This is a genomic window from Yersinia aleksiciae (assembly GCF_001047675.1).
GTDB classification, from domain to species: domain Bacteria; phylum Pseudomonadota; class Gammaproteobacteria; order Enterobacterales; family Enterobacteriaceae; genus Yersinia; species Yersinia aleksiciae.
In genome coordinates this window covers 3,225,640-3,338,761 of the sequence record NZ_CP011975.1, presented here as the reverse complement: position 1 = coordinate 3,338,761, position 113,122 = coordinate 3,225,640, and the positions used below count along the sequence as shown (strand labels likewise).

Genomic DNA, 113,122 nt, shown 5'->3' with positions numbered 1-113,122 from the left:
CCCCTGCCCGGCAAGCGGATTAATGGTATGGGCAGCATCCCCCAGTAATACTAGCCCTGGCTGCACATAATGCTGCGCATGACGGCGGACCAGCGGGAAAGAGCCCGCGGCAATCGCCTTAACCGCCCCCAAACGGGACGGGAAGGCTGCCGCTATTTCCTGATTCAATTGCGCCATCGGCATCGCCTGAAGCTGGCGGATACGCTGCGGGCTGTCGTACCAGACCAACGATGCCCAGCGATCAAACAGCGGCAGGAAAGCACGGGGCCCGGAGGGAAAGAACTGTTGCCAGGTGGTGTCTTGCTGAGCGGTATCGGTTTCTACCGTGATGAGCATGCAAGACTGACGATACTGCCAACCACTGGTACCAATACCCGCTAAATGTCTTACCAGAGAATTTGCGCCATCAGCGCCTATGACTAAATGGCCCTGTATCTCTTGCTGCGCATCTAACGTGATTTTCCAGTAGTTATCTACTCTGATCATAGTTTGCAGCCGTGATGGGCACAGCAACGTCAAATTTTGGCACTCTACTATCTGTTGCCACAGTGCTAACTGCAAAACTCGGTTTTCAACCATAAAACCCAGTTCCGGCAACGACAGTGATGCCGCATCAAAGATAACTTGCGAGCCAGGCTGTTCCCAAGTCTCCAGTCGGCGATAAGGCGCATAGCGCATTTGCTGGACCCGTGACCATGCCCCGAGCTGCTTAAGCAGCGCCACCGAGGTACATCCAATGGCGGAAACCCGTAAATCCGGCACACTGCTGGCATCAAACGAAGCCGGAGCCTCATGCTCCAGTAACGCCACTGACCAGCCAGCTTGTGCCAGTCCTAATGCCGCCGCAGCGCCTACCATGCCACCACCGACGACCACAACATCATAATTTGGTTGCGATTTATTCATTTTAGTTGTGCTTTAAAAGTTAAAATAATACTTGCATAGACAAGTATTTTGTTGGTCATAAGTGTACCGGATTTTTCCCTCTGCATCAGAATAAGTCAGCTGTTATGCGGTGGTCATCGCACTAGCAAATGACTACAATACCCCTCAACGACTGAGCCTTTGCGCTAACCACTCATTCGATTGCGGGGCAGCACTCTCGCTTGCAGAACACGGCACAAACGCCGCGCAATATGATCTTTATGATGAATAATTCAATGACTAAAAAACTGCATATCAAAACCTGGGGCTGCCAGATGAATGAATATGATTCATCTAAAATGGCTGATTTGCTGGCCAGCACCCATGGTTACCAGTTAACAGAGATCCCTGAAGACGCTGACTTACTGCTGCTAAATACCTGCTCAATACGCGAAAAAGCCCAAGAGAAGGTGTTCAGTCTGCTAGGCCACTGGAAATTACTGAAAGAGAAAAATCCTGAGCTGATCATTGGTGTCGGCGGTTGTGTGGCCTCGCAGGAAGGGGAACATCTGCGCCAGCGCGCCCCCTGCGTCGATATTATCTTCGGGCCACAAACCCTGCATCGCTTGCCAGAAATGATTAACCACGTCCAAGGCACGCACAGCTCGGTGGTGGATATCAGCTTCCCTGAAATAGAAAAGTTTGACCGCCTGCCAGAACCTCGCGCGGAAGGCCCTACCGCATTTGTCTCTATCATGGAAGGCTGCAATAAATACTGTACTTTCTGCGTAGTGCCATACACTCGTGGCGAAGAGGTCAGCCGTCCAAGTGACGATATTTTGTTTGAGATTGCGCAGTTAGCAGCTCAAGGTGTACGGGAAGTGAATCTGCTCGGCCAGAATGTAAATGCCTATCGCGGCGCCACCTATGATGGTGATATCTGTAGTTTTGCCGAGCTATTACGGCTGGTTGCGGCCATAGACGGAATTGATCGCCTGCGCTTTACCACCAGCCACCCAATTGAATTTACTGACGATATTATTGATGTTTATCGTGATACTCCAGAGCTGGTGAGCTTCCTGCATCTGCCAGTGCAGAGTGGTTCTGACCGTATTTTAACCATGATGAAGCGCGCCCACACTGCGCTGGAATACAAAGCCATCATCCGCAAACTGCGTCAGGCGCGACCCGACATCCAAATCAGTTCTGATTTTATTATCGGTTTCCCCGGCGAAACTCAGCAAGATTTTGAGCAAACCATGAAACTGGTGGCGGATATCCGCTTTGATACCAGCTACAGCTTTATTTACTCGTCGCGCCCCGGGACACCGGCGGCGGACCTCCCAGATGATGTGTCGGAAGAAGAGAAAAAGCAGCGGCTACATATTCTGCAACAGCGCATCACTCAACAGGCGATGGACATCAGCCGCGAAATGATTGGCAGCGTGCAGCGTATTCTGGTAGAAGGCCCCTCCCGTAAAAATGCCATGGAGCTAGCCGGTCGCACTGAAAATAATCGGGTGGTGAATTTTGAGGGGACACCGAGCATGATCGGTAAATTCGTTGATGTGGAAATTATTGACGTTTATGCCAGCTCACTGCGAGGTATCTTGCTGCGTACCGAAGACCAGATGGATCTGCGAGTTCTTGAATCCCCGCAATCAGTTATTGCCCGCACACGTAAAGAGAATGAAATCGGTGTAGGTCAGTATCAACCCTGATACCGAATTCTCTGATACCGAATTGTTCGAGCTAACTCGCAAAAGTAGGCGCTGCAAGGTCAGTGCCTATTTTATTTTAGCGTGACGCTGCGCAGATTCTGACTTTTTAAGTTGCACCGCTCAGCAGTCGCTATTTGAATAGATACAGAAAGCCGTAAACTTGCGTCTGCGTCGTGTACCATGAATAATTATTAAATGGCATGTATGATTGACGTCATATCGATAAATGATACACCCAGAGGAACGCAGTGACTCAGAGAAACAGTTTGCACGTAGTGACACAAGAAATCTTGCTGGAACCCGCCGATAATCAGCGTCTGCTGAGTTTGTGCGGTCCTTTTGATGACAACATTAAGCAGTTGGAGCGCCGATTAGGGATCGAAATTAATCGCCGAGATAACCGCTTTAAGTTAGTCGGTAAGAATATCTGCGTAGTTGCAGCGGCAGATATCCTGCGCCATCTGTATGTCGATACCGCCCCAATTCGCGGAGTGATCCCAGATATCTCGCCAGAAGATATCCACCTCGCGGTGAAAGAGAGCCGCGTTCTGGAGCAAACCGCCGAAAGTGTGCCGGATTACGGTAAGGCCGTGAACATCCGAACCAAACGTGGGATGGTCAAACCGCGCACACCCAATCAGGCGCAGTACATCGCCAATATTCTCGATCACGATATCACCTTTGGCATTGGCCCAGCCGGTACGGGTAAAACCTACCTGGCGGTTGCTGCCGCAGTGGATGCGCTAGAGCGCCAGAATGTACGACGTATCTTGCTAACCCGTCCTGCGGTTGAAGCAGGCGAAAAGCTTGGCTTCTTGCCCGGTGACCTGAGCCAGAAAGTTGACCCTTATCTGCGCCCACTGTATGACGCCCTGTTTGAAATGCTGGGCTTCGAGCGGGTTGAAAAACTGATTGAGCGCAACGTGATTGAAGTCGCGCCGCTGGCCTATATGCGGGGTCGTACCCTGAATGATGCATTTATCATTTTGGATGAGAGCCAGAACACCACCATCGAACAGATGAAAATGTTCCTGACCCGTATGGGCTTCAACTCCAAGGCGGTGATTACCGGTGATATCACGCAAACTGACCTGCCACGCCACCAGAAATCTGGCTTAAGCCACGCCATTGAGGTGCTGTCTGGGGTAGAAGAGCTGAGCTTTAACTTCTTCCATAGTGAAGATGTGGTGCGCCATCCCGTGGTCGCACAGGTGGTTATCGCCTATGAAGCTTGGGAAGCTGCGGAACAAAAACGCAAAGATGCCATTGCCGAACAACGTAAGCGGGAAAATCATACCCCGTCTGAGCAGGAGGCTCCGTGAGCCAAGTTATACTCGATTTACAAATTGCCTGCGCCGATAGCCAGGGTTTACCCACAGAAGCCGATTTTCAGCGGTGGCTGGAAGCGGTATTACCTCAGTTTCAGGAAGTCGCCGAAGTCACCATCCGCTTGGTGGATGAAGCAGAAAGTCATGAGTTGAATCTGACCTATCGTGGCAAAGATAAATCGACCAATGTGTTGTCTTTTCCTTTTGAGGCCCCACCTGAAATTGAACTGCCATTATTGGGTGATTTAATCATTTGTCGGCAGGTAGTTGAGCAGGAAGCTACCGAGCAAGAGAAAGCACTATTTGCTCATTGGGCGCATATGGTTGTTCACGGCAGTCTCCATCTGCTAGGGTATGACCACATCGTTGATGATGAAGCAGAAGAAATGGAGTCGATTGAGACTGAAATTATGCAGAGTCTGGGTTACCCAGATCCCTATATTTCAGAGAAAGACCCCGAATAAACCGTCAGCAGCGTGAATTTACCGCTGCTGAAATAATGATCACTAATATGGGTAAACTTAACTAAAACGCCATGAGCGACGACCACTCACAAAACAATGATAGCCCCAGTCCCAAGAAAGGGTTCTTTACTCTTATCCTTAACCAGTTATTCCACGGTGAACCTAAAAACCGCGGCGATCTGGTAGAGCTTATCCGTGATTCTGAACAAAACGATCTGATCGATCCCGATACCCGAGACATGCTGGAAGGCGTGATGGATATCGCCGAGCAGCGCGTGCGGGACATCATGATCCCCCGTTCTCAGATGGTCACACTAAAGCGTAATCAAACGCTGGATGAGTGTCTGGATGTGATTATTGAATCTGCTCACTCCCGCTTTCCGGTGATCAGCGAAGACAAAGATCACATTGAAGGTATCCTGATGGCCAAGGACCTGCTGCCGTTTATGCGCACAGATTCCGAGCCATTCAGCATTGATAAAGTCTTACGGCCGGCGATTGTGGTGCCAGAGAGTAAGCGTGTCGATCGGATGCTGAAGGAGTTCCGTTCTCAACGCTATCATATGGCCATAGTCATTGATGAGTTTGGTGGCGTTTCAGGGCTGGTGACCATTGAAGATATTCTTGAGCTGATCGTTGGCGAGATAGAAGATGAGTATGATGATGAAGAAGACAGAGATGTCCGTCAACTCAGTCGGCACACCTATACGATTCGTGCACTGACCCAAATTGAAGATTTCAATGAAGTGTTCAACACCCATTTCAGCGACGATGAAGTGGACACCATCGGTGGCTTGGTCATGCAAGCTTTTGGCCACTTACCTTCCCGAGGTGAAACCATTGAAATTGAAGGTTACTTATTTAAAGTTGCCATGGCGGATAGCCGACGTATCATTCAAGTTCACGTAAAAATCCCGGATGATGCTCCGCAACCCAAACTGGAAGAATAAATCCTCGATGCCTATCGCTTCATACCTTCAACGCCAGTGGGTTCGCGCCCTACTGGCGCTATTTTTTGGCGCCTGCGGTACGCTGGCCTATTCGCCATTCGATCACTGGCCTGCGGCTATCGTTTCGCTATTTGGCTTACTCAGCCTGACACTAAATCGCAGCACCAAACAAGCCGCGTTTATTGGCTTTTGTTGGGGGATGGGGCAGTTCGGCACCGGTATTAACTGGGTGTATGTCAGTATTTCCGAATTTGGTGGCATGCCGACGGCAATCAATATCTTCCTGGTGGTGTTACTGGCGGCCTATCTGTCACTTTACACCATGCTGTTTGCCGGTGTATTAGCGCGAATTTGCCCAAAATCGACCTGGTGGCGGCTGGCAATTGCCGCACCAGTCGTGTGGCAGCTGACTGAATTCCTACGCGGCTGGGTATTGACCGGCTTTCCGTGGCTGCAATTTGGTTACAGCCAGATTAATGGCCCACTGCGGGGTATCGCGCCGATTCTCGGTGTTGATGGCGTAACCTTTATATTGATGACAATCAGTGGGTTACTGGTCTATGCCTGTTATCAACGCCGTATTATTGCTGCTGTTGTCGCGCTGGCGCTGTTATTACTGCCATGGCCACTGCGCCAGTTGCATTGGTTCACACCAGAGCCTGAACGCGCAGTCAATATTGCGATGGTACAAGGTAACATTGCGCAGTCAATGAAGTGGGACCCAAAAGTCCTGCTGACCACGCTGCAAATTTATATGGATGAAACCCGCCCGTTCATGGGGAAAGCCCCCATTATCATCTGGCCGGAATCTGCCATTCCTGATATTGAAACCGATCAAGCTCCTTTCCTGACCATGGTCGATAGCCTGATGCGAGCAAATCACAGTAGCCTGATTACCGGGATTGTTGATGCTCAGCGTCGCCCTGAAGGGCAGGGGTATCACTTCTTTAACAGCATCATTGTGTTGGGTGGAAAAGAGCCCTACCAATATCCGACTCAGAACCGTTACAGTAAGCATCACTTGGTTCCCTTTGGGGAGTTTGTGCCGCTCGAGTCCCTGCTGCGCCCGCTGGCTCCATTCTTTGATTTACCGATGTCATCATTTAGTCGTGGGGGTTACGTACAACCACAGCTTAATGTGGCTGGATTTAATCTGACAGCCGCCATCTGCTATGAAATCGTTTTGGGTCAACAGGTAAGGGATAACTTTAACCCTGATACCAACTTCCTGCTGACTATCTCAAACGATGCATGGTTCGGCCACTCTATCGGGCCTTGGCAGCATTTCCAGATGGCACGTATGCGTGCACTGGAATTGGGTCGTCCTTTGCTGCGCAGCACCAATAATGGCATTACTGCGGCAGTTGGCCCGATGGGTGAAGTGCTGGCGCAGATCCCGCAATTCACTCAGCAGGTACTTGAAGTTAAAGTCACACCAACGACCGGTGTCACACCTTACGCCCGTTTTGGCTCATGGCCGATGTGGATCATCACACTGGTTCTTGGTGCATTAACGCTGTATCGCGCTACCCGTTGCCGAACTGATAAAAAATAATCGATATACCCTAAAAAATTGGCGTTGCTGGGGTGTAAGCAAAAGAATCACGATTTGCTTACCCTTAGTAGCCCCAAGAACAAAGGGTAAGCACGTGAAAATTGAGAGCCTTATGTCACTGAATCCTGAATTTATCCTCACCACCGAAGCGCAATTAAATGAGCATTACGCCCCCCCGAACCAAAATGTGTTGAAGAAACAGATTGATCACATTGATGATTACGCCAAAAAGCTGATCGCCGCAGCACCTTTTGCGGTGCTGGGTACACTGGGCGCCAACGGGATAGACTGCTCGCCAAAAGGCGGAGAACCGGGTTTTATCCATGTGCAGGATAGCAAAACCTTGCTGTTGCCAGACCGTCCGGGAAATAATCGCCTTGATGGCATCCGCAATCTGCTGCATAACCCGTTTATCGGTATCTTGTTCCTGATCCCTGGCTGGACTGAAGGTTTTCGGGTGAATGGCCGCGCAAAGATTTCGGTTGATCCGGCGCTTTGTGAGCGTTTCAGCCAAAACGGCCACCCTGCCCGCAGTGTATTCGTGATTGAAGTGGATGAAGTATTTATCCATTGTGGCCGCGCGATTACCTTTGCCGACCTGTGGAATCCTGAGAAACATGTGGGGAAAGAAGACGTTCCAACGGCATTAGACGTCTTTAAGGCCCATCTGGCACTCAATAATCATCAGTTAAGCTGACCCGCAGTCAGACGTCGCCATCTGAACACTGTCTCATTACCTCTTCCCCGAGTTATCGCCTATGGCCCTCAATTAGCAGGGCTTTACCCTCCTTGTTACCCCGCGACTGGCACAGACCTTGCATTGTTTTTAATCATAATGTGTTAACTATCTGTAAGTACCCGTCAATCATTTAGCTATTGTAGGGTATTGCCGCAGTAGGCACGCAAAGGGTAGTTTCGAATAAAGGATCGCGGTTTTTCGCCCGCACATTTATAGGGCGTATCACGCACCATCAAAGTGCACGGGTGTTTTATTGCCTCTATTTGGTGCGATTTACGTCTCAAAAAACAAACATTTATTCATCATTCACATAACAATTTGCTATTTTTTAAAGATAATCTGATACAAGTAACAGCGAAAACCGAGTGTTAGCCAACAAAACATCGGTGGTTGGACCGCCAAAACGAAACAAACCGATTTTTCGTCTAACAACATTGAGCTGAGCACTGTTTTTTTGTACGACATTTTTTGTATGACATTGTTTTTAAACACAACATTAAGTAATAAAACAACAGCAAAGGAGTTGGACCATGCATATGCGTAAATTGGCGTTAGCGCTACTGTTAGCTGGGATGGCAAGTAGCGTAGCCCAAGCAGAAGAAGCGGCAGCACAACCCGCAGCGAAAGCGGAAGCCTCAGTTGATACTCTGAAGAAGATTAAAGACAGCGGCGTTATCGTGGTAGGCCACCGTGAGTCTTCTGTTCCATTCTCTTATTATGATAATCAGCAGAAAGTGGTTGGTTATGCACAAGATTATTCTGATCTGATCGTTGATGCGGTTAAGAAAAAACTTAACGCACCTGATTTACAGGTAAAACTGATTCCGATCACTTCACAGAACCGTATTCCATTACTGCAAAATGGCACCTTTGATTTTGAGTGTGGTTCTACCACCAATAATCTGGAACGTCAGCAACAGGCTTCGTTCTCTAACACCATTTTTGTCGTCGGCACCCGTTTGCTGACCAAAAAAGGTTCTGAAGTAAAAGATTTCAAAGACTTGGCAGGTAAAACTGTTGTCGTTACATCGGGTACCACATCTGAAGTTCTGCTGAATAAGCTGAATGAAAAAGACAAATTGAATATGCGCATCATCAGCGCTAAAGACCACGGTGACTCTTTCCGCACATTGGAAAGTGGCCGCGCAGTTGCCTTTATGATGGATGATGCGCTGTTAGCGGGCGAACGTGCAAAAGCCAAAAAACCAGACCAATGGGATATCGTCGGTACGGCACAATCTCAGGAAGCTTACGGCTGTATGCTGCGTAAAAACGACCCAGCATTTAAAGCACTATTGGATGAAACCATCGCCACCGCACAAACTTCTGGCGTGGCTGAGAAGTCATTTGACCGCTGGTTCAAAAACCCAATTCCACCTAAAAATCTTAACCTGAATTTCTCACTGTCTGATGAAATGAAGGCGCTGTTCAAAGCACCTAACGATAAAGCATTGAACTAACAATAATAATCAGGGCGGGTGCTACCTGCCCTACTGATTGATGATGGACCGATTGGGCTAATTTGATGCGGGGTGGCCGTTCCCCACTCCGCATTTTTTTGTTCACCCTCGGAAGGCCGCAACGCAGTGAATCATCAGTCATCAGGATGGCTTATCCATCCTTTTAAGGGAGTTCGTTATGTCAATAGACTGGAACTGGGGCATTTTCTTGCAAGCTGCCCCTTTCGGCAATACCACCTATCTCGGCTGGATTTGGTCCGGCTTTCAAGTCACCGTCGCGTTGTCACTGTGCGCTTGGGTGATCGCTTTCTTCATTGGCTCACTGTTTGGCATTTTAAGAACCGTGCCCAATCGAATTCTGTCAGGAATAGGCACCTGTTACGTTGAACTATTTCGTAACGTCCCCCTGATTGTACAATTCTTTACCTGGTATCTGGTGGTCCCTGAACTGTTGCCGGTTGATATTGGCATGTGGTTTAAAAGTGAGTTGGATCCAAATATACAGTTCTTCCTCTCCTCCGTGATCTGCCTTGGCTTATTTACTGCGGCCCGGGTTTGCGAACAGGTACGCGCAGGGATTCAATCACTGCCTCGTGGCCAGAAAGCGGCCGGTCTGGCAATGGGGTTAACCCTGCCACAGACTTATCGCTATGTTTTACTGCCTAATGCTTACCGGGTGATTATTCCCCCGATGACCTCAGAAATGGTTAACCTGGTTAAAAACTCAGCGATTGCCTCAACAATCGGCCTAGTGGATATGGCGGCACAAGCGGGTAAATTGCTGGATTATTCAGCTCACGCTTATGAATCCTTTACCGCCATCACTCTTGGTTATGTGCTGATCAACGCCGTGATCATGTTGGTAATGCGATTAGTTGAGAAGAAAGTGCAGTTACCCGGCAATCTGGGGAGTAAATAATGTACGAATTTGATTGGAGTTCTATCGGCCCCAGCATTCCTTACCTGCTGCAAGGCTTGGTTGTTACCGCCAAGATAACCATTACCGCTATCGTGTTTGGGATTATCTGGGGAACAATTCTGGCAGTGATGCGCCTGTCACCGATTAAAGCCATCAGTTGGTTTGCGACCGTCTATGTCAACGTGTTCCGCTCTATTCCGTTGGTTATGGTACTGCTGTGGTTCTATCTGGTGGTCCCGAGCTTATTACAAAATGTGCTGGGCTTATCACCAAAAACTGATATTCGGTTAATCTCCGCCATGGTAGCCTTTTCGCTGTTTGAAGCGGCCTATTACTCAGAAATTATCCGCGCCGGGATCCAAAGCATCTCCCGTGGGCAATCTTCTGCCGCTCTGGCGTTGGGCATGACACAAGGCCAGTCGATGAGATTGGTTATCCTGCCACAAGCTTTTCGCGCCATGGTGCCGCTGCTGTTAACTCAGGGGATAGTGTTATTTCAGGATACATCACTGGTGTATGTCCTTAGCCTGGCCGATTTCTTCCGCACCGCCACCAACATTGGCGAGCGGGACGGTACTCGGGTCGAAATGGTGCTGTTTGCCGGTTTAGTTTATTTCGTTATCAGTATTGCCGCGTCGATGCTGGTTAACTATTTGAAGAAAAGGACTGTTTGATGATTTCCCTGAAAAATGTTTCTAAGTGGTACGGCCACTTTCAGGTGCTGTCTGACTGCACCACCGAAGTTAAAAAAGGTGAGGTCGTGGTCGTTTGCGGCCCTTCGGGCTCAGGTAAATCAACCTTAATCAAAACCGTTAACGGGCTGGAACCTATTCAAAAAGGCAGCATTACTGTTAATGGCATTGGCGTGAATGATAAAGGGACCAATCTGGCACAGTTGCGTTCCAAAGTGGGCATGGTGTTCCAGCATTTCGAACTCTTCCCACACCTGTCGATCATTGAGAACCTGACACTGGCGCAAATCAAAGTGTTGGGGCGCGATAAAGCAGCAGCGCGTGAAAAGGGCTTGAAATTGTTGGAGCGCGTCGGCCTGACGACTCACGCTGATAAATTCCCCTCTCAGTTATCTGGCGGTCAACAGCAACGTGTGGCTATCGCTCGCGCACTCTGTATGGACCCCATCGCAATGCTGTTTGACGAACCCACTTCAGCCCTTGATCCGGAAATGATCAATGAAGTGCTGGATGTCATGGTCAAGCTGGCGCTGGAAGGGATGACCATGATGGTGGTGACCCACGAAATGGGCTTTGCCCGTAAAGTGGCTAACCGGGTTATCTTTATGGATGAGGGGAAAATCGTCGAAGACAGCAACAAAGATGATTTCTTTAACAATCCTAAATCTGATCGTGCCAAAGACTTCCTAGCAAAAATTCTGCATTAATTAAATAATAGCATAACAACCTATCCATTTATGGATAGGTTGCCCATCTGATTAATAGTATTAATTTCATATTCACACTTCAAAAAAAATAACTTACCCTATAACTACAGGTAATTATTTATAAGAAATAAAATAATTATCCCGTGATATAAATCACTTGTCATGCATCTCATGATAAAAACGAATGGGATACATAACTAATCATGTTGGATATATATTACACTTAAATCAATAAGGTTATTACATGAGTGATACAAATGAAAATATCATAAAGCAAATAAATAAATATCAATATAAGTGGTCAAAAAACCCGACCGAAGAAAGAGTGCTTTATTACTCTTTTGATAAAACCTCACCAACAAATATCCTTGATTATTTTGGAAAATTCGATCATGACCTTTCAACTGATATCACTGATGTCGATAGAAAAAATTATTCAGATATATCATTAACTGAGGCTAGTGAATCATTAAAAAGAATTGTAAAGGAAATATTGACCAGTCTTGCAAAAAATATTGGGCTAGCGTTTCGTGAGATAGAAGATCCAACCCAAAGTAACTTACATTTTCTTACTTATGACAATAACCAACCATATAGAAATAGAATATCAAATATAGGGCTTACCCTTCAGCTCAGTGAAAATAATCGCGAACACAGTGTGGTAACAATTCAGCGTAATCGTGAATACAGTAAAGGGCTGGTAGCCCACGAAATTGGACATGCACTGGGGCTTATTCACTTGGAAAATGATGGCTATGGACGCTCAACAGTGATGAGTAACCAAAGCAGAAACTTCAACAATAAGGACTCAGAATACTTTTCAGTTAATGATATTGCCGCCTTGCGGCTCTCTTATGGCCCGGATACAAACCTTGATGAAATATCGCAGCCAATCGAGGCTCCAATAGTGAGTCATGGGGAGGGGTATAATAATGAAGATGCTACCGTGGCGAAAGAGCCGACTACGATTGAGACATCACCTTCACTTGATGCCAGCACCAATACAGTAATATCTGAATTACCCGTCATTTCAGAGGCAATAAAAAACATCACATCCGTAGATATAGAAGAATATTATCAAAAAACCACAGGAAACAGAGAAAATATAGTGGCCTTATGGCAAAAACTGCATCAATCAAATTATCAGTTTGATGAAATCACATTCACTGTTAATGAACGGAAAACTCTTGAGTTAGTCAAAGAAAACATGAGTGGGAGTGCGCCCCGCATTAACTGGCTTCGTAATTTTGAAATCGGCACAACAGCCAAGGGTACAAATGGCGATGACTATATGTCTCTCTTCAGTAACGATAAAATAGTCAGAACCTATGATGGCAATGATTTTATAGTCGTTAATGCAGGCAATCAAACTCTCGTGGGTGGCGCTGGAAGTGATACCTACATGTTTAGTATTCATCGCGGACAAATAAAAACCATCGACTCCACGGGGAATAGCCTAACTGATTGGGACATTATAGATTTTAGTGATTTTCACAAGCGCCATTTGTGGTTTAAACAAGAAGGAAAGGATCTCGTAATAGACCATGACATCACAAACAGTAAGTTCATCGTCACTGATTATTATAAGGAAAACTCAAACACGATTAAGGAAATAGTGATCTATGACGAAATAATCACAGGTGAAGATATAGATATGCTGGTTGATACAATGGCCGCATATAATTCGCCGGATAAAATTAATTTTTATAGGACAGCTCAATACAAAGCAATTGCTCATCAAAGCTGGGTAACACTTCCTGAAGTTTAATTATTTTTATTATTTTTGGCTAAATTAATAATTAAGTAAAAAAAGGGCTAGCTGTATTATAACTAGCCCTATAAAAATAAATGATTATCGCCTAGCCCCTTTATGGCTGGAAGGGCCGACGATTGAATTGGTCATGACCACATTTTGGACAGAGTGGCAGCACTTCCGGGGTGTAGAAGGCCAGATGCTGATGGCACTTTTCACACACCAAATTCCCCAGCCCGACCACCTCACCACTGTGATAAACCCCATGATGACTGACGTCTTTAAACACCTCGCGCCACTCTAACTGGGTTTTGTCGGTGATATCAGCCAACTCCTGCCACAAACTCTCTTTAATCACCCGCATAAATACGCTGTCAGTGAATTCGTCCTTGCTCTCCTCATAGCTGCGAGCAAACTCCTCCAGATCACGGCGCACCGCCTGTATGATTTGCTCAACTTCACTGCGGGTTAACTCTTCTACGGCATTCAGCCGCTGTTCAGCGCTGTCCACCAGCTTATCGATATCACGTTCACCATTTTTCAAGCGTTCTGTCAGTGATGTCACTAACTCACGATAATATTGAGCTACCTTGTTCATAATCTCTCCTCGATCCACGGGTGTGATAAAGCCAAGTTGTGATGAAGCAAAACAGTCAGCAGGCTAATTCTCACCTACTAACGATTATCCGGCTCCTTAGTTTTTAGCCACTTACTTAGATAATAAAGTTAACCTTAATAATTTTAGTCGTAAATGACTGAAGTCACTGCATCATCAGGTCGTTTCCCCCCACTTTGGTGATTTCTGCCATCCACTACGCAGAAAAAACCGACTGTAGGGTGCTGAGTGTTGTTGCCGCTGCCGCTTATCGGCTATGCTATGCGGATCTCTCTTTATGATATGAAACAGATGATGCTACAGGCGTAGCTGTTTTTCACTATAGGACCACTGGCCGCCATGCAAGAGCAATACCGCCCAGAAGATATCGAAACGCAAGTACAGCTTCACTGGCAAGAGAAGCAAACGTTTAAAGTCACTGAAGACGCCAGCAAAGAAAAATATTACTGCCTATCTATGCTGCCGTACCCTTCAGGTCGCCTACATATGGGGCACGTTCGTAACTACACCATTGGTGATGTTATCTCCCGCTACCAACGTATGCTGGGCAAGAACGTGTTACAACCGATTGGCTGGGATGCATTTGGCCTGCCTGCTGAAGGCGCTGCGGTAAAAAACAACACCGCGCCAGCCCCCTGGACTTACGACAATATCGAGTACATGAAGAACCAGTTAAAACTACTGGGCTTCGGCTATGACTGGGATCGTGAAATTGCCACTTGTAAACCTGACTACTACCGTTGGGAACAGTGGTTCTTCACCAAGTTGTACGAAAAGGGCATGGTCTACAAAAAGACCTCTGCGGTTAACTGGTGTCCACATGACTTGACCGTGCTGGCTAACGAGCAAGTGATCGACGGCTGCTGTTGGCGTTGTGATACCAAAGTTGAACGTAAAGAGATCCCACAGTGGTTTATCAAAATCACCGATTACGCTGATCAGTTGCTTAATGATCTGGACACGCTGGAAAGCTGGCCTGAGCAAGTTAAAACCATGCAGCGCAACTGGATTGGCCGTTCCGAAGGCGTTGATATCGTTTTCGATGTGCTGGATAGCGAAGAAAAACTCTCCGTTTATACCACCCGTCCAGATACCTTTATGGGCGTGACCTACGTGGCGGTTGCTGCCGGTCATCCTCTGTCACTGCAAGCGGCTGAAACCAACCCTGCACTGGCCGATTTTATTGCTGAATGCCGCAATACCAAGGTTGCCGAAGCTGAAATGGCCACCATGGAGAAAAAAGGCATGGCGACCGGTCTGTATGCCATCCATCCGCTGACTGGCGAGAAATTGGCTATCTGGACCGCTAACTTTGTCTTGATGGATTACGGTACCGGTGCAGTCATGGCCGTTCCAGGTCACGATGCCCGTGACTGGGAGTTCGCCACCAAATATAACCTGCCAATCAAACCGGTTATTTTGGCCGCAGATGGCAGCGAACCTGATGTCACGAAAGAAGCCTTGACCGAGAAAGGCACCCTGTTCAATTCTGGCGAGTTCGATGGTCTGAATTATGAAGAGGGTTTTAATGCTGTTGCCGACAAACTGGTCGCGCTCGGTGTAGGTCAGCGCAAAGTGAATTACCGCCTGCGTGACTGGGGCGTCTCCCGTCAACGTTATTGGGGTGCTCCTATCCCAATGGTGACACTGGAAGACGGTACTGTAGTGCCAACACCAGAAGATCAACTGCCGGTTATTCTCCCGGAAGATGTGGTGATGGACGGTATTTCCAGCCCAATCAAGGCTGACCCTGAGTGGGCTAAAACCACCGTGAACGGAATGCCGGGACTGCGTGAAACCGATACCTTCGATACCTTTATGGAGTCATCATGGTATTACGCGCGCTACACCTGCCCGCAATATGATGAAGGTATGCTGGACCCTGCCGCCGCTAACTACTGGCTGCCGGTCGATCAGTATGTCGGTGGTATCGAACATGCCATCATGCATCTGATGTACTTCCGCTTCTTCCACAAACTGCTGCGTGATGCAGGTCTGGTAGACTCCGACGAGCCAGCCAAACGTCTGCTGTGTCAGGGCATGGTATTGGCTGATGCCTTCTACTACACCGGCACTGGCGGTGAACGTATTTGGGTTTCACCGGTTGATGCTATCGTCGAGCGTGATGATAAAGGCCGCATTATTAAAGCGACCGATGCTGAGGGCCATGAACTGGTGTATGCCGGCATGAGCAAAATGTCGAAATCGAAAAATAACGGTATCGACCCACAGGTGATGGTAGAAAAATACGGTGCCGATACCGTACGTCTATTTATGATGTTTGCTTCCCCAGCAGAAATGACGTTGGAGTGGCAAGAGTCTGGCGTTGAAGGAGCTAACCGCTTCCTGAAACGTGTCTGGCGTCTGGCCTTTGATCACACTGCAAAAGGTGCAACGGCCCCGCTGGATATTGCTAACCTGACAGATGATCAGAAATCCCTGCGTCGTGATCTGCACAAAACGATTGCCAAAGTCACTGATGATGTGGGTCGCCGTCAAACCTTCAACACTGCCATTGCAGCGGTAATGGAGTTGATGAACAAGTTGGGCCGCGCACCTCAGGAAACTGAGCAAGACCGCGCTCTGCTGCAAGAAGCGTTACTGGCAGTGGTACGTATGCTTTATCCATTCACTCCTCACGTCTGCTTCACTTTGTGGCAAGCGCTGGGTGGCGAAGGTGATATCGATACCGCACCATGGCCAATCGCCGATGAACAAGCGATGATCGAAGACTCTAAATTAGTTGTCGTACAGGTTAATGGTAAAGTGCGTGGCAGAATTACTGTGCCTGCCGATGCCACTGAAGAGCATGTTCGCGAACGTGCTGGTCAAGAGCACTTGGTGGCTAAATACCTGGATGGGGTTACCCTGCGTAAAGTCATCTATGTTCCTGGCAAACTGCTTAACCTGGTTGTGGGTTAAGACAAGGAGGAGTTGTGCGACATCGTATTCTGACGCTGTTGCTGGGGTTGGCGGTGCTGGTCACCGCTGGCTGTGGCTTTAATCTGCGAGGCACCACTCAGGTGCCACCTGAACTGCAAAAATTACTGCTGGAAAGTAGCGATCCCTATGGCCCGCTAACCCGTGCAGTACGTCAACAATTGCGTTTAAGCAACGTGACTATTGTTGATGACCCGATGCGCCAAGACCTACCGACCTTACGGATTATTGGCTCATCCGAAAATAAGGATACTGTGTCCATCTTCCGAAATGGTGTGACGGCAGAGTACCAGTTAGTGCTGCATGTACAGGCGCAAGTATTGATACCGGGCCATGATATTTACCCGTTACGGGTAAATATCTTCCGCTCCTTCTTCGATAACCCGTTAACTGCACTTGCAAAAGCTGCGGAAGCTGGGGTTATTCGGCAGGAAATGCGTGAGCAGGCAGCTCAGCAGCTAGTGCGGCAGCTCCTTACCGTACATGCTGCGGAAGTCAAAAACGCACAGGAAAATGGTGACAAATCGGTGAGCGGTAACAGCGCAACTGGCACCGCCAAAATCGCCCCGGTCAAAGAGATCAATATTGGCAAACCCGCAGTCAGTACCCCTGCCCAATGATCCGAGTCTATCCTGAACAACTTGTCGCGCAGCTCCATGAGGGGCTGCGCGCTTGCTATCTGTTATGTGGCAATGAGCCATTACTGTTACAGGAGAGTCAGGACCATATTCGTCAAGTGGCAGCACAACACGATTTCACCGAACATTTCAGTTTTGCGTTGGATGCCCATACCGAGTGGGACAGTATCTTTAGCCTCTGTCAGGCACTGAGTCTATTTGCCAGTCGCCAGACACTACTATTGAGCTTCCCTGAGAGTGGGTTAACTGCGCCAATGAACGAGCAATTGGTCAAATTATCCGGGCTATTGCACCCCGATATTCTGCTGATTTTGCGAGCCAACAAGCTCACCAAAGCGCAAGAAAACAGTGTCTGGTTTAAGGCACTCAGCCCGAATGGCGTTTTTGTCAGTTGCCAGACGCCTGAACAGACACAGCTACCCCGTTGGGTTAGCACACGTGCCAAGAGTCTGGATCTGGACATTGATGATGCCGCCATTCAGTTGCTGTGTTACTGCTACGAAGGCAATCTGCTGGCGCTGTCGCAGGCATTAGAACGCCTCTCACTGCTCTACCCCGATGGCAAATTGACACTGCCAAAAGTAGAACAAGCGGTCAATGATGCCGCGCATTTTACGCCGTACCATTGGCTAGATGCCCTATTGGCCGGTAAAAGCAAACGGGCCTGGCATATCCTGCAACAGTTGCAGCAGGAAGATAGCGAACCCATTATTTTGCTGCGCACCCTTCAGCGTGAATTATTGCAGTTGTTAACATTAAAGCGTCGGATGGATCAGGTGCCGCTGCGGGCCTTGTTTGATCAATTTAAAGTGTGGCAGAACCGTCGCCCGATCATGACTCAAGCACTGCAACGTCTCTCCATGCCACAGTTGCAACAAGCGGTTCATCTGCTGACACAAATGGAAATTCGCCTAAAACAGGATTATGGTCAATCAATCTGGCCTGAGTTAGAAACGCTGTCTATGCTGATGTGTGGCAAAATATTACCTGAGAGCTTTTTTGATGCCCAATAAATCCCCGACTCGCACCCTGCATGCCCTGTTCGGCGGTACTTTTGATCCGATTCATTATGGCCATTTGAAGCCAGTTGAAGCCCTGGCTCAACAAGTGGGCCTACAACACATTATTTTACTGCCCAATCATGTACCGCCTCACCGTCCTCAACCTGAAGCTAATGCACAGCAACGGCTAAAAATGGTTGAGCTGGCGATTGCCGGTAATCCGCTGTTTAGCGTTGATTCACGAGAGTTATTACGTGACACGCCATCATTCACCATCGATACACTTGAATCCTTACGTAAAGAACGTGGTGCTGAGCTGCCGTTAGCGTTTATTATTGGGCAGGATTCATTATTGTCACTGCATAAGTGGCATCGCTGGGAATCGCTGTTAGATGTGTGCCATCTGCTGGTTTGTGCCCGCCCTGGTTATGCCCAAACGCTGGAAACACCAGAATTACAGCAGTGGCTCGATGAACACCGGGTCTTTGATCCACACGCGTTGAGCCTACGGGCACAAGGGGCAATCTATCTGGCAGATACGCCACTGTTGGACATTTCTGCGACTGATATTCGCCACCGACGTCATAACGGTGAAAGTTGTGATGACCTGTTACCGCGTGCTGTTCAGCGATATATTGAGTTACAGGGTTTGTATCGCGGCTGAGGGTTTATATCGCGACGCATTGACCCATGTTATACTCCGCCGCTAAATTTCAGGTATTCACTGAAAACCCGATACATTATAACTGTTCAAACTGGTAGCTGTGCGCGGAATCTCCCGCAAAACAATACCTAAGAACGTTATATACCCAAAGAACTTGGCGTTGCAGGTAGGCAGCAAGCGCACCAATCCCGATGAGCTTACATTAATAATGTGATTCGGGTGAGTCTGTGTAGCTAACAACTCTGCGACTTCAGAACGAAGGGTATAGACAGAAACCACCCGAGGGGGAACCTTTGCAAGGTAAAGCGCCCCTTAAGACATTAAAAACAATATAAATCAATTAGTAACGTGATTTATTGCTTAATATGTGTGCGACATTTAAGGACATTGTTGGACATTACACGACATATTAATCAATAACTTACCACTCCGTTTTGACCTCTATTTCCCCCACCCCACAGGCATCCATGCCTAGCTATCACGCAGTAACTGTGCTATTTACTTTTCGTTAGATTACCTTTCGGTGATACCGGAAGGATGCTTGGAAACGACTTGCCAAGGTATGCAGCTCCTTCTTTGGTTAGATGGGCCGCATCAATGAATATCGGCTTAAGATCGTCTGTGAGTACATTGCATGAGTTAGGGCTTGGACATGTTAGTTTCATCATATCGACAAACTTAATTCCAGAAACTTCTGAGAGCTTTCGATTAACCGCATCTGATTTTTCATCTCTGAATTCGGATGCATACTCACCAAGCCCATTAACTCGACCAAGCGAGTTAACAAAATCTATGCTTCCTTTAGCTAACATCTTATTCCCAAAAAGATAGATATCCGCATTAGACATACTCGAAATCTTAGATATTGCCTCACTTAATTTCGGCAATGAATGACTGTACCACTTCATTGCGATATATATTTTGTCTGCTTGTCCGAGTAGTTTACTATCCATTAGTGCGTCCATTTGCTTTCCACATACTGGGATCAGGTCAGCCCTTGCTATCGTTCCTGGGTTATTTTTAGTGAAAAATGCATCTCTCTCATCTTTGTTTACAAACGGGGTTCCGCATTGTGTGTAAATCAACCTAACAACCACGTCATAGTTATCTATTATTCCTGACTCGTTGAGGAGGTTTACTAGATCGGCTGATTGAGAATCTCCTGCAATCAATAGCTTTTCTTTGCCATTATTCTTGAAATCACCAACTCCAGCCAATTCAATGTGTTTATTCCACAAGAATTTTTCAGTTGACTTAGCATCAAAATCGTTAATTTTCTGTATTTGCTCCGGCAATCTCCATACCCATCCTTTGTTAGCCCAACTACTTGAGGCGGGGATCATCATGACCATTGCTATACATGAACATGCCAAAGCGAAAGCTGGGCCCGAGATATTGAATGTTTTAGGGTTTCTAAATGGCTTTTCTATGAAGCGGTGCATGACCACAGAAAGAGCGAACGTCGCCGCGACTAATCCATAACGTTCTATACTAGAAATCTCTTTGACGGAGAAGTATTGAACAAATACAACTAACGGCCAGTGAATTAGATATAGCGAATAGCTAATTTCCCCAATATAACTAACTGGACGAAGGGATAGTATCTTGGCCCCTATCGCTTGCTCACCTGACAGGATGATAAGCGCAGCGCCAATAACGGGTGGCAACGCATTTATACCGGGGAATGCAGTTTCGGTTGAGTATGAAAATATGGAGTAAAATACCAATGCGATACCCACAACAAAAATTATGTTGGGCATGTAGTATTTAGACTGCATAAATTTAGATCGTCCAACAAAGAACGCCAGCCCACCGACTGCAAATTCATAGAATCGATATTGTGTTAAATAAAATGCGCCGGTTGGATCATATTTCAATGCAAATATTGATGAAATTAAGCCAGCAATGGTAACTACAACAACTCCAACCCCTGTTATTTTCCTGCCAAACTTAATCAATAAAAGTAATATTGCAGGCCAAATCAAATAAAATTGTAACTCGACACTAAGTGACCACGTATGAAGGAGTGGCTTTACTATAGATGCGGAGTCGAAATAATCTGCTTGCATCCAAAAAAATATATTAGATATCGCGCCCAATGCAAATATGGTTGACCCTGACATGTTGGCGAAATCAATCGGAGAGAACAGCCAGAAAGCTGAGACATAACTAAGAATTATTGTTACAAGCAGTGCAGGGAAAAGACGTCTCGCCCTTCTTATGTAGAAATCAGAGAAGCTGAACCTACCAGTCTCCCTTTGCTTTATTATCCCTCCGGTTATTAAATAACCACTAATAACGAAGAATATATCAACACCAACAAAGCCGCCAGAAAAATGGCCTATTGAGAAATGATAGAGCATTACCGAAATCACGGCGATAGCTCGAAGCCCATCGATATCACTTCGATATGCTCTAGCTGGGGCTGTGGCTGGGTCTTTTTTTTCTATGTTAGACAGCATTAAATCATCCATTTCAAAGAGTTAGAACAGTTAGTTTTCAACTGATAACTATGAAGATAGCTGATTATATATAGATTTTCGCCCTTAGCCCATGAAGTAATGATTTTTTAGCTTGCTGATGAACTAGGAGGTTATGTTATTTGCAACTACAGAGTTAGTTAAAGAACCGGTACCTGATATGTTGGTAGTGAGATTATTATAGAATAAGTTATCAGTGATAATAATTCTGTCAGCAGGGACTACCGCGGTAAAACCATTTTGTAATCTTGTTGTTCGAGTGTCATAAACCCGATTTCCTATAATGGTAGAGAAATTCCCGCCGTTGAATATCAAACCAAAACTTGTTGTTGTCACTGCATTATCACGACAAGTATTATTAATAATTGATGAATTAGATCCAGTTACAGAAATTCCTGCCGTTTTATTCAAATAACAATCATTCTCGCTAATTGTGGTAACGTTAGCCAGAGCTCTAATACCAGAGATGCAATTTGTAACTTTATTCCCTGATACTGAACTTCCTTCCGCTGTTGAGTCAATATAAATACCATGGTCAAGGAAGTTTAGAACCTGATTTTTTGAAATAATAACTGAACTAGATCTATCAATAATAATACCCTGACCGGACGCAGTATTATTGCCATCGATTATATTTTCAGTTATTGTAATTCTGGAATTTCCAGTTCCAGTCGTTGATCGAATACCAATCTGCCCAACACTACTAATTGAATTCCTACTAACAATAACATCAGCAGTGCCTTGCTGGATGCTTACGCCAAATGTTGACCCGGATAATTCATTATCAATTATTTTAACATTTTTAATTTGGCCGTATTGAGATGTAACCCTTACACAAGAGCCCGGATTAGATAATTTTCCATTGAATACTTTATTACCTTGAACGAGGACTCGTTGCGTATCTCCTTTAAGATAAACAACATCGTATGTCCTACCACCCCCATCAAAGCTATTGTTTAATACCCAAATATCACGGCAAACGCCACCGCCAATGTCAACAATCTCTTCATCAACTCCGAGTGAGTTGTTGTAGCAAGTGTTTCCAATAATAAGGCAACGCTCTGTATCCCAATTAATATCTATAGCTTCACTGACAGCGCCAGAGAAAATATTGAAGGCAATCACTGTATCAGTAACAGGGCCGTTCGTATTCCCAGCGCCATCACCACCCGTTGCTATGCCAAATATTCCACCTGATGTTTCATTGTATGTAAATTTTGAAAGCTTAGAGTTTTTCCAGAAGAAAGTTGGGGTTTCGTTTCCTATAAACTTGCAATTCTTTATGTCAGTTCTCAGTGAATTTTCAACCGTAATACCATAGAGTCTTGGGCTGCTAGTTCCAGTGTAATTAAATATAACCCCATCAATAGTAACATCGTCCGTGGTATCAATTTTAATAAACTTAGGTGCATCTTGTACCCCTATTGATGGGATATCAGTTGTTAGGTCTGTCTTCTTTAGGATGCCGCCGTTACCCTTGATGATTTGCCCTTTCACTGGGATGCCGGTGACGCCATTAATTAGATAAGTTCTTCCGGCTGTAAACGATACTCCACGCCCAACAGCAATGGTGTTTTTGTATGCAAGCCCATCCTCTGTTACTCCGTCACCTTTAGCGCCAAGTTGCTCAGGGCTGATTGATGTTTCAGTGATCTCCCACCAGTTACCATCTGCTGACTGAATCTTCCCTGCGTGCGTTGGTTCTGACGCAACTTGCTTATAGTTAGCTGCCCCACCGTCGCCAGCGCTGTAGTAACCATCGACATTAATATATTTGGTGCTTGATGGGATATTCGCTGCCTGCACGTCTGCCACTGAGCCAAAGCGATCGCCTGCTGTAGGTGGTGAAAGATTAGGGAAGTAGAACTGCTGCACATTAAGCGCATCATATACAGCCATGCTGTAGCCCTGCTCAGTTACAAACTTAGCCACTTGCCCGTTATATACGGGATAGCCACCGGCGTTGATCAGTAAAGGTTGAGCAACAGGAACATGGCTGCCATCTTCATTCTCCAAGAAAACCTGAATCTGATTTGATGGTATAGTTGGGTCGGTATCAATCTCACCGATGTAGATACGGCCGCCAAAGATGGCCCCGAATTTACGTGGCATTGTGAATAGTCGTGACGGCATTGAAACGGGAATGTTTGGTATGATGTCAGCCATTAATGTTCTCCAGGCGTGTGCAATCCCCGCAGTGGTTATTCTGCGTGGTTCGGATTTTGGGCAATAAAAAACCCGCCAAAGCGGGTTGGAAATTTAAAATAATAGATAGGAGGTTGATGTGTTGGAGATAGCTTCTTTTGTGGCCTTGGCTGCAATCGTCTATTTGATTAGGCAGGTTGGTATTTTATCAAATAGAGTTAGTGAGTTAGAGAAAATAACAGATCGCCTAAATGATAAAATCAATTAGCATTTACGTTTTTATAATTCTCTAAAGTTATTTATATTTTGCGCCTTGAGCTGTTGCCGTTAATGCTCGATTGACTATTTCTAATTGCCTTTCAAATGCAGTGCTATTTTTGGGCGTGTTAGCCAGCTTTAGCATTGCGTTCCTAATTGGCTTGCTCTCATACATACGACCAAGCAGTCCATAGCTTACCGTTGCTGCTGCTGCGCCGGGATTAGATGCTGCGGCCCCAGCCACTACCCACGGCAATACTTGCTGCCCTGTTGGAGTAACGACTGATGCTTTCCCTGCCTGTTTTGTTGACTCAAGATAGTTCTTCAGTCCACGAACATATCCAGCATCGGCGCCACGAAATGCAATGCCTGTCTGGTTAGATAGCATATTGAGTTGGCGTAGGAACTGATCTGGCGATCCACCTGATTTTTCCATCGCCTTACCAATTATCCCGTTTCGCATTTGCGCCCGACCAGTGCTACCAACAGAGTTATATAGCGTTTGTATTTCTGACTTTTTGTTGCTGTAGAGGATGTTATTTACCACTTCTGGCGTTAAATCCCCCTTCATCAAAACGTTTTTAAGCCTTGTGTTTTTCAGCGTGTTGGCCTCGGCTGCGTATACTTGGTCAGCCTGCTTTAGCCTTGTAGCATCACGCGGCGTTAGAGAAGCTGATACCCCATCATAAATATCATCCCCCATGGCTTTGTAAATTCGGTTAACTGCCGCTTCAGAGCGAGTTGGCATTGTAGTGCGCTCACCCTTAACATCTTGCCGGAACTGCGTTCGTAGATTCCTTAGTTGATCAAAGCCCGTTCCACCAGATGGCGTGCCGCGAAGCAACTCATTCTTGTACTTTTGCAGCTGTTCTATGGTTGCAGAATCCTTTACTTCACCCAGAGAGTTAAGCCTTGATACCTCTTTATCAATAGCTTGAACAGTTCTAGATGGTTGAATTCCCGCGCCACTCATCCTCTCAGTAACATCATTGATCCGATTTCCAGCTGCTGCCTTTATCGTCCCTGTTTTCTGCTTAAGGCTAGTGACTACCGCTGATGGATCATAGTCGCCAAACTTATTAGCAAAATCCTGAACAAGCTGGCTTCTTGCCTCTTGCTGGGTAGATCTCATTCCGCTAGTTCCTACTAATGGGATGTTCTCTGCTGCCCCCTGAGCCATTCGTCCAACTTTGCTTTGTGGTTGAAGTAGATCAGTTGTGTGAAGTGGTACTCCCTGTTGCTCTGCGAAATCAATTGCGGCCCTAGCCTCTGGTGCAATCTGTCCTTTTACGGCACGATAGCCTGCGCCAATTGCATTGGTTAACCCACGAGTAGCCCCACTAAGCGCAGTCGATACGCCAAGATCTGACGCCAGTGCCCCAGCATCATTCTTACTGCTATTATCAGCCAGAACACCAACTGCATTCTCTGCAAGCAAGCTGGCCGCTTTAGCCCCTACTCCGGACGCTGTTTTAGCTGCACCAGATACTGGGTTAATGACGTATGGCAACGCTTGGGCTGCAATCTTTCCCGCTTCAGTTTGTGGTTGTAGAGACTCAGGAAGGGACATGCGCATCGCTGGGGTATAGGTTCCGTCGCCCAGCCCAACCTTACTACCAATCCATGTTGCCGCACTCTGAACAGCATCACCAACTTCAGGAATAATGTTGGCTACGTTCACCCCGGCCTGAGCAATACTTCTACCTGCCTCTTTTGCGCCAAGAAGTGCTTGATCGGCAAATCCTTGCTGTTCCGGCTGTTGTTGTGTTTGCTGTTGCTGTGGTGCTTGCTCTTGTGCGATTGGCAACGGATATACAGTAAAGAACTCCTGTCGCGCGGCTTCGGCTTGATCACCGGCTTGAGGGGCGACAACCTCATTAAAATACTGCTCTTGCGCTGCTGCTTGCTGGTCTGGAGGTAATTGCTGGTACTCAGGTTTTGATATTACATCTTTCCATGCGATAGCCATTAACCACCCCACAAGTTAGAGAACCCGCCCCCCGCTGCTGGTTGCTGGGGTGTTTGTTGCTGTCGTGATGTTTTCTTGCCGCCATTACCAACATCAACCTGATACTGTTGGTTGTAGTTGTCAGTGTATTCGCGGATCAATCTGATTGATTGCTGGGCAGCCTCTGGGCTGGAAAAATCAAACTGAGGCATGCCCTGAAAATACATCTTCGCTTCTGCAACGGTGTTAATACCGCTTGCCCCCATGTCCCTTGCTGCTGCAATGCCCTGATTCTGCATTTTCCCCTGAATTCTCTGCGCGGCATTATATATCTGCCGCTGATCCTTGCCACTTAACCGGCTTCTTACATCAGCACCAAAGGCAGGAGACCCACTCCCCCCAGTTACCCCCGTCATAAATTCAAGTGATTCAGGGCTGGCATTTGCTATAGAATCCAAGTCTTTAGACATTGCGAAGTTCTGAGCAGTTGCCGCTGATGTAGGAGGTGCTGCTATCGCACTGGCTGGAACTCTAACCATATTCCCCGAATCATCTATGCCGTCGTAGAAAGCAGTAGACCCTGATCCATGTAATTTACCAGTCACTTCTACAGTTCGCCCATCAGCTAGCTGAACCGTGTTGTTACCACCGCCAGCATCCGGCCGCCCCCTTACTCTCATGTATGTTTTCTGCTGTTCAGGACTCAGGCTTTGGAAATATTGATATTCCTTCACTGAAGCAGGCTGAGAATTCTGCCCTGATGCTGAACGAATAGAGTTTTCACGGCTAACTGCAATCTGTTGGCCTTGCAAACTCTCCCCTGCCTGATTGCTGCGCACGGTCTCGGCTAACTTGCCACGGTCAATCTCTCTCCCTACAGCCTTATCCTGAAGATCGAAATACTTTTCAGGACCGAGAGCTGACATACCAAGGTGATCAGCGAACTCACCGAACCCCTGTGGGTTTTGCTGGTACATAGTAGCAACATCACCGGGATTAATTCCCACACGAGCTAAATCACCGGCGCTAGACTTCAACCACTCACCCATAGCTTCGGGGCTTTGTGCAGCTAATCGAGCTGTTGATGCAAGATTGCCTATCGTGTTGCGCTGGTCTTCGTCAATGAATCCCATGCCATTTCTAACCGCTTCAAATTGGTCAGGGTATTGCATGGCAAGCTGGCGCATTGCGTTTCTATCGCCGGAAGCATAAGCACTGGAATATGCGGATTGAAATTCTTTCTGGCGTTCTGCCTGTTTCTCTTGTTGATAAGATTGAGCTACAGAACCTAGTCCTTGCAGAGCTTGTAGCCCGATATTGTTTGCGCCTGAGCGTTGAATGTCGTTATTCTCGCGGATCATGCCAAGAGTAGCGTTAACATCACTAACCTGCGGCGCGTTGGTATTATTGGTTCCAATGCCCGAAAGAAACCCGCCACCATTACCTTCTTGCCATGTAGCCATTAGAATAAACCTCCGAGAAGGCCCAACCCGCCACCGATAGCAGCGCCGATGCCAGTACCAATACCAGGAACTATGCTACCCAATCCAGCCCCAGCAGCAGCCCCGCTAAACGCTCCACTCAAGCCTGACTGCAATCCGGATGGTCGATTAGCATTGGCCGCTGATAGCGATGCCTGTTGCTGATAAATGGAACCCATGTTATTTGCATATGACTGACCGGCATTCGCCTGCCCCTGCAAAGCGCCAAGGCCGATATTTGCCAGGTTGCCGTAATTCTGCATCTGACCACCAAGCCAGCTCTGACCGAGCTGCGGCGCAATAGTCGCTAGACCATTACTTGTTGCAGTGGACCCAAGGCCACCAGTCGCTTCTGCACCGGCCAATTGCTGATAACGCGCCTGATCTGCCAACCCCTTGTATTGATCTGACCCATAGTATCCTTGCAGTGCAGAGTTTTGACCTTCGAGCGTCGATAGCCCCTGAAGCTGATTAATATATTGGCTGGCTAGCGGCGTGAATGGTGCAAGGTTGTTCATCACTGTTTGCCATTGCTGACGTTGCAAATCAGTCTGTTTGTTTATTGCGTCAGCCTGTGCGCCTGCGCCGTTGTCTCCACCACCACCTTTGCAGTAAACAGCGCGGTCACGAACCTTGTTCATTAGTTGGAAAATTAACATTGAAGAAAATCCTCATATTGGGCTCGCTTAAGCTGATATAGCGTCACGCCAACCGGCCTGCCGTTACTAATGTATGCATCGTCCAGATGACCGATACGCTCAGCCCCGAGCAGTCTGATAAGCGATCGTCCATATTTCGTTGAGTCGGGAACCATCGTTACTGAGTTTGTGAAGGGGGAGTTTTCAAGTAGCCAGCGGCAAAATAACTTGTGGCCATCAAGTGCGTATTTCCCCCGAAATCCGGGGTCATATATTGCGTGGCACTCAACGACGCTATGCCAGAAGGTTCTAACCTCATGCACTCCAACCAGAAGTAGCCCCTCATATATTCCGAGATACAAAGCATCTGGCTTAATGAGGTATTCACTGCCGTGATCGACAATGTTTCCTGTGATATCTGGGTTATTTAGGAATGCACGAAGCCGACCCAAGTCGGGGATTGTTCGTAATTCCATGAGGTGATCTCTAAATTAGTTATTTAAACCGTGAGTTCGGCACATATCTTCGAGAGCTTTAATGCGCTGCCTAGCCGCAATTAATCCATTGGCCAGCGCTGTCATTTCAGCTTGTGAGTATGTAGTGCCAGTGGGGAATGCAAGGTTGGCGTTGAATGCAGATTTAAGAGCGGTGCCGGTGGATGCTGTCCATCCAGTTTCACGTGGGCCAATAACTTTAAGCCCCGCCACTTTGTAGGAAACCAAGGTATTCACTGAATCGGAAGATTGTATTTTATCAGTCGTTGGAGTGGCTATCGTGCCAACAATTAGCGAACCACCACCGGACTGAATTACCTGATTAACTAGCACTGCCTTAGATAGGTAATCACCCTCGATCGCAGTGACTCTTGTATCCAGAGTGGTTACCGTTCCCTCTACAGTCGTTACGCGCGTAGTTAACGTCGTCACATTCACTTGGATTGATGTTATTGCCGCCTCAGCATCAATCACCCTTACCGTCAGTCCGAAAATAGCTAGCGCGTTGGCGGTGATCCTCGTTTCATGGTTGGCAAGTACCGTGTCTTGCTCATTGTTTTTCTGTTGGGCGTCATAAGCCCCCTGCCCAGCCTCGTTTGCCTTACCTGCAACATTACCCAGGTCAGTACCGCCTTGAATGACAGCCAGTCGGTATGCTTGTGAAAAACCTGGAGGAAGAATTGTTGCATCAATACGAGTTGATGAGATTGTTACTGGGACATTCAAGTCTGAGTCAGCCATTATTCTATCCTTACACTACAGTCAGATAGCGTCACTGGAGAGTTGGTGACTACCCTAACCTTAAATCCGATATTCTTACGAATACGCCCCACGCGACGCCAAAGGACACGTTTGTCATACTTGAATGGCGCATTAGCAGAAATCATCTGCTCACGACCATAGTTAGAGCCATCAACCGTAGCAGAAATAAATAGCCGCTCTGCGAACTGAGAAACACCAGTGGCCGCTTCTAATTCGAAATCAAATACCCTGGCGTTGTCTGCTTTAAACATTGGGGTGTAAAGAAGGTGTTCAGACTGATTCCCATACTGGCTGGAAATATCAAACTTAAGAGCTCCGGTCACCGATTCAATTTTATCGCCAACAGTTATCTGATTACCTTCAAATATGAAATCAATACCGCGATAAACTTTATCGGCAAGACCTGTTTTTAAGATACTCCACTGTGGCCCGCTCTGGCTGGCCGAGGCGTCATAGCAAAGCACATGACGCGGTAAGTGAATAACCAGTAAATCATGAGCATCAAAACGCAAGGCCTCCATGACACCTGTGGATAATTCCGCCGCGGTGTATTCACGGAGTATTTTTTCTATCGATGCAGATGCTATTGGGGCGGCCTGCCCAGAATTAACTATGTAGACAGATGGCGCACCAGTTGACTGATGGCTTAAGAATGCGAAAGAGTCACCAAATATAGCTTTGCAATATGTGCCAGCAATACCTTTTTGAACCATCAAAGACGGCTGCGCTACATAGATAGCAGCAGATGTATCGGCGGCACCAGTAAGAGAGAAATACTCAATCGTTGAGGTGCCAAACATCACGACGAAATCACGCCACACAGCACATCCCTGAATTCCGTCAGGTTGTGACTCGGCAGCATAGAAAGGACGAAACCGGTCAGGATGTGATTCGTCTTCCAAATCAGTAACACCGAAAGTTCCGGTACCGTCCTTTACCCAAATATAACGCCCACGTAACCGACAAATATCACGGACATAACCAATGTCATATTGTGTAAATCCAACATCTGGCCAGTTTGATAAAGTCTTAATCACTCCATCATACCGGTACAGAGTCATCACCCCGCCAAATGCAATGGCCTGACTTGTTGCACTGAATGCCATGCTAACCCGGTCAAATCCAGGAACAGAACCAGCATTCTTAGAATCACGATAAAGAGTGCTACCCTGCACGCGATACACAGAGTTTTGAGAGGTATTGAACTGAACCCCTCGTGACGCACCGCTAACATCAGATAACTTCGCTATGCCGGGGAATGAGCGCAGATATCCGGCCGCATTCAATACTTCTTTGGGCGTCGCCAGCATGTTCACCGGTAATAGATCAACATAATCAGCATTGCGGAAGTCTTTACCCAGCCCTTTAGCTAGAGGGAGTTGTGTCGTCGGCATCTACTGAACCTCTCTCATCAGGGTAGTAACGCCCCATCATGAAGTAATCGTATTTATTCCCTTGACCGGTTGGCATATCACCACGACGCAGGATTGATGGTACTTTGAGTGTCGCAGTTAGTATGGCGTCATATGCTTTAGCAGCATTTGTTTCCTGTCGTGGGGTTGGTTCCATTCCGTAATCAGATAGCAATCTTAGTAGTAGTTGATATCCGACTCCTGATTTATAAATTGGGATAAGCCCAGAATCATCATCAGGCAATGGCAGTGAATCGTCAGCGGCAAAGATGTAACCAAGGTCACCAGGAACAATCAGCCATTCGTGCATCATATCTTCTAGATCAGATAACGCATCTTGTACGGATTGTGGCTCTATATCTGTTAATGTTGCATCGGATGCAATGGTCGATTTGCGCAAGGCAAATAGGACGATATCACCCTTAGTTATTATTGCTTCCATCAGATGCCGCCTTAGTCTTTGTTTTCTTGACTATTGGCTTGACGTCATCAGCGCTGCTAACGAAGCCGAGCTTTTGATAAACAAGGTAATCTGATTCCAAAATTACCGCTTGCACATGACCAACTTCGTTATCTGCTGGGTAAAATACACTCATGCGATCCATATTTAACTCCAAATAAAAAAAAGGGGGCCGAAGCCCCATTGATTTATGGATTACCGAAGAACTGACCACCCATATGTGGGTTGAAGCACACATAGGAAGGTAGTAAGTCGAAACGCATTTTCTGCACGTTGGCATCACCATCCGCATATTTGTGTACGCGGATGGAGAAACCTTCGTAAGTTGCGACAGCAGAGTCGATGCTGTGTAACTTCGGCAGAGGGATAGTACCGAGCCCACAGAAGAACTTGTTGTAGAACAGGTTCGGTTTCATCGCCTGCGCGGCGGTGCCAATGACGGTAACAGTATCGCCAGCCGTAACCTGACGGTTAACAGTGTTGTACTGCGCGTTAGTTGCGTCAAGGATCGGAACGCCAGACAGAGTGACGGTCACCAACCCGCCGGCAGTGGAGTTAGCATCAGCCAGTACGGTTGCGGTAAAGCTAATCGGCGTAGAACCGTTATAAAGAATTTGCTTGCTCTGCTGGTTCAGCCAGTAAGTAGAAGTGAATTTAAGTTGATCGCCAGCCTTCAGGAACCCGGTCACGCTCGCTGTTGCCCCGGTAAGGGTTACGGTAAACTGATAGGTATCCTTGACAGCCGTGTAAGTTACGACCGGAGTCGTCTGAACCGTCAGCGTACCGCCAAATGCGCCCTGAGTGCGTGATGCAAGGCCATTGGACATCAGCGCACGAATACCACCGAAGTTTGACGGGATCTGTGCATTTTCCCACGCTGTTCTAACCAAGTTATCTGACGCATGCAACCCAGTCTGTGCGTCAGCAAGGCGCTGCGCCGCCCATGGGTCCATCACTGCATAGTTATCGCCAGTGTTAATGCCGATATCTTTCATGAATGAAGCGGTTTGCGCTACATCAGACCATTTGTTGATTGGAGTGTTTGGGCTGCCAAGAGACAGAGCTCCATTGTTCATCATGAACTGGGCTAATTCAGTTTCAAGGTCGGTTACCATTCTCTCCTGAATCGGAGCAAGAATTTGGTCAAGTTGGTTTAGCTTGATAGCCTCTTCCAGTTGCGCCCACTCAACAGCGACGGTGATGTAGTTTCCTACGCGACCAGTCGCCTTACCAGAAATAAGGTTATTTTTTGCCTGACCTGAAATGTCACCGCCTGCTGTGCGCAATGACTTGAATTGGTGTGGGCGCTTGAATGAAACACTATCACCGGTATCGGCATTAATCTCGCCTGACAACAATTGGCGATCAACTGTCTTACACAGAACCAAATCGGACATGAACCCTGGGAGGAATTTTTTCAGTACGATTTGGCTTACGTTGGAACTTAAATCATTAGTAGCCATTTATAGCTTCCTTATTCGATCACGGCGCCTGGGCACCGCTTATTAAAATCATCAGTTTTTGCATTACCTGCACCACCACGAATCTCTGGCTCAGGCTTTGCCGCTTGTTTTGCTTTTGGTGCCAACTTCACTTTCGCGCTCAACTGCCCGAGCTGATACGCAACGCGTAGTGGGTCTTTCTCAGCGGCAATGCGCTGGCGGAGTTGAGGGTTTTTGCCAAGTGCATAGGCGATCAGCTCTGAACCCTCGTCAGCAGAATGGATAAGAACCTCTTTATGCAGGTCTGGCATCTCGGCACGAACAATCTCCTCCATCTCGGCATAGTCTTTAACCGGGAGTGATTTCGCTCGTTGCTGATGCGCGTCTACCCTCTGCTTAAATTGGGTTTGCCATTCTTGCTGTTGCTTCACTTGTTGCTGTTTTGCTTGCTCAGCACGGGTATTGCTCTCATGCCAGCCAGTTAATTGTTTATCAAATAACTCCTCATCGTAGTCGCATGACTCCAATGTAGGTTTTGTTATCACTTGGCTTTGCTGTTGCGATGTCTGCTCTACTGGCTTGGATTGAAGCTGCTCAAGCTGGCGTTTCAGTTCGCGATTTTCTTTTTGCTGTTCCTTGAATCCCTTGCGTAAGTCCTTCACCCAACTAGGGGCTGGCTTACCATCAATGTCTTCTTCATCGGTATGCAGCGGGATTTCTTCTTCACCAACAGTTAAGGAGTATTCCTCCTGTGGTTGATCTTCTTCACCACTCCCAGCTACCAATCCCTCTTCGCCGTGGCTATTGCTCTCACCTGCGTCAGTATTCGTCACCTCTGGCATGGTGGTTTCAGTCGTGGTTGTTTCCTGATTTTCAGACAGGGGAACAGCCTGACCATCGATGATCAGTTCGCCTTCCATTTAAAGCTCCTTAGCTCGGCTTTGAGTCTGCCGGTGACTGTGTAGGTTGGGTTGATTGCTTAATTAGTTTTGCTGCATCCAGCACCTGACTATGGCGCTGACTGTTACCTTTAAGGGCGAGTTCTATATTGTCTCGGGAGCTCTTCTCACTTTGCTGCTGTAGACTGGCAAGTAGCTTCACCGCTTCACGAGATGTTTCTGAGTTCTTGCTATCGACTGAAGCAAGGAGGTCGGAAATTTTTGCACCGGCTAGCAGCCGCTCTGTTTCTGCGCTTAACCGCTCTGTTTCTGCGTTAATTAACTTAACCTGTACTTCTTTCCCTTTATTTTCAGCATTCAACATCTCAGCAGAAGCTAACTTATCATTCGCCATAGCTGTTATTACTTCAGGGCTTGGCTGATTCTGTTGTGACTGCTGGGCCTGCTGAACTATCTGGGCTTCTTCTTGGTTGCGTGGTTTAACTGCACCTTGCGTCAGGAGTTGCTTGCGATTGAACTCTTTGAAGTCATCTAATCCTTCCCCATCTACGTTATCAATAATGATACCCATCAAAGCCGGGCGCATTGGGTCAGTAGGCAGCATCCCACGGAGCAACTGGGTCAGTGATGCAACTGTTGCGTCTCGCCTTGCCGTGTAGCTTGGGCCAACATCTACAGTTACGTCATATCGACCTACTGTTAGATCATTCAGCGCGACGACCTGACCTGATTGGTTATCTCTAACGGACTCCGACATAATGACCACATCGTCAGTGCCGTCCTCATTGACAATCCTTACTTCTCGCTCCGAACCGTAAACCTCTCGAGCCATTGATAACCATACTTCTCCGGCACGTTTTAGGCTTTTAGCCATGTTATCCAGGTAGATAAACGATGCCATATCAGAGCGGTTCATTAGGTTATTAACTGTGTCATTAGCAATGTTGCTCGGCATTTGCTGCATTGCCTGACTACCACCGGTGACTTCCTGAATATCTGCACTGGTTAATTGAAGTAGTGTTGCCATTGCCTGATTAAGCACTGGCGGCTGGGTATATCCCGCAACGTTGGCGGCCTGAATGACATTTCCACTCTTATCCTTGATAGCCCGAAGAGGTAAGAATGCAGGTCGCTTCTTATTTCGTTCAGCCCAGTAGCTTTCAAGCCCACGGATCTGCTCCATATCAACGATAGGAGTTTGCCCAGGGTCTTGAGTTGATGAGTCAGCTAGCATTGATACTTGCATGTTGTATAGGCGTTGCGGGTCCATCGCCTTAGCAACGTGCCCCTCTACTCTCTCAATATCGTCAATGAACCAGCGCTTCCCATACATCGGGATAAGTGGAATATGCTCACCAGGTATGCGACGAGGCTTATCAAGGAACCCGTCACCATCAATGACGCTGACGTAGATGCGGCGGCGCTTAACTGATCTGCGGGCTACTTCAATGAACCCAGCTTCGAAAAGCTCATCAGCAATGTCTTCGATCTGATCACTGTCATACTTGGCTATCTCACCAGTTATAGGCTGCTGATAGCTGATAATGTCTACTGATTCCTTTCTCGCCTCGTAATATTTGGCGATATATACAACATCAGCAGAAAACCAGTCGTACTCCCAACTTGAGAGAGTTGTTATATCCATTGACGATGGGTCTTTGTCGTATTCTTCCTTATATTTATCAGGAGATAACGAATACATGCAGAAAGCCCAATCAGCATCAGACTTGTCATACTTTTTGGCGTCAGGATCAAACCAAACTGAGCGAGCCGGGTCATAGATTGGCTCAATTGCTATGCGCTGGCGCTCGTCCATTGGGTCATATTCATTAACGAGTTTAGTAGTGAGACGGAAGCAGCCAAAGCCACCGGTAGCTCCGTCATCGAATGCGTTATCACAAGCCTCCCCACCATCAGTCTCTTGATAGTCAGCTCGGAACAACCCGTTAAGTTTATTAGATAACTTTTCACTGGCCTCTTTATCACCTGGACGAAACTTAACAGTGATACGGTTATTTCTGTATTCGCTGATAATTCGATTAAGTTCGGTGGCAACTTTGTTTATTTCAAACTTGGGGTATTTCTCGAAGTGGTCATTTAGCTTTGTCCCCGCAGTAGTTGCCCCTTCCCACTGACCTCCAGGTACACGGGCGAATCGGGTTGCTTCAATGCACTTTTCTCGCACAGTCTCCTGTGGCGTATAGGCGCGGTCAAACCTCGCCATAGCTAGCGCATGCTGGTCTCTTTTAGTCTTTGCCATGTTTACCAACTAGAGGATGAGGGAACTTGGATGTCGTTGTTTTCTTTGAATACGATTGGACAATGCATACACATCATTAGGGAGTCAGCCAGGTTAGGTGATGGAATTCCGAGCTTATTTTTCATATCGACTTTCGTCATAAGCTCCAACTTACCGTTGCCATTAAACTTGCGCTGTATTTGCGTTAGTTCAGCGAATAGCTTTTCAAGCACCTGATCGCCTATCGCCTCTTTATCGAAACTAAGCATGTCGTCGGGATTTGCATATTCACCATGCACTACCGCTCGATATGTTAGATAAAGCCTGTCAGCCAGCGTGTAATAGAACTGCGCTCGCTTATTACGGAACACATCACCTATTGTGCGGATATTGTCGCCGTCAACCACCTCATCTGACCATGCCCCAGATTGATAAGGAGCATCCTCATCGAATGGAGATTCACTGCCTTTGAACATGGTCACGGTAGCTTTCTTGCCAGTGAATGAATCTGTTACTTGCCTGCGCAATCCAGCACCTAGACCATCACCATCAAACAGGAAGTGATCAGCGCCATCAGTGATGGCTAATTCTGTGGCCCAATCAGCGCCCTCGTTGACATCAAGTGGCGTTGGCGGGGATGCAATACGCTTAACTACCGAGCCATGCCTCATCGCATAGCCCTTATCATCTGGCCCCGTATCTGATGGGTCGTGAGCGGCAACAATAGAACCCTTGGCTTTCCAACCAAGCTTGCTGTGCGCGTCTGTAGCCGCCTCCAGCCATTCACGTTTGATGATTGCCATTTCACTTGCGCTTACCGGCTCACCTAGCCAGATGTGACGATAGAGAGTTGGATTGCGCCGCTGACATTCCTCCATTTCCAAGCGGAGAACTTCAGGAAAGTGTGGATTGTCCGTGTAATTAACCGTAAGCAAACAAATGTCATCAGGCGGCGTAACAACAAACCGCTGGTATGTGTCATCAAGAATATTTTTCGGGTTGAAGCTCACCCATATTTCAGAACCAGGCTTTCGGATTGTGGGGACTAAAATGTCCCATGACTCTTTAGTTACGGCCTCTGCTTCCTCAACCCAACAGATGTCTACCCCTTCGAGAGATTTAATCTTTGTCGGGTTGTTCTTGATTCCGTAGAACATAAATTCAGCATTCGTGCCAAGGTGCCGGATCATTGACCGTTGTATTTCAAACTCTGCCGCGTACCCTTCGCGCTCTATCGTGTCCTCAAGTAAGCGGATCACCGAGTCACTAATACTATTCTGTAGCTCACGCGCACACAGAATTCGGACTGATTGACGCCTTGCCGATTCAATGAGAAGCCGCGCTATGGCCCATGATTTACCACTACCTCGACCGCCCTTAGCGACCTTGTAGCGACGCGCCTTGATGAACGGTTGAAAGATAGGGTTAATCGTTGTCATTTCTCGAATAGCGTTCCCATTGGTGAGGTTTCGATTTTGATAGCGCCGCCATCCTTACCAGTCACCTCGTGTTCTTGCTTGTCTCGCCACTTATCCTTCTGCCTGTTCTTTAGCCAGAATATTGCAGCGGCGGTATCGGGCGGGTAATACTTTTTCAGAGGAGTTTCTACAATCTTGTTTTCAATGACGCGAATATCAACGTCAGGAGCGACGAAACCCATAGCGCGTTGATATAGGCGATCAGCGACCTCGCCATCAGCTATTTGCTTGCCTCTTTTTATGGACTCTAAAAACTCATAGTGAACAAGCTTCCAGTTGTTGATTGTTGCCTCGCTCACCTCAAAGAACTCGGCAAGCTCTTTATCAGTCGCGCCCAACAAGCATAATTTTCTCGCCTTCTCGGCAAACTCTTCACGATAAGCCGATGGGCGACCGCCTTTACTTTTCTCAGTCGCCATAAATCACCTATGCCTTCGTGAATGCCTGAGCGTATTCGCATGTACGGCCCGGTGAAACTTGAATAACACTCATGTCACCGAGCGGAAGGAAACCGGCGGAGATTTTCGCGTTGCATTTAATAGTGAAGTCAGCGCGGTCTTGACTCACAACGATGTCGTAATCTGTTGCGGTCGTACCTCCAGCCGCTACCACCTGAAAGTATTCAGTCTTGCTGATAGTTGCGTGAACGCCACGTAATCCACCTTGGGGAAATCGTGATGCAGCAATATGTGTTTTTACTACAGGCACCAGACTGGCAACTGAACCAGCTGTAGCTGTTTGAATGGATGTAATGGCCATTGATTACCTCAGTCGAATAGTGATAGCGCCTCTTGGCACTCTTTGATTGCTTTCTCTGTGCGAGATACAAGACCAGATTCATTAGCAGCTAGTGCGTATTGGTCTTTGAATAATTCTTGCTTAAGTGGATCGTCATTAATGAAGTCGATAGCTTTCTGTGCCGCTGCGGTGTCTTTCATTACCAAGCGGAGAATTTCTAATCGACTGGATTGTATTAAGGTAAGTCCGGTTTGTTCAGACATTGATTGTCTCCGTTGGTTGGCATTATCACAGGCACTCGTAAATGCCTGCTGTAATGTCAGCTACTCGGATTTAATACGGAGTAACTCTTTCAGGTGCGCGTCTGCGTGGATGCGATCTTTCAGCAGGTAACCTTCCAGCATCCAGATTTTATTGACCGCGTTCTGACGGGCAATTTTACGGCCGATTTCTTCGTTAAAATTTTCAGGGCTAGCGCAGGCGCTTTCTCCAGTAACAGTGAAGCCGTTTTTTAACACAATGACGCAGAAAGTTAATAAATAAAGGGAATCTGGTGTAGCCAATGGGTATGGGTCGTTAGCAAAGTTATCCGCCGCAGATTTCTCATAGCCCTGTGCAGCCGTAAAGTAATGCTCACTGGAGATAACACTTTCAATGTGGTCAGGCGTGATGCGCGGGGAGGTCAAGCCTTTTTCTTGAATTTCCTGCTCAATGCTTTGATCGGTAACTTTGGACATTTAACTTTCCTTTGTGGGTTATTTGCGTTCGTTCGCGGCTTTGCCACGTCTTCACAGAGTTGCTCTGCTACTTCTCGTCTTTCCGAGCCGCCAAGATAATGATCAACCTCCAGTGGGGTTAAACAATTCTGCTTGTTACTCTTGCGACGGGATGCTTTCGTCCAAGTCTTTACGGCCTTGAGTTGGATTATCAAAGTATTGAGTGGCCATAATGTTTTCCTTTCGTTGAGTTATTTGTCGGGGGAATTCTATTTCTCGGCAATTGCGGCCAATCCAGCGACCTTTCCATCCCGAATAGCATCAAATAGCGCGCTGACGTTATCCCAATCACGACCACCGTTAGGGAAATATTCCTGCATAGTGGCTAATGCGTCGCTCTTTACTTGTTCTGCTGTTTTCTGAGTCATGATTTATCCTGTTGGGTTACTTCAGGCACACGTTATTGATATACGCCTGTAAGCCGTTTATTTGGCTGGTTGCAATTCCGATTCGCTCTCTGAGACTGATATAATCCCGTTCAGCGGCGTTAGTAAGTCTGGCGCTGGCATCATCAGGGATGCTGGCGGGTCCGGTGGTTTTGGACACTGGCTTTGTGCATGTGGCGTTGAGCTGCAACCGCTTAGTGCCATTAGTGATATCAGCACGAAGGCGCTCGTTTTCAGATTTAGCATCTGCTAGTTCCTTGGTGTATTTGATATCGATAGCGGCTACGGCTTGGCGCTGGGTTTCTATCTGGTCTAGAGTGGCTTGTTGCTGCTTGGCTACCTTGTTTAACTCGGCCACATCACGGTTTAGTGATTGCACTCTGTAGTGGTAGTAAGTTAGTCCAAACAGTGAGGCGATAAGCACAGCAACCAGAGCGGCGGTTAATTTGCCAGACATAGCGCCTTCTCCTTCTCGCGCCGAACAACCAGTCCGGGGAGCTGTTTCCCGCCACCATAAGTCCAGCGAGGGAACTGATGACAGGCTTCAGTAAACTTCCCTTCTCGCAGCATTCGATACATCGTCGATTTCTGCATCTGGGGGCAACCGGCATTAAAGGTGATCGACGTGACCGCATCAAACTGCCCTTGATTCAGCTTGTTGCCATTGCCGTATTTGTTCACGCAGGATTCAGCCTGAAGAATGTTCTTCTCCCAATCTGCGGCGATCTGCTCATCAGGCTTTCGGATGCCCTGCTTAACGCCATGAGTATTGCCAATGCCATCGGTCAGCACTCCGGCCGGACATACGTATGGGTCACGGCGGCATGATTCAGCATTACCAATAAGCTCTAAGCCTTTCTCGCTTGTTCTCACCGTTCCGTTAGATACGACGATAGCAATAATGGCTGACACTGCGCAGGCGGTACCGATGGCAACACGCTTTAATGTCGTCATCACTCACTCTCCATTTGCTGTAAGGCCTCATTAACCACCTGAATAGCTTCAGGGTGACTGCCAATGGGCTTACCCTGCAAGTAGTCTTTTAATATCTGCGTCCGGTCCTGCTGCTCTTTAATCTGAGCGGCCTTCTCTCTTCGATTCGCGTAATACGTCTTTATGGTGAACCAGGCACTTATCAGTGCGCCGATTATAAAAATGTATTCCTGCAAGCTAAGAGCGGAGAACAAAGCAAGTGAGGCTGTCCACCAGTAAGGTAATTGCCCAGTATCGTTCATCTTCATGTCCACCCCCCAGTTGGGGATATATCCCCGGCTGTTGGTCGGGTGCTGTTGTGTAGGGAATAGCCTGCCGCCGTGATCCATTCAGACACGGAGTTTGTTTGAGGGTGATTGGCGCTGGCGGCGGGCTAAATTTGGAAGGGAAAGCAATCGCAAATCCCTAAAATGCAAAAAGCCCCGACCGGTTAGAGTCAGGGCTTTAAATTGGGTTGGCGCTCGTTTAAGTCAGATACGGCACCTTACCTATTTATCATTGCTCATTTGTTCAAACGTGTCAACACTTTCTAAGCAACTTTCTGAATTTTACCTACACGTTTGCGACTGTTCATCGCAGATAGAAGCGGTTGGTAAATCATAAATACACTAGCCTCCAGTATTTCTTTAACTTCTCTGCGGCAGGTTGATAGCGACGGGCGCTTAAATCGATTGCCTCCACGCGTGGTTATCTTGCGGGGATTTGCACTCTTGTAGCTGTAGACTGATATTGCGTATTCAGTTGAATTGTTCACGTAGTAGCTCATCAATATCCCGAAGGCCTTTGTGTCAATGCGCATAACGGAATCTACGACCTGAGAAATCAACATTCCGTCATCGTCATTGCACATCGGCCTTGACGGGCTTCCCTGCGGTTCTACTGTCGCCATGTACTGAGCTATAACGCTGCTCATGCGCTTCTCTAATCTCCCTGAGTAAACCCATGCACCCCACAGTTCAAGCCAGCCATTAACCCAATCATGCTGCTCTTTGGTGAGTTTTAACTGAGTGACATTCATAGCAACCTCTTCCTGCCAGTTGTCCCAACCATCAGCCGACCATTAACAATTGCGTGCCGTTCACCCTTCACGTCATTGGCGTACTTTTTTACCGTCGATCGCTGAGTATTTAGCTGGGCCGCAACAGTTGATTGGTTTCCATAAGAAGCGATAAGTAACTCTGGAATGGTTTTGATATCTGCGTTCACGCTGCCTCCTGAAGTTTTTTAAGCTCACGTAATTTCGCTCTGTACAGCGCTCTGATGCTGTCGAGTTCTTCGCGGGTGTATCGGTGAGGGGTGTTGTTGTTTTCGAGCGCCTCAACGCGCTGAGTGCCGATTTTCTTTACAAGATTGATGCGGTACGGCGTGATATTTCCTGATTGATGGGTATTACATGCACTGCATTGTTTATTTATATTGTCCTCGTCGTAACGAATCTGTGATGCCTTGGCTATCGTTCTGAAATGCCCTGCATGCCACTCATACGCTTGATATGTGCCGCAGCTAATACACGGTTCGTCAACATCTCGGCCCTTGGTGATGTAGTCGTTTATTGCTCGCTGAGTCATATCCTCCCAATGCTTAAGTGGCTTCAGCTTAGCCTTGCGCTCTCGCCATGCCTTTCTTTCTTCCAATGCTTTATCAGCCGCTTTCTTTTCAGATTGCCGCTTTTGGTAAAGGTAAGCACAGTGACCGCAGCAGACTAATTGGAGGGAGTTTCGAGGGGTGAACTTGGTGGGGCAGACTTTGCACTTCTTTAGCTTGGGCGGCTTATTCTTCGGCTTGCCGGTTATCATCAGCTTCCTCCTTCGCTGCTTTATCAATGCATTTCTGATGAGCGTAGGTTTCACCCTTGTTAAGCATCAGGAAGCAGAAGATACATATTGATTGGGGGAGTTCAGGCATGGCTAACCTCCAGGCGTCAGATAAATGGTCACCGCTATCAGCAGGAAGAAGAACAAGCCGGTGTAGCGGATTAGGTTTCTGTCGAATGGTGCTTGCTGAGGCAGTGTGGATGATTGGCTTTTCTTTGGGTATTTGTGTTTGTGAAAATATTTACTCCGAGGTCTAGGCATGGCTGCTCTCCCTGTCTTTCATCATCAGGAATACAATCATTGCGGAGCGGAGGGGATTCTTATCAGTATGCAAATGCTCAATATCATCATTTAGAATTACTGGTGAAATAGTATCCCATTCATACCCGGTCACTTTTGGCGTCAGAGTTATGCGCTCTCTAAAAATAATCGCCCATGCGTCGGCGGGGTTGTTGCATGGGTCAAAATATGCGTTAGGCAGGAAGTCACCGCCATCAATTCCGGCTCTATACACCTCTTTTTTTTCCGCATTATAGTCATAGCCGCCAACACATAGCTCAATGTGAGCAACGGCAAGATTAATTTCAAAATCACTCATTGCTGAATAGTCTTTCATCGCGTGAACTTTCCTCTCGCCATTTTTCAAACCAGAAAATAACCGGGTCAGGCTTCATATCAACAAGCCCCATTCTGACAAGTGCCTTACCCTTCCCTGAGCGCAAAAACTCTCTGCGGCCGTCATCAATAATTCTTCGATAATCTTCCAAACTGTTGCAATGTTTGTGTAAATTGCAGGGGTGACATGACGGAACCAGGTTTTCAATATTGTCTCTGTCTTGATAAATCATCACCCCGCCGGTTCGTATAACCGGCTGCGCATGGTCGGCATGCCATTTATCAGTGAGTTCACACCCACAGTAAGCGCACTTGCCGCCGAACATTCCCCGCAGTTCTGCTCGCTGTTTTTTCGATAGCTTCATGCTGCCACCTTCCCCTTGTCACCGAACCGGTTGGCCCACTCAATTGCAAGCCGTGATTCATCACTGAACTTAACGCCATGCGTAGCGCCGAAAGAATTGATCAGCTCTATCAGGTCGCGCAGCTCTCCAACGGTCATGCGGCTGGTTGATTGGCCCAGCACCACAAAGCCACCCTCCAGACCAGGCGCTGACCTCTGCCCTTTCAGCGATGCGGTGAATATGTGCTTCCAGTCCTCACTGCTAAGCTTCTGACCATGCCAAACAACCTGAGTAGCTATATCGCCAAGCGTGGCCCATAGACGCGCATTCTGGTCTAATGTGCGGGTTCGCTCTTGGATGGTTATCAGGAGTGGCTTATCAGGATTAACAGGGAGTTGATTTATAAACTGGAGGGCATTTCGCTTGTATTGATCACCGCATAATACGAAGACCTTTTTATCCATTTCCTATCGCCTTTTTTGGGGTAGGTATAATTTCAACGTTTCTGGTTCGAACTGTTACCGGTGTCTTGCTTCGCCCGGTCAAAGCCATTGCGAACTGCTCAGGCGTCATTGATGCGGTAATTGATTTGCCCATTGAGAATGTCAGGCAGATTTCGATACGTGGATCTTCACTGTTCGTCCGATTGATATCAAGATCGGCTATGGTAGTCATAGTGGCTTCTCCGGCGCGGCTGGCAGTGGCATCCAGTGAGATGGGCGACAGGCTATCGAAGTATCTTCGTTTTGCGCATACTGAAATTCGCCGTTTCCAATATGGAAAGCAACAAACTGTTCGCGAGTGTCTGAACAATAAACTTGAACATCAGCTCCCCGTGCTGGTCTATGGTCACTGCAATTAATCCAGCCTTGCGGAGAGTTCAATTGTGGGGTTGTGTAGAGTGGCAGATAATCTAGTTTCTCATCATCACAATCGCGCATGACGCAAACTTCACGACCATTTTTAAAATCAGCGATTTCCTCATCACCAACTACCCATGCAACAGGCTCAGCCCTCTTTGCAGCTAACGCGATTCGGGCTAGGGCTGCACTTTCAGCATGTGATGGTGGGAATGATAATGCTTTCAGCTCAGTTATTTCTTCAAGTCTCTCTACAGTGAAACTATCTAATTCTTTCATGGATTTACCTCACGCATACCATTTTTCAACTTTGTTGAACTCAGCAACGACATCTGAGTAACCGAGATTAATTAGCAGGTCGCATAGAGCGTCATCAGCTTTACTGTGTGCGCTTTCTGGGTCGCCACTATCTTGCACTGCTTTCAATCGCTCGATGATTTCCTCTTTAAGCTTTCTCATCACTCCCTCCCCCTCTCAAATTCCGCTATCAGCAACAGCAAATTTTCCGGAGTTGCCTCGTCTTGCCATTTGTCCGATGTGTCGCCGCTCTCACGGAGCATTATTTCTTCTTGTGCTGCTTCTTTCAGAGAAGTGATTAGTGATTCGATTGATTCTTTCATGCCCTTTCTCCTCGACCGATAAACCAGTCCAGTGCTTTGCAAATAAGTGAATTCTCGTACCAGTCTTCAATCATCCGGCGCTCATTTTTGTCGCGGAAAAATGTCGGGCCACAATACGAGTGCCAAGCCATGAAGACACAAGTCCCATCATCAAGGCGCAAGCGGTAGAAAGGCGTGATGGTAATTATTCCGTTTGAAATTCGAATGCATGTCATTCACTCTCTCCCTTGATTCGAATACCGGCAGTGCGGATGGCTTCGGTAAACCAGTCTATTGTGTGGTTTATTCCCAATGCGTATTCAGGGTCAAAAGAGCAAGGCCAACAAACGTATCGCCCTTTATTTTTTCCTGAACGCTCTAACTTGGCCCGCTCTGGAAACTCCACCTCAATGCTTTCACGCCCAGATTGATATGCCTTTTGAACTACATCTTTAAATGTTTCAGGTGAAAGTGTGAGGCTACTGGCGGGAACGATAAATTCCGATTTAAACCAAGCTTCAAACTCTTCCCGCGATTTAGTTATGTCCATCATGATTTCCTCGAATTAGCGCCAGTTGGCGGCCTGTTTAGGCTCATTTTCATTAGCAGCAAACCGCATTGCCGCCTCTTCCTGATCTATGCAAACGAAGTGGCCGTTCTTCCAGCCCATGTAAAAGGTTTTTGGCTGGCCTGACCGGTATTTCCCAACAATGATTTCAGCAATGCCACGCATGTTGCTGTGCTCGTTATAAACCTCATCGCGGTATGGGAAGATAATCACGTCAGCGTCTTGCTCAATTGACCCTGAGTCTTTCAAGTCAGCCAGTGTGGGCCGCTTATCAACTCGGGTTTCAACGCCTCGGTTTAGCTGTGAGAGAAGAATCACAGGAACTTTATTGCGGAGGCAGAACTGCTTGAGCTTGCGGGTGATCTCACCAATGGCGATATCATTTCGCTCTGCTTTGGGTTTATTTATCAGCCCGAGATAGTCGATAGCCAGAAAGCTAAGGCCGCCGTCCATGTTCATGCGTTCGGCGTGGGAGATAGCTTCATCGACCGTGAATGCTCCATCGATAACGTAGTTGTTCTCGTCTATCAACGTGCCGGTTGCGGCAGTTAGTCTGGTGTATTGCTCCTGAATCATGTTGATCGGGTTACGTAACACGCCAACTGACAACCCAGCACGATCAGCAACGTGGCGCTCAACAACCTGCATTTCTGACATTTCCATTGAAACCAACAGCCCTTTCCCCTTCTGCCGGCCGATTGAGTTAGCGATATTAATTGCCAGCTCAGTCTTACCCATACCCGGTCGCCCAGCTATGATGATTAAGTCAGTGCGGTCAAAACCGCCATATTCATCGTCCATCGGTTCAATGCCAGTTTTCAGATAGAGTCCAGACTCAGAACCTTGCATTCGCTTTTCTAGCACCTGCATGTAATCGTCAAGCATGTCACCCACTCGGCGAGGCACCTTGTCGTTAGTCTCAAACTGCAAGCGAGATACAATCCCTGACACTTCCGCTATGCACTCGTTGATATTGTGAGAGCCAGCACTGCGCAGGATCTCCGCTGCCCTGATGAATTCAGACTCACCCTTGCGTAGCATCCAACACTGACGAACGCGCTTGGCCCATGCCTTGATGTTTGCCGCAGACTTGCACCTCGAGGAAACTGTAAGAACCATTCCCTTGGTTGAGTCAGGAACCGCGTCCTGAATGGTAAACGGGTCGATTGGCTCACACTTGCTGAGTAGGGCAACGATCACTTTGTACATGCTGCGTAGGTGGAAATTCTCAAAAGCGTCAGCAGGAAGTTTGCCGGTGATTTCATGGCAGTCGATGTGATCGCCTTTGATAATCATCGACCCAATCAACTGCTCTTCAAAGTCGTAACTGTCCATCAGTCGTCTCTCCCTAATATTTCGTCAATCTTCTCTTGCCGCAGTGCGGTTTCGATCCCGTACTTTTTCCCGCTCGGATTGCTGCCCTTGGCCCACTCAGTAGGCTGGTAGCCAAACTCGATATAACCGTTGATCAGGGTGTCGACGTCGCGTGGCGTCCTACCAGTTTCATCACATTGCTTCAGGTGGGATGCCCACAGGCGCTTCAACCCATTTTCGGTAGTGGTCGTGATACTGAGTATTTTTGGGAGTCCGTGATTTTCGGCTTTGCAGTTCCAAGTATTCTTGAATCGGTCCCTATCGAACTCGGGCATTTTTGCTCGGGGGTTGGTTTTTTTAGCTCTTGGTTTTGTACCTGCCTGACGAGGGTTTTTCTTTTTCGATTTATCAACTTCATCCAAAACCGCATCGTGGGTTTGGGTAGTTGTTTTTACTGTCTTTGGAATAATGTCTATGGTGTCCCCCTGTTTTGAGGGATTGCTATCCCCTAAATTGAGGGATTTTTCATCCCCTATTTTGAGGGATTTAACCTCAATTTGAGGGAGCACCCATTCTGATACGTTTTTATTGATGCCAATCATCTGACCGACAGCAGTTAACACGTTCATTTTTATGAGTTGTACTCTGGTTTCACTAACCCGTTTCACCGGCAATTTTGCTATCCCAGATATTTGGGAGTTAGCAATTCTATCGCGTGGCTTATTCCATCCGTAGGTAAGCCGGATAACCGCAAGCAACACCTTGAATTGGCGTTTGGTAAAATCTGCGCCTGCAAGCTCTTCCAGAATCATTGTTGCCAGTCGGGTATACCCATCATCAAGATCGGCCACGCGACACTCCACGACCTCCAGATGAGGCCTGATAGGTGAGACATTGTTGTTATAATCGATAGCGTTACTCATTGGCCTTACCTCGAGTAGCTTTAAGCCCACGGAAAATCTCAGTGAACTTGTGACCGAATAAAGGGTTGTCCACGCAGACCATGACTAATTCGTCTGGCTTGGCGGATCGCTGCTGAGTAACCTCTCGCTGCTTTGCGTTAGTTTTCTTTCGCATGTATAATTACCTCTAGAAAGACATAGTTATCTGTTGTTCTGAAGCCTCGACTGCCATCGGGGCTTTTTGCTTTCCGGTCACCGCAATCACAGCCTGCCTTGCGATTTCCCTTATCACGCTCGTCTCCCATATCTTCTCCAGAAGAACAAACGTCACTGCCATGTCATGTACGTTTAACCGGCTTACCTTTGATTCGGCCCAGCCAGCCTCCCGCGCAAACTTGCTCTGGCCCTTGATAGCCATTCGGCTTCGTAGCTCAGATTCAACTTCCATAATTCTCTTGCTGTTACTTGCACGTTCCATTGCGTACTCTTCCCTTGTTAGATGTTGTTACGTGACAAAGCCGTAGCTAATGCCAATTGTGATTAGTTTTTTGTTGGTGCACTTTTCAGCGCTCGATTGAAGTGTTTAATGCGGGTGGTGATTAAGCAGCAGTAACTAGCTCTGGCCAGATTTTTTGCCAGTCGTTTGGGCGCAGGTCTTGACGGCTCACCACCCCACCAGTTGCAACCTCAATCTCCACACAGCGAGCGGGAGATATAGGTGACTGGCCTGAGGACATCTGTGAGAGGTATGAACTAGATACATTAATCTCACTTGCTAGCTTCTTGGCTCCACCACGTTCGAGTCGGTCGATATATTCTTTAAGTTCCATTTTTCACCTCACGAATAAAACATGAGTTTATTAAACACTAAACTAAACGTCAAGTGTTTGCTTGTTTATGAATTACTAATCAAAATGACAATATGGACATAAAAGACATCAGGCGCTTGCGCCTAAAAGAATGGTTTGCTGATAAATCTCTCCCAGAGAAAGAGAAGAGTTATTTATCTCAGTTGATTACTGGCAAATCTACATCGTTTGGCGAGAAAGCGGCGCGGCGGCTAGAAAGTACCTATGGGATGCCTGTGGGTCACCTCGATTCGGCTGTCGCACAAGAAAAGAGTAATGTCACGTTTATTGGCCCTCATGTGAAAGGAAATAAATATCCGTTAATCAGTTGGGTTAGCGCTGGCGCGTGGTGTGAGGCCATTGAACCTTACACGCTGAAGGATATTGATGAGTGGTTTGAGTCTGACGCCCGAATTGAAGGTAATGGATTTTGGTTGCGTGTTGAGGGTGATTCGATGACGGCTCCTACTGGGATCAGCATCCCGGAAGATACCCTCGTTCTTTTCGATACTGGAAGGGAAGCAAGAAACGGTAGTTTGGTGATTGCAAAATTGGAATCCGCGAATGAGGCCACCTTTAAAAAACTAATCATTGATGGTGGGTCCAAGTATTTACGAGGCCTTAATCCAGCATGGCCTCTTGTGCCAATCAATGGGAATTGCAAAATCATTGGCGTAGCTGTCGAAACAAAGTTGCGGTTGGTCTAATACCCTAACCCACTGCTAGCCCATAGAGGGGTGGGTGATACTAATTAAATAAGGATAAATTTCATGGAATCAGAAGACGGTAAAATTTTTATAGAGAAGTCTGAAAACTACACATCTGATTACTCAGAATCATTTGGGTATTCTACATTTGGGCCTGTGAGTAATAGAACATCGTCTATTAACTTTTTTAAAATGATCCCTGAATGGATTGAAGGAAGCGATGAAGAGGTATACATAAGGAAATACGTCTTTGCCACAGTGAAAATGGATGAAGAGATGGCTTTAAAGTTAGCAGACTTCATCTACGAGCAACACGAGACTGCAAAGAAAAAAGAAGAAGAAGAAAATGCAGACGAGTAAGTCAGCTAGCGCTTATTATGAGGACGAGCAGTATAAGAATATATGGGGCGCTAGCCAAGTGGCCACTACTTCTGCTAGGCTAGCTAAGAGTATAAGGTCAAATGACAGTTCAAAATTGAGTTCATCATTTAACCCAAACAGAGAGAATAAAACAGAAATAGTACATAGCAGCCAAGAGGCAATAATGAACAGTATCAGCAGAGAAGAAATCGATGCAAAACTTGGGCAAAATAAGGCCGAGGTGGATACTGTTGCTGCGGAAATGCGCCGTGAAATGGCTGAATTTAGAACTTTTCAGGCTCAACAGTTTTCTGTAATGAACATTGCCCTCAGTGATATAAAGTCTCAAATATCTGGCGTAAATGGCGAGATAAGCGGATTGAAAGGGCACATAGACGGACTGAAAACAACTTCAGCCACTGTGCAATGGATGATTGGTGCGGTTCTAGCCCTCCTAGCTATACTTTTGGCTTACCCACCAATACAACGATACATTGATTTAGATCAGAGAGCGGAGATCACTATACCCTCTCCACAGCAGCAACCACCACATCTTGCGCCTGATATTAAAGAGCCTACCGAAAGTAAAAAATAACCCGGCCCCGCTGCCGGGTTTTTTGTGCCTGTAATCTGACAATCTCACCACCCTACCCGCTTTAAACACTACTTACATCACACTTTTCTCGCCTGTTAGCCGGTGGGAATGGTCACGTCTGAATTATTTTCAAATTAAATTCACTTAACAATCATGTAAATAAAGTAAAGCATTCACTATTTGTTTATCATTTACTTGACGATTTAGTTTAGTGTTTAGTAAACTCATTCCATCAACACGGCAGGACGCCAAAAGTAAGACAGGAAGTTAAAACTCAATCGAGCGCTGAAAAGTGCAAATAACCAAACGAGATAGGTTTGGGATGTGGTGAATGCGCAGGCTGATGCGCACCATGATCGCAACGTAAGTCGCCCGGCGCAGTGATAGATGGTATGCGCGGCGTATGCCGTACAAGGTCTGGTTTAGTGCCATCCAGAATGCCGGAAAGAAAGCAGCACCGGCCACCACATCACCAAAGCTACCTCAGGAGAACAACATGATTAAGCCGCACACTATCAAAGAAAATTGCCGCAGCCGTCGTGATGCACAGCGTAAAGCAAAGCAACAGGCATATGCCAGCGCTAACCCTATGTCAGTTGGTCGCAAGTATCAGGTTAACGCTCAGTCAGTATCGTTGGTTAGACGCGCTGGCTACTCACCTGCCCCGCTACGGATGATTGCCAGAGCAGCGTTTGGTCGAGTTAAAGCGTACAAGATGCAGATTATTCGCGCTTCGTATCTCTTCGAATATGAGTTCAAGCGCAAACCGGTAATTGAGGGCGGATTGTGTTTGCCTGAAGTAGCTAAGTTTTCAGCAGGCTTCCGTAAGTCAGAATCATTAACAGCGAGGTAGGTATGAATATTGATGATTTAGTTGTAAAGGAAAGCAAGGAAAGCTTGATCCTTAAAAGCTTGCCACCAGAAGAGGAAGCAAGGCTTTTAGGAGTGATAAGGGATGTTATTGACGAAAGATTTAGAACACTTGAGACAGGATTGCGTCAATCACTTCTTGTCGCTTCTGAGCGTTGCTAGCGACAGATGAATTACCAAGAGTATTCATTGCCATGTTTCGTTCGATTGTTTTTAGCTTTATGTCTGCTTTTTGATTCGGCTGAAGCTGATTTATGACGTTAATCAGTATGTTTTTAAGTACTAAATTTTCAGCCTTAAGGTCATCAATTCGCTTATCCAAATCACTAACAATGAAGTCTGTCGTTTTATCCGACATCAAGAATATCCTTTTATTAACTGTGGAATAACCAACATATCAATTTCCTTTGACTGTGGAAAGCAGGGAAACCACGGCTGGGCGTGGGTAAATATCCCAGCACAAATTATAGAGGTCGCATAACGCGGCCTTTTTTATTGGCGGGTAAATGAGGAATGAATGATGGTGGAAATCAAAGAAACGAAGGATGTTTGGCTAACGGTTACCAATAGCGATTTAACAGAGGGGCGTGGGCGACCGGTGATCCTTTATGTGTGTGACAGCCCAGTAACAGCCACTCGACTTGGTAAAAAGAAGTCAGTTCAGGGAAGTGACGCCGACACCATCAAAGCAACAGCGGTAAAGGTTGGCACTCGCTGGCTAGTTCCTTGGGAAATCGTACCAGAAAGCGATGCAGATAAAGTGATTAGAAAAAAGAATGAGGCACTCGACCAGATTATCGAGAAGATGCGCGAAAAGGGATTTTCGTCAGATGAAATTGCTGCCTTAACAACTCGCTAACCCCTAGTGACCTTACCCCTGCCACTTAACCGGTGGCAGCAATAAGACCACTAGATGAGGTGATGTATGACAGAGGCAATTAAAACAGGCGGATTAGCATTTCCGTTTAATGACATTGGCGGGAATTGCGACCCCGGAATGACGCTCAGGGATTATTTTGCAGCCAAGTACATGCAGGGTGTAAGCGCGAACCCTGAAAGATTGTACAGAAACGATGACTTAGCAGAAGAAGCCTACCAGATGGCAGACGCAATGATTAAGGCGAGCAGGCTATCGCCACCCTGAAAGCGCTTATCAATAACCAAATTCCTCACACAAATATTCACTACTAATTAAACCGGAGTATCCCATGCATACCTTTTGTATAGCAGGGTGGCCTTGCGTGGGCTGCTCTGAGACTTTGCTCGACCGTATATTCCGCAACGCTAAGAACGCAGCTAAGCGGCTTATAGAAATACTTAATCAGCGAGATGAGCCATGAGAATAAAACCAAATGGTGACGGCACGGTTACCGCTTCTCAGGTGCACAACGGATTCAAAAAGCGTTACACAAAGTCATTCCCTGATACTGCGAAAGGCATTCATGACGCCTATTTGTGGTGCCGAATTATCTGGCTGGGCTGGGATGATTCACAAGACATGGAGTATGCGGCATGACACAGGAAGAGCGTTTTTACGCAGCACTCGAATCAGTCGCGTGGACACGACTGATAGCTGATCCGCGATTCACGGATGAAATGGCACAGATAGAAGCCAATGCAGATCATCGCACAAGTCAGCAGCAGCAAAGAATTCAGGAGGCACAACGTGGATTTGAATAAATTAGATGAGCCGTTCCCAGCCGCTGATATTGAGTGGCGAGTGCAGTCATGCGGGATAACCAAGGATGGTAAACCATGGGCCATGGTGCTGGCTTATGTTACCAACCGAGCAATTATGAAACGTCTTGATGATGTGTGCGGGAAAGAATTCTGGCGCAATGAATTTCAACCAGCGCCGGACAGTGGCGTCATGTGCGGCATATCAATCAAAGTTGGCGAAGAGTGGATCACCAAGTGGGACGCAGCAGAAAATACGCAGGTTGAGGCTGTAAAAGGTGGCATGTCAGGGGCAATGAAGCGTGCAGCTGTACAGTGGGGTATTGGGCGCTATCTGTACTCACTTGAGGAAGGATTTGCCGAAGTTAACATTGAAAAACAATTCGGATGGAATCGGGCAAAAACAAAAGAACAAAAAGTTATTTATTGGCGTCCACCTACTTTACCAGATTGGGCATTGCCGCAAAAACAAGAAACCAAGCAACAAAACAACACTCACACGACGCAGCAAAGAACGCCAGAACAGTACCTTGCCGACTTTACTGGTTGGGCTGTCTCGTGCGCCGATCAAATAGCTTTAAAAGATGCTTATGACGGCCTGTGCAAGCGACTAACACAACACCCTGAATTAGCTGACAAGGCCAATAAAGCATACCAAGACCAACTATCAGACTTAAACAAGGCGGCGTAATGGGACACACAATAACTATCAAGCTACAGAAACCAGCAAGGGAGTTTGCCGCTGGTGATTCCATAGGATTTGGAATACGCGGCGGGGTTCGCTACTACGATAGGAAGTCGCAGAAAAACGAATTCACCAACTATCAGGCTGTGATTTTTGCCAAGGAAGGCAAGCAAGCGGAGTTTTACAGGGAAGCGCTAACGGAGGGCGCTATCGTTGAGGTGTTCGGGGAAAGCATCAAGGTCGATGTTTACGATGGGCAAAATGGACAGTCCATCACCCTTGAACTAAACAATGCCAGATTGGGATTTATCGAAGCTGGCAATAAGCAGGGAAAATCGCAGCAGCAAGAATCAGGGAAGAGTTCAACGCCGCAAAATCAGCAGCAATGGGGTCAGCAACATGCACAGGGGCAACAGCAGGCGGCACACCAAAGCAGCGCCCCGCCGATGGACTTCGATGATGACATCCCCTTCTGACCGATAACCCCAGCAGGTAATCACCATGCAGCCAGAACAAATACTGGCCTGCCTCCGCGCCTATCCAGATGCATATATAACCTCATTCCACCGGTCAATTGGCAGCGTGGGGCGTGGTCGTTTGTCTGGTGGCGCTACTGGCGGGTGTACGTTGAATTATAAGGACTCATTCTACAAGGGATTGGGTGAGGGATTCGAAACGGTATCGGTACATGTTCCCCTGACGTATGTGCTTAACATGCGCCACCTGCTCACGGAAGAGCGCTGGGAGGCCAAAGAGATTTCAGCTAAAGGGATTATATACCGGCTCAAGCCAGAGTTCATGCCAGCCACCCCCACGCCGCTCTGCTCAACTAATGAAGAATTGATAGCGCGGCGTCAAGAATGCCTGCGACTGCTTTCGGCAGCCTAATTAATAAAATAAGGGAAATATCGTGAAAGACATCATGATCGACATCGAGACATTAGGCACCACGTACGGCTGCGCGGTCTTATCTATCGGCGCTGTTCGATTTGACCGAAATACTGGTGAGATTGGCGATAAGTTTTACGCAAGTATGGGTCAGCAAGCGCAAAAGTATGGTCATGCTTCTCAATCAACCCTGGATTGGTGGGAGCAGCAATCGCCAGAGGCAAAAGAAGCCGCATTTAGTGGTACGGAAGATCCGGTGGTTGTAGCAAATACCTTGGCGAGCGGAATTGATAAAAATGACTTGGTTTGGGGGAATGGCTCGATCTTCGATATCACAATTCTTGAAAGCTGGTTTGCGTCAGTTAACGTTGCCGTACCGTGGAAATTTTGGAATGTCCGCGACGTAAGAACGGTTGTTGATTTATCACCACTGAACGTTAAAGAATTCACTCGCGAAGGAATTCATCACAACGCGTTGGATGACGCAATCCATCAAGCAAAATATGTTTCAGCAATGATTCAAAGCCTCCGCGCTTAATTACCCAGCCTAATCCCCCACCCCATTACCGGCAGTCAATCTGCTGAGGAAACAGTTATGTCTGAAAATACTGATTATGAAACGTTAAAAGCTGAGCGCGATTCTGCACTCAATACTTGCTCACTGATTGCTGAGGCATTGGGTATTACCGGCGCGGTAGCAGGTGACACTATTGCCAAGGTTCAACAGTTGGTTAGTGAGAGTGCGGCGCTGAAGGCTGAAAATTGCATTCAGGATTTCATCATCGCAGCAGTTAAAGATTTAGTCCGCGAAAGCGATGGCGTTACAGGCTGGCACCGTAACAGTGACGTTGCCACATGGGATGAAGTTCTGCCGGAGTTATCCCATAGCGATAAACCAGCCACCACTCAGGCGCTTAACGAGATAAAGGCGCTGGGTGTTGAAGAGTTATCCGAATGGTCTCTCAAAGCTAATAACGGCTTTGGTATTGATGTTACACCAGAAGAGATAGCCTTATTCGCCGCCAGCCTGAGGGGTAACAGCTGATGAATAACATCGAAGAATTTATCGGTCAGTCACGAATCAAAGAAATCTCCCGTGGTTCCGCTCCGCTAATTGGTGAGAAAGAACGGCTAGCACTGACGGCTATGTACTGGCATCAAGAGCACCAAGCAGCAGTAGAAGCATTTCAAGAAACTGGGCGTAATTTATTGTTGGCCCAGGAGCAAATTACTGGGCTGCTAGCCCAACTGGAAGCGGCACAGAAAGAGCGTGATGAATTCCGGCTGGCTTTTCAGCAGAACGAGCAGGCAAAACAGGAGTTATTCGCACAAAAAGACCTCTTAATTACAGCAAGTCTGAATATTTCGCGCCGCGCCGAGAAAGCAGAAGCCGAGTTATCAGCGGCAAACGCTAAGCCCAAACCAATATCATTCGATGAACTAGCAGATAGAGTTCAGTTTGTTACGGGCAGCATCCGTATGTCGTTTGACCCCTTGAACTGCAAGGGCCATCAAATTGTACCGTTTATGAATTTCAATTCATTATTACGCATCGTTGAAATGTATCGAACTACTGAAACATATCACCTAGCCGGTGTGGTAATGCGACCTCAGTTTGAGAAGCCGCTCGAACGTTGCGCCGCTGCCCGTGATGGCGAGTGTCACCACAAAGACTGCCCGCAACTGAGAGACAACGAGCCAATGGCTACAGGACGCCATTGCCCTATTGATAACTGGGATGATGAGTGATGCAGAAATTAAAATGTCGCCGCTGTCGGAAGACTCACGCTAAAGATGAGCTGGTAGGAAAGCGGAATAAAAGCGGTTGGACGGATAATTGCTGCCCTAATTGTGGCTGCAAAACATTCACGTTAGTAGAGGGGAATGCAGATGCTGAGTGAAGAATTGGAATTTACCCGCCAGCCTGACGGTGGTCTTGCAGACCAGATTGAGGTACTCGAAGCATTCGCAGATGGTGATGCCGACAACACCGAGTTACTTATGCTTCTCATTGAACTGCGTTCACTGCGTGAGCAACTTGCAGAGTTGAAAGCGTTGCCGCCGATAGGTCAGATAGTGCTGGGTGATTATGATTCTGACGGCACACGAACGGCCCGAGTGGTTTGCCTACATGACCAGGCTGATTGGGATAACTTTCAAGACGGCACCCTGTTATTCACAGAAGCCAAGCCAGCGGAGGACTAATGCTAATCGGCTTTGTTCTTCTCATTACTTCATGCTTTAACGATAGTTGCAACGCCATACCAGCCACAGAAGATATCTACCCTACTCAATCCGAATGTTTGACCATTTCAACGCTGATTAAAGAGCGCAGGCCTAGCGCTGTTCTCATGTGCAGCGAAGTGTATCGCTAACTCGCTTTAACCCCACCACGGAACGACAGAAACGGATTTCACTATCTGGAGTATCCCCATGGCTATTTCAATGCTCCCCGTTGAGCGCAAATTCCCGCTGCCCGCTGAATTAACGGGCCGAATCAATGACCTTATTCGCGAGTATGACGGTGAAATAGGTCTCAGTGAGGTGCTTGGCGTGCTGGAAATCGTCAAGTTTGGATTGCTGAACCAACAAACAAATGAGGTGGCGTAATGTGCGACGAAATCGACCAAGCTCAAAAACTTGAGCAACTAAACATTGATATTGGTATCGCGAACCGCAAGCCGACAATGACGTTTACGGGCCGCTGCCACTTCTCAGAATGTCGCCAGCCGATTGCTCGCGGTCTGTTCTGTGATTCTGGGTGCCGTGATGATTTTGAAATCGATGAGCGGCGCAAGGGGATGGCGGCATGAGTAGAGGAACGATTATTTGCCTGTGCGACCTAACAGGGATAATGGCAGGGCCATGGGTGGCGGCTGGCTATGATGCAATTTTAATTGACCCTCAACACATAGAGAAAAGTAACCAGGCGGGAATACGAAAGTGGCCAGACACAGTCCTGACGGCTGCTGCCGCTCTGGGTGATGTTATCCGGAATGAAAAAATCGTGTTTGTTGCAGGATTTCCACCATGTACGGACGTAGCTGTAAGTGGTGCTGCTCACTTCGAAAAGAAACGCAATGCGGATACTCATTTTCAGGCTAAGGCCGCACTTATTGCCGAGCAATGCAGGATGGTTGGTGAAATTACCGGCGCACCATGGTTCTTCGAAAATCCAGTAAGTGTTTTCAGTGGGATATTCGGGAAGCCAGATTTCATCTTTAATCCGAGCGACTACGGTGGTTATCTACCAGTTGATGACGTTCATCCAACCTATCCCGATTACATTGCCCCGCGTGATGCCTATCCCAAGAAAACATGCCTATGGACCGGTGGAGGGTTTGTTATGCCAGATAAGTTGCCAGTTCCTGTTCCTGAGGGTTATTCAACTCAGCACCTTAAATTGGGTGGAAAGTCAGATCGAGTGAAGAACATTCGAAGCGCCACGCCCCGAGGTTTCGCTGAAGCGGTTTACCAGGCTAACGCTCCGCATCTTAAAGCAGTAAAGGAGGCGGCATGAGTGATTTTGGCGGCAGCCACACACCGGACAACCTGAAAGATTTATGGATGACACCTACCGACATATTCACCGCTCTGGATATTGAGTTTGGCTTTTACCTAGATGCGGCAGCCAGCCATAAGAGCGCTCTGTGCGCCAGATATCTAACAGAGCAAGGCGATGCACTTATTAGTGCATGGGAAAGTTACGGGGCCATCTGGTGCAATCCACCCTACTCCGATATTTCACCATGGGTAACCAAGGCCGCTGAGCAATGTAAGCAGCAACTCCAAACCGTGGTGATGCTTGTCCCCGCTGACTCATCTGTCGGTTGGTTTAGCCAAGCACTGCAATCAGTCGATGAGGTGCGATTCATTACTGATGGCCGTATATCGTTTCTGCGTTCTGACACTGGCAAGCCAATCAACGGTAACAACAAAGGTTCGCTGTTATTCATCTGGCGGCCATTCATCAAACCTCGCTGCATGTTCACAACAGTTAAACGCGATGAGCTGAAGGCGATCGGGCAGGAAATATTAACCGAGAGTAAAGCAGCATGAAACGACTCAAATTATCAACGGAAATATTGGTAGCGATAATCCTCACCCTCTTCTCTATGTGCATGATTATCTATGTGATAGGTGATGCTATGAAGGGAGTTTACCAATGATGCAATGGATGATGTTGTCTGGCTCCGTCAGTGATTTCATCGGAGCGCCGCATTGGGCTAAGCGGCTTGGCGTGGTTCGCGGAACCGGGCAAAAACTCTGGTGGGATGGGATGCGGAAGTATCAGGACCGCGAGCAGCTACTCGATGCGTACACATCTGACTTTGATGAGTGCGTGGATGTCTTGGCGGAGCGGCGACTGGTTCCGATTGATGAGGCAATGCCGAAATGGAAGCCACAATAGAGAATGCTATCAGGTCTGTCGCCAAGGATGCGCTTACTGAAATAAGAGAGGTTAAAGAGAAATACCCAATTCAAGAACACGATAAGCACTTCACCGAAATCCTCGACCGCCACGCAAAAAAAATCACCGGCCTACCGCCGACAACTTTCCCAGCAAAGCGCTGGTTGAGTTATTACGTCCGTCAGATTGATAAAGAGATAAGAGGCCAGTTATGAAAATTAGCCTGAAAGAATGGAATGAACAACGAGACAGGCCGAGATCAATGAAGCAAATATATAGATGGGTGGAAGCGGGAAAAATATACCCTCCACCGGAACGAGTAGGAAAAGAGTACGAAGTTGAATCAACCGCAATATATAGAAACCCCGCAGATAGAACCAATCCAATACCCACAAACAACTTAATATCAAGGATTAGAAATGGCAGCAAGAAGGCGATCCGCCGCACTGCGTGATTTGCCACCGAATTTATACGTTCGCAACGGTGGTTATTACAGCTATAAAGACCCAAGGACGGGTAAAGAATTCGGCCTTGGGCGAGATAAGCGCTCAGCAATAAATCAGGCCGTCGAGGCTAACATGCAGCTAATGGATTCAGGTACATCGGCAAGGCTTGTTGATCGCATCAATAGCGTTGCTGTTGTCACCGTATCAGATTGGGTTAAAACGTACACAACCACGCTAAGCAAAAGAGGATTAAAAAGCAAAACACTCCTTGGCTATCACAGCAGATTGGATGTCATCGACGATTTATTCTCCACAAGGCCGATCGAGAGCATTAGCACTAAAGATGTCGCAACACTTCTTAACGATTACACGAATAATGGAAAGGCCGCTTCTGCTAAATTGATGCGGTCATTTCTTACTGATTTTTTCAGGGAAGCAATATCGGAGGGAGTTATTGATATTAACCCTGTAGACGCAACCAAAAACCCAAAAATAGAAGTGAGACGAGCTAGGTTATCACTCGATAATTTCCTAGCCATCAGAGCGGCGGCAGGAGACATGCCGAGTTGGGTTGTCGATAGTATGGACCTAGCAATAATAACAGGGCAGCGGGTCGGCGATGTGCGCAAAATGAAGTGGACAGATATCAAGGATGATAAATTGTTTGTTGAGCAAGAAAAGACAGGGATGAGGATCGTCATTCCATTTGATGTTAAGCTAGATACCCTTTCGCTGTCTTTGCGTGATATCATCTCGCGCTGCGAAAATCGGCCAATCAAAGGTGAGACGATAATTTCATCTGAAAAGGGCGAGGCATTTGCAGATAAAACGCTAACTAAGCGATTTGCCAGAGCGAGAGATTTAGCAAACATTACTTGGGAAGGCGTCAATCCACCTCCGTTTCATGAGATAAGAAGCTTGGCTTCTAGGCTCTACGAAAAGGAAAAGGGAGAGGCTTTCTCTCAAAAAATCCTCGGGCATAAATCCGCACAAACAACCGATAAATATCGTGATGTTCGTGGAAGTGAATGGATCGAGATAGAAGTGTAGTGAACGAATTTCGAATAATTTCGACCTGCACAGTGTAACCAACTGATTAAATTAGAAAAAATTAAGGGGAACCTTTGCAAGGTAAAGCGCTCCAAGAATTTGTTATCGACAAGCTCGATGATTTGAAAGGCCAAGACATTATCACTATAGATGTCCAAGGTAAGTCCAGTATCACTGATTGCATGATCATCTGCACCGGTACGTCTACCCGCCATGTTATGGCACTGGCAGACAATCTGGTACAGGAATCCCGTGTTGCAGGCATGATCCCACTGGGTGTTGAAGGTCAGGGTGTCTCTGACTGGGTTGTAGTTGATCTGGGCGAAGTGATTGTCCACGTGATGCAAGAAGAGAGTCGCCGTCTGTACGAACTGGAAAAACTCTGGAGCTAAGCGGTGAAACTGCAACTGGTAGCCGTCGGCACTAAAATGCCAGACTGGGTGCAGACAGGTTTTATCGATTACCTGCGCCGCTTTCCCAAAGATATGCCCTTCGAGCTGGTAGAGATACCGGCAGGTAAGCGGGGCAAGAATGCGGATATCAAACGCATTTTGGAAAAAGAGGGCGAGCTAATGCTGGCGGCGGTTGGCAAGAACAACCGCATTGTCACGCTGGATATCCCAGGCACTCCCTGGGAGACCCCGCAATTAGCGCAGCAATTAGAACGCTGGAAGCAGGATGGCCGTGATGTCAGTCTGTTGATTGGCGGGCCTGAGGGGTTAGCCCCGGCCTGTAAAGCTGCCGCAGAGCAGAGCTGGTCGCTCTCTCCGCTAACGCTACCCCATCCTTTAGTGCGTGTTTTAGTGGCCGAGAGTCTCTACCGCGCCTGGAGTATTACGACCAATCACCCTTATCACCGGGAATAAGCGGGCGATGAACCTGAGTAAAATGATGGCCTTAAATAAAGTGCTGGTTTTGGACCAAATGAAGTAGCTGCGGGATGAAAAAAGAACCCAACTCTTTTCGCGACTATTCGGCTGAGTCAGCCTTATTTGTCCGCCGCGCCTTGGTGGCTTTCCTCGGTATCCTGCTACTAAGTGGGGTATTGGTCGCAAACATGTACAATTTGCAGATAGTGCGTTTCGAAGACTATCGCACCCGTTCCAATGAAAACCGCATCAAGCTGGTCCCTATTGCCCCTAGCCGTGGCATGATATTTGACCGCAACGGCACCCCACTGGCGATGAACCGGACCATTTATCAGTTAGAATTGATGCCGGAAAAAATCGAAGATCTCCCCGCCACGCTCAATGCACTACGCCCGATAGTGGATCTGACGGATGAGGATATCGCCAACTTTGAAAAAGAACGTAAGCGCTCACGTCGCTTTACCTCTATTGCGGTTAAAACACCGCTGACCGAGGTTCAGGTCGCTCGCTTCGCCGTAAACCAATTCCGCTTCCCCGGTATTGAAGTCAAAGGCTATCAACGCCGCTTCTATCCGTATGGCTCTGCCCTAACTCACGTTATCGGTTATGTTTCCAAGATTAACGATAAAGATGTCGAACGGTTGGATAAAGAGGGCATTCTTGCTAACTATGCTGCAACCCACGATATCGGCAAGCTCGGTATTGAGCGTTATTATGAATCCGTCTTGCACGGCAAGACCGGTTATGAAGAGGTTGAAGTCAATAACCGTGGCCGGGTAATTCGTCAGTTGCATGAGCAGCCGCCGCAAGCCGGTAAAGATATCTATCTGACACTCGATTTGCACCTACAAACCTATATTGAACAATTACTTAGCGGTAGCCGTGCTGCGGTAGTGGTCACTGACCCACGTACCGGCGGTATCTTAGCCTTGGTGTCGAATCCAAGTTATGACCCGAATCTGTTTGTCGATGGCATCACCAGCAAAGATTATCAGGGGCTACTGAACGATCCTAACCGCCCGCTGATTAACCGCGCCACTCAAGGCGTTTACCCACCGGCGTCGACGGTAAAACCTTATATCGCCGTGTCTGCACTGAGTGCCGGTGTGATCACCAGAAATACCAGTCTGTTTGACCCCGGCTGGTGGCAGTTGCCTGGCTCGGAAAAACGCTTCCGCGACTGGAAAAAGTGGGGCCATGGTCGGTTGAATGTCACCAAGGCTCTGGAGGAGTCGGCGGATACCTTCTTCTATCAGGTGGCTTATGACATGGGGATTGACCGTTTGTCCGCATGGATGACCAAGTTCGGTTACGGTGAATATACCGGCATTGATTTATCCGAAGAGCGAGCCGGTCTGATGCCGACACGTGAATGGAAACAAAAACGCCATAAAAAACCTTGGTATCAAGGGGATACCATCCCTGTAGGTATCGGCCAAGGTTATTGGACAGCCACCCCTATTCAGATGGCAAAAGCGTTGATGACACTGATTAATGATGGGGCGGTTAAAACACCACATCTGTTGCAAAGTACTCGTATTGATGGCGTATTAGTGCCCTACAAACAAGAAGACACCACGCAAATTGGTGATATTCATTCAGGCTATTGGGAAATCGCCAAAGATGGCATGTATGGTGTTGCCAATCGTCCTAACGGGACGGGTCGTAAGTTCTTTGAAGGCGCGCCGTATAAGGCTGCGGCAAAATCAGGGACGGCACAGGTTTACAGCTATGAAACCTATAATGCGCACAAAGTCGCAGAGCACTTACGTGACCACAAATTGATGGTGGCCTTTGCCCCTTACGAAAACCCAACAGTCTCTGTCGCCATGATTTTGGAAAATGGTGGCGCAGGGCCTGCGGTAGGTACCATTACTCGCCAAATCCTCGACCACATTTTGTTAGGTGATAACAATACTGAATTACCGGATGCGGCCCCTCTTCCTCCGGGTGTAGAAGCAGATTAGCTGAAGTGGATTAAGGTAACTCATGACTGATAATCAACAAAAAGGCTCTTTGTGGTACAAAATGCACATTGACCTGCCGTTTCTGCTCTGCGTCCTGGCGCTGCTGGCTTATAGCGCTTTCGTGATGTGGAGTGCGAGCGGGCAGGATATTGGCATGATGGAGCGCAAGGTTGGCCAAATTGCCATGGGTCTGGTTGTCATGTTGGTGATGGCACAGATACCGCCACGCGTCTATGAAAGCTGGGCGCCCTACCTCTATTTCGTTTGCGTGATATTACTGGTCTTGGTTGATGCTTTTGGCCAAATCAGTAAAGGGGCGCAGCGCTGGTTGGATTTGGGCTTTATCCGCTTCCAACCCTCTGAAATTGCTAAAATTGCGGTACCATTGATGGTGGCACGGTTTATGAACCGTGACGTCTGCCCGCCTTCACTGAAAAATACCGGCATCGCGCTGATTTTAATCTTTATGCCGACCTTACTGGTGGCCGCTCAACCGGACCTTGGCACATCAATCCTGATTGCGGCCTCAGGTCTGTTTGTCCTGTTCCTTTCGGGCATGAGCTGGCGCTTAATCGCTATTGCTGCCGTTTTGGTCGCTGGGTTTATTCCTATTTTGTGGTTCTTCCTGATGCATGGCTATCAGCGGGACCGCGTGATGATGCTGCTGGACCCGGAGAGCGATCCGCTCGGCGCGGGTTATCATATTATTCAATCTAAAATTGCGATTGGTTCAGGTGGGTTATCGGGCAAAGGCTGGCTGCATGGCACTCAGTCACAGCTGGAGTTCCTACCGGAGCGCCATACCGACTTTATCTTTGCCGTGCTGGCGGAGGAGTTGGGTCTAATTGGCTTCCTGGTTCTTTTGGCGCTTTATCTGTGCCTGATCATGCGCGGTCTGGTGATTGCAGCCCATGCACAAACCACCTTTGGCCGTGTTATGGTCGGGGGATTAATGCTGATACTATTTGTTTATGTGTTTGTTAACATAGGCATGGTCAGTGGAATTTTACCTGTGGTTGGCGTACCTTTGCCTTTGGTCAGCTACGGAGGCTCGGCGCTGATAGTTCTGATGGCCGGGTTTGGTATCGTGATGTCGATACATACTCATCGAAAAATGTTATCTAAGAATTTATAGAGGTGAGCAATGCGTAAGGAATGGCTTTGGATCGGCATCGCAGGCGTACTGTTATCAGCATGTACCAGTCAGCCTCCGGCACCCCAACAACAAGTGCAGCAGACGTATAACGGCCCAGTAGTCGAGATCGGCGGCGCCGAACCGCGCTACGAGCCTTTCAATCCTAATTTTAATCAGGATTATAAGGTTAATGGGCAGTCCTACAGCATCATCCAAGATCCACAAAACTTCACTCAGATCGGCCTGGCTGCCTGGTATGGTGAAGAAGCCAACGGCAACACCACAGCCACGGGCGAAACCTTTGATCCCAATGCCTTAACCGCCGCCCACCCGACATTGCCAATCCCAAGTTATGTCCGAGTGACCAACGTCAGCAATGGCCGCCAAATTGTGGTGCGAGTGAATGACCGTGGCCCATACACCCCAGGGCGGGTGATTGACTTATCCAAAGCGGCCGCCGACCGCCTGAATATCTCAAATAACACCAAGGTGAAGATTGATTTCATCAATGTCGCACCAGACGGTTCGCTCTCTGGCCCCGGCATGGTGGGAACCACTATCGCCAAGCAGAGTTATGCTCTGCCAAGCCGCCCAGACTTAGGCTCCAGCGGGATGGGTACACCAATACAGCAGGATGCCCCCGCAGTCAGTGCTCCGGTGCGCCCTATCGATAATAGTCGTTTGTCTGGCGCTGATGCCACACAGCCAGTCGCGCCACAAAGCAGCGGCTTCCTGCGTGCATCAACCCCGGTACCTGCTGGCGTACTGGAAGGTTCAGAAGCCGCCACGACGTCACCCTCAGCGATGAGTTCAGGGTCCGTCAGTCCACCGGTTGTTGCCAACCCTGACCCAGTGACGTCATCAGTCGCCGCAGCATCCACTGCCACAGCAACATCAGGCGGCTATGTGGTACAGGTCGGTGCATTGAGCGATGCTCAGCGAGCACAAACTTGGCAGCAAAGCTTGAGCCAACGTTTCGGTGTACCGGGTAAAGTGGCAACCAATGGCAGTGTACATCGTGTCCAGCTTGGGCCGTTTAGCAGTCGTCAACAGGCCATTGAACTACAACAACGCCTGTCGAGCGAAGCACAGCAGCAGTCATTTGTGGTTGCAGCACCCTAAAATGTACATAACTTGTAGCAATTTAGGGCTGATCTCATAAAGAAAACCGTAACCGACTGTACAAACAGGATGTTACGGTTAAAAGCATAAACGCCGCATTGGTGTATCCCAAACTGATTAGCATTGAAGCAAGGCAGCAAACGAGCGAATCCCGATAATCTGGCTCAAGTCAATAATTCGGGTGAGTGAGGGCCGCTAACACAGCTACAACGCCAATTGAACAGGGTATGTTATAGTGTGGCACGTTCTTAACTTACTCCCACGGATGTTGTTGTCCTGATCATGAAATATGTAACTACTTCTCGCATTATCAAGAGCCTGGCGCTCGGCACTGTTATTGTTATGAGCGCAGCCTCTGCTGCAAACGCTGATGACGTCAATCTGAAAACCATGATCCCCGGCGTGCCACAGATCGACGCGGAAGCCTATATTCTGATTGATTACAACTCCGGCAAAGTATTGGCAGAAATGAATGCTGATGCGCGCCGCAACCCAGCCAGTTTGACCAAAATGATGACCAGCTATGTTATCGGTCAGGCGATCAAAGCGGGTAAAATCGGGCCGGAAGACATGGTTACTGTGGGCAAAGATGCCTGGGCAACCGGTAATCCGGAATTCCAAGGCTCCTCGTTGATGTTCCTGAAACCTGGCGACCGCGTTCCGGTATCTAAACTGACCCGTGGTATCAACCTGCAATCGGGTAACGATGCTTGTGTTGCTATGGCCGATTACGTCGCTGGCAGCCAAGACTCATTCGTTAACCTGATGAATAACTACGTTAACGCGCTGGGCCTGAAAAATACCCATTTCAAAACCGTGCACGGTTTAGATGCTGATGGTCAATTCAGTTCGGCGCGCGATATGGCGCTGATTGGTCAGGCACTGATTCGTGATGTGCCAGATGAGTATGCTATCTACAAAGAGAAAGAGTTCACCTTCAACAATATCCGCCAGATGAATCGCAACGGTTTATTGTGGGATACCAGCTTGAATGTTGATGGTATCAAAACGGGTCATACTGCCTCTGCTGGCTATAATCTGGTGGCTTCAGCCACTGATGGGCAAATGCGTTTGATCTCAGCAGTGCTGGGTGGTCGCACCTATAAAGGCCGCGAAACTGAAAGTAAAAAACTGCTGACATGGGGCTTCCGTTTCTTTGAAACTGTGGCACCCCTGAAAGTCGGTAAAGAGTTTGCTTCAGAGCCAGTCTGGTTCGGTGACAGTGACCGTGTGCAGTTGGGCGTTGATAAAGACGTTTACCTGACAATCCCACGTGGTCGCATGAAAGACCTGAAAGCCAGCTATGTACTGAATACACCTGAAATTCATGCTCCATTGGCGAAAAATCAGGTGGTTGGGATGATTAACTTCCAGTTAGATGGCAAAACTATCGACCAACGCCCACTGGTGGTGATGAACGAAGTGAAAGAAGGCGGGATCTTTAGCCGCATGGTGGATTACATCAAGCTGATGTTCCATCGCTGGTTTGGCTAATCGGCTGGTGCTTGAAAGCCAGAAAATTGCCCCCACATTATAAATAATATAAAACTCCCGCTCCGGCGGGAGTTATAATTTATAGCCGGATGCACTTTATCATTCGGCTACACAACCCAGGAGCGCACATGAAAACTAAACTGCACGAACTGCTTGAGTTCCCTTGTTCTTTTACCTACAAGGTAATGGGCATTGCTGAACCTCAATTGGTTAACCAGGTGGTTGAAGTGGTACAGCGCCATGCTCCGGGTGACTATTCCCCGCAGGTAAAACCGAGCAGCAAAGGCAACTATCACTCCGTTTCCATCACCATCACCGCCACCCATATTGATCAGGTGGAAACACTGTACGAAGAGTTAGGCAAGCTAGAACTGGTGCGGATGGTGCTGTAACCGGCACGTTTTGCGACAGGCAAAATATCCAATCTACTCAGATTATGACCCGGACTGGTGATTCCCACTCCGGGTCTTATTTTTGCCCTCTCGCCCACTTAGCGCGCCGTCAAACCTCATACTTCGCCATTAAGCTTATTTTTTAAATCTCAATCCGAGCTTGCTGACTAACCTCATTTATAGCTCGGTGACTGGCGGGGCGACTGCATCGATGGTGCGCTCCGACGGCTTACACCGTGGCGACCCATTCGGCATATTTCCCTGCCAATCAACTTTGTCAGCACTCTGCTCCTACTTTTTAAGTGCCAAAATAGTGGCCCCACACAACGGGACTGGTATACTGACGCCACCATTTCTGTAACCAGATGATGCCTCGCTTGCAACAACACAAGATCATTTTACGTCAGCTGGGGTTACAACCCTACGCCCCCGTATCCCAAGCTATGCATAACTTCACTGAGTTTCGCACTGATACTACGGCGGATGAAATTTGGCTGGTTGAGCATCAGCAAGTCTTTACTCAGGGTCAGGCAGGAAAAGCTGAACATGTTCTGATGCCCGGCGATATTCCGGTTATCCAAAGTGACAGGGGCGGCCAAGTGACCTACCACGGTCCTGGGCAGCAGGTCATGTATGTCATGATTGACCTTAAACGCGCCAAAATGGGCGTGCGGCAGTTAGTGACTGCGATTGAGAATACAGTGATACAGACACTGACCTCTTTTGGCATTGATTCACAAGCCCGTGCTGATGCACCCGGCGTCTACGTGGGTCAGCAGAAGATATGTTCACTGGGGCTACGTATCCGCAGGGGGTGCTCGTTTCATGGTCTGGCACTCAATATCGCCATGGATCTGGAACCCTTCCAGCGCATTAATCCCTGTGGCTATGCGGGCATGCAAATGACTCAAGTCAGTGCGTTAAAAGCGGGCACCACCGTTGCTGATATCCAGCCAGTATTAGTGCGTGAATTCACCCGCCAGCTAGATTACCCAGACGCAGAGCTGCACCCTTGGTCATTGACTGATTATCTATCCTCTGACGCATTGTAAGTTCTCCAACTGCCGTCATAACAACTTCAAGTAAGAAGAATAAATTGGAGCTGAATGCGGTGGGGTAAAGATGATATAATTTTTAAACAATTTTCAAATATTTTTTAACGAACGCTGCATCACGTTGAATTTAATGAAAAATCTCAAATTGAGAGATTCAGAACTGGAACCTGCACGATTATGAGTAAACCGATTCAGATGGAACGCGGCGTAAAATACCGTGACGCAGATAAAATGGCGTTAATCCCGATTAAAACCGTGGTTACCGAACGTCAGGAGCTGCTGCGTAAACCCGAATGGATGAAAATCAAACTCCCTGCCGACTCCAGTCGTATTCAGAGCATTAAGGCTGCAATGCGCAAGAATGGTCTGCACTCGGTTTGCGAAGAAGCCTCCTGCCCTAACCTGTCTGAGTGCTTCAACCACGGTACTGCGACCTTTATGATCCTCGGCGCGATTTGCACCCGCCGTTGCCCATTCTGCGACGTGGCACATGGCCGTCCAGTTGCACCTGATGCCAATGAGCCGGAAAAACTGGGTCAGACCATTCAAGACATGGGCTTACGCTATGTCGTGATCACCTCGGTTGACCGTGATGATCTGCGTGATGGTGGTGCTCAGCATTTTGCTGATTGTATCTCCGCTATTCGTGCCAAGAACCCAACCATTAAGATTGAAACGCTGGTGCCTGATTTCCGTGGCCGTATGGATCGCGCATTAGAGATTTTGACGGCGACACCACCCGATGTGTTTAACCATAATCTGGAAAACGTTCCACGGGTCTATCGCCAAGTGCGTCCCGGGGCTAACTACGAGTGGTCGCTCAAGTTATTGGAACGCTTTAAAGAAGCGCATCCTGATATTCCAACCAAGTCTGGTTTGATGGTCGGTCTGGGTGAAACCAATGCTGAAATCGTTGAAGTGATGCGTGATTTACGCCGTCACGGTGTCACCATGTTAACACTAGGCCAATACTTACAGCCTAGCCGTCACCATTTGCCGGTACAACGTTATGTCAGTCCTGCTGAGTTTGACGAAATGAAAGCGGAAGCAATGGCGATGGGATTTACTCATGCTGCCTGTGGCCCGTTTGTTCGATCTTCTTACCACGCTGACCTGCAAGCAAAAGGGTTAGAAGTAAAATAAACAAATTGGGCCTGAACATCCATTCAGGCCCAATATGACTGAAATAACTTATTACACCTTATACAGCAGACAGTCAAAAACGGATTTCCATTGGAGATCCGTTTTTTGTTATCAGGCACACTATTATTGGCGATAACAATCTGGCTAATGTAAGATCGTTTTTTCGTGTTAGCCAGGATACCGGCTAAGCCCGATGCAGCAATCAGTCTTTGTGCTCGATCGGTGGTGCTGTTTTGGTTTCAGTTGCCGCTTTGGACTCAGCAGTGGTACCCGCTGCGGGCGCATCATCATTACCCATGGCTTTTTTGAAACCTTTTAAGGCTGCACCCAAATCCGCACCCAGCGTGCGTAATTTGCTCGTCCCAAACAACAACACAATCAATATACCAACGACCAACAATTTGGTAATGCTGAGACCTTCCATATATACCTTCTTGATGAGAGTTCTGTTCATTAAATCGTGGACTATTTACGAATAAATTTCCGATTAAAACAACAGTAATATGTAACAGATTTCGTTAGTGAACTATGATTTAGTCAAGAGTCTATTCTCACTCATTTTGACTCATTCCGGATGAGACATTGCCGTTAACATCCCCCCAAAGCAAAAAAATGAGGGAACCGCCAATTGCCTTATTCAAGTAGAATAAATACCCGTCGATCGGGATTAAGCTTTGCTAAAAGGACTTATTTACCCCGAGCATTTGGCTTAGGCATTGGCATGTTATGTGTCAGCTCGGTGCTCTACACTCAGAATGCGCCACTGTGGCTATGGATAATGCTCGCGCTCAATGGATTTGTCTGGCCACATATCGCCTATCTGCTCGCTTCACGTTCTGAAGAGCCATTTGAGCAAGAAATACTCAACATGAAAATTGACTCAGCTCTGGGTGGAGTTTGGGTAGCAATAATGTCGTTCAATGCGCTGCCATCCGTTGTTATTTTATCAATGATGAGTATGAACAATATTGCTTCAGGCGGCAAAAACGTGTTTTGCAAAGGACTAGCATTACAAATTGCCTGTAGCTTATTAACCGCATGGATCTTTAATTTGCCCTTTCAACCAGAAACCTCGCCACTTCAGGTTTATGCCTGCCTACCGATGATAATCGTCTACCCTTCCCTACTCGGATTAGTGACTTATCGAACCGCAAAACGCCTGGCTGAAAATAAAGAAGAGCTATTACGCATCAGCGTCAGAGATGGATTGACTGGGCTCTATAACCGCAGACATTGGGAACATCAGTTACATAATCAATTTGACAGTTGTCGACGTTATCAACACGGTGCCACACTGATTTTACTTGATATTGATAACTTCAAATCTATTAATGACACTTTTGGTCATGCAGTCGGTGATGATGCTATTACCGTCCTTGCCGAAGAGTTATTACTGGGGCTACGGGCCATTGATATTGTGGGCCGCTATGGTGGCGATGAATTTGGCGCTATTTTGCCAAATACAACAGCCGAGCAAACGCGGGAAGTATTAACACGAATTCAGGAAAAGCTAGCCGATATCGTTTTTGCGCAGGCGCCGTCCCTGCAACTTAAAGTCAGCGCCGGTATTGCCGATTATCGGCATGACATGATTAACTATCAGCAATGGTTGAAAGCCGCCGACTCTGCACTCTATCTGGCAAAAGATAATGGCCGTAATCGCATTGAATTAGCGAGCTAATCAGTTGCAGACGGCAAAATACCTGCACAGCAGGTATTCATAAAGAAAGGTGTTCATGTTTAATACATTACTTGCGGTATTTATTGGTGGCGGTGTGGGCAGCGTAGCCCGCTGGTTGGTCAGCATGAAGCTCAACAATCTATCGCCCAATATTCCGGTGGGAACACTGGTCGTAAACCTGATTGGGGCTTTTATTATCGGCCTGGCGTTGGCGCTATTTACCCGCCTCACACATATTGATCCCGTGTGGAAGTTACTGATTACTACCGGTTTTTGTGGCGGCTTAACGACGTTTTCCACCTTCTCTGTCGAAGTCGTCTACTTAATTCAGGATGGCAAACTGGCTTGGGCCGCAGGTACGATCCTGCTTAATCTAGCCGGCTCACTTGCTATGACTATGCTGGCCTTCCTGCTGGTCAATCACTTCGCAGGGCAGTAATGCCACGAGTTGTACTCGTCTTAATGTTTTCTTAATCTACGGACCCGATAATCATAGGGTAGAGAACAGTTAACCAATAGTGGTGGCTGAAGTGCCGGATATCGCTATGTTTGGATTACCTAAGACGCAGGTTGAGTGGCTGACAGTGATTTTTTGCCTGTTTATCACCGTCGTTTTTTTAAAAATGTATCTCTTTTAGCTAACACCACTTCCTTCGCCTACATATCAGTGCCACAAATAAAAAACCCGCCTATGGAGGCGGGTTTTAAGAAATATGGGCTACTTAGATAGCGATAACATTAGCAGCAGATGGCCCTTTGGCACCGTTCGTGATTTCAAATTCTACACGCTGGCCTTCAGCAAGAGTTTTGAAACCGTTGCTAGCGATGGCTGAGAAATGAACGAAAACGTCCTTGCTGCCATCTTCTGGGGTAATGAAGCCGAAACCTTTGGACTCATTGAACCACTTAACGCTACCTTTAATCTTAGACATCAAACTTACCTTTACGTGAATGTTGGACACAAAATGTGTGTCAGATACAGTACAGCAATAGAACCGATTCTTGTCCACAGCAGAGATCACAAAAAAGAGATAAAAAGAGAAAACCACACCTTTTTCATCTCATTTTTAGCACAGAAATCCACATTTTTTCCTTTTTCAGCCCAGCTTCACTGGGGCCGAAAAACCTTCCATTAAGCCGCCAGACTGTATCTGAAAGCTATTCCCCTGTATTATACTTACCCATTGGATACGCTAATATGAGATGCATGATGAACGGTAGAATAACAACTTTTTTTGAAGATAAAGGCTTTGGTTTTATCACCGATGAGAACGGAGATAACCGTTATTTTCACGTTATTAAAGTTGCTAATCCCGAGATGATCAAAAAAGGGGCGGAGGTCACTTTTGAGCCGACAACCAATACCAAAGGGTTATCCGCATTTGCGGTGAAAGTGGCTATCGAGAGTAAATATATCTTTATCGCCAACGAGAGAATCAAGCTCACTAGCATTAAGTCATTCAATACTTTCACTAAAGAAGTTCCTGCACAGGCTGAAGTCGACAAAGCCAATACAGTCCTCTCGGTAAATTTACTGATGAATAAGATCCGACCGCAGGAAGAAGATATTGCAGAAAAAACGGTACCATTGAAGATGTTGTCGATAACCACATTCCAAAATGTAACTTATACATTCTCTGAACATGAAGTCGATATTGATAGTACGGTTGCTAAGTTGAAGTGTATTTGATGTTGACTATTTTCTACTGAAATACTTTGGTCTCTGCACCAATAAATGGCCCCAAATAACTTTGGGGCCATCCGAGTAGCCCCAGGATTTTGATGCTGGCATCCCTGCCCGCTATGATAAAAACGTCCCTTTGATATTCTCTGGTGTTGACGGTAAAAATAATAAAAAAATCTAGTCCATTATTTATATTAACTATTTGAACATAAACATTTTAATTAATTCGACGTCTGTGCGGGCACCCAGTTTTTTCATCGCTGAGCGTTTTTGCCCGCTAACTGTTTTCTCACTCTTTTTCAGAATTCTGGCGATATCTCCACCGGAGAAACCTTCATTAAATAACTTAAGTACAATATTTTCATTAGGTGTCAAATACTGACGCTCTGATGACGCTAAACTTAATACATTAGCGCTTTTGCGTTCGATTAAGTTTTCTTTAAGCCCACGAAGCTTACGTTTGAATACCGTCGCGATTTTATTGGTTACGGCTTCGAGCGAGTCTTCTCTGAAGATCATCGTTACGTTACTGAATCGTGGAATTCCCTGCAGGAAACTATTTAATCTGGCATCGCAAATCAAAAAAACATCCGATTCTGATGGCGATCTATCCAAACTTTTTAGTGCGTCGAAAAAACTGAACTCATCGACGCCAATAAAAATCACATCTGCTGAATAGAATGATTTTCGATAGAATTTAATCTCTTTCTTAAACCCTAACGATGTGAGTGTTTTTTTTACGATAGCTACCATACCCAGTGTTTGATATTTATCGTTATCGACTATCATACAGCTTATCATATTGGTCACACCCGCTAGTGCCTAAGCACCCCATAAGTCATTGACTCAGACCTGTTTATAATGAAATAAATATCATTAAAAATTATAAAGATAACCCAGGACACACCTCTGTTTGCTCAGTAAAACATAGGGGGGTTGAGAGAGATATAGGATGTCAACACCGGAAGGTGTAGGAAACGTCTTCTTCTATAGAAATATTTCTTGGTATTTTGTTTATGATAAATTTTACTGGGCGTGACAGCTTTCAGATTGTATGCAAAAATATAGAAAAATTAGTAGTCTGAATAGGAAAGGGTCGATGCAAACCAGATGCCCTATGACGCTGCTTTCTCATTTAACCTTATTGTAAGTTAAACTACTTTATGAGAAACGTCGGTTTACATGCTCTAAAAACCTTAAGCTGCTTTTCTGCTGTGACCTTCTATTCCGCCAGTAAAACCTGTACTGACCAGTGTTTTTTAGGTGGTGAAGTGATGAGTGTTCTGTACTTTCTATCGATCATCGCCACCCCCTTGTTCTTCATGATTATTGGCTATATCGACTCTAATGATGAGATAGATCAACAAGATATCCTCAGAAAATTAAAATCTATAATAACCATTATTATCTTCTGGAACGTCCTTTTCTACTTTATCAACGAGGATGGTTTCAAGCGGGGCTATTTCCTGCAAAGTTGGCTTTTATTTAGCATTGCCATTATTTACCTTATTAATCCAATAATTTCTAAAGTCTTAAAGAGCAATAGAACCGCAATAATCACCCTCTCATGTTTGGTTATTTTCTCTGTTTCTATCGACCTGATCAGTGCGTTTACTGAGAGACCATACCTAATTGACTTTCCACAATACTTCAGGCTGTGGACTTGGATCTTCTATTATATGACCGGTAGGTTTTTGTGTTCTCGGCTATGCCAGAAAATGACAAAATTACCGAGAATACGTTTCATTGCTAAAGTGCTGCTCATCCCGACAGCTATTTCAATGTATTATTATGAAAGTTTTATGTCGATACATGTGTACAAAACAGTGAATGCAGGCTACTTCCTCGATAACTTACACGTTTTAATTCTGAGTTTATGCTTATTTGTCATATTTGATAACTTTAATACTAAACATGAGTGGATAAAGAAAACCTTAGCCTACATTAGCCCTTCAATGATCGGGGTCTATATATTACATGATGGGATTTTCTATTTTATTTCCAGTGCATATAATTTATCGGATGTCACACTGAGATTTACACTTCTATTATCTGTATTTGCTGCTTCGGTACTGTTATCGCGCCTATTATTACTCAATAAATACACATCACGATTTATCTCATTTTGATTGATATAACCTGAACAGCCTCTGCTCAAAGTGGAGGCTGTCAGTTACCCCTACGCAGACGATCCTATCATATTGCTTATTTATTGAATCTGAATCACGGTTAGCCTATTACCAAATACCGCACCGGTATCGATATACAGCTGGTTTTTAAACAACAATGGTTTCACCAATGGTGTATGGCCGAATATAAATTTATCCGCCCCCGTAATTTCCTCGCTCTCCCCTTTCATAGCAGCACTAAGGCGCTTACGGTTCCACACCACTAGATGCTGATTGATGGCCTTACCGTACACATATTCATCTGAAGGATAATCAGCATGGGCAATAACATATTTTCCGTGCTCAGTCGTAATTTCGATCACCAGAGGTAACTGCTCAGCCTGTTTAATTAGCTGTTCAACCTGAGATTTTTTGCTGTCATCCAGTGAGAAGAACCAACGTCCGCCATTCGCCATCCAGGAATCAGCCTCACCACCTGCCAGCACATCAATCGCCATTTGCTCATGATTACCACGGGCAGCACGAAACCAATTAGCATTGATAAGCTCATAACACTCAATATTCTGTGGACCGCGATCCGCTAAATCCCCGACAGAAACGAGTAAATCAACAGAGCGCTCAAACTGCACGCGATCCAATGCATCCATCAGTTTTTTATAGCAGCCATGAATATCACCAACAACAAAGATACGTCGGTATTCGCTGCCATCTATTTTATGGTACATAGCAGGCCCCACAGTCAGTGCATTGCCTGTATTAACTTTAGTTGATTTGCGTGCTATTTGAACAAAAAATAGGCAGGTTAAAGAAAATCTGTATCTTTATAATAAGATAAGCCGCACTCCGGCGGCTTATTTAAGTTTGATAGACTACAAAGGCCGATAAATCTCTCTGTAGTGAGCTAATCTTTCCCGGAAGAAATCGAGTTCATCTGGCGAAAGCTTCGCTTCAATTTTATCAATCCTGATTTTCTTCTTTTGATTTTCCATAAAAGCAATCGTGGATGCCACAAAGTCCAGACTGGTATGGCAATATACGGAAACAAGTTTCTCAAGTGCTGACATTTTACACCTCCACGCTACCCAGCACACAGTCAAATTTATCACAAATAATTATATTAAAACCGTGAAGCAGATCAAACTTAGCGGGTGAGTCCCCCAAAGACGCCATGCCGTCGGACGTTATAATTTTTTAAAAATCGTCTGAACCTGACTATTTTTTAGCGAGTCGATGTTTTTTAACTTATTTTCCGCTATCTTCTTGGGCTGCGACTCATACCAACAACCGATAACGGGAACAGCGTGAAACTGAGAAAAACAACCCTAATTATGATAGCACTCGCGCTGGCGGTATTCGCTTACACCTATTTTACCGGAGCTTAAGGCGAGCAAACTCATGCTAAAAGTGATTGCCCAAGATTTTATAAAACTGGAACACATTGATGATGTCATGCCGCTCTATAAAGAGTTGGTTGCATGCACAAAGCTTGAACCCCTCTGTATATCCTACGATTTATTTATTGATCATAAAGATCCGGGCCACTTTATTTTTATTGAAGAGTGGCCAGATCAAGCAGCTCTGGATATACATTGCGCAACGACACATTTCAGAAAATTAGTGCCGCAGATTAATCAACACCAGCGTAAAGAGTGCACAGTCACCCTTATGCACTCTTTTGATTAATATTGAAGAACAGCTCATCACTCCACGAGTTGTTCTTCTTCATGATATTGATTTTGCCACATGGCTGAGTATCGGCCATTCTTCAGCAATAGCGCCTCATGACGTCCACGCTCCACTATCGAACCTGCTTCCAGCACAATAATTTCATCTGCATCAATGATGGTCGATAAGCGGTGGGCAATAACCAACGTCGTGTGATCGCGGCTGACCTCCCGTAAATGAGCCTGAATTTCACGTTCAGTATGGGTATCTAATGCACTGGTGGCTTCGTCAAAAACCAATATGGCCGGATTTTTGAGAATAGTACGGGCAATCGCGACTCGTTGTTTTTCTCCACCGGATAATTTAAGTCCACGCTCGCCCACTCGCGTATCATAACCATCTGGCAAGCTACTGATAAAATTGTGAATATGTGCGAGTTTTGCCGCCCGCTCTATCTCTTCAAAACTGGCAGATGTTCTGCCATAGGCAATGTTATAGCGCAGCGTGTCATTAAATAGCACGGTATCCTGAGGCACGATACCAATCGCCTTACGCAGACTCGCCTGAGTGACATTCCGGATATCTTGCCCATCAATAAGCACTGCGCCATCAGTCACATCGTAAAAACGGAACAGCAAACGAGAGAGTGTTGACTTGCCCGCTCCAGAAGCGCCCACCACCGCCACTGTTTTACCTGGGGGAATGGTAAAACTTACGTTATTCAAAATAGGTCTGCGTGGGTCATAACCAAAACTGACTGAATCAAAGCGCACTTCACCTTTGGTCAACTGCAACGTTGTGGCATCGGGCTTATCGGTAATCTCTTGCTCAACCATCAACAAATTGAGCATATTCTCCATATCAATCAAGGCCTGCCTAATTTCAGAATAAATAAAACCAAAGAAATTTAGCGGCTGATATAACTGTAAGAGATAGGCATTGACCAGAACAAAATCACCGATAGTCATTCGGCCTTGGGTAATACCTTTCGCCGCCATCGCCATCATGACAACTAATCCTATTGAGATAATGGCCGTCTGCCCGAGGCTTAATGCAGTAAAACTGAATTGATTTTTAATCGCCGCATGTTCATACAGTTGCCGCGATGTATTGAATCGCTGGGCTTCAAACTCTTCATTTCCAAAATATTTTACGGTTTCGTAATTGAGCAAACTGTCGATAGATTTAGTGTTGGCATCCGCATTAGCCTGATTGAGTTCGCGCCGAAAGCGGGTTCGCCAACTGACAGCCATCACAGTAAACAGAATATAACAGGTGACCGTGACCAAAATGGCGACGGCAAACCAGCCATCTAATAGATGCCACATGATCAAAGAGACCAGCGTTATTTCAAATAAGATGGGGAATATGGAGAACAGCAGACGCGAGAGTACCGTAGCAACCGCTTGTGTTCCGCGCTCGATCGACAAAGATAAGCCACCGGTTTGTCGGTCAAGATGAAAGCGCAAACTTAACTCATGTAGCTGCTTAAATACCCGTAATCCAAGTAGTCGAGTCGCATTCTGGCTGATGTGTATAAACATCACGTTGCGCAGCTCTTCAAATAAAGAGGCACTAATTCTCGCGATCCCGTAGGCGATAATGAGGCCGATGGGGATAGCCAACATTTTGGCACTTTCACTGCTTAAGGTGTCGATCATAGCCTTGTAGGCAAGTGGTACCAGTGTTGTGCTGACTTTAGAAACCACCATAAATATGACGGCTGCAATCAGGTAGTAGCGAAGTTTGGGGTTATTCTTGGGCCACAGATAAGGCAGTAAGAACTTGAGTAAGCGGGAGCGATCCATATTTATATCTTTGTCATCTCAGGTGAAACAGCTGTAATTGTTTTTTTATATTCTGCCACGTATCAATGTAATGGCCTAATTGGGCTATACAGTTTTTTTGACCAACATAAGCAATTCTCTTCGATATCCAAAAAATGTGATCGGCGTAGCATTCCTCTTATCGAAAGCAACCCGCTTTCATCTATACAAACCGAAGAGAATATATTATGAAAACAACTATCGCAGCACTGACCCTGATTGCAGCAATCTTGGCACCAACAGTTTCAATGGCAAATATCGGTGACCATGACAGCTATAAAGGCACCTTCCCTATCAGCCAAGGCCAAACCACCAGCACCGGTGATCAAACCGCTAAAAACTGATTTTTAGTCAGTAGATTGCTATAAAATCAGTCGCTAAAAATGAATATAAGTCCCATGTAGAATAAGTGGGACTTTTATTCATTTTCTGATATTCGCATATTAATGATGACTCAACGTCTCCTTCTACTCTCCCCCACTACGATTAACGTGATTCTCTTTATTCGTCATTAACGCTCACCATCAGAGCTAAAATCTGACAACCAGTTAGTCAGCTAGCATTCACTGCTTAATATCATCAGGATACGCATGCTCGAATAAGCTGATAGATCCATGATTTTCAGGTAACAATGCATCAATAACCACACGCTTACCTTTGCACTGATGACGCTCCTCCTGAGAAGAACAGCTCAGTAGTGGCAGAATGGCTCTTTCATAGAAATAGCGCTTTCTTTCGGAGTGATAGATATTGGCCTGTCTTTTTTTATAAAAATGACATTACCATTATTAGAAAATGACATATTTACCTCAATCTCTTTATAAGAGGAGTATTTACTCTAGGCAGGGTCTAAAGGAAGTCAATAATCAGCTCATGATTGAATTAACATTAAAACAAGTATCAATTGGTTATTATTGACATCGGAAGGCTGATGTTCTCGGAATCGAAGGTGGATTCAAAGTACGGCTTCCGAATCACGTCACGATATAGACTCTCGGAAGCCGCGCTTAACAGCCTAATTATTCGTCAAAGAACCAATAGCCCTGATTAATCAGTTCGGTTAACTCAGCAACGAAAGCGGGATTCTGTAACGCCCCGCCCAACTCTTTCTGACCAATACTGGTGTAACGGCACAGCGCATCAGCGCCTTTAGGATCGACCGTCTCCAGCCGTTCGCTATTGGTGAAGAAGCTATCGCCAACTTGCAGAACCCGTAGCCCACTCAGGCGCGTCAAGATTTCTCCCCCCATCAGCGCATCAACAACTTCATCCTGCTCGAAAGGCGGCTGGGCTGGTGCGATATCCAGCTCATGGCGTGGTGTCGTGGCAAAGCGGCCAAACCACTGTTTAAAATCTTCCGGCTGATTAATCATATTGACCATCATGCTACGCACTCGGTCAAGCTCATACTCTTCAACCTTTCCCGGATGCTCCCGGCAGGTTAAATCAGGATCGCTGTAGTGCTCGCCACCGAGATCATTCTCCAGCGCATAGTCAGCGAAGCTACTGATTAAGTCTCTGCCGTTTGGCCCACGGAAGCCAACGGAGTAGTTGAACGCTGTTTTGTGGGTGAAACCGTCGTGTGGGAAGCCCGGTGGAATGTATAAAATGTCGCCTGGTTCGAGGTCTTCATCAATAATCGGCGTGAAAGGCTCAACGTGTAACAGCGCCGGATGCGGGCAGAACTGTTTCAGGGGCAGTTTATCGCCAACCCGCCAACGGCGGCTGCCCATACCCTGAATGATAAAGACATCATACTGATCAATATGTGGCCCGACGCCACCGCCTGGAACCGAATAGGAGATCATCAGGTCATCTAAACGCCAATCCGGCAGCACGCGAAATGGCCGCACAAGTTCAGCCGAGGGGGCGTGCCAGTGGTTAACAGCCTGCGCCAGCAGCGACCAGCCTGTCTCACCCAGATGATCAAAATGCTCAAATGGCCCGTTACTCGCTTGCCACTCACCATGGGTGTGACTGACCAGACGGCTATCCACTTCCGCCTCCATCGCTAAGCCCGCCAGTTCGTCTGGGGTAATAGGATCGACGAAGTTCGGAAATGCATTTTTTAATACCACAGGTTGTTTTTGCCAGTATTTTTCTAAAAATTCGGGCCAGTTAAGATTCAATTGATAAGCCATGCTTCACACCAGTGAGGAAAAACGGGCCTGATTATAAAGTGGCTAAGTCTCTGGCCGCCTTGTCATGGGTCAAGACAGTGCGCTCAGCTAAGCAAAAATTTCTCGGCGCGATTATATGGCAAACAGCGCGCCGACCTGACCTGCCTCGCTTTCACCATCACTCAGATCTATTCGAATCTTAGTTGATACGTCTCCCTTGCATAAATAGATGATTAGTAAATATACAATAGATGTCATCAATCATTAATAGCCACCTAAATGGGTCATCAAGATGAAATGCACCACTTTTGGACGTAATAGCGCTCTTCGGGCCTCCGAACTGGCCCTGGGTACAGCTAACTTTGGCAGGGTCTGGGATATGGCTCGGAAAAAGAGGAAGCAAAGTCAGTTATTGATGAGAGGCAACATCTATTGATGTGCTAGCATAAGATACTTTATGATGCTGCCTGCTCAATAAGGAGAAATAGATGGCCCGGGTCTCAAAGCAACAGATGGCGCTCAATCACGAAGCGATCGTGCAGACGTCTTCGCAACTCTTCCGTGCTCGAGGTTTAAATGGCGTCAGCGTGAACGACTTAATGGCTGCGGTCGGTTTGACTCACGGAGGATTTTATGGGCATTTTTCGTCGAAAGATGAACTGGCGGCTATTGCCAGCCGCAAAGCCATCGACGACTCCCGCGTTCGCTGGGAAGAGATAAGCAGTCAGCCTGACCGCCATAATTTGCGCACACTAGTGGAGCTTTACCTCTCTCCTGAGCACCGTGACCGTATGGAAGATGGCTGTACCATCACTGCATTAGCCAGTGATGTGGCGCGTGAAAATAGTGAAAATCCGGTATGCGAAGTCTATCTCTGCGGCGTGAAATCCATGCTGGAGAGATTAGAGTCTCTTTCCGATATAGCAGACGACGAACAGCGCAGGCAACACGCACTAGCACAGTTTGCTATGTTGTCTGGTGCCTTAGCATTGGCCCGTGCAACCGCTGGGGATAAAATATCGGATGAGTTTCTTGCTGCTGCCAAAAAGGCACTGCTGGGTGAAGAGTAGAGGCTGATAACCTTCGTTCTCTTGCCAGCCACGAATACCTTACCGCACATTAATACTTGGCCGCACCGCAGGACTCCCGGATCACCAGCGAGGGGGGTAATATAATGCGTTTTGGCGGCTCATCATTCCCCTGAATGCGGCTAAACAGTAACTCCCCCGCTTTACGCCCTATTTCACGGGCAGCGACAGAAACCGTTGTCAGTGCGGGCTGTACCAGCGACGCTTCCGAAATATCATCAAAACCCACGAGTGCAAAATCTTGCCCGATGACGCGATTTTTTTGCCGCAAAGCGAGCATTACCCCTAAAGCCACAATATCCTGATAGCACACCGCCGCGGTGATCTCGGGGAAAGCGGCAAGTAACTCATTACATGCCTGTGCGCCAGAGCTTTGCGTGGCTTCACAGCTCACAATCCATTCACTGCGCACTGGGATATGATTTTCCAATAGCTTGCTGCTATAACCCCCCAAACGTTGCGCGCGTGTAGATGACCCCTCTTGCCCGCCAATAAAGGCGATGTTGCGATGCCCCTGATTCAGCAAATGTTGGGTCGCAAGTTGAATACCAAGAAAGTTATCCGTTCCAACATAGTCAAATCCGCTGTCAGCGGGTGGCCGCACTGCCATGATCACGGGAATTTGTCGACGTTTAAGGCTCTCATAAAATAGCGCTGGCGTTTGCTTCGCGGCGCACATCACCATGCCGCTGGCGCTATTTTGCAGCAAAGAATCGACAAAACGCTGTTGTCTCTCCGCAGACTCTGCCGTATTCGCCAGAAACAACATCATCTGATGGCTCTCCATCTCATCACTTAAACCCGCAGTCATCTCGGCATAGAAAGGATTGGTGATGTCATGTAGCAACAAACCGACCTGATTACTGCTGCGGTTGCGCAGATTGGCTGCCGTTTGGTTATAAACGTAGCCCAGTTGCTCGAGCGCGGCTAACACTCGCTTACGTGTCGGTTCAGAAATTCGCCCTTGGTTGCGTAGGACTAAAGATACCGTTGCGGTCGAAACCTGAGCATAGACCGCGACGTCCGCCAATGTGATGGTGGCCATGGTGTTCTCCGTTGCTGTTTCCTTTAAGGTATATCGATTAACCTTAAAATATAGCTTCATTGAGTTATTTTCGTGATCACTCTCGCAATAGAGGACCTATAAAGCCGATTTTATCGGCTTCCTTGAGGTTAATCTCATTTATCAGTCTAGCACCTTCCACGATTAATCGATTAATCTTAATGCCAGAAGTGATTAAAAATACAACACCAAAGGGAGCGCCGGCTATGTCATCACAATCTGGTTTCACAAATTATGATAAATCCCCAGAAATTTTGGTTGAGGGCTTTGACCATGCAGCTTGGCAAGGTTGGGAGGCTATCCGAGACACGCTTTTGCACAACGTCGCTACCCGCTCATCGGCCAAAACGGTGCTGGTGATCGATTGCTATCCAGGAGTAGATCTTGGCGAGCTTCATCATCAGCTCATTGCACATTTACCTGCCTCACTGGTCATTGATGCCTCGCAGGCTAAGCGCGCAGAAACTGAAGTCCATGCGCTGATTAAGCGTAACCTCACTGACGATCGTGTTTTCGGTGTGATGTCATGCCATCAACTCAGTGAGTTCTTCCATGAGGATAAAATCAACGCGTTGCAGGCAGAAATTAGTGCGGCTGACGGATTGATTGTGGTGTTTGGTCCCGGTGCCGCACTCATCACCCAAGGTGATATTTTGGTCTATGCCGATCTGGCTCGCTGGGAAATTCAGCAGCGTTTTCGCCGTGGCGAGCTGGGTAACTGGGGTATCGACAATAACAATGAAGATGTACTGCGTCGCTATAAGCGTGCTTTTTTCATCGAATGGCGTGTATTTGACCGCCATAAGAAACCATTGCTGAAAAATGCCGATTTCATTCTCGATACCAATCAGTCGCAGCATCCTGTACTGGTCACCGGCGCTGCTTTTCATGCCGGGCTGCAACAGGCCACCACTCAACCGTTTCGTGTTGTGCCCTTTTTTGACCCCGGTGTATGGGGCGGCCAATGGATGAAACACCAGTTTGATCTCAACCCGGAAGCCCCGAACTACGCATGGTGTTTTGATTGCGTGCCCGAGGAAAACAGCCTGCTAATGCGGTTCGGCAACATTCGGGTTGAGATCCCCTCACAGGACTTGGTCCTTCTCTACCCTAAGCCTTTACTGGGCGAAAAAGTCTACGCACGTTTTGGCACTGAATTCCCGATTCGTTTTGATCTTCTCGACACCATGGGCGGGCAGAATCTTAGCTGTCAGGTACACCCGCTGACTGAATACATCCAGCAAAACTTCGGGATGCATTACACCCAAGATGAAAGCTATTACATTCTCGCTGCCGACCCTGGCGCACAAGTCTATCTCGGCACTCGCAGCGGCATTGAACCGCAAGCGATGTTGGCGGATTTACGTGCCGCTCAGCGCGGCGAAAAAGAGTTTGATGATAAGCGTTTTATTAATCAATTCCCTGCCAAAGCACATGACCATTTTCTTATTCCAGCGGGAACCGTGCACTGTTCAGGGTCAGGTACAATGGTGCTGGAGATCAGTGCTACACCCTATATTTTCACTTTTAAATTATGGGATTGGGGCCGTGTCGGTCTGGATGGGCTACCGCGCCCCGTTCACCTCGAGCATGGCGAGCAAGTCATTAACTGGCAATGTGATACTGAATGGGCGCAGTCACATCTGATTAATCAGCTTGAACCCTTGAACAGCAGCGATGGCTGGCGTGAAGAGCGCACCGGATTGCATGAGCGTGAATTTATCGAAACCCGCCGCCACTGGTTCAGTAAAACAGTGGAACATGACACTGAGGGCCGCGTAAATGTGCTCAATCTGGTTGAGGGCAATGAAGCCGTTGTCGAAAGCCCGGATAACCACTTTGCCCCCTTCACCGTGCATTACGCTGAAACCTTTATTATTCCGGCCGCCGTGGGCAAATACCGCATTCGCCCCGTCAATGCTCAGGGTCAAACACTGGCAACCATAAAAGCATGGGTAAGGGGTTAATCATGATTCATATCCTTTTAGCGACCCACGGCAAACTGGCCGAAGGACTGCTCGACAGTGCAAAAATGGTTTACGGCGAGCTGGCGCAGACCTCTTTTGTCAGTCTACGCAATGAGGGGGGAATCGAGTCCTTCAAGCGGGAGTTTGCCCAAGAGATCGAACGGCAAAATCAGTATGTCGACGGCATTCTGGTGCTGTGCGATTTACAGTCCGGCACACCTTATAACGTCGCCTGCTGCCATGCTTTCTCTCCTGATTCAGTAAAGCCCATCGCCGTTATTTGCGGGGTCAACTTCCCCATGCTGCTGATGAGCATGGATTTTGTTGATAGTGACGATGTTCATTTCGTGGCCAAAACGTTAGTCACACAAGCGGCAGAGTCCATGATCTACGCCCAACCCCCACAGGTTGCACCAGACGAAGAATTTTAAGGAGTCATCATGACCATATCCTTTGTACGTATTGACGATCGGGTTATCCATGGGCAGTTGGTGACGCGCTGGGCCAGAGAGTTGCCCTGCGATGGCATTGTCGCCATCGATGATGATGTTGCCGCCGACTCACTGCTCTCTTCAGTGATGAAGGGCGCGGTTTCGGACACCAAAGTGTGGTTGTTCGATGTCGCCACGGCGATCACCAAATTACCCAAAGTGATCGCCAGCGATAAGCGCTATTTCGTGATCGGTAAGTCGCCCGTGACCTTACAGCGTCTTATCGAAGCCGGTATCGATCTCACTAATCTCAACCAAAAAATTAATGTTGGCCCCATGAGCTCGCGGAGCAATACCCAAGTGATTGGCCCCAATCAGTCGGTTAATGCAGTAGAGATTGCTGCTTTTAATTTTCTCAGTGATTTGGGGTATCGGATTGAGTTTCGCTTAGTGCCGGATGGCAGCTTTTACTCATGGCAAGATGCTCAAAAAAAACTCAACTAAGAGGGGCGACGTATGTGGATTGAAGCAACGCTGATCGGGATACTCTGCTATCTCGGCGCACTCAGTACCCCCTGGCTACTGGGGCTGACTGGAGGCTGGTATACCATCACCCGCCCTTTGGTTTCGGGCATGTTAGTCGGTTTTATTCTGGGTGATGTCACCACAGGTATTATTATCGGCGTCGCTGTGCAAGCGGTTTATATCGCCATGGTGACTCCCGGAGGTTCAATGCCTTCGGATCTCAACTTTGTTGCCTTTCCGGCCATTGCTTTAGGTATTCTATCCGGCAAAGGCACCGAGGTCGCCGTCGCGCTGGCGGCAACCATCGGGATTGCAGGTACCATCCTGTTTAATGTGATGATGGTATTGAACTCCTACTGGAATCACCGTGCGGATGTCTCGCTGGAAAAAGGCGACGAGCGCGGGGTCTATTTCAACAGCGCCATCGGCCCACAAATCACTAACTTTTTACTGAGATTCATTCCCACTTTTATTGCGGTATTTTTTGGCGCGCAATATATCAACGCCTTTATGGACAGCCTACCTGCGGTCATCATTTCGACCATGAGCGTAGTGGGCGGTATTTTGCCCGCAGTGGGCATCGCTATCCTGCTGAAACAGATCATCAAAAGCTACACGCTGTGGATCTACTTTTTGGTCGGTTTTATCTGCATCGTCTTTTTGCATCTGAACATGGTGGCGCTGGTTATCGTGGGTGCCCTGCTCTCACTGATTCACTATAACTACAAACCGGAGCCGGTCAGTGCATCAGCTTCACCGACGCCAACTGATGACAAGGATGAATTCTGATGAACAGCACACCCGTTTCACTCAATAAGAAAGATCTACGTCGCTGCTGGCGTGCGTGGATGATGTACAACCTCTCCTCCATGAGTTTTGAGCGTCTGGCATCCTTCGGTTTTTGTCTTGGAATGATGCCCGCCATCAAAAAGCTGTATAGCGACCCCAAACAACGTGCTGAAGCCATGCGCCGCCATGCTTCTTTCTACAATACTGAGCCGCAAATCGGTGCCATCGTCAACGGCATGGCCGTCGGGCTTGAGGAGAAAAAGGCTAACGGCGAACCTGTCGATGGCGAGGCCATTAATACCTTGAAAGTTGGCCTGATGGGGCCAATTGCCGGTATCGGCGACTCGATGATCCCAGGGATGCTGATCCCCATTTTACTCAGTATTGGCATGGCACTGGCTGCGGGTGGCAGCATTATTGGGCCGTTGTTCTACATCATCTCTTTTAACGCCATTATGATCAGCGGCTCCTATTGGCTGTTCATGAAGGGTTATCGCATGGGATCGGGATCCGTTGAAATGCTGGTCAACAGTAAGTCGGCCAAGCTTCGCGAGGCGCTTTCTCTGCTGGGTGTATTTGTGATGGGTGGCGTCGCTGCCAGCTACGTTAAGCTGGAAACTAAATTAGAGTTCATCACCAAAGATGGCGTAAACATCCATGTCCAACAGATGCTCGATGGGATTTTCCCTCAATTAATGCCGTTATTGGTCGTGGCTGGCGTTTGGTACTTTATGGCAAAACGTGGCTTATCGCCGGTAAAAGCGATGATCAGCATGCTCATTCTGGCAGCACTAGGGGTCGCATTTGGCGTGTTTGGCTAGCTCATAGCTCAGCTTAACGAGTGGTACGAATGGGCGACTGAATTGTCGCCCATAATGACTGTTTTCTTCTGACACTAGGGCACAAAATTGACCCATTTATCCGCAGCGCTACCGGGATCAGAAATAAACTGAAAGCGTGCGGGTTCCTGCTCAAACTGGCGATACAGTGGCTCATCCGTGATACCAAACTCCACGTATTGCCTTGGATGCGTCGCATAAAGTCGTGATGAGGAGTAATGAGGATTCTGCTGCCAGGTAATATGATCGCCCTGCAACAAAGGATACCAGGCTAACCCCTTCCGCTGGCGAACCGCTTCATACTCAAAACCATACTCCCGGTCACACCATGCGGCAAAAGTCAGTGGTGTATGGGGGTTGGCGGAAATAGTGGCGTGAGCCCAACCGGGAGGCACCAAGACTTTATCTCCCGGCTCAGCATGGATAGCAAAGCACCGCCCTGGTGCCTGCTCAACAAACTCCTGCATATAGATCACCGCTTTCCCCTGCCAAATTTCGTACAGTTCTGGCGGAGACCAGCCGCTGTGCTGGCTGACACGATGAACATGCCCTTGGCTGCGTACCGGCTCATCCCCCAAACGCCCTGAGGCATAAGTCACCACACCAAATAGCAACATGCGTTTTCGCAGCTCCTGATGGTGAATTTCTCGTGCTACATCCATTGCTATTGCGTAGACCTGATCCGGGCCATGACACTGTGGATTGCGCAGCGAAGGCCGAATTTGATCAAGCGTGCGGATCTCGGGAACGGGGCCAGTCACGTCCTGATGATAAATAAACCCCATGGGTTGACGGCGAATACTCAGCGGCAAGCCGAAGTCGTGCAAAGATGAGCTAGACATTGGCAGCCTCCAGAAACACGCCATCTTCGCGGTCATAAACACGTAAGCTGAAACCCTCTGGCTGCAAGGCTTGATAATCATGGCCCGCCATGGCAGGCCATACGGCTAATGCAGAGAGAATGTCATTACCGGTATTGACCAGACGGTGAGCAGTAAAAGAAGGAATATGGTGAACGCTTCCAGCAAAGACCAGCTCCGAATAAGCTGGGGCAGCTTCCGGTTGCAGCAATAAAATGCCACAACCGCGCAGACCAAAATAAAACTCTGCCTGCTCACGACGCTGATGAAAATGGCCACGCGTCATGAAGAATTCATCCCCCACTTTGCCTGGCATCAGATGTGTTGTACCCGCGAGGAGTTCACCCTCTTGCTGTGGCGATACCAATATTTCAACCCGATAAACCTCAAGAGAATCGGGCAAAAGCTGACGTGCAGATTCATCGCGAAATATGCCAACCAGATCGCGAATACAGGTCGATTTATACTGAAGATTTTCAGCATCAAAACGCCCCGTCAGCAGGTCTACCTGCGGTGGTACACATGGAAAAACATTCAGCTGCAAACTCTTCATCTGCAAACTCTTCATCTGTAAACTCCGCCCAAGGAAAAACAGACAAATTAAGTATAGTCAGTTAATCGATTAATCTCTATGTATTTCAAGATGGCCGGTACGGTAGTGAGTCATATTAAGTGATAAATGAAACAGACAGGCAATACTGCGCTGACAGGGCTTAATTATGCCGCCATCAGGAACAGCATCAGCACCATAGCCAAAATGGATCTCCTCAATAGTCCAAAAATTGAAACTTTGGCAACAGTTAATATCGGACTCTCTCTTCAATTTTAAATATAGCAGCCTATTTCCTAAGGAAATTTTATTTAAGTCGCTATTTATTTACGACTTAATTTAGCAGCCGTCATCTAATAAGATATTTCTGGCCACAACTTTTATGTAGGATATTTCCTACCTTTGTGGGAGCCTGTTCTCATTAGCTTATTTCATCTGTGAAAACACATTGAAAATAACGTTTTTGCAGGCATAATGCGCACAAATCTTTTTATATTTATCTACCCCAAAATATTGGGGAAGGGCATTTATTGTGTCTCGTTCCTGTTATTTTATATTAATAGCTGGCGTGTTATCGCCAACATTGACTATTCCGTTTGCCAGTTATAGCGCGGAATTAGCCCCTATTCAGCAAAGTATTCACCAACAGGAACGGCAAAGGGCACTGGAAGAGCGTTTGGCCCCCTCAACGCCAGATGTGCGTTTATCGGCACCTGCAGCCTCTTTGGGTCGTCTCACCTTCCCGGTAGAGAAGCCCTGCTTTGTGATTGACCGCGTCACACTCAGTGGAACCGAGCCCTTACCTCGCTGGTTGCCACTGCAACGACTCGCCGATCAGGCGCAAGGGCAGTGTCTGGGGGGCAAAGGCATTAACCTGCTGATGAGCCAAATGCAAAACCGCCTAATCGATCACGGCTATGTCACCACCCGAGTGCTGGCCCCGCAGCAGGACTTGAACAGCGGCACACTGGCGCTACAAGTGATGCCCGGCAAAATACGCCACGTGGAACTGACACCTGACAGCGACCACCATGTCACGCTATTCAGCGCCTTCCCCGCCCGCCCCGGTAACCTGTTGGATTTGCGTGATATCGAGCAAGGGCTGGAGAATCTACAACGCATCCCGACAGTGCAAGCCAGCATGGAGCTGATCCCTGGAGATGCCCCCGGCGAGACCGATATCGCCCTGAGCTGGAAACAGAGCAAAATGTGGCGACTGGCCGCCTCGCTGGATGACTCAGGCACCCGCAGCACCGGCCGCTATCAAGGTGGCGCGACACTGTTTCTGGATAACCCGCTATCTCTAAGTGACCTGTTTTATGTCTCGGCTGGCGGTTCACTGAAAAGCCGTGGCGAAAAAGGCACCAATAACCTGACCGGCCACTACTCGCTACCCTTCGGCTACTGGACCGCAGGGTTGACCGCCAGCAGCTATGACTATCACCAAACCATTGCGGGCCTGAATGGCGATTACGGCTATCGTGGAGAAAGCGAAAATGTGTCGCTGCAACTGAGCCGCCTGTTGCACCGCAATGCCAACCAGAAAACCACCCTGACCTACGATGTGCTGACCCGCTCGTCGAAAAACTATATCAATGATACCGAAGTGGAAGTGCAGCGTCGGCGCACCTCGGCCTGGCGTGTTGGGCTGGAACATCGCCACTTTATCTCGCAGGCCACTCTGGACGCAGGTATCAGTTACCAACGCGGTACTCGCTGGTTTGGTGCGATGCCAGCACAAGAAGAGTATATCGGCGAAGCCACTGCCCTAAGCAAAATTCTGCGACTGAATGCGCAGTTGGATATTCCTTTTGTCGTTGTGGCGCAAAATTTCCATTACAACCTGCAATATCAGCGTCAAAGCACCAACACGCCACTGACGCCACAGGATCAGTTCTCCATCGGTGGCCGCTGGTCAGTGCGCGGCTTTGATGGCGAACGCACGCTGAATGCCGATCGCGGCTGGACAGTGCGCAATGATCTCGGCTGGTACACGCCACTGCCGGGGCATGAACTCTATGTCGGGGTCGATTATGGCGAGGTCAGTGGTCCCAGTGACCCTTATCTGCTAGGCCACCATCTCGCAGGCAGCGTCGTTGGTGTTCGCGGTAACGTGCTGAATACCCGTTATGACCTGTTTGCTGGCAAACCCCTGTCCAAACCCGACGGCTTCAAGACTGACTCGGTGACTGTGGGCTTTAACCTGAACTGGCAATACTGATGCGCCCGATTAACGCTTTACTCTGGGATGAGTTATGAATAAGAACCTGTACCGTATCGTTTTCAACAAAGCGCGTGGCTTGTTGATGGTGGTGGCCGATATCGCCGCCTCTGGTCGGGCCGCATCATCGCCGTCGTCAGGTGTTGGGCATACTCAGAGCCGTCGTATCAGTGCGCTATCGTCGCTGAGTTTCAGCCTGTTACTGGCCTTAGGCTGTGTCTCATTATCCCCTCAGGCCGCGATTGTCGCCGATGGCAGTGCACCGAATAATCAGCAGCCGACCATTATCAACAGCGCCAACGGCACGCCACAGGTCAATATCCAAGCGCCAAGCAGCGGCGGGGTGTCGCGCAACGTTTACAGCCAGTTTGATGTCGATAATCGCGGCGTGATCCTCAATAACGGCCACGGCGTCAACCAGACCCAACTCGGCGGTTTTATCAACGGTAACCCATCGCTGGCGCGGGGTGAGGCCAGTATTATCCTCAACGAAGTCAACAGTCGCGACCCGAGCAAGCTCAATGGCTATATTGAGGTCGCTGGCCGCAAAGCACAGGTGGTTATCGCCAACCCATCCGGTATCACCTGTGATGGCTGTGGCTTTATTAACGCCAACCGCGCCACGCTGACCACCGGGCAAGCCCAGCTCAATAATGGCCAACTCACTGGCTACGATGTGGATCGGGGTGAGATTATTATTCAGGGCAAAGGTCTGGACAGCAGCCGTCAGGACCATACCGACCTGATCGCCCGTTCGGTTAAAGTCAATGCCGGTCTCTGGGCCAATGACCTGAAAGTCACCGCCGGACGCAATCAGGTTGACGCCGCCCATCAGAGCATTAAAACCAAAGCCGACGATGGCAGTCCACACTCCACTGTGGCGGTGGATGTGGCGAACTTGGGTGGCATGTACGCCGGTAAAATCCGCCTGATCGGCACTGAAAGCGGTGTCGGCGTGCGCAATGCGGGTGAGATAGGCGCTTCAGCGGGTGATATCTCCATCACAGCCGATGGCATGCTGGTCAACAGCGGCCAGATCAAAAGTACTCAACAGTTGGCGGTAAATACTGCTGCGGGCGTAGAGAACACAGGTGTGCTCTATGCGCAGGGCAATACTCAACTCTCCACGGCAGGTAAACTCAGTAACAGCGGCACTATCGCGGCGGCGGGTGACACATCACTGCGCGCGGCGGAGGTGAACAGCAGCCGCAACTCATTACTGGGTGCAGGAGTCAAGTCCGACAACAGCGCCATTACCAGTGGCACATTACGTATCGACGCCAGCGGGATGTTAACCGCGCAAGGCAAAAATATTAGCGGGACGGCGCAAGTGCTTAACGCACACAGCATCGATCTGAATGGCAGCCAAACACAGAGCCAAGATCTGACGCTCACCGCCCAAGGCGGGGATATCGATCTGACGAGCGCGAAACTGTCCGCCAGTCAGCGCCTGTCTGCCTCGACCACCGCGCTGTTACGTAGCGATAACGCCAGTCTGATTGGCGAGCAAATCACCCTCAACGCCCAAGCGCTTTCCAATCTCGGCGGGGTGATAGCCCAAACCGGAACCACAGATTTCAACTTGAATCTGCCAGGGTATCTGGATAACCGTGACGGCACCCTACTCTCTGCGGGCAAACTCTCGCTGCAAGCCGAAACCTTGAACAGCAACGGCAACAGTTTGCTGGGTGCCGGAGTGCAGAGCGATGGCAAGCTGGCTCAGAGTGGAGAACTTAATGTCGCCACTCGTCAGGCATTGATTGCCCAAGGGCAAAATGTGGCTGCGGGTGCCATGACGTTATCTGGCAGCCGGGTTGATTTGACCGGTAGCCAGACTACCGCCAGCACTATCACTATAACGGCCCGCGACGGCGATGTTTCTACGCAAGACGCGACAGTGCTCACTCCCGGAACCCTTGCGATCACCGCCGCAGCAAACTCGAAACAAACCCTGAATAACAGCGGCGGTAAATTGCATGCCGATAATATCCAGCTCAATCTCGCCAAACTTGATAGCAGCAAAGGGGAAATTGCAGCAGCGACCGATATGTGGATACGCCTGCAAAGTGATTTCACTCATCAGGCTGGCGCACGGCTAACGGCGGGGCGTGATCTGGCCTTTATCACCAGCGGCGCACTGACTAATCAGTACAAACTGGAAGCCGGACGGGATATGCAGTTGACGGCGCTCAGTATCAGCAACACCAATACTGATAACAGCAGCGCCCTACTGGCCGGTCGGGATTTGTCATTGAACACCGATAGCCTGTTTAACAGCGGGACGCTGTATGCCGCCGGTGTTGGGCAATTTACGGTTAACGGCAATGCTGAGAACCGCGGTGAGATTTATACCGAACAGCAACTGACGTTCACCACCACCGGTCATCTGGCTAACCGCGGTGTGATGCAAACGCGCGGTGATATGCGGTTATCGACGCAGAGCGACCTCAATAACAGTGGCACGCTGTACAGTGCCGGTGACCAGATGCGGTTGTCCATCAACGGTAATCTAACCAACCAGGGCAAGCTGTACGCCGCCAATGGCAACGTCCACCTGCGGGCAGAAGGTTATCTGGATAACAGCGGCAGCCTGTATAGCGCAGGCAACAGCGAACTCATTACGCACGGCGATGCGGTTAACAGCGGCTCGATTTATACTCAGGGCGCACTGCAGTGGCAGGCTGATGGCCGCGTAGGCAACAGTGGTTCAATCGCCGCGCTTAGGGATCTCCAATTGCGCGCTAATGACTTATTCAGCACCCATCAATCCCTGATAGGGGCGGGATTGCAATCTGACGGTAACCGCGCCAGCAGCGGTGATTTGACGGTCAACACTGAACACGCCTTGATAGCGCAAGGGCAAAACATGGCCGCCGGTGCATTGGCGCTATCGGGGAGCCAACTTGATCTCACTGGTAGCCAGACTCAGGCCAACGCCATCAACTTTGTGGCTAAATCGGGCGATATCACCTTAACTGAAGCCGTGGTTAAAGCCGCGACGCAGTTGTCGGCTGGGACAACCACCCTGCTACGTACTGATAAAGCCAACCTGATTGCTGATCAGATAACTCTCACCGCGCAATCACTCTCTAACCTCGGCGGGGTGATAGCCCAAACCGGAACCACAGATTTCAATTTGAATCTGCCAGGGTATCTGGATAACCGTGACGGCACCCTACTCTCTGGCGGGAAACTCTCGCTGCAAGCCGAAACCTTGAACAGCAACGGCAACAGTTTGCTCGGTGCGGGGGTACAAGGTGATGGCCGCCTGACCGATGCCGGTGACCTGCTGGTCACCACCCGTCAGGGGTTAATCGCCCAAGGGCAAACTATCGCCGCAGGTGCCATGACATTAACGGGCAGCCGGATTGATTTGACCGGCAGCCAGACCCAAGCCCGAGAGATAAATATCACCGCCAACAGTGGCGATGTCAGCACGCAGCGCGCCAATATTCTCTCCTTTGGCTCGCTCACCATTACTGCGGGCGCAAATGCAGCTCAAAAACTCAATAACCAAGGCGGTGCGCTGGCGGCGAATAACATCGCGTTGAACCTGGGTCAGTTTGACAATAACGCCGGTAAGGTTACCGCCAGTCAGGATCTAACCCTTGGTTTGCAGAACGATTTCAATAATCTGGCCGGATCGACACTGCAGGCTGGGCGTGATTTCACCTTAACCACTCGCGGCGCGTTAACCAATGACGGGCAGCTGTTAGCGGGTGGCAAGCTCAGTACCCACTCGAGCAGCTTGCTAAATAGCGGCAATATCAGTGCGACCCAAGCCAGCCTCACCGCGACGGGCGCATTGACTAACCGTGGCGAGATCTTAACCCGTGGTCGGCTCGATACTGACACTAACACCCTGTTCAATACCGGCTCCCTGATCAGTGCCGAAGCCACGCTGAAAGCACGGGAGCGTATCACCAACTCCGGCCCTAACGCCCTGATCGGTGCCACTGATGAGAACGGCACCTTAGCCTTACTCGCTCCAGTCATTGAAAACAGTGATACCGTCACCAACACTGATTCCGCCCCGAGCACCACCCTTTTAGGCATGGGCAAGGTTATCTTTGCGGGCGCGTTGGACAATAGCGGCAATTATCTGGCAGCGGCTCAGGTGCTCAACATTTCCGGCCTGATTGAGTCCGGCAAAGATATGTTGATTTACGCCACAACGCTGACCAATCGTCGCCATATTCTCACCGCCAATAGCCACTTTGTCGTGGCCGACACCGTGAATGGCACCGCTTACTGGACGGCAGACAATCCGGATATTCCGGGTGGGCGTTATGCTGAACCACCTCATGGCGGCTCGATGAACAGCGATTATATCGGCACCAATTATACGTCGACTATCGCTTATAACGGCATCGATCAAATCAGCCCAGAAGCACAACTGTTAGCCGGAGGGAACCTGGCCCCTCAGGTGGGCACGCTGGAAAATTTCTGGAGCAAAGTGAGTGCGCAAGGAGAGATTGATCTCTCAGGTGTCACCCTGAACCAAGATGGCTGGGGAAGTGCACAGCGCCTGATCGAAAAAACCACCTCCATCGGCGAGTGGCGCTACCGTACCTACAAAGGCAATTTGTGGGGCACGGCGTGGGGGCCGGAGGTCAGAGAGCGCACCACCAACCAATATGCCTCCAGTCTTACGGCGAAAACCCTGAGTGGCAGCGGCACGACGATCAACAATGGGGCCAACCCCGGGGCTATTGCGCCGCCGAGTGGTCGCGACCATACCGGTAAAGATCTCGCCGTCGAGTTTAACGGTATCTCGTTGACACTGCCCAATGGCGGGCTATATCAGCTCAACACAGATAAAGGCCACTACGCGCCGGATCCGGAAGGCAAACTTTCGTTCGACAGTATCAATACCCCCTCTACCAACGTGGATCGCACTGGCCTCACCGTCCCAGATCGGGCGGTAAGCGGCGGCTATCTGGTAGAAACTAACCCGGCGTTTGCCAATCTCAACAACTGGCGCGGCTCAGACTACGTGCTCCAGCAGCTAAATAACAACCCCGATGTGATATTCAAACGTTTGGGGGATAACGCCTACGAACAGCGACTGGTGCGCGACCAAGTGCTGGCATTGACCGGTCAGGCGGTCGCCAGTGATTACCGCAGCGCACAGGAGCAGTTCGAGCAGCTCTTTGCGGCGGGACTCGAGTACAGCAAGACCTTCAATCTTGCCCTCGGCACTCACCTCAGTGCAGAACAGATGGCGGCATTGACCCGCAATATTGTGCTGATGGAAAGTCGTGAAGTCGCTGGACAAACCGTATTAGTCCCCGTGGTCTATCTGGCGGGCGTTAAGCCCGGCGATTTGCAGGCCAACGGCGCATTGATTGCGGCTGATAATATCGCCTTAACCGATATGCTGGGTTTAGCCAATCAGGGCGCGATTAAAGCCACCAATGACCTGCACATTAGCATGGCAAAAGATATCACCCTGACCAGCAATGGCGGCTTACTTCAGGCGGGCAATAACCTGCTACTCAGTACGCTCAACAGCGATATTGACCTGACCGGTGCGCGACTAAACGCCACCAACCTGCAACTGGATAGCGGGCGCGATTTAATCCTGCGCACTGACAGTGAACAACTGAGCAGCAGCAATGGCGCAGTGCTGCGCAATCAAACCGTACTCGGGCCGCTGGCGAGCATCAATGTCAGTAACAACGCGGTGATTAATACCGAGCGTGATTTTATCATTCAAGGTGCCAGCCTCAATGTCGGTCAGGATTTGCAGGTGAATACCGGCGGCGACTGGCTGTTGAATACCGTCCAAACCCGCGACCAGATAAGTGCGAATTATGGTTATGGCAGTTCGACCAGTGAGCATATCCGCCATCTGGGTAGCGAGGTCAATGTCGGCGGTACGCTGACCGCCAAGGTCGATAATCTGACCGCCGTGGGGGCAAACATCAATGCCGATACCCTTGATGTGCAGGCGCAAAATATCAACCTCAGTGCAGCGACCGACAGCCTACAGGTCACCGGTGAATCCTCGAGCAAGCGCCATACCAGTTCAGTGGATCTCTACGATGAAACCCTGCGCGGCAGCCAGTTGAACGCCAAAAGCGATATCAATTTACAGGCGGCGCAAGACATCACCCTCAGTGCCAGCGCGGTACAAACCGACGGCGCGCTGAAGCTGGCGGCGGGTGGCGATGTCACCCTCACCACCCAGACCGAGCAACATGATGAACAGCGCATTCATACCGGTAAGAAAAAAGGTCTGGCATCGACCACCACCACGCACACAGAAGATAACCGGAGTCAGACACTGGCGGTCGGTTCGATGCTGTCAGCGGGTTCCCTTGATGTCAGCGGCAAAAATATCGCGGTCATCGGCAGTAACGTGGTGGCCGATAACGATATTAATCTGCGCGCAAAAGAGAACATTACCGTCGGCACCGCGCAACAGAGCGAGAGCGAATCTCACCTGTTCGAGCAGAAAAAATCCGGCCTGATGAGTACCGGCGGCATTGGTGTCACCGTGGGCAGCAACAGCACCAAAGTCACCGACAGCGGCAAAACCCTCTCCAGCGTCGGCAGTACCGTCGGCAGCATACTGGGCAATGTCAGCATGACTGCCGGTGAAGACCTGACGGTAAAAGGCTCCGAGGTGTTAGCCGGGAAAGACATCAATCTGACCGGGAAAAATGTCGCTATTTTGGCGGCAGAGAATCAAAGCAGCCAGACTCACAGCGTTGAGCAAAAAAGTAGCGGCCTGACACTGGCCCTGTCTGGCGCGGTTGGCAGCGCCCTCAATACCGCGGTCACCACCGCCAAAGAGGCCAGCGAAGAGAGCAATGGCCGATTGTCCGCATTGCAGGGTGTCAAAGCGGCATTGAGTGGTGTTCAGGCGGTGCAAGCAGGCCAGTTGGTGCAGGCGCAAGGGGGCGATAACGCCAGCATGTTCGGCATCAGTGCCTCATTAGGCTCACAAAAATCGGCCTCGCAGCAACATCAGGAACAGACCAGCGTCAGTGGCTCGACCCTAACAGCGGGCAATAACCTGACCGTGACGGCCACCGGTGAAGGGAACTCGGCGAACAGCGGCGATATTGTGGTGCAAGGCAGCCAGCTCAAAGCCGGCGGCGATACCACCCTGGATGCGGCGCGTGATTTGCTGTTGCTCGGTGCTGCCAACACGCAAAAAACCGACGGCAGTAACAGCAGCAGCGGCGGCAGTATTGGTGTCAGTCTGGGGTTCGGTAGCGCTGGCGGGGGCCTGAGTATCTTTGCCAACGCCAACAAGGGTCAGGGCAATGAGCACGGCGACGGCACCTTCTGGACTGAAACTCAGCTCGACAGTGGCGGCACCCTGTCACTGCACAGTGGCCGCGATACGGCGTTGATCGGTGCTCAGGCGAGCGGAGAAACCGTCAAGGTCGATGTCGGCCGCGACTTGCTGCTGCAAAGCCAGCAAGACAGCGATAACTATGATGCGAAGCAGACCAGCACCAGCGGCGGTGTCAGCATGGCGGTGGTCGGCGGCGGTGGCTCTGCCAACCTGAGTATGAGTCGCGATAAGCTGCACAGCAATTATGACAGCGTGCAGGAGCAGACCGGTATCTTTGCAGGCTCTGGCGGCTTTGATATCACCGTGGGTGAACACACTCAGCTTGATGGCGCAGTGATTGGCTCTACCGCTACCGCCGATAAAAACAGTCTGGATACCGGCACACTGGGCTTCAGTGATATTGAAAATAAAGCCGATTTCAAGGCTGAGCATCAGGGCGGCAGCATGAGCAGCGGTGGTCCGGTAGGGTCTGACCTGCTGAGCAATCTGGGTGGCGTGGTGCTGTCAGGTCTGGGCAATGACGGCCATGCCGAAGGCACCACGCAGGCAGCGGTCAGTGATGGCAGCATCACTATTCGTGACACCGATAAGCAACAACAAAATGTTGATGACCTGAGCCGCGACACTGAACACGCTAATAACGCCCTCTCCCCTATTTTCGATAAAGAGAAGGAGCAAAACCGCCTCAAGGAAGCGCAGCTAATTGGCGAGATTGGCGGTCAGGCAATGGATATTGCGAGGACGCAAGGTAAGATAGCGGAAGAAAAAGCGCTGAAAGATCCACAGGCGATTCAGGCAGCAAAAGAAGCTCTGGCGGCGAAAGGTAACCTGACGCCGACGGACAAGCAGGTCACCGATCAGGTTCGCAATACCGCGTCAGCCAGCTACGGCACAGGCAGCGCGTTGCAACAGGGAATACAGGCAGCAACGGCGGCCATACAGGGCTTAGCCGGTGGTGATATGAAGGCAGCTCTTGCCGGAGGTGCCGCGCCGTATCTGGCAGAAGTGGTGAAGAACATGACCACCAATGCTGACGGCAGCGTCAACGTTGCGGCCAATGCGATGGCGCACGCGGTCGTGGGGGCTGTAGTTGCACAATTACAGGGTAACGGTGCGTTAGCCGGTGCAGCGGGTGCGGCTAGCGGTGAGTTAGCGGCCAGGCTTATCGCGCAGGAAATGTATCCCGGTGTGCGGCCAGAAGACCTGACCGAAGAGCAGAAACAAACGCTCAGTGCGTTGGGTACACTGGCGGCAGGACTGGCCGGAGGGCTTTCGGGCGACAGCAGCGCGGATGCGATAACCGGTGGTCAGGCCGGGAAAAACGCGGTTGATAACAATCTGATTGGCGGCACCGAATGGGGCCAAAGTGAGTTTGTACAGCAGCAGGGTAAAGATATTTTATCCTGTGCGGATAATCCGGGTTCAGAGTCCTGCCAGCGTGGTAAAGCAGTGCAAAATGCCGTTGCGCTGGCACTCGGTGCCGGAGCGGTGGGCGGTGCAGTTATTGCGATAACCCCTGAAATTATCGCAGCGGCGCAGGCTGGCGCGAGTGCTTGTGCGGCTTCCCCTGTGCTGTGTGCTAATGAAGTGAGTATCTGGGCGGCAGAAATGGCTGCCGGTGATGCCCTTCCTGCTGGTCTGACGGTGGCAACGGTGAGTAAGTTGTCCGTCGGTGAGCTGTCAGAGCTGAAAGCATTGATAGCGGTAGAGAAACAAACCGGCAAGAAAGTCAGTGCGGAGGTCGTGGAACATCTGGTTAAGCCCGCCGGTTCTTCAGGCTCTGATCTTAAAGTGATAGAGCTGAACTCCGGTAACAAGGGTAACTGGAGCAAAGATCTGAACAAACCGGAGCCTAATACACTGTACAAAGTGGATGGCAACAAGACCTATCAGACCGATGATCTTGGCCGTGTGAACGCCGTGGAAGCCGACCTGTTATCCGCAGTCAAAGATCGTAATACCTATCAGCAGTGTAAAGCCGGTAAGTGTGGACTTGATGGTGATGAAGGCGGCCACCTGATAGCGAGCATCTTCGATGGTCCGGGCGAGAAGCTGAATCTGGTGCCAATGGACGGCAACCTGAATAAGGGTGCCTGGAAACAAATGGAGAATACCTGGGCAAATGCGTTGAAGGATGGCAAGCAGGTTAATGTTAAAATAGAGCCTGTTTACAGTGGTGATAGTGTGCGGCCAGAAAGCTTTAACGTTATATACACGATCAACGGCGGACGTCCGAAAGAACAAGCCTTTATTAATGCACCGGGAGGAAAGTGATGCGTAATGATCAAGAAATCTATAAGGATATTGGCACGATTTTATATAGCATAGCTCCCGATGAAGCTAAAAAAGTCATTATGCGGGCGGAGTTATCTCCTGAAAATGATCACTGCGAATATGAATATGATTATATTGATGATAGTGGAGAGAGTTCCTGGTTTACCGCAGGTGGTAGGGCAAATACAGACATGCTCCGCCATCTGGTCGAACTCCGTACTTACTACGTCGAAAACAACCTGACCAATGGCCACCCGGCGTGGCGCGGTTGTGAGGTCACGCTCGATGTGGAACGGATGAAGTTAGGTATCGAGTTCCGCTACGAAGACTAAAACGACAAGCCCGGCCAATATGGACTGACCCCATAAAGTTGGACGGTTCATGTTAAGCGGCTTCTAGGGTCTGGGTTCGGTATTCTACCGGACTCAGACCTTTTAACTTCAGGCTTATTCGCTCGTTGTTGTAGTAATGGATGTATTCCTCTATCGCCTTCCTCAGTTCATTGATACTGCTGAACTGACTCAGGTAAAAACACTCTGATTTTAGCGTTCCGAAGAAGTTCTCCACCACCGCATTATCCAGGCAGTTTCCTTTGCGCGACATACTTTGTGTCACTCCCTGCGCCTTTAACTTTGCCTGATAGCCTGCCATCCGGTACTGCCAGCCCTGATCCGAGTGCAATAAGGGCGTATCCTCTGGCCCGAGTTTTGAGAACGCGTCACGCAGCATGGCATTGACCATCTCCATCACCGGCCTTTCCGACAGGCTGTATGCGATAATCTCCCGGTTAAACAAATCGAGAACCGGTGACAGATACAGCTTTTTACCCTGCAACGAGAACTCTGTAACATCCGTAACCCACTTTTCGTTGGCTTTTGATGCGCCGAAGTTCCGGTTGAGGATATTGGCTGCTGCCTTACCTGTTTCACCCTTCCACGAGCGATATTTTTTCACCCTTATCAGGGACCGGAGTGACTGCTCTGTCATCAGGCGCTGTACTGTTTTATGGTTTACCTGCAACCCCTGCTTTCTCAGTGAGAGCGTGATCCTGCGGTAGCCATAACGCCCTTTGTACCAGTGGTATATCTCACTGATTTTGTCTTTCAGTTCAGCATGCCTGTCCACTCGCTTCAGCGCATTCATATTGTGATACCACGTACTACGGGACATACCTGCTGCACGCAGGAGATCACTGAGAGCATGTTCGCGCCTTAGTTCAGCGATTACTCCGGCTTTCTGCCGTCTTCCCCGCTTTGAACTAAGGCTTTCAGCTTTTTTAGATAGGCATTTTCAGCCCGCAGGTAACGGAGCTCAGCCCGAAGTTCTTCCGGAGAAAGCTTTTCCAGTTCCTTGTCTGTCTGAGGGTGAGTGCCATTTTCCTTTGTCATTTGTCTGCCTCGTCCGCGTTTAATATTCAGAAGACCTGTCAGGCCAGCCTCTTTATAAACATTAATCCAGTGCAGGACAACGGATTCATTTGAGATATTAAACCGGGCGGTGGCTTCTCGTACCGAAAGTGCATCACGGATAACGACAGTGATCCAGACCGTGTGATGCTGGCGTGTCAGTTGTAACGGGGTGCCGGTGGTAAATCCCAATGCAGCGCCCTCAATACCGCGGTCACCACCGCCAAAGCCGCCAGCGAAGAGAGCAATGGCCGATTGTCCGCATTGCAGGGCGTCAAAGCGGCACTCAGTGGTGCGCAGGCGGTACAGGCAGGCCAGTTGGTGCAGGCGCAAGGGGGTGATAATGCCAGCATGTTCGGCATCAGTGCCTCATTAGGCTCACAAAAATCGGCCTCACAACAGCATCAGGAACAGACCAGCGTCAGTGGTTCGACCTTGACGGCGGGCAATAACCTGACCGTGACGGCCACCGGTGAAGGGAACTCGGCGAACAGCGGCGATATTGTGGTGCAAGGCAGCCAACTCAAAGCGGGCGGCGATACCACCCTGGATGCGGCGCGTGACTTGCTGTTGCTCGGTGCTGCCAACACGCAAAAAACCGACGGCAGTAACAGCAGCAGCGGCGGCAGTGTGGGTGTCAGTCTGGGGTTCGGTAGCGCTGGCGGGGGCCTGAGTATCTTTGCCAACGCCAACAAGGGTCAGGGCAATGAGCACGGCGACGGCACCTTCTGGACTGAAACTCAGCTCGACAGTGGCGGCACCCTGTCACTGCACAGTGGCCGCGATACGGCGTTGATCGGTGCTCAGGCGAGCGGAGAAACCGTCAAGGTCGATGTCGGCCGCGACTTGCTGCTGCAAAGCCAGCAAGACAGCGATAACTATGATGCGAAGCAGACCAGCACCAGCGGCGGTGTCAGCATGGCGGTGGTCGGCGGCGGTGGCTCTGCCAACCTGAGTATGAGTCGCGATAAGCTGCACAGCAATTATGACAGCGTGCAGGAGCAGACCGGTATCTTTGCAGGCTCTGGCGGCTTTGATATCACCGTGGGTGAACACACTCAGCTTGATGGCGCAGTGATTGGCTCTACCGCTACCGCCGATAAAAACAGTCTGGATACCGGCACACTGGGCTTCAGTGATATTGAAAATAAAGCCGATTTCAAGGCTGAGCATCAGGGCGGCAGCATGAGCAGCGGTGGTCCGGTAGGGTCTGACCTGCTGAGCAATCTGGGTGGCGTGGTGCTGTCAGGTCTGGGCAATGACGGCCATGCCGAAGGCACCACGCAGGCAGCGGTCAGTGATGGCAGCATCACTATTCGTGACACCGATAAGCAACAACAAAATGTTGATGACCTGAGCCGCGACACTGAACACGCTAATAACGCCCTCTCCCCTATTTTCGATAAAGAGAAGGAGCAAAACCGCCTCAAGGAAGCGCAGCTAATTGGCGAGATTGGCGGTCAGGCAATGGATATTGCGAGGACGCAAGGTAAGATAGCGGAAGAAAAAGCGCTGAAAGATCCACAGGCGATTCAGGCAGCAAAAGAAGCTCTGGCGGCGAAAGGTAACCTGACGCCGACGGACAAGCAGGTCACCGATCAGGTTCGCAATACCGCGTCAGCCAGCTACGGCACAGGCAGCGCGTTGCAACAGGGAATACAGGCAGCAACGGCGGCCATACAGGGCTTAGCCGGTGGTGATATGAAGGCAGCTCTTGCCGGAGGTGCCGCGCCGTATCTGGCAGAAGTGGTGAAGAACATGACCACCAATGCTGACGGCAGCGTCAACGTTGCGGCCAATGCGATGGCGCACGCGGTCGTGGGGGCTGTAGTTGCACAATTACAGGGTAACGGTGCGTTAGCCGGTGCAGCGGGTGCGGCTAGCGGTGAGTTAGCGGCCAGGCTTATCGCGCAGGAAATGTATCCCGGTGTGCGGCCAGAAGACCTGACCGAAGAGCAGAAACAAACGCTCAGTGCGTTGGGTACACTGGCGGCAGGACTGGCCGGAGGGCTTTCGGGCGACAGCAGCGCGGATGCGATAACCGGTGGTCAGGCCGGGAAAAACGCGGTTGATAACAATCTGATTGGCGGCACCGAATGGGGCCAAAGTGAGTTTGTACAGCAGCAGGGTAAAGATATTTTATCCTGTGCGGATAATCCGGGTTCAGAGTCCTGCCAGCGTGGTAAAGCAGTGCAAAATGCCGTTGCGCTGGCACTCGGTGCCGGAGCGGTGGGCGGTGCAGTTATTGCGATAACCCCTGAAATTATCGCAGCGGCGCAGGCTGGCGCGAGTGCTTGTGCGGCTTCCCCTGTGCTGTGTGCTAATGAAGTGAGTATCTGGGCGGCAGAAATGGCTGCCGGTGATGCCCTTCCTGCTGGTCTGACGGTGGCAACGGTGAGTAAGTTGTCCGTCGGTGAGCTGTCAGAGCTGAAAGCATTGATAGCGGTAGAGAAACAAACCGGCAAGAAAGTCAGTGCGGAGGTGGTTGAGGGTATTGTTGGCAGTCAATCGGGAGAGGGTCTAAAGACCCTTTCTGCAAATAAAGGCATAATATCGTCACAAACAATCAAAGCGTACGGTCCGCATGAAGTAGGACCTTTAGGCAATCCGAGTGATCCCCGTGCTCCAGCTTCAACTTTTAGAAGTGGTACGTATACTGAAAAAGTGGCAGAGACAGATATTTATCTATACCGGGATTATGGTGGTTTGGCAAAAGCTGATGGTCGTTATTGGACACCAGAACCATCAAAAGGGCCTTTGCAATCCCAGCTAGATAGTGCTGTCCTCCCTGAGTGGGGAAACACTTTACAAAATCAAGCAGTTATAAAAATACCTAAAGGAACGACGTATTACGAAGGTGCAGCAGCAGCCCAAACCGGTACTCAAGGAACTAATCCGACACTACATGGTGGCGGTACTCAGGTATTTTTACCTACACCACAGAATGACTGGATCATAAAAAAATGAAGTCGAATGAAATAGTTGAGCAATGGGTAAGTAAGAGAAGTTCATTTTACTTCTTTCTACCAGATGGTCCCTATGGAAGACCTTTTGATAATCAATATTTAGTTGAAAGAATAGAAGAAACTTCAGATGGTTTTAAAATCTTCCTTTCGGATAGCCTGATGCTTCACTTTATTGGAAGCACAAAGATCGAGGATGAGGGATGCAATCTGTTAATTAAGAACTTTAATCAATGTATCTTTGAAAATAATGGATATAAAACAAATAAATATGATTATGGTGAAGTAGTCTTAAGTGGCTTTTAAATGATGAATTCCGCCTTTATTGGCGGGATTTTACGTTATACATCAGCTAATTACTCCTCAGCCGTCAGCCGAATGATCAGCTGTCCCGGTTGGGTGATCACCTCGAGCCGCTGGCCGGTAATAAAGCCCAACGGCCCTTAAGGGTAAGTTGCGGTAGCGGGTTGGGTCTGCCCCGGTTGGGACGGCACAGGCAGCGCGTTGCAACAGGGAATACAGGCAGCAACGGCGGCCATACAGGGCTTAGCCGGTGGTGATATGAAGGCAGCTCTTGCCGGAGGTGCCGCGCCGTATCTGGCAGAAGTGGTGAAGAACATGACCACCAATGCTGACGGCAGCGTCAACGTTGCGGCCAATGCGATGGCGCACGCGGTCGTGGGGGCTGTAGTTGCACAATTACAGGGTAACGGTGCGTTAGCCGGTGCAGCGGGTGCGGCTAGCGGTGAGTTAGCGGCCAGGCTTATCGCGCAGGAAATGTATCCCGGTGTGCGGCCAGAAGACCTGACCGAAGAGCAGAAACAAACGCTCAGTGCGTTGGGTACACTGGCGGCAGGACTGGCCGGAGGGCTTTCGGGCGACAGCAGCGCGGATGCGATAACCGGTGGTCAGGCCGGGAAAAACGCGGTTGATAACAATCTGATTGGCGGCACCGAATGGGGCCAAAGTGAGTTTGTACAGCAGCAGGGTAAAGATATTTTATCCTGTGCGGATAATCCGGGTTCAGAGTCCTGCCAGCGTGGTAAAGCAGTGCAAAATGCCGTTGCGCTGGCACTCGGTGCCGGTGCGGTGGGCGGTGCAGTTATTGCGATAACCCCTGAAATTATCGCAGCGGCGCAGGCTGGTGCTTGTGCGGCTTCCCCTGTGCTGTGTGCTAATGAGGTGAGTATCTGGGCGGCAGAAATGGCTGCCGGTGATGCCCTTCCTGCTGGTCTGACGGTGGCAACGGTGAGTAAGTTGTCCGTCGGTGAGCTGTCAGAGCTGAAGGCATTGATAGCGGTAGAGAAACAAACCGGCAAGAAAGTCAGTGCGGACGTCGTGGAACATCTGGTTAAACCCGCCGGTTCTTCAGGCTCTGATCTTAAAGTGATAGAGCTGAACTCCGGTAACAAGGGTAACTGGAGCAAAGATCTGAACAAACCGGAGCCTAATACACTGTACAAAGTGGATGGCAACAAGACCTATCAGACCGATGATCTTGGCCGTGTGAACGCCGTGGAAGCCGACCTGTTATCCGCAGTCAAAGATCGTAATACCTATCAGCAGTGTAAAGCCGGTAAGTGTGGACTTGATGGTGATGAAGGCGGCCACCTGATAGCGAGCATCTTCGATGGTCCGGGCGAGAAGCTGAATCTGGTGCCAATGGACGGCAACCTGAATAAGGGTGCCTGGAAACAAATGGAGAATACCTGGGCAAATGCGTTGAAGGATGGCAAGCAGGTTAATGTTAAAATAGAGCCTGTTTACAGTGGTGATAGTGTGCGGCCAGAAAGCTTTAAGGTTCGCTACTCGATAGATGGTGGTAGGCCAACAAGTATTGATTTTGAAAATGCGCCAAAAGGTGGGTTATGAGTAACGAACAAGATATCTATCAAAAAATCGCTCAGATTTTAATTAATGCCGGCCCAGATAAGGCAAAGAAAATCATCCTCAGGGCTGAGCCTTTCCTCGAGGGTGATGGTTGCAAATATGAATTTGATTATGTCGATGCCGCTGGGAACCTAGACTGGTTCGACCCTGATGGAAGAGCTATGAGAGATCTTACTAAGTTGATAGTTGAACTCCGTACTTACTACGTCGAAAACAACCTGACCAATGGCCGCCCGGCGTGGCGCGGTTGTGAGGTCACGCTCGATGTGGAACGGATGAAGTTAGGTATCGAGTTCCGCTACGAAGACTAAAACGACAAGCCCGGCCAATAGCGCCGGGCTTGTTACTCCTACGCTTTTAAAATCCCTTCGCTCCGTCGCCGGATAATGATGATCCCTTGTGCGACAGCGACATCGAGAACAAGATGGACTTCAAGGCTGAACATCAGCAGCGGTGGCCCGGTAGGGTCTGACCTGCTGAGCAATCTGGGTGGCGTGGTGCTGTCAGGTCTGGGCAATGACGGCCATGCCGAAGGCACTACTCATGCGGCAGTGAGTGATGGCAGCATCACTATTCGTGACACCGATAAACAGCAGCAGAATGTTGATGACCTGAGTCGCGACGTCGAACACGCTAATAACGCCCTCTCCCCTATTTTCGATAAAGAGAAGGAGCAAAACCGCCTCAAGGAAGCGCAGCTAATTGGCGAGATTGGCGGTCAGGCAATGGATATTGCGAGGACGCAAGGGGATATTATTGGTCTGGAAGAGGCGCTGAAGGCCAATCCGGCGTTGAAAGGCGATGCAAAAGCCCTGCGTGAGACCAAAGAATACAAAGCCGAAATGCAGAAATACGGCACTGGCAGCGCACTGCAACAAGGTCTTCAGGCGGCAACAGCGGCCATACAGGGGCTGGCGGGCGGTAATATGGCGCAAGCGCTGGCAGGTGCCTCAGCCCCGTATCTGGCTGAAGTAATTAAGAAAAGTACCGGCGATAATCAGGCAGCCAACCTAATGGCCCATGCGGTACTGGGTGCAGTCGTGGCACAGGTAAACGGCAACCGTGCACTGGCGGGCGCTTCGGGTGCAGCGATGGGTGAGTATATCGCCCAGCAGATGTATCCTGGTATCAACCGTGAAGACCTGACCGAAGAGCAACGACAAACCATCAGCGCACTGGGTACACTGGCGGCAGGATTAGCCGGGGGCGTGGTAGGTGACAGCACCGCTGACGCCGTTGCCGGAGCGCAGGCTGGGAAGAATGCGGTGGAGAATAATGCGCTGAGTGCGAAAGATGAGAAACAGCGGCAGGATGCGAAGTGGTCATTGCCGTATCTGGAAGGTGAGAAGAAACAGCAGGCTGAAAAACTGATTGCTGATCTAGATACGAAAGATAAAGCATTCGATGCGGCATTGGACTCAGCTTGTAAGGGATTGTCTTCAGCCGCTTGCCAAGGTATGCGCCAGGAATTGGCCGCGATGGGCAAAAGTTACGATGAACAGATGGATGGTCTGTACATCGGCACGATGGCCAGTGTTTACAAAGAAGGCGCAGATAAAGTTGATGGCCTGATGTGGCAGTATGCGACAGCTGATGTCCAGGCCCAGAAAGCTAAAGATATCCAGACCATAGCCAGTAACTGGGGTGTCAGTATCGAGACAGCCTCCGCACTGTATACAGGAATGGCAATAACGCATACCACTGCGGCTATTGGTGGTGCAGTGTATGGGATGAAGACAGAAGTTCCTGTGACAAAAGGTGTGATTCCAACTGGCTCAATAGCTGATGTGAAATCTATAAGTGCAACTGAGGCCAATGCTCCGTTTGTAGCAAAAGGTTGGGGAGCTCCTTATGATTCGGCAACCCAAGTACGAACATTTACTACGGCATCAGATCTTACTTTTGTGCGTGTTTCAACGGTTGATAACCCCGTAGGTGGTTTCTTAGTCCGTGCAGATGAAATTGCAGGTATGACTCCAATCCAGATCCAAAAATATTTAGCCTTACCTAAAATTCCGACACAAATAGCAGATGTTCTTGTACCAGCAGGAACGAAAATGCAAGTTGGCAAAGTTGCAGCTCAACCTCAGTTCGACGCACTTAATGCGGGTGGGGTTCAGTATCAACTTTTACAACAGATTCCAACTAGCAGTTTTGGGATACCGAAATCCTTAAAGTAAGAGAGAAATCATGACTAATAATGTGCTAAATGAGTACTATTTTTCTGATGGGAATAAAATAATTCTCCTTGATAGGCTAGGAATGGAAAACCTATACGGAAAAGTTGAATGTGCGCGAAATATTTATTTATTAGATATGTATGGAGCGACTATTTGGCAAGTGAGTAGTGATTTTGATTGCGAGGGTAATCCTTTCACAAGTCTGACATTATGTGATGATGGTGGCATAATTGCGTATAGATGGGATGGAGGAAATTATACCATTAATGGCAAAACTGGGATTGCTACACCAGTTATTTTGATGAAATAGGCTGGGTATAGTGACCTACGTTGGTTCTGTCGCATTAAGGCGTGGTCAGGTAACATGCTGTTTTTTACGATGTTGCCTGACCATGTCTCTAATCCGAAAAGCCTTCCGTCGCCTGCATTACCCCACTGATGTTATCACTCAGTGCGTTCGCTGGTATCTCGCTTATGCCCTGAGCCTACGCAATCTCAAAGAGATGATGGCAGAACGCGGTATTATCGTTGACCACTCCACGCTGCACCGTTGGATGCCAACGCCAACAAGGGTCAGGGCAATGAGCACGGCGACGGCACCTTCTGGACTGAAACTCAGATTGACAGTGGCGGCACACTGTCGCTCAGCAGCGGGCGTGACACTTCGCTGATAGGCGCGCAAGCCAGCGGTGAAACCGTCAAGGTCGATGTCGGCCGCGACTTGCTGCTGCAAAGCCAACAAGACAGCGATAACTATGATGCGAAGCAGACCAGCACCAGCGGCGGTGTCAGCATGGCGGTGGTCGGCGGCGGTGGCTCTGCCAACCTGAGTATGAGTCGCGATAAGCTGCACAGCAATTATGACAGCGTGCAGGAGCAGACCGGTATCTTTGCAGGCTCTGGCGGCTTTGATATCACCGTCGGCGAGCATACTCAGCTTGATGGCGCAGTGATTGGCTCTACCGCTACCGCCGATAAAAACAAGCTGGATACCGGCACACTGGGCTTCAGTGACATTGAAAATAAAGCCGATTTCAAGGCTGAACATCAGGGCGGCAGCCTGAGCAGCGGTGGTCCGGTAGGGTCTGACCTGCTGAGCAATCTGGGTGGCGTGGTGCTGTCAGGTCTGGGCAATGACGGCCATGCCGAAGGCACCACGCAGGCAGCGGTCAGTGATGGCAGCATCACTATTCGTGACACCAGTAAACAACAGCAGAATGTCGATGACCTGAGCCGCGACGTCGAACACGCTAATAACGCCCTCTCCCCTATTTTCGATAAAGAGAAGGAGCAAAACCGCCTGAAAGAAGCGCAGCTAATTGGCGAGATTGGCGGTCAGGCAATGGATATTGCGCGCACGCAAGGGGATATTATTGGTCTGGAAGAGGCGCTGAAGGCCAATCCGGCGTTGAAAGGCGATGCAAAAGCCCTGCGTGAGACCAAAGAATACAAAGCCGAAATGCAGAAATACGGCACCGGCAGCGCACTGCAACAAGGTCTTCAGGCGGCAACGGCGGCCATACAGGGGCTGGCGGGCGGTAATATGGCGCAAGCGCTGGCAGGTGCCTCAGCCCCGTATCTGGCTGAAGTAATTAAGAAAAGTACCGGCGATAATCAGGCAGCCAACCTAATGGCCCATGCGGTACTGGGTGCAGTCGTGGCACAGGTAGCCAAAGCGCCAGTGATCAAGACCAGAAAACCACAGAGTAAGCGGATACGCTGGCTGACAAAAGATGAGGCTGTAACCTTAATCAATTGCATGCCTGATAGCTTCCGCCCTGTAGTGGTCTTTGCTCTGGCTACTGGACTTCGAAGGTCGAACATTCTGGATCTTGAATGGTCACAAATAGATATGCAAAGAAAGGTTGCATGGATTCACCCAGAGAACGCCAAGGCGGGCAAGGCTATTGGCGTAGCTCTGAACGATATGTCATGCAAGGTATTACGTGAACAGATAGGTCGACACTCAAGATATGTGTTTGTCCACACCTCAGCATGGCACCGGGCAGATGGAACAAAAACCGATGAGGTTAGGAAAATGCGCGTTGATGATAATACAGCATGGAGAACTGGATTAAAGCGCTCAGGAATCACTGATTTCCGTTTTCACGATTTGCGGCACACTTGGGCGAGCTGGTTAGTTCAATCCGGGGTACCACTATCAGCACTTCAGGAAATGGGTGGGTGGGAAAGCATTGAAATGGTGCGTCGATATGCCCACTTGTCGCCAAACCATTTAACTGAGCATGCGCGTAAAATTGATGAGGTAATGGGGATTAATGTCACTAATCTGGCACTTTTAAAAAAGGTTGCTGATAATTAGGGGGTAAATAGAGGGTAACTCATTGATTTTAATGGTACGCCCTACAGGGCTCGAACCTGTGACCTACGGCTTAGAAGGCCGTTGCTCTATCCAACTGAGCTAAGGGCGCATTTGATATTCACCGCAGCATAGAACGCTGTGGGTAGTCAGTTGCGGGTTGGATTATACGGGCAGTCGCTTTCGAGTCAATGGGTTTTCACCTTACCGTTTATCAACTGGCTATTTAATCGTTAATTAATCGTTATTATACGCCTGACAGCGCGGCCCGCTTCTGACAAAATAGACAGATTCCCGCTTTTTTAATTGATGGACCCCTCCACTGATGTCAGCGAAAATTATTGATGGTAAAACGATTGCGCAGCAGGTAAGAAACGAAGTTGCTGCGTTAGTACAGAAACGTCTGGCTGCGGGTAAGCGCGCTCCCGGTCTTGCCGTTGTATTGGTCGGCGAGAATCCAGCGTCACAAATTTACGTCGCCAGTAAACGTAAGGCATGCGAAGAAGTCGGTTTTATCTCTCGTTCTTATGACCTCCCGATGACCACCACTGAAGCTGAACTGTTGGCATTGATTGACTCATTGAATGACGATAATGAGATCGATGGAATACTGGTGCAACTGCCGCTACCTGCCGGTATTGATAATGTCAAAGTGCTGGAACGTATCCATCCTGATAAAGACGTTGACGGTTTTCATCCGTACAACGTTGGCCGTCTGTGCCAACGAGCACCGAAGCTACGCCCTTGCACCCCGCGGGGGATCGTGACACTACTCGAGCGCTATGAGATACCCACTTATGGTCTGAACGCAGTTGTGGTCGGCGCATCCAATATTGTTGGTCGCCCGATGAGCCTAGAATTGCTGCTGGCGGGTTGCACCACTACCGTAACTCATCGTTTCACCAAGAATCTGCGCCAACATATCGAAAATGCTGACTTATTGGTCGTTGCCGTGGGTAAACCTGGTTTTATTCCCGGTGAGTGGATAAAACCGGGCGCTATCGTGATTGATGTCGGCATCAACCGCCTGGAAAGTGGTAAAGTAGTCGGCGATGTAGAATTTGATGTCGCCGTTGAACGTGCGGGTTGGATTACACCGGTTCCCGGTGGCGTTGGGCCAATGACCGTTGCGACACTGATACAAAATACCTTGCAAGCCTGCGAGGAATATCACGACATCAACGAAAATTGATTGAAAGGACAGTAATGGACATTTTTCATTTGGAAAAACACCCGCATGTTGAGCTGTGTGACTTATTAAAGTTGCAAGGCTGGAACGATAGCGGTGCCTCAGCAAAAGCCGCCATCGCCGATGGTCAGGTAAAAGTCGACGGAAATGTAGAAACGCGTAAGCGCTGCAAAATCGTTGCTGACCAAATTGTTGAGTTTCAAGGCATGAAAGTGCAGGTTAAAGCCTAATAACCTCGGCAATGGTGGGCTTTAGCCTACTGATGCCAAAGATCCAGGCAAAAAAATTGCGGTTACTGGTCAGCGCCAGAACCGCAATGCTTTTCAGATTAAGTCAGCCAGAAAACTCTTCCCAGCCCCCCCAAACGCCGTCTTATTTACGACGCCATGTCGTGCCTTGTGGGCCATCTTCCAGCACAATACCCAGCTCATTTAATTGATCACGGGCTGAATCAGCCAGCGCCCAATCTTTGCTGCTACGGGCATCATTGCGTTGCTTAATCAGTGCTTCAATTTTCGCCACTTCATCGTCGTCAGTTTGCGCACCACTTTGCAAAAACAGCTCAGGATCTTGTTCCAGCAAGCCCAGCACATGGGCCAGCTTCCGCAGTTCTGCCGCTAAACTATTTGCCGCAGTGATATCTTCAGTTTTTAAGCGATTCACTTCACGGGCGATATCAAACAACACAGAGTAGGCCTCTGGTGTATTGAAATCATCGTCCATTGCTGCACGAAAGCGTGCTTCAAACTCAGCACCACCAGCAGGGGTTGCTTTCGCATCAGTGCCGCGTAGCGCGGTATATAAGCGCTCCAGCGAAGCGCGCGCCTGTTTGAGGTTCTCTTCGCTGTAGTTAAGTTGGCTGCGATAGTGCCCGGACATCAGGAAGTAGCGCACAGTTTCAGCATCGTAATACGCCAGCACGTCGCGAATAGTGAAGAAGTTATTCAGCGATTTCGACATTTTCTCTTTGTCGATCATCACCATACCGGAGTGCATCCAGTAATTCACATAGGGACCATCATGGGCACAGGTAGATTGGGCAATCTCATTTTCATGGTGTGGGAACATCAAATCCGAACCGCCACCGTGGATATCGAAATGCGCGCCGAGCTGCTTGCTATTCATTGCTGAGCACTCAATATGCCAGCCTGGGCGGCCCGCGCCCCAAGGTGATTCCCAGCTTGGCTCACCCGGTTTAGACATTTTCCACAGCACGAAATCCATCGGATTACGTTTAACATCAGCGACTTCAACTCGCGCCCCGGCCTGTAACTGATCCAGATCTTGACGAGACAACAGCCCGTAATCTGGGTCACTGTCCACAGCGAACATCACATCACCATTTGACGCCACGTAGGCGTGCTCACGGGCGATTAGACG

Annotated in this window: 122 protein-coding genes, 1 tRNA gene and 8 pseudogenes (2 of these 131 running past the window's edge); 75 read left to right on the top strand and 56 right to left on the bottom strand. The window is 48.6% G+C overall.

Features of this window, described 5'->3' with window-relative positions:
- Positions 1-906, bottom strand: the 5' portion of a protein-coding gene (gene ubiF / locus ACZ76_RS14995; protein WP_048619648.1) for a 3-demethoxyubiquinol 3-hydroxylase. Its footprint begins 276 nt before the window's first position; 906 of the gene's 1,182 nt are visible here — the first part of the coding sequence; the start codon lies at positions 904-906; its stop codon lies off the left edge, out of view.
- Between the two features lie 254 nt (positions 907-1,160).
- Here ubiF and miaB point away from each other — a divergent pair, with 254 nt between their 5' ends.
- The 11 genes from miaB (at position 1,161) to ACZ76_RS14940 (ending at position 13,167) form a co-directional block, all read left to right on the top strand.
- Complete coding sequence (gene miaB / locus ACZ76_RS14990; RefSeq protein WP_048620325.1) at positions 1,161-2,585, top strand: tRNA (N6-isopentenyl adenosine(37)-C2)-methylthiotransferase MiaB; 1,425 nt, start codon at positions 1,161-1,163, stop codon at positions 2,583-2,585.
- Between the two features lie 248 nt (positions 2,586-2,833).
- A complete protein-coding gene (locus tag ACZ76_RS14985; protein WP_172666804.1) occupies positions 2,834-3,907 on the top strand; it encodes a PhoH family protein in 1,074 nt (357 codons plus the stop codon).
- A complete protein-coding gene (gene ybeY / locus ACZ76_RS14980) occupies positions 3,904-4,377 on the top strand; it encodes an rRNA maturation RNase YbeY (RefSeq protein WP_048619647.1) in 474 nt (157 codons plus the stop codon). The genes ACZ76_RS14985 and ybeY overlap by 4 nt, the downstream gene beginning before the upstream one ends.
- 71 nt (positions 4,378-4,448) lie before the next feature.
- Positions 4,449-5,327, top strand: a complete 879-nt coding sequence (gene corC, locus ACZ76_RS14975) for a CNNM family magnesium/cobalt transport protein CorC (RefSeq protein ID WP_004873307.1) — start codon at positions 4,449-4,451, stop codon at positions 5,325-5,327.
- A gap of 7 nt (positions 5,328-5,334) precedes the next feature.
- Positions 5,335-6,882 (top strand): apolipoprotein N-acyltransferase, encoded by a 1,548-nt coding sequence (lnt, locus tag ACZ76_RS14970; RefSeq protein WP_048619646.1) that lies wholly within the window; start codon positions 5,335-5,337, stop codon positions 6,880-6,882.
- 112 nt (positions 6,883-6,994) lie between these two features.
- Positions 6,995-7,579, top strand: a complete 585-nt coding sequence (locus tag ACZ76_RS14965) for an MSMEG_1061 family FMN-dependent PPOX-type flavoprotein (protein ID WP_048619645.1) — start codon at positions 6,995-6,997, stop codon at positions 7,577-7,579.
- 572 nt (positions 7,580-8,151) lie between these two features.
- On the top strand, positions 8,152-9,081 hold the full coding sequence (locus tag ACZ76_RS14960; protein WP_048619644.1) for a glutamate/aspartate ABC transporter substrate-binding protein: 930 nt from the start codon (positions 8,152-8,154) through the stop codon (positions 9,079-9,081).
- 178 nt (positions 9,082-9,259) lie between these two features.
- On the top strand, positions 9,260-10,000 hold the full coding sequence (locus ACZ76_RS14955) for an amino acid ABC transporter permease (RefSeq protein WP_048619643.1): 741 nt from the start codon (positions 9,260-9,262) through the stop codon (positions 9,998-10,000).
- Positions 10,000-10,674 carry a glutamate/aspartate ABC transporter permease GltK gene (gltK, locus tag ACZ76_RS14950; protein ID WP_048619642.1) on the top strand — a complete coding sequence of 225 codons (675 nt, stop codon included), beginning with the start codon at positions 10,000-10,002 and terminating at the stop codon, positions 10,672-10,674. The genes ACZ76_RS14955 and gltK overlap by 1 nt, the downstream gene beginning before the upstream one ends.
- A complete protein-coding gene (locus tag ACZ76_RS14945; protein WP_004873313.1) occupies positions 10,674-11,399 on the top strand; it encodes an amino acid ABC transporter ATP-binding protein in 726 nt (241 codons plus the stop codon). Before gltK ends, ACZ76_RS14945 begins: the two co-directional genes overlap by 1 nt.
- Positions 11,400-11,643: 244 nt before the next feature.
- Positions 11,644-13,167 (top strand): reprolysin-like metallopeptidase, encoded by a 1,524-nt coding sequence (locus ACZ76_RS14940; RefSeq protein WP_048619641.1) that lies wholly within the window; start codon positions 11,644-11,646, stop codon positions 13,165-13,167.
- A gap of 100 nt (positions 13,168-13,267) precedes the next feature.
- On the opposite strand, the gene ACZ76_RS14935 is transcribed toward ACZ76_RS14940, so the two are convergent.
- Positions 13,268-13,750: a zinc ribbon-containing protein gene (locus tag ACZ76_RS14935; RefSeq protein ID WP_048619640.1), complete on the bottom strand. Its 483-nt coding sequence runs from the start codon at positions 13,748-13,750 to the stop codon at positions 13,268-13,270.
- Between the two features lie 357 nt (positions 13,751-14,107).
- Between ACZ76_RS14935 and leuS the strand changes: the two genes are divergently transcribed.
- From leuS to nadD, 4 genes are read left to right on the top strand one after another with little or no spacing between them, the layout of a single operon-like run.
- Positions 14,108-16,690, top strand: coding sequence for a leucine--tRNA ligase (gene leuS / locus ACZ76_RS14930; RefSeq protein WP_048619639.1), 2,583 nt, complete (start codon positions 14,108-14,110; stop codon positions 16,688-16,690).
- A 14-nt stretch (positions 16,691-16,704) separates the two neighbouring features.
- Positions 16,705-17,328 (top strand): LPS assembly lipoprotein LptE, encoded by a 624-nt coding sequence (gene lptE / locus ACZ76_RS14925; protein ID WP_048619638.1) that lies wholly within the window; start codon positions 16,705-16,707, stop codon positions 17,326-17,328.
- Positions 17,325-18,359, top strand: a complete 1,035-nt coding sequence (gene holA, locus ACZ76_RS14920; protein ID WP_048619636.1) for a DNA polymerase III subunit delta — start codon at positions 17,325-17,327, stop codon at positions 18,357-18,359. Before lptE ends, holA begins: the two co-directional genes overlap by 4 nt.
- Positions 18,349-19,011, top strand: a complete 663-nt coding sequence (nadD, locus tag ACZ76_RS14915) for a nicotinate-nucleotide adenylyltransferase (protein WP_048619635.1) — start codon at positions 18,349-18,351, stop codon at positions 19,009-19,011. Before holA ends, nadD begins: the two co-directional genes overlap by 11 nt.
- A 494-nt stretch (positions 19,012-19,505) precedes the next feature.
- On the opposite strand, the gene ACZ76_RS14910 is transcribed toward nadD, so the two are convergent.
- The 38 genes from ACZ76_RS14910 to ACZ76_RS14740 form a co-directional block, all read right to left on the bottom strand.
- Positions 19,506-21,473: an acyltransferase family protein gene (locus tag ACZ76_RS14910; protein WP_048619633.1), complete on the bottom strand. Its 1,968-nt coding sequence runs from the start codon at positions 21,471-21,473 to the stop codon at positions 19,506-19,508.
- 123 nt (positions 21,474-21,596) lie between these two features.
- Positions 21,597-23,657, bottom strand: coding sequence for a phage tailspike protein (locus ACZ76_RS19355; RefSeq protein WP_158506223.1), 2,061 nt, complete (start codon positions 23,655-23,657; stop codon positions 21,597-21,599).
- Between the two features lie 274 nt (positions 23,658-23,931).
- A complete protein-coding gene (locus tag ACZ76_RS14900; protein ID WP_048619631.1) occupies positions 23,932-25,863 on the bottom strand; it encodes a hypothetical protein in 1,932 nt (643 codons plus the stop codon).
- Positions 25,863-27,305, bottom strand: coding sequence for a phage DNA ejection protein (locus tag ACZ76_RS14895; RefSeq protein WP_048619630.1), 1,443 nt, complete (start codon positions 27,303-27,305; stop codon positions 25,863-25,865). The genes ACZ76_RS14900 and ACZ76_RS14895 overlap by 1 nt, the downstream gene beginning before the upstream one ends.
- Complete coding sequence (locus tag ACZ76_RS14890; RefSeq protein WP_048619629.1) at positions 27,305-27,982, bottom strand: hypothetical protein; 678 nt, start codon at positions 27,980-27,982, stop codon at positions 27,305-27,307. Before ACZ76_RS14890 ends, ACZ76_RS14895 begins: the two co-directional genes overlap by 1 nt.
- Positions 27,976-28,437 carry a DUF2824 family protein gene (locus ACZ76_RS14885; protein ID WP_048619628.1) on the bottom strand — a complete coding sequence of 154 codons (462 nt, stop codon included), beginning with the start codon at positions 28,435-28,437 and terminating at the stop codon, positions 27,976-27,978. Before ACZ76_RS14885 ends, ACZ76_RS14890 begins: the two co-directional genes overlap by 7 nt.
- Positions 28,438-28,452: 15 nt before the next feature.
- Positions 28,453-29,196: a hypothetical protein gene (locus ACZ76_RS14880; protein ID WP_071840511.1), complete on the bottom strand. Its 744-nt coding sequence runs from the start codon at positions 29,194-29,196 to the stop codon at positions 28,453-28,455.
- A complete protein-coding gene (locus ACZ76_RS14875; protein WP_048619626.1) occupies positions 29,196-30,611 on the bottom strand; it encodes a packaged DNA stabilization protein in 1,416 nt (471 codons plus the stop codon). The genes ACZ76_RS14880 and ACZ76_RS14875 overlap by 1 nt, the downstream gene beginning before the upstream one ends.
- Positions 30,583-31,071, bottom strand: coding sequence for a packaged DNA stabilization gp4 family protein (locus tag ACZ76_RS14870; RefSeq protein ID WP_048619625.1), 489 nt, complete (start codon positions 31,069-31,071; stop codon positions 30,583-30,585). The genes ACZ76_RS14875 and ACZ76_RS14870 overlap by 29 nt, the downstream gene beginning before the upstream one ends.
- The gene (locus ACZ76_RS14865) at positions 31,052-31,234 is read right to left on the bottom strand and encodes a hypothetical protein (protein ID WP_048619624.1); all 183 of its coding nucleotides are present in this window, start codon (positions 31,232-31,234) and stop codon (positions 31,052-31,054) included. Before ACZ76_RS14865 ends, ACZ76_RS14870 begins: the two co-directional genes overlap by 20 nt.
- A 43-nt stretch (positions 31,235-31,277) precedes the next feature.
- Positions 31,278-32,552, bottom strand: a complete 1,275-nt coding sequence (locus ACZ76_RS14860) for a P22 phage major capsid protein family protein (RefSeq protein WP_048619623.1) — start codon at positions 32,550-32,552, stop codon at positions 31,278-31,280.
- Between the two features lie 11 nt (positions 32,553-32,563).
- Positions 32,564-33,451 carry a phage capsid scaffolding protein gene (locus ACZ76_RS14855; protein WP_048619622.1) on the bottom strand — a complete coding sequence of 296 codons (888 nt, stop codon included), beginning with the start codon at positions 33,449-33,451 and terminating at the stop codon, positions 32,564-32,566.
- A 10-nt stretch (positions 33,452-33,461) separates the two neighbouring features.
- A complete protein-coding gene (locus tag ACZ76_RS14850) occupies positions 33,462-35,690 on the bottom strand; it encodes a portal protein (protein ID WP_048619621.1) in 2,229 nt (742 codons plus the stop codon).
- Positions 35,691-35,692: 2 nt separating this feature from the next.
- On the bottom strand, positions 35,693-37,108 hold the full coding sequence (locus ACZ76_RS14845) for a PBSX family phage terminase large subunit (protein ID WP_048619620.1): 1,416 nt from the start codon (positions 37,106-37,108) through the stop codon (positions 35,693-35,695).
- Positions 37,105-37,566, bottom strand: coding sequence for a hypothetical protein (locus ACZ76_RS14840; protein ID WP_048619619.1), 462 nt, complete (start codon positions 37,564-37,566; stop codon positions 37,105-37,107). The genes ACZ76_RS14845 and ACZ76_RS14840 overlap by 4 nt, the downstream gene beginning before the upstream one ends.
- Positions 37,567-37,573: 7 nt before the next feature.
- Positions 37,574-37,906, bottom strand: a complete 333-nt coding sequence (locus tag ACZ76_RS14835; protein WP_048619618.1) for a hypothetical protein — start codon at positions 37,904-37,906, stop codon at positions 37,574-37,576.
- A gap of 8 nt (positions 37,907-37,914) precedes the next feature.
- Positions 37,915-38,148 carry a DUF2560 family protein gene (locus tag ACZ76_RS14830; RefSeq protein ID WP_048619617.1) on the bottom strand — a complete coding sequence of 78 codons (234 nt, stop codon included), beginning with the start codon at positions 38,146-38,148 and terminating at the stop codon, positions 37,915-37,917.
- Positions 38,149-38,208: 60 nt separating this feature from the next.
- Positions 38,209-38,622 (bottom strand): Gp49 family protein, encoded by a 414-nt coding sequence (locus ACZ76_RS14825; protein WP_048619616.1) that lies wholly within the window; start codon positions 38,620-38,622, stop codon positions 38,209-38,211.
- A gap of 248 nt (positions 38,623-38,870) precedes the next feature.
- A complete protein-coding gene (locus tag ACZ76_RS19350; RefSeq protein WP_156312873.1) occupies positions 38,871-39,029 on the bottom strand; it encodes a hypothetical protein in 159 nt (52 codons plus the stop codon).
- Positions 39,030-39,045: 16 nt separating this feature from the next.
- Positions 39,046-39,504, bottom strand: coding sequence for a lysis protein (locus ACZ76_RS14820; RefSeq protein ID WP_048619615.1), 459 nt, complete (start codon positions 39,502-39,504; stop codon positions 39,046-39,048).
- Complete coding sequence (locus ACZ76_RS14815) at positions 39,489-40,001, bottom strand: lysozyme (RefSeq protein ID WP_048619614.1); 513 nt, start codon at positions 39,999-40,001, stop codon at positions 39,489-39,491. Before ACZ76_RS14815 ends, ACZ76_RS14820 begins: the two co-directional genes overlap by 16 nt.
- On the bottom strand, positions 40,001-40,282 hold the full coding sequence (locus ACZ76_RS14810) for a hypothetical protein (protein ID WP_048620322.1): 282 nt from the start codon (positions 40,280-40,282) through the stop codon (positions 40,001-40,003). Before ACZ76_RS14810 ends, ACZ76_RS14815 begins: the two co-directional genes overlap by 1 nt.
- Positions 40,283-40,569: 287 nt before the next feature.
- Positions 40,570-41,058: an antiterminator Q family protein gene (locus ACZ76_RS14805; protein ID WP_048619613.1), complete on the bottom strand. Its 489-nt coding sequence runs from the start codon at positions 41,056-41,058 to the stop codon at positions 40,570-40,572.
- Positions 41,055-41,246, bottom strand: coding sequence for a protein ninH (locus ACZ76_RS14800; protein ID WP_048619612.1), 192 nt, complete (start codon positions 41,244-41,246; stop codon positions 41,055-41,057). Before ACZ76_RS14800 ends, ACZ76_RS14805 begins: the two co-directional genes overlap by 4 nt.
- Positions 41,243-41,836 (bottom strand): recombination protein NinG, encoded by a 594-nt coding sequence (locus tag ACZ76_RS14795; protein ID WP_048619611.1) that lies wholly within the window; start codon positions 41,834-41,836, stop codon positions 41,243-41,245. Before ACZ76_RS14795 ends, ACZ76_RS14800 begins: the two co-directional genes overlap by 4 nt.
- Positions 41,811-41,945 (bottom strand): hypothetical protein, encoded by a 135-nt coding sequence (locus tag ACZ76_RS19655; RefSeq protein ID WP_260833748.1) that lies wholly within the window; start codon positions 41,943-41,945, stop codon positions 41,811-41,813. Before ACZ76_RS19655 ends, ACZ76_RS14795 begins: the two co-directional genes overlap by 26 nt.
- Positions 41,946-42,107: 162 nt before the next feature.
- Positions 42,108-42,470: a phage protein NinX family protein gene (locus tag ACZ76_RS18005; RefSeq protein ID WP_071840510.1), complete on the bottom strand. Its 363-nt coding sequence runs from the start codon at positions 42,468-42,470 to the stop codon at positions 42,108-42,110.
- Entirely contained in the window at positions 42,445-42,834 is a 390-nt protein-coding gene (locus ACZ76_RS14785; protein WP_048619610.1) for an HNH endonuclease, read from the bottom strand. The genes ACZ76_RS18005 and ACZ76_RS14785 overlap by 26 nt, the downstream gene beginning before the upstream one ends.
- A complete protein-coding gene (locus ACZ76_RS14780; protein WP_048619609.1) occupies positions 42,831-43,277 on the bottom strand; it encodes a recombination protein NinB in 447 nt (148 codons plus the stop codon). The genes ACZ76_RS14785 and ACZ76_RS14780 overlap by 4 nt, the downstream gene beginning before the upstream one ends.
- Positions 43,270-43,488 carry a hypothetical protein gene (locus ACZ76_RS14775; RefSeq protein WP_048619608.1) on the bottom strand — a complete coding sequence of 73 codons (219 nt, stop codon included), beginning with the start codon at positions 43,486-43,488 and terminating at the stop codon, positions 43,270-43,272. Before ACZ76_RS14775 ends, ACZ76_RS14780 begins: the two co-directional genes overlap by 8 nt.
- Positions 43,485-43,952 carry a DUF551 domain-containing protein gene (locus ACZ76_RS18000; RefSeq protein WP_053082182.1) on the bottom strand — a complete coding sequence of 156 codons (468 nt, stop codon included), beginning with the start codon at positions 43,950-43,952 and terminating at the stop codon, positions 43,485-43,487. The genes ACZ76_RS14775 and ACZ76_RS18000 overlap by 4 nt, the downstream gene beginning before the upstream one ends.
- Before the next feature lie 9 nt (positions 43,953-43,961).
- Positions 43,962-44,132 (bottom strand): hypothetical protein, encoded by a 171-nt coding sequence (locus ACZ76_RS19345; RefSeq protein WP_156312871.1) that lies wholly within the window; start codon positions 44,130-44,132, stop codon positions 43,962-43,964.
- The gene (locus ACZ76_RS19340; protein ID WP_156312870.1) at positions 44,132-44,293 is read right to left on the bottom strand and encodes a hypothetical protein; all 162 of its coding nucleotides are present in this window, start codon (positions 44,291-44,293) and stop codon (positions 44,132-44,134) included. Before ACZ76_RS19340 ends, ACZ76_RS19345 begins: the two co-directional genes overlap by 1 nt.
- Positions 44,294-44,504: 211 nt before the next feature.
- The gene (locus ACZ76_RS14760) at positions 44,505-44,825 is read right to left on the bottom strand and encodes a hypothetical protein (protein ID WP_147653259.1); all 321 of its coding nucleotides are present in this window, start codon (positions 44,823-44,825) and stop codon (positions 44,505-44,507) included.
- Positions 44,826-44,837: 12 nt separating this feature from the next.
- The gene (locus ACZ76_RS14755; protein WP_048619605.1) at positions 44,838-46,175 is read right to left on the bottom strand and encodes a replicative DNA helicase; all 1,338 of its coding nucleotides are present in this window, start codon (positions 46,173-46,175) and stop codon (positions 44,838-44,840) included.
- Positions 46,175-46,966 (bottom strand): replication protein, encoded by a 792-nt coding sequence (locus tag ACZ76_RS14750; protein ID WP_235428229.1) that lies wholly within the window; start codon positions 46,964-46,966, stop codon positions 46,175-46,177. The genes ACZ76_RS14755 and ACZ76_RS14750 overlap by 1 nt, the downstream gene beginning before the upstream one ends.
- A 277-nt stretch (positions 46,967-47,243) precedes the next feature.
- The gene (locus ACZ76_RS14745; protein WP_048619603.1) at positions 47,244-47,534 is read right to left on the bottom strand and encodes a CII family transcriptional regulator; all 291 of its coding nucleotides are present in this window, start codon (positions 47,532-47,534) and stop codon (positions 47,244-47,246) included.
- Between the two features lie 121 nt (positions 47,535-47,655).
- A complete protein-coding gene (locus ACZ76_RS14740; RefSeq protein WP_048619602.1) occupies positions 47,656-47,886 on the bottom strand; it encodes a transcriptional regulator in 231 nt (76 codons plus the stop codon).
- A gap of 92 nt (positions 47,887-47,978) precedes the next feature.
- Between ACZ76_RS14740 and ACZ76_RS14735 the strand changes: the two genes are divergently transcribed.
- From ACZ76_RS14735 to ACZ76_RS17995, 3 genes are all read left to right on the top strand, one after another.
- Positions 47,979-48,611, top strand: a complete 633-nt coding sequence (locus ACZ76_RS14735; protein ID WP_048619601.1) for a LexA family protein — start codon at positions 47,979-47,981, stop codon at positions 48,609-48,611.
- Between the two features lie 63 nt (positions 48,612-48,674).
- Positions 48,675-48,971: a hypothetical protein gene (locus ACZ76_RS14730; RefSeq protein WP_048619600.1), complete on the top strand. Its 297-nt coding sequence runs from the start codon at positions 48,675-48,677 to the stop codon at positions 48,969-48,971.
- A 184-nt stretch (positions 48,972-49,155) separates the two neighbouring features.
- Positions 49,156-49,566 (top strand): hypothetical protein, encoded by a 411-nt coding sequence (locus ACZ76_RS17995; protein ID WP_144413922.1) that lies wholly within the window; start codon positions 49,156-49,158, stop codon positions 49,564-49,566.
- A gap of 267 nt (positions 49,567-49,833) precedes the next feature.
- On the opposite strand, the gene ACZ76_RS14720 is transcribed toward ACZ76_RS17995, so the two are convergent.
- Positions 49,834-49,998, bottom strand: coding sequence for a hypothetical protein (locus ACZ76_RS14720; protein WP_156312869.1), 165 nt, complete (start codon positions 49,996-49,998; stop codon positions 49,834-49,836).
- A 64-nt stretch (positions 49,999-50,062) separates the two neighbouring features.
- On the opposite strand from ACZ76_RS14720, the gene ACZ76_RS14715 reads away from it, so the two are divergent.
- Positions 50,063-50,419 (top strand): transcriptional antitermination N peptide, encoded by a 357-nt coding sequence (locus ACZ76_RS14715; RefSeq protein ID WP_048619598.1) that lies wholly within the window; start codon positions 50,063-50,065, stop codon positions 50,417-50,419.
- Positions 50,420-50,539: 120 nt separating this feature from the next.
- Here the strand turns inward: ACZ76_RS14715 and ACZ76_RS14710 are convergent, their stop codons facing one another.
- Complete coding sequence (locus ACZ76_RS14710; protein ID WP_048619597.1) at positions 50,540-50,794, bottom strand: hypothetical protein; 255 nt, start codon at positions 50,792-50,794, stop codon at positions 50,540-50,542.
- A 159-nt stretch (positions 50,795-50,953) separates the two neighbouring features.
- Here ACZ76_RS14710 and ACZ76_RS14705 point away from each other — a divergent pair, with 159 nt between their 5' ends.
- The 29 genes from ACZ76_RS14705 to lipA all read left to right on the top strand — a co-directional run bounded on the left by ACZ76_RS14705 (position 50,954) and on the right by lipA (position 68,770).
- On the top strand, positions 50,954-51,295 hold the full coding sequence (locus ACZ76_RS14705) for a hypothetical protein (RefSeq protein WP_048619596.1): 342 nt from the start codon (positions 50,954-50,956) through the stop codon (positions 51,293-51,295).
- Between the two features lie 66 nt (positions 51,296-51,361).
- Entirely contained in the window at positions 51,362-51,580 is a 219-nt protein-coding gene (locus ACZ76_RS14700) for a hypothetical protein (protein WP_048619595.1), read from the top strand.
- Between the two features lie 64 nt (positions 51,581-51,644).
- Positions 51,645-51,776: a protease FtsH-inhibitory lysogeny factor CIII gene (locus ACZ76_RS19240; RefSeq protein WP_144413920.1), complete on the top strand. Its 132-nt coding sequence runs from the start codon at positions 51,645-51,647 to the stop codon at positions 51,774-51,776.
- Positions 51,773-51,952, top strand: a complete 180-nt coding sequence (locus ACZ76_RS14695; protein ID WP_048619594.1) for a DUF5444 family protein — start codon at positions 51,773-51,775, stop codon at positions 51,950-51,952. Before ACZ76_RS19240 ends, ACZ76_RS14695 begins: the two co-directional genes overlap by 4 nt.
- Positions 51,949-52,116 (top strand): hypothetical protein, encoded by a 168-nt coding sequence (locus ACZ76_RS19335; protein ID WP_155411013.1) that lies wholly within the window; start codon positions 51,949-51,951, stop codon positions 52,114-52,116. Before ACZ76_RS14695 ends, ACZ76_RS19335 begins: the two co-directional genes overlap by 4 nt.
- A complete protein-coding gene (locus ACZ76_RS14690; RefSeq protein ID WP_048619593.1) occupies positions 52,103-52,804 on the top strand; it encodes a Rad52/Rad22 family DNA repair protein in 702 nt (233 codons plus the stop codon). The genes ACZ76_RS19335 and ACZ76_RS14690 overlap by 14 nt, the downstream gene beginning before the upstream one ends.
- Positions 52,804-53,274, top strand: coding sequence for a single stranded DNA-binding domain-containing protein (locus ACZ76_RS14685; protein ID WP_048619592.1), 471 nt, complete (start codon positions 52,804-52,806; stop codon positions 53,272-53,274). The genes ACZ76_RS14690 and ACZ76_RS14685 overlap by 1 nt, the downstream gene beginning before the upstream one ends.
- A gap of 25 nt (positions 53,275-53,299) precedes the next feature.
- Positions 53,300-53,686: a hypothetical protein gene (locus ACZ76_RS14680; protein WP_048619591.1), complete on the top strand. Its 387-nt coding sequence runs from the start codon at positions 53,300-53,302 to the stop codon at positions 53,684-53,686.
- A gap of 22 nt (positions 53,687-53,708) precedes the next feature.
- Positions 53,709-54,224: a 3'-5' exonuclease gene (locus tag ACZ76_RS14675; RefSeq protein WP_082146927.1), complete on the top strand. Its 516-nt coding sequence runs from the start codon at positions 53,709-53,711 to the stop codon at positions 54,222-54,224.
- Between the two features lie 57 nt (positions 54,225-54,281).
- The gene (locus tag ACZ76_RS14670) at positions 54,282-54,731 is read left to right on the top strand and encodes a hypothetical protein (protein WP_048619590.1); all 450 of its coding nucleotides are present in this window, start codon (positions 54,282-54,284) and stop codon (positions 54,729-54,731) included.
- Positions 54,731-55,435: a hypothetical protein gene (locus tag ACZ76_RS14665; RefSeq protein WP_048619589.1), complete on the top strand. Its 705-nt coding sequence runs from the start codon at positions 54,731-54,733 to the stop codon at positions 55,433-55,435. Before ACZ76_RS14670 ends, ACZ76_RS14665 begins: the two co-directional genes overlap by 1 nt.
- A 141-nt stretch (positions 55,436-55,576) precedes the next feature.
- Positions 55,577-55,891 (top strand): hypothetical protein, encoded by a 315-nt coding sequence (locus ACZ76_RS14660; protein ID WP_048619587.1) that lies wholly within the window; start codon positions 55,577-55,579, stop codon positions 55,889-55,891.
- Between the two features lie 228 nt (positions 55,892-56,119).
- On the top strand, positions 56,120-56,296 hold the full coding sequence (locus ACZ76_RS19420) for a hypothetical protein (RefSeq protein ID WP_164971240.1): 177 nt from the start codon (positions 56,120-56,122) through the stop codon (positions 56,294-56,296).
- Positions 56,296-56,499, top strand: a complete 204-nt coding sequence (locus tag ACZ76_RS14655) for a hypothetical protein (RefSeq protein ID WP_048619585.1) — start codon at positions 56,296-56,298, stop codon at positions 56,497-56,499. The genes ACZ76_RS19420 and ACZ76_RS14655 overlap by 1 nt, the downstream gene beginning before the upstream one ends.
- A complete protein-coding gene (locus tag ACZ76_RS14650; RefSeq protein ID WP_048619584.1) occupies positions 56,496-57,206 on the top strand; it encodes a hypothetical protein in 711 nt (236 codons plus the stop codon). Before ACZ76_RS14655 ends, ACZ76_RS14650 begins: the two co-directional genes overlap by 4 nt.
- A complete protein-coding gene (locus tag ACZ76_RS14645; RefSeq protein WP_048619583.1) occupies positions 57,203-57,745 on the top strand; it encodes a phage N-6-adenine-methyltransferase in 543 nt (180 codons plus the stop codon). The genes ACZ76_RS14650 and ACZ76_RS14645 overlap by 4 nt, the downstream gene beginning before the upstream one ends.
- Positions 57,746-57,854: 109 nt before the next feature.
- Entirely contained in the window at positions 57,855-58,097 is a 243-nt protein-coding gene (locus ACZ76_RS14640; RefSeq protein ID WP_144413919.1) for a hypothetical protein, read from the top strand.
- A complete protein-coding gene (locus ACZ76_RS14635; RefSeq protein WP_048619580.1) occupies positions 58,082-58,312 on the top strand; it encodes a hypothetical protein in 231 nt (76 codons plus the stop codon). Before ACZ76_RS14640 ends, ACZ76_RS14635 begins: the two co-directional genes overlap by 16 nt.
- Positions 58,309-58,551: an excisionase gene (locus tag ACZ76_RS19780; RefSeq protein ID WP_071840509.1), complete on the top strand. Its 243-nt coding sequence runs from the start codon at positions 58,309-58,311 to the stop codon at positions 58,549-58,551. Before ACZ76_RS14635 ends, ACZ76_RS19780 begins: the two co-directional genes overlap by 4 nt.
- Positions 58,517-59,593 carry a tyrosine-type recombinase/integrase gene (locus tag ACZ76_RS14630; RefSeq protein ID WP_048619579.1) on the top strand — a complete coding sequence of 359 codons (1,077 nt, stop codon included), beginning with the start codon at positions 58,517-58,519 and terminating at the stop codon, positions 59,591-59,593. The genes ACZ76_RS19780 and ACZ76_RS14630 overlap by 35 nt, the downstream gene beginning before the upstream one ends.
- A gap of 74 nt (positions 59,594-59,667) precedes the next feature.
- A complete protein-coding gene (gene rsfS, locus ACZ76_RS14625) occupies positions 59,668-59,985 on the top strand; it encodes a ribosome silencing factor (protein WP_048619578.1) in 318 nt (105 codons plus the stop codon).
- A 3-nt stretch (positions 59,986-59,988) separates the two neighbouring features.
- Positions 59,989-60,459 (top strand): 23S rRNA (pseudouridine(1915)-N(3))-methyltransferase RlmH, encoded by a 471-nt coding sequence (gene rlmH, locus ACZ76_RS14620; RefSeq protein WP_004390602.1) that lies wholly within the window; start codon positions 59,989-59,991, stop codon positions 60,457-60,459.
- 74 nt (positions 60,460-60,533) lie between these two features.
- Positions 60,534-62,429: a peptidoglycan DD-transpeptidase MrdA gene (mrdA, locus tag ACZ76_RS14615; protein ID WP_048619577.1), complete on the top strand. Its 1,896-nt coding sequence runs from the start codon at positions 60,534-60,536 to the stop codon at positions 62,427-62,429.
- 22 nt (positions 62,430-62,451) lie between these two features.
- Complete coding sequence (gene mrdB, locus ACZ76_RS14610; protein WP_048619576.1) at positions 62,452-63,564, top strand: peptidoglycan glycosyltransferase MrdB; 1,113 nt, start codon at positions 62,452-62,454, stop codon at positions 63,562-63,564.
- Positions 63,565-63,573: 9 nt separating this feature from the next.
- Positions 63,574-64,686 carry an endolytic peptidoglycan transglycosylase RlpA gene (rlpA, locus tag ACZ76_RS14605; protein WP_048619575.1) on the top strand — a complete coding sequence of 371 codons (1,113 nt, stop codon included), beginning with the start codon at positions 63,574-63,576 and terminating at the stop codon, positions 64,684-64,686.
- A 282-nt stretch (positions 64,687-64,968) separates the two neighbouring features.
- Positions 64,969-66,180, top strand: a complete 1,212-nt coding sequence (gene dacA / locus ACZ76_RS14600) for a D-alanyl-D-alanine carboxypeptidase DacA (protein ID WP_048619574.1) — start codon at positions 64,969-64,971, stop codon at positions 66,178-66,180.
- A gap of 128 nt (positions 66,181-66,308) precedes the next feature.
- Positions 66,309-66,572 (top strand): DUF493 family protein YbeD, encoded by a 264-nt coding sequence (gene ybeD / locus ACZ76_RS14595; RefSeq protein WP_048619572.1) that lies wholly within the window; start codon positions 66,309-66,311, stop codon positions 66,570-66,572.
- A 365-nt stretch (positions 66,573-66,937) separates the two neighbouring features.
- Positions 66,938-67,624 carry a lipoyl(octanoyl) transferase LipB gene (lipB, locus tag ACZ76_RS14590; protein WP_048619571.1) on the top strand — a complete coding sequence of 229 codons (687 nt, stop codon included), beginning with the start codon at positions 66,938-66,940 and terminating at the stop codon, positions 67,622-67,624.
- 180 nt (positions 67,625-67,804) lie between these two features.
- Positions 67,805-68,770 (top strand): lipoyl synthase, encoded by a 966-nt coding sequence (gene lipA, locus ACZ76_RS14585; protein WP_048619570.1) that lies wholly within the window; start codon positions 67,805-67,807, stop codon positions 68,768-68,770.
- A 202-nt stretch (positions 68,771-68,972) separates the two neighbouring features.
- Here lipA and tatA read toward each other — a convergent pair whose 3' ends face one another.
- Positions 68,973-69,194: a Sec-independent protein translocase subunit TatA gene (tatA, locus tag ACZ76_RS14580; protein ID WP_048619569.1), complete on the bottom strand. Its 222-nt coding sequence runs from the start codon at positions 69,192-69,194 to the stop codon at positions 68,973-68,975.
- A 297-nt stretch (positions 69,195-69,491) separates the two neighbouring features.
- Between tatA and ACZ76_RS14575 the strand changes: the two genes are divergently transcribed.
- Entirely contained in the window at positions 69,492-70,451 is a 960-nt protein-coding gene (locus tag ACZ76_RS14575; RefSeq protein ID WP_412179158.1) for a diguanylate cyclase, read from the top strand.
- A 55-nt stretch (positions 70,452-70,506) separates the two neighbouring features.
- The gene (gene crcB, locus ACZ76_RS14570; protein WP_048619568.1) at positions 70,507-70,890 is read left to right on the top strand and encodes a fluoride efflux transporter CrcB; all 384 of its coding nucleotides are present in this window, start codon (positions 70,507-70,509) and stop codon (positions 70,888-70,890) included.
- Between the two features lie 283 nt (positions 70,891-71,173).
- Here crcB and cspE read toward each other — a convergent pair whose 3' ends face one another.
- Entirely contained in the window at positions 71,174-71,383 is a 210-nt protein-coding gene (cspE, locus tag ACZ76_RS14565) for a transcription antiterminator/RNA stability regulator CspE (RefSeq protein ID WP_002210315.1), read from the bottom strand.
- Positions 71,384-71,661: 278 nt separating this feature from the next.
- Between cspE and ACZ76_RS14560 the strand changes: the two genes are divergently transcribed.
- Complete coding sequence (locus ACZ76_RS14560; RefSeq protein WP_005278086.1) at positions 71,662-72,141, top strand: cold-shock protein; 480 nt, start codon at positions 71,662-71,664, stop codon at positions 72,139-72,141.
- A gap of 192 nt (positions 72,142-72,333) precedes the next feature.
- On the opposite strand, the gene ACZ76_RS14555 is transcribed toward ACZ76_RS14560, so the two are convergent.
- Complete coding sequence (locus ACZ76_RS14555; protein ID WP_048619566.1) at positions 72,334-72,924, bottom strand: helix-turn-helix transcriptional regulator; 591 nt, start codon at positions 72,922-72,924, stop codon at positions 72,334-72,336.
- 374 nt (positions 72,925-73,298) lie between these two features.
- Between ACZ76_RS14555 and ACZ76_RS14550 the strand changes: the two genes are divergently transcribed.
- A complete protein-coding gene (locus tag ACZ76_RS14550; RefSeq protein WP_048619565.1) occupies positions 73,299-74,264 on the top strand; it encodes an acyltransferase in 966 nt (321 codons plus the stop codon).
- Positions 74,265-74,344: 80 nt separating this feature from the next.
- On the opposite strand, the gene ACZ76_RS14545 is transcribed toward ACZ76_RS14550, so the two are convergent.
- Both ACZ76_RS14545 and ACZ76_RS14540 read right to left on the bottom strand, forming a co-directional pair.
- Positions 74,345-74,989 carry a metallophosphoesterase gene (locus ACZ76_RS14545; RefSeq protein WP_048619564.1) on the bottom strand — a complete coding sequence of 215 codons (645 nt, stop codon included), beginning with the start codon at positions 74,987-74,989 and terminating at the stop codon, positions 74,345-74,347.
- A gap of 144 nt (positions 74,990-75,133) precedes the next feature.
- A complete protein-coding gene (locus ACZ76_RS14540) occupies positions 75,134-75,328 on the bottom strand; it encodes a glycogen synthase (protein WP_048619562.1) in 195 nt (64 codons plus the stop codon).
- A 331-nt stretch (positions 75,329-75,659) separates the two neighbouring features.
- On the opposite strand from ACZ76_RS14540, the gene ACZ76_RS14535 reads away from it, so the two are divergent.
- Positions 75,660-75,947 (top strand): putative quinol monooxygenase, encoded by a 288-nt coding sequence (locus tag ACZ76_RS14535; protein ID WP_048619561.1) that lies wholly within the window; start codon positions 75,660-75,662, stop codon positions 75,945-75,947.
- Positions 75,948-75,964: 17 nt separating this feature from the next.
- Here ACZ76_RS14535 and ACZ76_RS14530 read toward each other — a convergent pair whose 3' ends face one another.
- The gene (locus tag ACZ76_RS14530; protein WP_048619560.1) at positions 75,965-77,737 is read right to left on the bottom strand and encodes an ABCB family ABC transporter ATP-binding protein/permease; all 1,773 of its coding nucleotides are present in this window, start codon (positions 77,735-77,737) and stop codon (positions 75,965-75,967) included.
- Positions 77,738-77,943: 206 nt separating this feature from the next.
- On the opposite strand from ACZ76_RS14530, the gene ACZ76_RS19415 reads away from it, so the two are divergent.
- A complete protein-coding gene (locus ACZ76_RS19415; protein ID WP_167337193.1) occupies positions 77,944-78,099 on the top strand; it encodes a hypothetical protein in 156 nt (51 codons plus the stop codon).
- 675 nt (positions 78,100-78,774) lie between these two features.
- Here ACZ76_RS19415 and ACZ76_RS14525 read toward each other — a convergent pair.
- Positions 78,775-79,896 (bottom strand): ribosomal protein uL16 3-hydroxylase, encoded by a 1,122-nt coding sequence (locus ACZ76_RS14525; RefSeq protein ID WP_048619559.1) that lies wholly within the window; start codon positions 79,894-79,896, stop codon positions 78,775-78,777.
- A gap of 271 nt (positions 79,897-80,167) precedes the next feature.
- Here ACZ76_RS14525 and ACZ76_RS19715 point away from each other — a divergent pair.
- Positions 80,168-80,292: pseudogene (locus ACZ76_RS19715) on the top strand (aldo/keto reductase); the annotation flags it as partial.
- A 71-nt stretch (positions 80,293-80,363) separates the two neighbouring features.
- Entirely contained in the window at positions 80,364-80,945 is a 582-nt protein-coding gene (locus tag ACZ76_RS14520) for a TetR/AcrR family transcriptional regulator (protein WP_048619558.1), read from the top strand.
- 49 nt (positions 80,946-80,994) lie between these two features.
- On the opposite strand, the gene ACZ76_RS14515 is transcribed toward ACZ76_RS14520, so the two are convergent.
- Entirely contained in the window at positions 80,995-82,008 is a 1,014-nt protein-coding gene (locus ACZ76_RS14515; protein ID WP_048619557.1) for a LacI family DNA-binding transcriptional regulator, read from the bottom strand.
- A 224-nt stretch (positions 82,009-82,232) separates the two neighbouring features.
- Between ACZ76_RS14515 and ACZ76_RS14510 the strand changes: the two genes are divergently transcribed.
- From ACZ76_RS14510 to ACZ76_RS14490, 5 genes are read left to right on the top strand one after another with little or no spacing between them, the layout of a single operon-like run.
- Entirely contained in the window at positions 82,233-83,993 is a 1,761-nt protein-coding gene (locus ACZ76_RS14510; protein WP_048619556.1) for a class I mannose-6-phosphate isomerase, read from the top strand.
- Between the two features lie 2 nt (positions 83,994-83,995).
- Positions 83,996-84,424: a PTS sugar transporter subunit IIA gene (locus tag ACZ76_RS14505; protein WP_048619555.1), complete on the top strand. Its 429-nt coding sequence runs from the start codon at positions 83,996-83,998 to the stop codon at positions 84,422-84,424.
- 9 nt (positions 84,425-84,433) lie between these two features.
- Positions 84,434-84,928 (top strand): PTS system mannose/fructose/N-acetylgalactosamine-transporter subunit IIB, encoded by a 495-nt coding sequence (locus ACZ76_RS14500; RefSeq protein ID WP_048619554.1) that lies wholly within the window; start codon positions 84,434-84,436, stop codon positions 84,926-84,928.
- Positions 84,929-84,940: 12 nt separating this feature from the next.
- The gene (locus tag ACZ76_RS14495; RefSeq protein ID WP_048619553.1) at positions 84,941-85,738 is read left to right on the top strand and encodes a PTS mannose/fructose/sorbose/N-acetylgalactosamine transporter subunit IIC; all 798 of its coding nucleotides are present in this window, start codon (positions 84,941-84,943) and stop codon (positions 85,736-85,738) included.
- Positions 85,738-86,559: a PTS system mannose/fructose/sorbose family transporter subunit IID gene (locus ACZ76_RS14490; protein ID WP_048619552.1), complete on the top strand. Its 822-nt coding sequence runs from the start codon at positions 85,738-85,740 to the stop codon at positions 86,557-86,559. The genes ACZ76_RS14495 and ACZ76_RS14490 overlap by 1 nt, the downstream gene beginning before the upstream one ends.
- 74 nt (positions 86,560-86,633) lie before the next feature.
- On the opposite strand, the gene ACZ76_RS14485 is transcribed toward ACZ76_RS14490, so the two are convergent.
- Positions 86,634-87,419 carry a glucose-6-phosphate isomerase family protein gene (locus ACZ76_RS14485; RefSeq protein WP_048619551.1) on the bottom strand — a complete coding sequence of 262 codons (786 nt, stop codon included), beginning with the start codon at positions 87,417-87,419 and terminating at the stop codon, positions 86,634-86,636.
- Entirely contained in the window at positions 87,412-87,975 is a 564-nt protein-coding gene (locus tag ACZ76_RS14480; protein WP_145515865.1) for a glucose-6-phosphate isomerase family protein, read from the bottom strand. The genes ACZ76_RS14485 and ACZ76_RS14480 overlap by 8 nt, the downstream gene beginning before the upstream one ends.
- A 544-nt stretch (positions 87,976-88,519) precedes the next feature.
- Between ACZ76_RS14480 and ACZ76_RS14475 the strand changes: the two genes are divergently transcribed.
- From ACZ76_RS14475 to ACZ76_RS14465, 3 genes are read left to right on the top strand one after another with little or no spacing between them, the layout of a single operon-like run.
- Entirely contained in the window at positions 88,520-90,208 is a 1,689-nt protein-coding gene (locus ACZ76_RS14475) for a ShlB/FhaC/HecB family hemolysin secretion/activation protein (RefSeq protein ID WP_048619550.1), read from the top strand.
- A 34-nt stretch (positions 90,209-90,242) separates the two neighbouring features.
- The gene (locus ACZ76_RS14470; RefSeq protein WP_082146925.1) at positions 90,243-99,794 is read left to right on the top strand and encodes a hemagglutinin repeat-containing protein; all 9,552 of its coding nucleotides are present in this window, start codon (positions 90,243-90,245) and stop codon (positions 99,792-99,794) included.
- Positions 99,794-100,126 (top strand): hypothetical protein, encoded by a 333-nt coding sequence (locus ACZ76_RS14465; RefSeq protein ID WP_048619549.1) that lies wholly within the window; start codon positions 99,794-99,796, stop codon positions 100,124-100,126. Before ACZ76_RS14470 ends, ACZ76_RS14465 begins: the two co-directional genes overlap by 1 nt.
- A gap of 52 nt (positions 100,127-100,178) precedes the next feature.
- Here ACZ76_RS14465 and ACZ76_RS14460 read toward each other — a convergent pair.
- Positions 100,179-101,326 (bottom strand): annotated as a pseudogene (locus tag ACZ76_RS14460) (IS3 family transposase); the annotation flags it as partial.
- Between the two features lie 69 nt (positions 101,327-101,395).
- Here ACZ76_RS14460 and ACZ76_RS14450 point away from each other — a divergent pair.
- A pseudogene (locus tag ACZ76_RS14450) lies at positions 101,396-104,167 on the top strand (hemagglutinin repeat-containing protein); the annotation flags it as partial.
- Positions 104,164-104,469 (top strand): hypothetical protein, encoded by a 306-nt coding sequence (locus ACZ76_RS14445; RefSeq protein ID WP_048619547.1) that lies wholly within the window; start codon positions 104,164-104,166, stop codon positions 104,467-104,469. The pseudogene ACZ76_RS14450 and the gene ACZ76_RS14445, both read left to right, overlap by 4 nt.
- A 50-nt stretch (positions 104,470-104,519) precedes the next feature.
- On the opposite strand, the pseudogene ACZ76_RS19800 reads toward ACZ76_RS14445, so the two are convergent.
- Positions 104,520-104,692, bottom strand: a pseudogene (locus ACZ76_RS19800) (SymE family type I addiction module toxin).
- Between ACZ76_RS19800 and ACZ76_RS18560 the strand changes: the two are divergent.
- The 7 genes and pseudogenes from ACZ76_RS18560 to ACZ76_RS19225 form a co-directional block, all read left to right on the top strand.
- Positions 104,653-106,035: pseudogene (locus ACZ76_RS18560) on the top strand (DNA/RNA non-specific endonuclease); the annotation flags it as partial. The pseudogenes ACZ76_RS19800 and ACZ76_RS18560 sit on opposite strands and share 40 nt — an antisense overlap.
- On the top strand, positions 106,032-106,364 hold the full coding sequence (locus tag ACZ76_RS14435) for a hypothetical protein (protein ID WP_048619546.1): 333 nt from the start codon (positions 106,032-106,034) through the stop codon (positions 106,362-106,364). The pseudogene ACZ76_RS18560 and the gene ACZ76_RS14435, both read left to right, overlap by 4 nt.
- Positions 106,365-106,490: 126 nt before the next feature.
- Positions 106,491-108,233 (top strand): annotated as a pseudogene (locus ACZ76_RS19775) (VENN motif pre-toxin domain-containing protein); the annotation flags it as partial.
- 10 nt (positions 108,234-108,243) lie between these two features.
- Positions 108,244-108,543, top strand: coding sequence for a hypothetical protein (locus ACZ76_RS14425; RefSeq protein WP_048619545.1), 300 nt, complete (start codon positions 108,244-108,246; stop codon positions 108,541-108,543).
- 82 nt (positions 108,544-108,625) lie between these two features.
- Positions 108,626-108,790: pseudogene (locus ACZ76_RS18555) on the top strand (IS6 family transposase); the annotation flags it as partial.
- Positions 108,790-109,896, top strand: a pseudogene (locus ACZ76_RS14420) (hemagglutinin repeat-containing protein); the annotation flags it as partial. The pseudogenes ACZ76_RS18555 and ACZ76_RS14420, both read left to right, overlap by 1 nt.
- 96 nt (positions 109,897-109,992) lie before the next feature.
- Complete coding sequence (locus ACZ76_RS19225; protein ID WP_235428228.1) at positions 109,993-110,556, top strand: site-specific integrase; 564 nt, start codon at positions 109,993-109,995, stop codon at positions 110,554-110,556.
- A gap of 32 nt (positions 110,557-110,588) precedes the next feature.
- Here the strand turns inward: ACZ76_RS19225 and ACZ76_RS14415 are convergent.
- A tRNA-Arg gene (locus ACZ76_RS14415) sits at positions 110,589-110,665 on the bottom strand.
- 213 nt (positions 110,666-110,878) lie between these two features.
- Between ACZ76_RS14415 and folD the strand changes: the two genes are divergently transcribed.
- Both folD and ybcJ read left to right on the top strand, forming a co-directional pair.
- Positions 110,879-111,745 carry a bifunctional methylenetetrahydrofolate dehydrogenase/methenyltetrahydrofolate cyclohydrolase FolD gene (gene folD, locus ACZ76_RS14410; RefSeq protein ID WP_048619544.1) on the top strand — a complete coding sequence of 289 codons (867 nt, stop codon included), beginning with the start codon at positions 110,879-110,881 and terminating at the stop codon, positions 111,743-111,745.
- A gap of 14 nt (positions 111,746-111,759) precedes the next feature.
- On the top strand, positions 111,760-111,972 hold the full coding sequence (gene ybcJ / locus ACZ76_RS14405; RefSeq protein ID WP_004712715.1) for a ribosome-associated protein YbcJ: 213 nt from the start codon (positions 111,760-111,762) through the stop codon (positions 111,970-111,972).
- Positions 111,973-112,114: 142 nt separating this feature from the next.
- On the opposite strand, the gene cysS is transcribed toward ybcJ, so the two are convergent.
- On the bottom strand, positions 112,115-113,122 hold the 3' portion of the coding sequence (gene cysS, locus ACZ76_RS14400) for a cysteine--tRNA ligase (protein WP_048619543.1). The gene runs 378 nt beyond the window's last position; the window shows 1,008 of its 1,386 coding nt (coding positions 379-1,386); its start codon lies off the right edge, out of view — the gene reads right to left on this strand; the stop codon is at positions 112,115-112,117.

Coding starts and splice junctions, on each gene's coding strand:
- ACZ76_RS14640 (WP_144413919.1), top strand. CDS start 57,855: ATGCAATGGATGATGTTGTCTGGCTCCGTCAGTGATTTCATCGGAGCG.
- ACZ76_RS14435 (WP_048619546.1), top strand. CDS start 106,032: ATGAGTAACGAACAAGATATCTATCAAAAAATCGCTCAGATTTTAATT.
- ACZ76_RS14935 (WP_048619640.1), bottom strand. CDS start 13,750: ATGAACAAGGTAGCTCAATATTATCGTGAGTTAGTGACATCACTGACA.
- ACZ76_RS14820 (WP_048619615.1), bottom strand. CDS start 39,504: ATGTCTGGCAAATTAACCGCCGCTCTGGTTGCTGTGCTTATCGCCTCA.
- ACZ76_RS14750 (WP_235428229.1), bottom strand. CDS start 46,966: ATGATTCTGGAAGAGCTTGCAGGCGCAGATTTTACCAAACGCCAATTC.
- ACZ76_RS14735 (WP_048619601.1), top strand. CDS start 47,979: ATGGACATAAAAGACATCAGGCGCTTGCGCCTAAAAGAATGGTTTGCT.
- ACZ76_RS14825 (WP_048619616.1), bottom strand. CDS start 38,622: ATGTCCAAAGTTACCGATCAAAGCATTGAGCAGGAAATTCAAGAAAAA.
- crcB (WP_048619568.1), top strand. CDS start 70,507: ATGTTTAATACATTACTTGCGGTATTTATTGGTGGCGGTGTGGGCAGC.
- ACZ76_RS14695 (WP_048619594.1), top strand. CDS start 51,773: ATGAGAATAAAACCAAATGGTGACGGCACGGTTACCGCTTCTCAGGTG.
- ACZ76_RS14845 (WP_048619620.1), bottom strand. CDS start 37,108: ATGACAACGATTAACCCTATCTTTCAACCGTTCATCAAGGCGCGTCGC.
- ACZ76_RS14880 (WP_071840511.1), bottom strand. CDS start 29,196: ATGGCTGACTCAGACTTGAATGTCCCAGTAACAATCTCATCAACTCGT.
- ACZ76_RS14745 (WP_048619603.1), bottom strand. CDS start 47,534: ATGGAACGTGCAAGTAACAGCAAGAGAATTATGGAAGTTGAATCTGAG.
- ACZ76_RS14910 (WP_048619633.1), bottom strand. CDS start 21,473: ATGCTGTCTAACATAGAAAAAAAAGACCCAGCCACAGCCCCAGCTAGA.
- ACZ76_RS19350 (WP_156312873.1), bottom strand. CDS start 39,029: ATGACTCAGAAAACAGCAGAACAAGTAAAGAGCGACGCATTAGCCACT.
- ACZ76_RS14635 (WP_048619580.1), top strand. CDS start 58,082: ATGGAAGCCACAATAGAGAATGCTATCAGGTCTGTCGCCAAGGATGCG.
- ACZ76_RS14550 (WP_048619565.1), top strand. CDS start 73,299: ATGAGAAACGTCGGTTTACATGCTCTAAAAACCTTAAGCTGCTTTTCT.
- nadD (WP_048619635.1), top strand. CDS start 18,349: ATGCCCAATAAATCCCCGACTCGCACCCTGCATGCCCTGTTCGGCGGT.
- ACZ76_RS14555 (WP_048619566.1), bottom strand. CDS start 72,924: ATGATAGTCGATAACGATAAATATCAAACACTGGGTATGGTAGCTATC.
- ACZ76_RS14730 (WP_048619600.1), top strand. CDS start 48,675: ATGGAATCAGAAGACGGTAAAATTTTTATAGAGAAGTCTGAAAACTAC.
- ACZ76_RS14965 (WP_048619645.1), top strand. CDS start 6,995: ATGTCACTGAATCCTGAATTTATCCTCACCACCGAAGCGCAATTAAAT.
- ACZ76_RS14505 (WP_048619555.1), top strand. CDS start 83,996: ATGATTCATATCCTTTTAGCGACCCACGGCAAACTGGCCGAAGGACTG.
- ACZ76_RS14665 (WP_048619589.1), top strand. CDS start 54,731: ATGAATAACATCGAAGAATTTATCGGTCAGTCACGAATCAAAGAAATC.
- ACZ76_RS19340 (WP_156312870.1), bottom strand. CDS start 44,293: ATGAAAGAATCAATCGAATCACTAATCACTTCTCTGAAAGAAGCAGCA.
- ACZ76_RS14645 (WP_048619583.1), top strand. CDS start 57,203: ATGAGTGATTTTGGCGGCAGCCACACACCGGACAACCTGAAAGATTTA.
- ACZ76_RS19355 (WP_158506223.1), bottom strand. CDS start 23,657: ATGGCTGACATCATACCAAACATTCCCGTTTCAATGCCGTCACGACTA.
- ACZ76_RS14815 (WP_048619614.1), bottom strand. CDS start 40,001: ATGACGACATTAAAGCGTGTTGCCATCGGTACCGCCTGCGCAGTGTCA.
- ACZ76_RS14785 (WP_048619610.1), bottom strand. CDS start 42,834: ATGAAGCTATCGAAAAAACAGCGAGCAGAACTGCGGGGAATGTTCGGC.
- corC (WP_004873307.1), top strand. CDS start 4,449: ATGAGCGACGACCACTCACAAAACAATGATAGCCCCAGTCCCAAGAAA.
- ACZ76_RS14850 (WP_048619621.1), bottom strand. CDS start 35,690: ATGGCAAAGACTAAAAGAGACCAGCATGCGCTAGCTATGGCGAGGTTT.
- cspE (WP_002210315.1), bottom strand. CDS start 71,383: ATGTCTAAGATTAAAGGTAGCGTTAAGTGGTTCAATGAGTCCAAAGGT.
- mrdA (WP_048619577.1), top strand. CDS start 60,534: ATGAAAAAAGAACCCAACTCTTTTCGCGACTATTCGGCTGAGTCAGCC.
- ACZ76_RS14575 (WP_412179158.1), top strand. CDS start 69,492: ATGTTATGTGTCAGCTCGGTGCTCTACACTCAGAATGCGCCACTGTGG.
- ACZ76_RS14865 (WP_048619624.1), bottom strand. CDS start 31,234: ATGGATCGCATGAGTGTATTTTACCCAGCAGATAACGAAGTTGGTCAT.
- leuS (WP_048619639.1), top strand. CDS start 14,108: ATGCAAGAGCAATACCGCCCAGAAGATATCGAAACGCAAGTACAGCTT.
- ACZ76_RS14895 (WP_048619630.1), bottom strand. CDS start 27,305: ATGGCTACATGGCAAGAAGGTAATGGTGGCGGGTTTCTTTCGGGCATT.
- ACZ76_RS14870 (WP_048619625.1), bottom strand. CDS start 31,071: ATGGAAGCAATAATAACTAAGGGTGATATCGTCCTATTTGCCTTGCGC.
- ACZ76_RS14530 (WP_048619560.1), bottom strand. CDS start 77,737: ATGGATCGCTCCCGCTTACTCAAGTTCTTACTGCCTTATCTGTGGCCC.
- ACZ76_RS14715 (WP_048619598.1), top strand. CDS start 50,063: ATGATTAAGCCGCACACTATCAAAGAAAATTGCCGCAGCCGTCGTGAT.
- ACZ76_RS19335 (WP_155411013.1), top strand. CDS start 51,949: ATGACACAGGAAGAGCGTTTTTACGCAGCACTCGAATCAGTCGCGTGG.
- rlpA (WP_048619575.1), top strand. CDS start 63,574: ATGCGTAAGGAATGGCTTTGGATCGGCATCGCAGGCGTACTGTTATCA.
- ACZ76_RS14685 (WP_048619592.1), top strand. CDS start 52,804: ATGGGACACACAATAACTATCAAGCTACAGAAACCAGCAAGGGAGTTT.
- ACZ76_RS14885 (WP_048619628.1), bottom strand. CDS start 28,437: ATGGAATTACGAACAATCCCCGACTTGGGTCGGCTTCGTGCATTCCTA.
- ACZ76_RS19415 (WP_167337193.1), top strand. CDS start 77,944: ATGAAAACAACTATCGCAGCACTGACCCTGATTGCAGCAATCTTGGCA.
- ACZ76_RS14940 (WP_048619641.1), top strand. CDS start 11,644: ATGAGTGATACAAATGAAAATATCATAAAGCAAATAAATAAATATCAA.
- ACZ76_RS14830 (WP_048619617.1), bottom strand. CDS start 38,148: ATGTCTGAACAAACCGGACTTACCTTAATACAATCCAGTCGATTAGAA.
- ACZ76_RS14740 (WP_048619602.1), bottom strand. CDS start 47,886: ATGGAACTTAAAGAATATATCGACCGACTCGAACGTGGTGGAGCCAAG.
- ACZ76_RS14755 (WP_048619605.1), bottom strand. CDS start 46,175: ATGGACAGTTACGACTTTGAAGAGCAGTTGATTGGGTCGATGATTATC.
- ACZ76_RS14900 (WP_048619631.1), bottom strand. CDS start 25,863: ATGGCTATCGCATGGAAAGATGTAATATCAAAACCTGAGTACCAGCAA.
- ACZ76_RS14425 (WP_048619545.1), top strand. CDS start 108,244: ATGACTAATAATGTGCTAAATGAGTACTATTTTTCTGATGGGAATAAA.
- ACZ76_RS19420 (WP_164971240.1), top strand. CDS start 56,120: ATGGCTATTTCAATGCTCCCCGTTGAGCGCAAATTCCCGCTGCCCGCT.
- ACZ76_RS18000 (WP_053082182.1), bottom strand. CDS start 43,952: ATGAAAGAATTAGATAGTTTCACTGTAGAGAGACTTGAAGAAATAACT.
- ACZ76_RS17995 (WP_144413922.1), top strand. CDS start 49,156: ATGAACAGTATCAGCAGAGAAGAAATCGATGCAAAACTTGGGCAAAAT.
- ACZ76_RS14795 (WP_048619611.1), bottom strand. CDS start 41,836: ATGATAACCGGCAAGCCGAAGAATAAGCCGCCCAAGCTAAAGAAGTGC.
- ACZ76_RS14630 (WP_048619579.1), top strand. CDS start 58,517: ATGGCAGCAAGAAGGCGATCCGCCGCACTGCGTGATTTGCCACCGAAT.
- ACZ76_RS14955 (WP_048619643.1), top strand. CDS start 9,260: ATGTCAATAGACTGGAACTGGGGCATTTTCTTGCAAGCTGCCCCTTTC.
- tatA (WP_048619569.1), bottom strand. CDS start 69,194: ATGGAAGGTCTCAGCATTACCAAATTGTTGGTCGTTGGTATATTGATT.
- miaB (WP_048620325.1), top strand. CDS start 1,161: ATGACTAAAAAACTGCATATCAAAACCTGGGGCTGCCAGATGAATGAA.
- ACZ76_RS14490 (WP_048619552.1), top strand. CDS start 85,738: ATGAACAGCACACCCGTTTCACTCAATAAGAAAGATCTACGTCGCTGC.
- dacA (WP_048619574.1), top strand. CDS start 64,969: ATGAAATATGTAACTACTTCTCGCATTATCAAGAGCCTGGCGCTCGGC.
- ACZ76_RS19655 (WP_260833748.1), bottom strand. CDS start 41,945: ATGCCTGAACTCCCCCAATCAATATGTATCTTCTGCTTCCTGATGCTT.
- ACZ76_RS14510 (WP_048619556.1), top strand. CDS start 82,233: ATGTCATCACAATCTGGTTTCACAAATTATGATAAATCCCCAGAAATT.
- ACZ76_RS14840 (WP_048619619.1), bottom strand. CDS start 37,566: ATGGCGACTGAGAAAAGTAAAGGCGGTCGCCCATCGGCTTATCGTGAA.
- ACZ76_RS14680 (WP_048619591.1), top strand. CDS start 53,300: ATGCAGCCAGAACAAATACTGGCCTGCCTCCGCGCCTATCCAGATGCA.
- ACZ76_RS14700 (WP_048619595.1), top strand. CDS start 51,362: ATGACAGAGGCAATTAAAACAGGCGGATTAGCATTTCCGTTTAATGAC.
- ACZ76_RS19345 (WP_156312871.1), bottom strand. CDS start 44,132: ATGAGAAAGCTTAAAGAGGAAATCATCGAGCGATTGAAAGCAGTGCAA.
- ACZ76_RS18005 (WP_071840510.1), bottom strand. CDS start 42,470: ATGAAAGACTATTCAGCAATGAGTGATTTTGAAATTAATCTTGCCGTT.
- ACZ76_RS14535 (WP_048619561.1), top strand. CDS start 75,660: ATGCTAAAAGTGATTGCCCAAGATTTTATAAAACTGGAACACATTGAT.
- lnt (WP_048619646.1), top strand. CDS start 5,335: ATGCCTATCGCTTCATACCTTCAACGCCAGTGGGTTCGCGCCCTACTG.
- ACZ76_RS14780 (WP_048619609.1), bottom strand. CDS start 43,277: ATGGATAAAAAGGTCTTCGTATTATGCGGTGATCAATACAAGCGAAAT.
- ACZ76_RS14485 (WP_048619551.1), bottom strand. CDS start 87,419: ATGTCTAGCTCATCTTTGCACGACTTCGGCTTGCCGCTGAGTATTCGC.
- ACZ76_RS14855 (WP_048619622.1), bottom strand. CDS start 33,451: ATGGAAGGCGAACTGATCATCGATGGTCAGGCTGTTCCCCTGTCTGAA.
- ACZ76_RS14835 (WP_048619618.1), bottom strand. CDS start 37,906: ATGGCCATTACATCCATTCAAACAGCTACAGCTGGTTCAGTTGCCAGT.
- ACZ76_RS14890 (WP_048619629.1), bottom strand. CDS start 27,982: ATGTTAATTTTCCAACTAATGAACAAGGTTCGTGACCGCGCTGTTTAC.
- ACZ76_RS14650 (WP_048619584.1), top strand. CDS start 56,496: ATGAGTAGAGGAACGATTATTTGCCTGTGCGACCTAACAGGGATAATG.
- ACZ76_RS14720 (WP_156312869.1), bottom strand. CDS start 49,998: ATGGCACTAAACCAGACCTTGTACGGCATACGCCGCGCATACCATCTA.
- ACZ76_RS14545 (WP_048619564.1), bottom strand. CDS start 74,989: ATGTACCATAAAATAGATGGCAGCGAATACCGACGTATCTTTGTTGTT.
- lipB (WP_048619571.1), top strand. CDS start 66,938: ATGATGCCTCGCTTGCAACAACACAAGATCATTTTACGTCAGCTGGGG.
- ACZ76_RS14960 (WP_048619644.1), top strand. CDS start 8,152: ATGCATATGCGTAAATTGGCGTTAGCGCTACTGTTAGCTGGGATGGCA.
- ACZ76_RS14655 (WP_048619585.1), top strand. CDS start 56,296: ATGTGCGACGAAATCGACCAAGCTCAAAAACTTGAGCAACTAAACATT.
- ACZ76_RS14445 (WP_048619547.1), top strand. CDS start 104,164: ATGAAGTCGAATGAAATAGTTGAGCAATGGGTAAGTAAGAGAAGTTCA.
- lipA (WP_048619570.1), top strand. CDS start 67,805: ATGAGTAAACCGATTCAGATGGAACGCGGCGTAAAATACCGTGACGCA.
- gltK (WP_048619642.1), top strand. CDS start 10,000: ATGTACGAATTTGATTGGAGTTCTATCGGCCCCAGCATTCCTTACCTG.
- ACZ76_RS14495 (WP_048619553.1), top strand. CDS start 84,941: ATGTGGATTGAAGCAACGCTGATCGGGATACTCTGCTATCTCGGCGCA.
- ACZ76_RS14500 (WP_048619554.1), top strand. CDS start 84,434: ATGACCATATCCTTTGTACGTATTGACGATCGGGTTATCCATGGGCAG.
- folD (WP_048619544.1), top strand. CDS start 110,879: ATGTCAGCGAAAATTATTGATGGTAAAACGATTGCGCAGCAGGTAAGA.
- ACZ76_RS14525 (WP_048619559.1), bottom strand. CDS start 79,896: ATGGCTTATCAATTGAATCTTAACTGGCCCGAATTTTTAGAAAAATAC.
- ACZ76_RS14670 (WP_048619590.1), top strand. CDS start 54,282: ATGTCTGAAAATACTGATTATGAAACGTTAAAAGCTGAGCGCGATTCT.
- ACZ76_RS14760 (WP_147653259.1), bottom strand. CDS start 44,825: ATGATGGACATAACTAAATCGCGGGAAGAGTTTGAAGCTTGGTTTAAA.
- ACZ76_RS14515 (WP_048619557.1), bottom strand. CDS start 82,008: ATGGCCACCATCACATTGGCGGACGTCGCGGTCTATGCTCAGGTTTCG.
- ybcJ (WP_004712715.1), top strand. CDS start 111,760: ATGGACATTTTTCATTTGGAAAAACACCCGCATGTTGAGCTGTGTGAC.
- ACZ76_RS14875 (WP_048619626.1), bottom strand. CDS start 30,611: ATGCCGACGACACAACTCCCTCTAGCTAAAGGGCTGGGTAAAGACTTC.
- ACZ76_RS14810 (WP_048620322.1), bottom strand. CDS start 40,282: ATGAACGATACTGGGCAATTACCTTACTGGTGGACAGCCTCACTTGCT.
- ACZ76_RS14465 (WP_048619549.1), top strand. CDS start 99,794: ATGCGTAATGATCAAGAAATCTATAAGGATATTGGCACGATTTTATAT.
- ACZ76_RS14860 (WP_048619623.1), bottom strand. CDS start 32,552: ATGGCTACTAATGATTTAAGTTCCAACGTAAGCCAAATCGTACTGAAA.
- ybeD (WP_048619572.1), top strand. CDS start 66,309: ATGAAAACTAAACTGCACGAACTGCTTGAGTTCCCTTGTTCTTTTACC.
- ACZ76_RS14540 (WP_048619562.1), bottom strand. CDS start 75,328: ATGTCAGCACTTGAGAAACTTGTTTCCGTATATTGCCATACCAGTCTG.
- holA (WP_048619636.1), top strand. CDS start 17,325: ATGATCCGAGTCTATCCTGAACAACTTGTCGCGCAGCTCCATGAGGGG.
- ACZ76_RS19240 (WP_144413920.1), top strand. CDS start 51,645: ATGCATACCTTTTGTATAGCAGGGTGGCCTTGCGTGGGCTGCTCTGAG.
- ACZ76_RS14775 (WP_048619608.1), bottom strand. CDS start 43,488: ATGACTACCATAGCCGATCTTGATATCAATCGGACGAACAGTGAAGAT.
- mrdB (WP_048619576.1), top strand. CDS start 62,452: ATGACTGATAATCAACAAAAAGGCTCTTTGTGGTACAAAATGCACATT.
- ACZ76_RS19225 (WP_235428228.1), top strand. CDS start 109,993: ATGCCTGATAGCTTCCGCCCTGTAGTGGTCTTTGCTCTGGCTACTGGA.
- ACZ76_RS14660 (WP_048619587.1), top strand. CDS start 55,577: ATGCTGAGTGAAGAATTGGAATTTACCCGCCAGCCTGACGGTGGTCTT.
- ACZ76_RS14945 (WP_004873313.1), top strand. CDS start 10,674: ATGATTTCCCTGAAAAATGTTTCTAAGTGGTACGGCCACTTTCAGGTG.
- ACZ76_RS19780 (WP_071840509.1), top strand. CDS start 58,309: ATGAAAATTAGCCTGAAAGAATGGAATGAACAACGAGACAGGCCGAGA.
- ACZ76_RS14470 (WP_082146925.1), top strand. CDS start 90,243: ATGAATAAGAACCTGTACCGTATCGTTTTCAACAAAGCGCGTGGCTTG.
- ACZ76_RS14710 (WP_048619597.1), bottom strand. CDS start 50,794: ATGTCGGATAAAACGACAGACTTCATTGTTAGTGATTTGGATAAGCGA.
- ACZ76_RS14520 (WP_048619558.1), top strand. CDS start 80,364: ATGGCCCGGGTCTCAAAGCAACAGATGGCGCTCAATCACGAAGCGATC.
- ACZ76_RS14560 (WP_005278086.1), top strand. CDS start 71,662: ATGAACGGTAGAATAACAACTTTTTTTGAAGATAAAGGCTTTGGTTTT.
- ACZ76_RS14805 (WP_048619613.1), bottom strand. CDS start 41,058: ATGAATGTCACTCAGTTAAAACTCACCAAAGAGCAGCATGATTGGGTT.
- ACZ76_RS14705 (WP_048619596.1), top strand. CDS start 50,954: ATGATGGTGGAAATCAAAGAAACGAAGGATGTTTGGCTAACGGTTACC.